General features: G+C 56.5%; 110 protein-coding genes, 2 tRNA genes, 1 other RNA gene and 1 pseudogene (2 of these 114 cut by a window edge). 32 read left to right on the top strand and 82 right to left on the bottom strand.

The annotated features are described in order from the left end of the window. Positions 1-691 carry the 3' portion of a hypothetical protein gene (locus PSR63_RS18940; protein ID WP_274327245.1) on the top strand. 110 nt of this gene lie to the left of the window's left edge, so 691 of the gene's 801 nt are visible here — the last part of the coding sequence; the start codon falls outside the window, past its left edge; its stop codon occupies positions 689-691. A gap of 185 nt (positions 692-876) precedes the next feature. Next, entirely contained in the window at positions 877-1,632 is a 756-nt protein-coding gene (locus PSR63_RS18935; protein ID WP_274327244.1) for a sensor histidine kinase, read from the top strand. Between the two features lie 165 nt (positions 1,633-1,797). Here PSR63_RS18935 and ptsP read toward each other — a convergent pair whose 3' ends face one another. The 5 genes from ptsP to PSR63_RS18910 all read right to left on the bottom strand — a co-directional run bounded on the left by ptsP (position 1,798) and on the right by PSR63_RS18910 (position 6,331). Beyond that, positions 1,798-3,513, bottom strand: a complete 1,716-nt coding sequence (ptsP, locus tag PSR63_RS18930; protein WP_274327243.1) for a phosphoenolpyruvate--protein phosphotransferase — start codon at positions 3,511-3,513, stop codon at positions 1,798-1,800. A 120-nt stretch (positions 3,514-3,633) separates the two neighbouring features. Further along, positions 3,634-3,990, bottom strand: a complete 357-nt coding sequence (locus PSR63_RS18925) for a hypothetical protein (protein WP_274327242.1) — start codon at positions 3,988-3,990, stop codon at positions 3,634-3,636. Positions 3,991-4,075: 85 nt separating this feature from the next. Next, positions 4,076-5,080, bottom strand: a complete 1,005-nt coding sequence (locus PSR63_RS18920) for a flotillin-like FloA family protein (protein WP_274327241.1) — start codon at positions 5,078-5,080, stop codon at positions 4,076-4,078. A gap of 373 nt (positions 5,081-5,453) precedes the next feature. Next, positions 5,454-5,789, bottom strand: coding sequence for a hypothetical protein (locus PSR63_RS18915; RefSeq protein WP_274327240.1), 336 nt, complete (start codon positions 5,787-5,789; stop codon positions 5,454-5,456). Next, a complete protein-coding gene (locus PSR63_RS18910; RefSeq protein WP_274327239.1) occupies positions 5,789-6,331 on the bottom strand; it encodes a hypothetical protein in 543 nt (180 codons plus the stop codon). The genes PSR63_RS18915 and PSR63_RS18910 overlap by 1 nt, the downstream gene beginning before the upstream one ends. Before the next feature lie 520 nt (positions 6,332-6,851). Here PSR63_RS18910 and PSR63_RS18905 point away from each other — a divergent pair. Both PSR63_RS18905 and PSR63_RS18900 read left to right on the top strand, forming a co-directional pair. After that, positions 6,852-7,172, top strand: coding sequence for an RNA recognition motif domain-containing protein (locus PSR63_RS18905; RefSeq protein WP_274327238.1), 321 nt, complete (start codon positions 6,852-6,854; stop codon positions 7,170-7,172). 317 nt (positions 7,173-7,489) lie between these two features. After that, entirely contained in the window at positions 7,490-7,705 is a 216-nt protein-coding gene (locus PSR63_RS18900) for a hypothetical protein (RefSeq protein WP_274327237.1), read from the top strand. Positions 7,706-8,027: 322 nt separating this feature from the next. On the opposite strand, the gene PSR63_RS18895 is transcribed toward PSR63_RS18900, so the two are convergent. From PSR63_RS18895 to PSR63_RS28245, 3 genes are read right to left on the bottom strand one after another with little or no spacing between them, the layout of a single operon-like run. Continuing rightward, entirely contained in the window at positions 8,028-9,506 is a 1,479-nt protein-coding gene (locus PSR63_RS18895; protein ID WP_274327236.1) for a terminase large subunit, read from the bottom strand. Continuing rightward, on the bottom strand, positions 9,506-9,970 hold the full coding sequence (locus PSR63_RS18890) for a phage terminase small subunit P27 family (protein ID WP_274327235.1): 465 nt from the start codon (positions 9,968-9,970) through the stop codon (positions 9,506-9,508). Before PSR63_RS18890 ends, PSR63_RS18895 begins: the two co-directional genes overlap by 1 nt. Further along, positions 9,957-10,460: an HNH endonuclease gene (locus tag PSR63_RS28245; RefSeq protein ID WP_443111050.1), complete on the bottom strand. Its 504-nt coding sequence runs from the start codon at positions 10,458-10,460 to the stop codon at positions 9,957-9,959. Before PSR63_RS28245 ends, PSR63_RS18890 begins: the two co-directional genes overlap by 14 nt. Positions 10,461-10,591: 131 nt before the next feature. Here PSR63_RS28245 and PSR63_RS18885 point away from each other — a divergent pair, with 131 nt between their 5' ends. Together PSR63_RS18885 and PSR63_RS18880 are read left to right on the top strand one after the other, a co-directional pair. After that, a complete protein-coding gene (locus PSR63_RS18885; RefSeq protein ID WP_274327234.1) occupies positions 10,592-10,951 on the top strand; it encodes an HTH domain-containing protein in 360 nt (119 codons plus the stop codon). 219 nt (positions 10,952-11,170) lie between these two features. Then, entirely contained in the window at positions 11,171-11,416 is a 246-nt protein-coding gene (locus tag PSR63_RS18880; RefSeq protein WP_274327233.1) for a hypothetical protein, read from the top strand. 5 nt (positions 11,417-11,421) lie between these two features. Here the strand turns inward: PSR63_RS18880 and PSR63_RS18875 are convergent, their stop codons facing one another. From PSR63_RS18875 to PSR63_RS18845, 8 genes and pseudogenes are all read right to left on the bottom strand, one after another. Continuing rightward, on the bottom strand, positions 11,422-12,483 hold the full coding sequence (locus PSR63_RS18875; protein WP_274327232.1) for a DNA-methyltransferase: 1,062 nt from the start codon (positions 12,481-12,483) through the stop codon (positions 11,422-11,424). A gap of 37 nt (positions 12,484-12,520) precedes the next feature. After that, positions 12,521-12,679 (bottom strand): annotated as a pseudogene (locus PSR63_RS28240) (hypothetical protein); the annotation flags it as partial. A gap of 16 nt (positions 12,680-12,695) precedes the next feature. Then, the gene (locus tag PSR63_RS18870; protein ID WP_274327231.1) at positions 12,696-12,830 is read right to left on the bottom strand and encodes a hypothetical protein; all 135 of its coding nucleotides are present in this window, start codon (positions 12,828-12,830) and stop codon (positions 12,696-12,698) included. Positions 12,831-13,218: 388 nt separating this feature from the next. Continuing rightward, positions 13,219-15,879, bottom strand: a complete 2,661-nt coding sequence (locus tag PSR63_RS18865; RefSeq protein WP_274327230.1) for a hypothetical protein — start codon at positions 15,877-15,879, stop codon at positions 13,219-13,221. Between the two features lie 48 nt (positions 15,880-15,927). After that, positions 15,928-16,221, bottom strand: a complete 294-nt coding sequence (locus tag PSR63_RS18860; protein WP_274327229.1) for a hypothetical protein — start codon at positions 16,219-16,221, stop codon at positions 15,928-15,930. A 60-nt stretch (positions 16,222-16,281) separates the two neighbouring features. Then, on the bottom strand, positions 16,282-16,914 hold the full coding sequence (locus tag PSR63_RS18855; RefSeq protein WP_274327228.1) for a hypothetical protein: 633 nt from the start codon (positions 16,912-16,914) through the stop codon (positions 16,282-16,284). A gap of 180 nt (positions 16,915-17,094) precedes the next feature. Then, positions 17,095-18,006: a hypothetical protein gene (locus PSR63_RS18850; RefSeq protein ID WP_274327227.1), complete on the bottom strand. Its 912-nt coding sequence runs from the start codon at positions 18,004-18,006 to the stop codon at positions 17,095-17,097. After that, a complete protein-coding gene (locus tag PSR63_RS18845; protein ID WP_274327226.1) occupies positions 17,960-19,213 on the bottom strand; it encodes a hypothetical protein in 1,254 nt (417 codons plus the stop codon). The genes PSR63_RS18850 and PSR63_RS18845 overlap by 47 nt, the downstream gene beginning before the upstream one ends. A 628-nt stretch (positions 19,214-19,841) precedes the next feature. On the opposite strand from PSR63_RS18845, the gene PSR63_RS18840 reads away from it, so the two are divergent. Genes PSR63_RS18840 through PSR63_RS18830 form a run of 3 tightly spaced genes read left to right on the top strand, consistent with a single transcriptional unit; the run spans position 19,842 to position 22,269 of the window. Continuing rightward, positions 19,842-20,339 (top strand): DUF2924 domain-containing protein, encoded by a 498-nt coding sequence (locus PSR63_RS18840; RefSeq protein ID WP_274327225.1) that lies wholly within the window; start codon positions 19,842-19,844, stop codon positions 20,337-20,339. Beyond that, positions 20,336-21,895, top strand: a complete 1,560-nt coding sequence (locus PSR63_RS18835; RefSeq protein ID WP_274327224.1) for a recombinase family protein — start codon at positions 20,336-20,338, stop codon at positions 21,893-21,895. Before PSR63_RS18840 ends, PSR63_RS18835 begins: the two co-directional genes overlap by 4 nt. Continuing rightward, positions 21,892-22,269 (top strand): hypothetical protein, encoded by a 378-nt coding sequence (locus tag PSR63_RS18830; RefSeq protein ID WP_274327223.1) that lies wholly within the window; start codon positions 21,892-21,894, stop codon positions 22,267-22,269. The genes PSR63_RS18835 and PSR63_RS18830 overlap by 4 nt, the downstream gene beginning before the upstream one ends. Before the next feature lie 161 nt (positions 22,270-22,430). On the opposite strand, the gene PSR63_RS18825 is transcribed toward PSR63_RS18830, so the two are convergent. Next, positions 22,431-23,213: a hypothetical protein gene (locus PSR63_RS18825; RefSeq protein WP_274327222.1), complete on the bottom strand. Its 783-nt coding sequence runs from the start codon at positions 23,211-23,213 to the stop codon at positions 22,431-22,433. Between the two features lie 575 nt (positions 23,214-23,788). Between PSR63_RS18825 and PSR63_RS18820 the strand changes: the two genes are divergently transcribed. Further along, positions 23,789-24,742 (top strand): hypothetical protein, encoded by a 954-nt coding sequence (locus PSR63_RS18820; RefSeq protein ID WP_274327221.1) that lies wholly within the window; start codon positions 23,789-23,791, stop codon positions 24,740-24,742. Positions 24,743-25,889: 1,147 nt separating this feature from the next. Then, on the top strand, positions 25,890-26,984 hold the full coding sequence (locus PSR63_RS18815; protein WP_274327220.1) for an integrase core domain-containing protein: 1,095 nt from the start codon (positions 25,890-25,892) through the stop codon (positions 26,982-26,984). Between the two features lie 1,154 nt (positions 26,985-28,138). On the opposite strand, the gene PSR63_RS18810 is transcribed toward PSR63_RS18815, so the two are convergent. The 3 genes from PSR63_RS18810 to PSR63_RS18800 all read right to left on the bottom strand — a co-directional run bounded on the left by PSR63_RS18810 (position 28,139) and on the right by PSR63_RS18800 (position 33,138). Beyond that, entirely contained in the window at positions 28,139-29,590 is a 1,452-nt protein-coding gene (locus PSR63_RS18810) for a DUF1501 domain-containing protein (RefSeq protein WP_274327219.1), read from the bottom strand. Between the two features lie 4 nt (positions 29,591-29,594). Beyond that, positions 29,595-32,615, bottom strand: a complete 3,021-nt coding sequence (locus tag PSR63_RS18805; RefSeq protein ID WP_274334210.1) for a DUF1553 domain-containing protein — start codon at positions 32,613-32,615, stop codon at positions 29,595-29,597. Positions 32,616-32,718: 103 nt separating this feature from the next. Then, complete coding sequence (locus PSR63_RS18800; protein ID WP_274327218.1) at positions 32,719-33,138, bottom strand: GlcG/HbpS family heme-binding protein; 420 nt, start codon at positions 33,136-33,138, stop codon at positions 32,719-32,721. 150 nt (positions 33,139-33,288) lie between these two features. Between PSR63_RS18800 and PSR63_RS18795 the strand changes: the two genes are divergently transcribed. Continuing rightward, on the top strand, positions 33,289-34,071 hold the full coding sequence (locus PSR63_RS18795; protein ID WP_274327217.1) for an AraC family transcriptional regulator: 783 nt from the start codon (positions 33,289-33,291) through the stop codon (positions 34,069-34,071). 705 nt (positions 34,072-34,776) lie between these two features. On the opposite strand, the gene PSR63_RS18790 is transcribed toward PSR63_RS18795, so the two are convergent. The 24 genes from PSR63_RS18790 to PSR63_RS18680 form a co-directional block, all read right to left on the bottom strand. Further along, complete coding sequence (locus PSR63_RS18790) at positions 34,777-35,388, bottom strand: recombinase family protein (protein ID WP_274327216.1); 612 nt, start codon at positions 35,386-35,388, stop codon at positions 34,777-34,779. Continuing rightward, positions 35,385-37,073: a glycosyltransferase gene (locus PSR63_RS18785; RefSeq protein ID WP_274327215.1), complete on the bottom strand. Its 1,689-nt coding sequence runs from the start codon at positions 37,071-37,073 to the stop codon at positions 35,385-35,387. Before PSR63_RS18785 ends, PSR63_RS18790 begins: the two co-directional genes overlap by 4 nt. Then, positions 37,070-37,582 carry a hypothetical protein gene (locus tag PSR63_RS18780; protein ID WP_274327214.1) on the bottom strand — a complete coding sequence of 171 codons (513 nt, stop codon included), beginning with the start codon at positions 37,580-37,582 and terminating at the stop codon, positions 37,070-37,072. Before PSR63_RS18780 ends, PSR63_RS18785 begins: the two co-directional genes overlap by 4 nt. Further along, entirely contained in the window at positions 37,579-38,340 is a 762-nt protein-coding gene (locus tag PSR63_RS18775; protein ID WP_274327213.1) for a radical SAM protein, read from the bottom strand. The genes PSR63_RS18780 and PSR63_RS18775 overlap by 4 nt, the downstream gene beginning before the upstream one ends. Continuing rightward, entirely contained in the window at positions 38,337-39,443 is a 1,107-nt protein-coding gene (locus PSR63_RS18770; protein ID WP_274327212.1) for a glycosyltransferase, read from the bottom strand. The genes PSR63_RS18775 and PSR63_RS18770 overlap by 4 nt, the downstream gene beginning before the upstream one ends. Positions 39,444-39,460: 17 nt before the next feature. Continuing rightward, complete coding sequence (locus tag PSR63_RS18765; RefSeq protein WP_274327211.1) at positions 39,461-41,488, bottom strand: hypothetical protein; 2,028 nt, start codon at positions 41,486-41,488, stop codon at positions 39,461-39,463. Between the two features lie 3 nt (positions 41,489-41,491). Continuing rightward, positions 41,492-42,286: a hypothetical protein gene (locus PSR63_RS18760; RefSeq protein ID WP_274327210.1), complete on the bottom strand. Its 795-nt coding sequence runs from the start codon at positions 42,284-42,286 to the stop codon at positions 41,492-41,494. Positions 42,287-42,298: 12 nt separating this feature from the next. Further along, positions 42,299-44,638, bottom strand: coding sequence for a phage tail tape measure protein (locus tag PSR63_RS18755; protein WP_274327209.1), 2,340 nt, complete (start codon positions 44,636-44,638; stop codon positions 42,299-42,301). Positions 44,639-44,641: 3 nt separating this feature from the next. Next, positions 44,642-44,851, bottom strand: coding sequence for a hypothetical protein (locus PSR63_RS18750; protein ID WP_274327208.1), 210 nt, complete (start codon positions 44,849-44,851; stop codon positions 44,642-44,644). A 20-nt stretch (positions 44,852-44,871) separates the two neighbouring features. Next, complete coding sequence (locus tag PSR63_RS18745) at positions 44,872-45,354, bottom strand: hypothetical protein (protein ID WP_274327207.1); 483 nt, start codon at positions 45,352-45,354, stop codon at positions 44,872-44,874. A gap of 18 nt (positions 45,355-45,372) precedes the next feature. Continuing rightward, positions 45,373-45,813, bottom strand: coding sequence for a phage tail tube protein (locus tag PSR63_RS18740; protein WP_274327206.1), 441 nt, complete (start codon positions 45,811-45,813; stop codon positions 45,373-45,375). A 15-nt stretch (positions 45,814-45,828) separates the two neighbouring features. Continuing rightward, complete coding sequence (locus PSR63_RS18735) at positions 45,829-46,302, bottom strand: hypothetical protein (RefSeq protein ID WP_274327205.1); 474 nt, start codon at positions 46,300-46,302, stop codon at positions 45,829-45,831. After that, positions 46,299-46,730 (bottom strand): hypothetical protein, encoded by a 432-nt coding sequence (locus PSR63_RS18730; protein WP_274327204.1) that lies wholly within the window; start codon positions 46,728-46,730, stop codon positions 46,299-46,301. Before PSR63_RS18730 ends, PSR63_RS18735 begins: the two co-directional genes overlap by 4 nt. Before the next feature lies 1 nt (position 46,731). Further along, complete coding sequence (locus tag PSR63_RS18725) at positions 46,732-47,118, bottom strand: hypothetical protein (RefSeq protein ID WP_274327203.1); 387 nt, start codon at positions 47,116-47,118, stop codon at positions 46,732-46,734. Between the two features lie 3 nt (positions 47,119-47,121). Continuing rightward, positions 47,122-48,051, bottom strand: coding sequence for a hypothetical protein (locus PSR63_RS18720; protein WP_274327202.1), 930 nt, complete (start codon positions 48,049-48,051; stop codon positions 47,122-47,124). A 26-nt stretch (positions 48,052-48,077) separates the two neighbouring features. Beyond that, the gene (locus PSR63_RS18715) at positions 48,078-48,674 is read right to left on the bottom strand and encodes a hypothetical protein (RefSeq protein ID WP_274327201.1); all 597 of its coding nucleotides are present in this window, start codon (positions 48,672-48,674) and stop codon (positions 48,078-48,080) included. A 9-nt stretch (positions 48,675-48,683) separates the two neighbouring features. Then, positions 48,684-48,965, bottom strand: a complete 282-nt coding sequence (locus PSR63_RS18710; protein WP_274327200.1) for a hypothetical protein — start codon at positions 48,963-48,965, stop codon at positions 48,684-48,686. Positions 48,966-49,000: 35 nt separating this feature from the next. Then, a complete protein-coding gene (locus PSR63_RS18705; protein WP_274327199.1) occupies positions 49,001-49,342 on the bottom strand; it encodes a DUF2190 family protein in 342 nt (113 codons plus the stop codon). Between the two features lie 43 nt (positions 49,343-49,385). Further along, positions 49,386-51,440 carry a phage major capsid protein gene (locus PSR63_RS18700; RefSeq protein WP_274327198.1) on the bottom strand — a complete coding sequence of 685 codons (2,055 nt, stop codon included), beginning with the start codon at positions 51,438-51,440 and terminating at the stop codon, positions 49,386-49,388. Next, the gene (locus tag PSR63_RS18695; protein ID WP_274327197.1) at positions 51,394-52,863 is read right to left on the bottom strand and encodes a phage portal protein; all 1,470 of its coding nucleotides are present in this window, start codon (positions 52,861-52,863) and stop codon (positions 51,394-51,396) included. Before PSR63_RS18695 ends, PSR63_RS18700 begins: the two co-directional genes overlap by 47 nt. 2 nt (positions 52,864-52,865) lie before the next feature. Beyond that, entirely contained in the window at positions 52,866-53,063 is a 198-nt protein-coding gene (locus PSR63_RS18690; RefSeq protein WP_274327196.1) for a hypothetical protein, read from the bottom strand. A gap of 112 nt (positions 53,064-53,175) precedes the next feature. Next, entirely contained in the window at positions 53,176-53,370 is a 195-nt protein-coding gene (locus tag PSR63_RS28235) for an NrdR family transcriptional regulator (RefSeq protein WP_443111049.1), read from the bottom strand. Continuing rightward, on the bottom strand, positions 53,367-55,634 hold the full coding sequence (locus PSR63_RS18685; RefSeq protein WP_274327195.1) for a terminase gpA endonuclease subunit: 2,268 nt from the start codon (positions 55,632-55,634) through the stop codon (positions 53,367-53,369). Before PSR63_RS18685 ends, PSR63_RS28235 begins: the two co-directional genes overlap by 4 nt. Continuing rightward, positions 55,624-56,019 carry a hypothetical protein gene (locus PSR63_RS18680; RefSeq protein WP_274327194.1) on the bottom strand — a complete coding sequence of 132 codons (396 nt, stop codon included), beginning with the start codon at positions 56,017-56,019 and terminating at the stop codon, positions 55,624-55,626. The genes PSR63_RS18685 and PSR63_RS18680 overlap by 11 nt, the downstream gene beginning before the upstream one ends. A 58-nt stretch (positions 56,020-56,077) precedes the next feature. Here PSR63_RS18680 and PSR63_RS18675 point away from each other — a divergent pair, with 58 nt between their 5' ends. The 7 genes from PSR63_RS18675 (at position 56,078) to PSR63_RS28230 (ending at position 58,132) form a co-directional block, all read left to right on the top strand. Beyond that, the gene (locus tag PSR63_RS18675; RefSeq protein WP_274327193.1) at positions 56,078-56,410 is read left to right on the top strand and encodes a DUF7678 domain-containing protein; all 333 of its coding nucleotides are present in this window, start codon (positions 56,078-56,080) and stop codon (positions 56,408-56,410) included. Positions 56,411-56,434: 24 nt separating this feature from the next. Next, positions 56,435-56,689, top strand: a complete 255-nt coding sequence (locus tag PSR63_RS18670; RefSeq protein ID WP_274327192.1) for a hypothetical protein — start codon at positions 56,435-56,437, stop codon at positions 56,687-56,689. After that, positions 56,690-56,762, top strand: an RNA gene (locus PSR63_RS18665) — hammerhead ribozyme type II. 29 nt (positions 56,763-56,791) lie between these two features. After that, the gene (locus PSR63_RS18660; RefSeq protein ID WP_274327191.1) at positions 56,792-57,205 is read left to right on the top strand and encodes a winged helix-turn-helix domain-containing protein; all 414 of its coding nucleotides are present in this window, start codon (positions 56,792-56,794) and stop codon (positions 57,203-57,205) included. A 14-nt stretch (positions 57,206-57,219) separates the two neighbouring features. Next, positions 57,220-57,420, top strand: coding sequence for a hypothetical protein (locus tag PSR63_RS18655; RefSeq protein WP_274327190.1), 201 nt, complete (start codon positions 57,220-57,222; stop codon positions 57,418-57,420). Between the two features lie 226 nt (positions 57,421-57,646). Further along, on the top strand, positions 57,647-57,901 hold the full coding sequence (locus PSR63_RS18650; protein WP_274327189.1) for a hypothetical protein: 255 nt from the start codon (positions 57,647-57,649) through the stop codon (positions 57,899-57,901). 9 nt (positions 57,902-57,910) lie between these two features. After that, positions 57,911-58,132 (top strand): DUF4314 domain-containing protein, encoded by a 222-nt coding sequence (locus tag PSR63_RS28230; protein WP_443111048.1) that lies wholly within the window; start codon positions 57,911-57,913, stop codon positions 58,130-58,132. On the opposite strand, the gene PSR63_RS18645 is transcribed toward PSR63_RS28230, so the two are convergent. From PSR63_RS18645 to PSR63_RS18485, 34 genes are all read right to left on the bottom strand, one after another. Beyond that, positions 58,045-58,473, bottom strand: a complete 429-nt coding sequence (locus PSR63_RS18645; RefSeq protein WP_274327188.1) for a DUF1937 family protein — start codon at positions 58,471-58,473, stop codon at positions 58,045-58,047. The two genes, PSR63_RS28230 and PSR63_RS18645, sit on opposite strands and share 88 nt — an antisense overlap. Continuing rightward, positions 58,470-59,813, bottom strand: a complete 1,344-nt coding sequence (locus tag PSR63_RS18640; protein ID WP_274327187.1) for a DNA modification methylase — start codon at positions 59,811-59,813, stop codon at positions 58,470-58,472. Before PSR63_RS18640 ends, PSR63_RS18645 begins: the two co-directional genes overlap by 4 nt. Continuing rightward, the gene (locus PSR63_RS18635; protein ID WP_274327186.1) at positions 59,810-60,073 is read right to left on the bottom strand and encodes a hypothetical protein; all 264 of its coding nucleotides are present in this window, start codon (positions 60,071-60,073) and stop codon (positions 59,810-59,812) included. Before PSR63_RS18635 ends, PSR63_RS18640 begins: the two co-directional genes overlap by 4 nt. Then, complete coding sequence (locus PSR63_RS18630) at positions 59,994-60,245, bottom strand: hypothetical protein (RefSeq protein ID WP_274327185.1); 252 nt, start codon at positions 60,243-60,245, stop codon at positions 59,994-59,996. The genes PSR63_RS18635 and PSR63_RS18630 overlap by 80 nt, the downstream gene beginning before the upstream one ends. Before the next feature lie 451 nt (positions 60,246-60,696). Beyond that, positions 60,697-63,258: a phage NrS-1 polymerase family protein gene (locus tag PSR63_RS18625; RefSeq protein WP_274327184.1), complete on the bottom strand. Its 2,562-nt coding sequence runs from the start codon at positions 63,256-63,258 to the stop codon at positions 60,697-60,699. Next, complete coding sequence (locus tag PSR63_RS18620; protein WP_274327183.1) at positions 63,255-63,521, bottom strand: DUF3310 domain-containing protein; 267 nt, start codon at positions 63,519-63,521, stop codon at positions 63,255-63,257. The genes PSR63_RS18625 and PSR63_RS18620 overlap by 4 nt, the downstream gene beginning before the upstream one ends. Beyond that, positions 63,518-65,704: an AAA family ATPase gene (locus PSR63_RS18615; RefSeq protein WP_274327182.1), complete on the bottom strand. Its 2,187-nt coding sequence runs from the start codon at positions 65,702-65,704 to the stop codon at positions 63,518-63,520. The genes PSR63_RS18620 and PSR63_RS18615 overlap by 4 nt, the downstream gene beginning before the upstream one ends. After that, positions 65,697-66,149, bottom strand: coding sequence for an ERCC4 domain-containing protein (locus PSR63_RS18610; RefSeq protein ID WP_274327181.1), 453 nt, complete (start codon positions 66,147-66,149; stop codon positions 65,697-65,699). The genes PSR63_RS18615 and PSR63_RS18610 overlap by 8 nt, the downstream gene beginning before the upstream one ends. A 185-nt stretch (positions 66,150-66,334) precedes the next feature. After that, entirely contained in the window at positions 66,335-66,799 is a 465-nt protein-coding gene (locus PSR63_RS18605) for a DUF669 domain-containing protein (RefSeq protein WP_274327180.1), read from the bottom strand. Continuing rightward, positions 66,796-67,581, bottom strand: coding sequence for an ATP-binding protein (locus PSR63_RS18600; protein ID WP_274327179.1), 786 nt, complete (start codon positions 67,579-67,581; stop codon positions 66,796-66,798). Before PSR63_RS18600 ends, PSR63_RS18605 begins: the two co-directional genes overlap by 4 nt. 14 nt (positions 67,582-67,595) lie before the next feature. Continuing rightward, a complete protein-coding gene (locus PSR63_RS18595; RefSeq protein WP_274327178.1) occupies positions 67,596-68,675 on the bottom strand; it encodes a RecB family exonuclease in 1,080 nt (359 codons plus the stop codon). Continuing rightward, positions 68,672-68,977: a hypothetical protein gene (locus PSR63_RS18590; RefSeq protein WP_274327177.1), complete on the bottom strand. Its 306-nt coding sequence runs from the start codon at positions 68,975-68,977 to the stop codon at positions 68,672-68,674. The genes PSR63_RS18595 and PSR63_RS18590 overlap by 4 nt, the downstream gene beginning before the upstream one ends. A gap of 76 nt (positions 68,978-69,053) precedes the next feature. After that, positions 69,054-69,638, bottom strand: coding sequence for a sigma factor (locus PSR63_RS18585; RefSeq protein ID WP_274327176.1), 585 nt, complete (start codon positions 69,636-69,638; stop codon positions 69,054-69,056). A 220-nt stretch (positions 69,639-69,858) separates the two neighbouring features. Beyond that, complete coding sequence (locus tag PSR63_RS18580) at positions 69,859-70,227, bottom strand: hypothetical protein (RefSeq protein WP_274327175.1); 369 nt, start codon at positions 70,225-70,227, stop codon at positions 69,859-69,861. Positions 70,228-70,346: 119 nt separating this feature from the next. Further along, on the bottom strand, positions 70,347-71,267 hold the full coding sequence (locus PSR63_RS18575) for a hypothetical protein (protein WP_274327174.1): 921 nt from the start codon (positions 71,265-71,267) through the stop codon (positions 70,347-70,349). Continuing rightward, positions 71,236-72,426, bottom strand: coding sequence for a hypothetical protein (locus tag PSR63_RS18570; RefSeq protein WP_274327173.1), 1,191 nt, complete (start codon positions 72,424-72,426; stop codon positions 71,236-71,238). The genes PSR63_RS18575 and PSR63_RS18570 overlap by 32 nt, the downstream gene beginning before the upstream one ends. Before the next feature lie 129 nt (positions 72,427-72,555). Further along, on the bottom strand, positions 72,556-73,308 hold the full coding sequence (locus tag PSR63_RS18565) for an ImmA/IrrE family metallo-endopeptidase (protein ID WP_274327172.1): 753 nt from the start codon (positions 73,306-73,308) through the stop codon (positions 72,556-72,558). A 5-nt stretch (positions 73,309-73,313) separates the two neighbouring features. Beyond that, the gene (locus PSR63_RS18560) at positions 73,314-73,673 is read right to left on the bottom strand and encodes a helix-turn-helix domain-containing protein (RefSeq protein ID WP_274327171.1); all 360 of its coding nucleotides are present in this window, start codon (positions 73,671-73,673) and stop codon (positions 73,314-73,316) included. Then, positions 73,670-77,131: a type I restriction endonuclease subunit R gene (locus PSR63_RS18555; protein ID WP_274327170.1), complete on the bottom strand. Its 3,462-nt coding sequence runs from the start codon at positions 77,129-77,131 to the stop codon at positions 73,670-73,672. The genes PSR63_RS18560 and PSR63_RS18555 overlap by 4 nt, the downstream gene beginning before the upstream one ends. Before the next feature lie 5 nt (positions 77,132-77,136). Continuing rightward, complete coding sequence (locus PSR63_RS18550) at positions 77,137-79,242, bottom strand: DUF262 and DUF1524 domain-containing protein (RefSeq protein WP_274327169.1); 2,106 nt, start codon at positions 79,240-79,242, stop codon at positions 77,137-77,139. Beyond that, positions 79,239-80,321: a restriction endonuclease subunit S gene (locus PSR63_RS18545; RefSeq protein ID WP_274334209.1), complete on the bottom strand. Its 1,083-nt coding sequence runs from the start codon at positions 80,319-80,321 to the stop codon at positions 79,239-79,241. The genes PSR63_RS18550 and PSR63_RS18545 overlap by 4 nt, the downstream gene beginning before the upstream one ends. Before the next feature lie 143 nt (positions 80,322-80,464). Further along, positions 80,465-82,603, bottom strand: coding sequence for a type I restriction-modification system subunit M (locus PSR63_RS18540; protein WP_274327168.1), 2,139 nt, complete (start codon positions 82,601-82,603; stop codon positions 80,465-80,467). A 43-nt stretch (positions 82,604-82,646) separates the two neighbouring features. Further along, positions 82,647-83,582: a DUF1848 domain-containing protein gene (locus tag PSR63_RS18535; protein WP_274327167.1), complete on the bottom strand. Its 936-nt coding sequence runs from the start codon at positions 83,580-83,582 to the stop codon at positions 82,647-82,649. Further along, on the bottom strand, positions 83,579-84,076 hold the full coding sequence (locus tag PSR63_RS18530; RefSeq protein ID WP_274327166.1) for a hypothetical protein: 498 nt from the start codon (positions 84,074-84,076) through the stop codon (positions 83,579-83,581). Before PSR63_RS18530 ends, PSR63_RS18535 begins: the two co-directional genes overlap by 4 nt. A gap of 385 nt (positions 84,077-84,461) precedes the next feature. Continuing rightward, complete coding sequence (locus tag PSR63_RS18525) at positions 84,462-84,917, bottom strand: hypothetical protein (protein WP_274327165.1); 456 nt, start codon at positions 84,915-84,917, stop codon at positions 84,462-84,464. Beyond that, the gene (locus tag PSR63_RS18520; RefSeq protein WP_274327164.1) at positions 84,914-86,497 is read right to left on the bottom strand and encodes a recombinase family protein; all 1,584 of its coding nucleotides are present in this window, start codon (positions 86,495-86,497) and stop codon (positions 84,914-84,916) included. The genes PSR63_RS18525 and PSR63_RS18520 overlap by 4 nt, the downstream gene beginning before the upstream one ends. Further along, positions 86,494-86,991 (bottom strand): DUF2924 domain-containing protein, encoded by a 498-nt coding sequence (locus PSR63_RS18515; protein ID WP_274327163.1) that lies wholly within the window; start codon positions 86,989-86,991, stop codon positions 86,494-86,496. The genes PSR63_RS18520 and PSR63_RS18515 overlap by 4 nt, the downstream gene beginning before the upstream one ends. Positions 86,992-87,024: 33 nt before the next feature. Continuing rightward, on the bottom strand, positions 87,025-87,237 hold the full coding sequence (locus PSR63_RS18510) for a hypothetical protein (RefSeq protein WP_274327162.1): 213 nt from the start codon (positions 87,235-87,237) through the stop codon (positions 87,025-87,027). 154 nt (positions 87,238-87,391) lie between these two features. After that, positions 87,392-87,481 carry a competence protein CoiA family protein gene (locus tag PSR63_RS28225; RefSeq protein ID WP_443111099.1) on the bottom strand — a complete coding sequence of 30 codons (90 nt, stop codon included), beginning with the start codon at positions 87,479-87,481 and terminating at the stop codon, positions 87,392-87,394. Between the two features lie 47 nt (positions 87,482-87,528). After that, the gene (locus tag PSR63_RS18505) at positions 87,529-88,593 is read right to left on the bottom strand and encodes a hypothetical protein (protein ID WP_274327161.1); all 1,065 of its coding nucleotides are present in this window, start codon (positions 88,591-88,593) and stop codon (positions 87,529-87,531) included. A gap of 449 nt (positions 88,594-89,042) precedes the next feature. Next, a tRNA-Asn gene (locus PSR63_RS18500) sits at positions 89,043-89,115 on the bottom strand. 160 nt (positions 89,116-89,275) lie between these two features. Next, a complete protein-coding gene (locus PSR63_RS18495; protein ID WP_274327160.1) occupies positions 89,276-89,701 on the bottom strand; it encodes an ATP-binding protein in 426 nt (141 codons plus the stop codon). A gap of 161 nt (positions 89,702-89,862) precedes the next feature. After that, a complete protein-coding gene (locus tag PSR63_RS18490) occupies positions 89,863-90,222 on the bottom strand; it encodes an STAS domain-containing protein (RefSeq protein WP_274327159.1) in 360 nt (119 codons plus the stop codon). A gap of 210 nt (positions 90,223-90,432) precedes the next feature. Beyond that, entirely contained in the window at positions 90,433-90,849 is a 417-nt protein-coding gene (locus PSR63_RS18485; RefSeq protein WP_274327158.1) for a hypothetical protein, read from the bottom strand. Positions 90,850-91,118: 269 nt separating this feature from the next. Between PSR63_RS18485 and PSR63_RS18480 the strand changes: the two genes are divergently transcribed. Further along, positions 91,119-92,036 (top strand): hypothetical protein, encoded by a 918-nt coding sequence (locus tag PSR63_RS18480; RefSeq protein ID WP_274327157.1) that lies wholly within the window; start codon positions 91,119-91,121, stop codon positions 92,034-92,036. Between the two features lie 1,324 nt (positions 92,037-93,360). On the opposite strand, the gene PSR63_RS18475 is transcribed toward PSR63_RS18480, so the two are convergent. After that, positions 93,361-93,663 carry a hypothetical protein gene (locus PSR63_RS18475; protein ID WP_274327156.1) on the bottom strand — a complete coding sequence of 101 codons (303 nt, stop codon included), beginning with the start codon at positions 93,661-93,663 and terminating at the stop codon, positions 93,361-93,363. A 316-nt stretch (positions 93,664-93,979) separates the two neighbouring features. Between PSR63_RS18475 and PSR63_RS18470 the strand changes: the two genes are divergently transcribed. Beyond that, the gene (locus PSR63_RS18470; RefSeq protein WP_274327155.1) at positions 93,980-94,375 is read left to right on the top strand and encodes a response regulator; all 396 of its coding nucleotides are present in this window, start codon (positions 93,980-93,982) and stop codon (positions 94,373-94,375) included. Positions 94,376-94,567: 192 nt separating this feature from the next. Then, positions 94,568-98,416 (top strand): MFS transporter, encoded by a 3,849-nt coding sequence (locus PSR63_RS18465; RefSeq protein ID WP_274327154.1) that lies wholly within the window; start codon positions 94,568-94,570, stop codon positions 98,414-98,416. Here the strand turns inward: PSR63_RS18465 and PSR63_RS18460 are convergent. Continuing rightward, positions 98,413-99,384, bottom strand: coding sequence for a hypothetical protein (locus PSR63_RS18460; protein WP_274327153.1), 972 nt, complete (start codon positions 99,382-99,384; stop codon positions 98,413-98,415). The genes PSR63_RS18465 and PSR63_RS18460 overlap by 4 nt on opposite strands. Before the next feature lie 268 nt (positions 99,385-99,652). On the opposite strand from PSR63_RS18460, the gene PSR63_RS18455 reads away from it, so the two are divergent. Further along, a complete protein-coding gene (locus PSR63_RS18455) occupies positions 99,653-100,858 on the top strand; it encodes a HEAT repeat domain-containing protein (RefSeq protein WP_274327152.1) in 1,206 nt (401 codons plus the stop codon). A gap of 29 nt (positions 100,859-100,887) precedes the next feature. Here PSR63_RS18455 and PSR63_RS18450 read toward each other — a convergent pair whose 3' ends face one another. Together PSR63_RS18450 and PSR63_RS18445 are read right to left on the bottom strand one after the other, a co-directional pair. After that, on the bottom strand, positions 100,888-101,190 hold the full coding sequence (locus PSR63_RS18450; RefSeq protein WP_274327151.1) for a hypothetical protein: 303 nt from the start codon (positions 101,188-101,190) through the stop codon (positions 100,888-100,890). 487 nt (positions 101,191-101,677) lie between these two features. Next, positions 101,678-101,759: transfer RNA gene (locus PSR63_RS18445), tRNA-Leu, on the bottom strand. A gap of 182 nt (positions 101,760-101,941) precedes the next feature. Here PSR63_RS18445 and PSR63_RS18440 point away from each other — a divergent pair. The 9 genes from PSR63_RS18440 to PSR63_RS18400 all read left to right on the top strand — a co-directional run. Beyond that, on the top strand, positions 101,942-102,607 hold the full coding sequence (locus PSR63_RS18440; RefSeq protein ID WP_274327150.1) for an HAD family hydrolase: 666 nt from the start codon (positions 101,942-101,944) through the stop codon (positions 102,605-102,607). Positions 102,608-102,758: 151 nt separating this feature from the next. Continuing rightward, positions 102,759-103,532, top strand: coding sequence for an NTP transferase domain-containing protein (locus tag PSR63_RS18435; RefSeq protein WP_274327149.1), 774 nt, complete (start codon positions 102,759-102,761; stop codon positions 103,530-103,532). 197 nt (positions 103,533-103,729) lie between these two features. Further along, positions 103,730-103,963, top strand: coding sequence for a hypothetical protein (locus tag PSR63_RS18430; RefSeq protein ID WP_274327148.1), 234 nt, complete (start codon positions 103,730-103,732; stop codon positions 103,961-103,963). 195 nt (positions 103,964-104,158) lie between these two features. After that, positions 104,159-105,922, top strand: coding sequence for an Nramp family divalent metal transporter (locus PSR63_RS18425; protein WP_274327147.1), 1,764 nt, complete (start codon positions 104,159-104,161; stop codon positions 105,920-105,922). 162 nt (positions 105,923-106,084) lie between these two features. Further along, positions 106,085-107,266 carry a glycosyltransferase gene (locus tag PSR63_RS18420; protein ID WP_274327146.1) on the top strand — a complete coding sequence of 394 codons (1,182 nt, stop codon included), beginning with the start codon at positions 106,085-106,087 and terminating at the stop codon, positions 107,264-107,266. 120 nt (positions 107,267-107,386) lie between these two features. Beyond that, complete coding sequence (locus PSR63_RS18415; protein WP_274327145.1) at positions 107,387-110,206, top strand: PD-(D/E)XK nuclease family protein; 2,820 nt, start codon at positions 107,387-107,389, stop codon at positions 110,204-110,206. Then, positions 110,206-113,370 (top strand): UvrD-helicase domain-containing protein, encoded by a 3,165-nt coding sequence (locus PSR63_RS18410; protein WP_274327144.1) that lies wholly within the window; start codon positions 110,206-110,208, stop codon positions 113,368-113,370. The genes PSR63_RS18415 and PSR63_RS18410 overlap by 1 nt, the downstream gene beginning before the upstream one ends. Then, a complete protein-coding gene (locus PSR63_RS18405; protein WP_274327143.1) occupies positions 113,367-114,626 on the top strand; it encodes a metallophosphoesterase family protein in 1,260 nt (419 codons plus the stop codon). The genes PSR63_RS18410 and PSR63_RS18405 overlap by 4 nt, the downstream gene beginning before the upstream one ends. Beyond that, positions 114,623-115,343: the beginning of an AAA family ATPase gene (locus tag PSR63_RS18400; RefSeq protein WP_274327142.1), read on the top strand. Its footprint extends 2,825 nt past the window's final position; 721 of the gene's 3,546 nt are visible here — the first part of the coding sequence; its start codon is at positions 114,623-114,625; its stop codon lies beyond the right edge, outside the window. The genes PSR63_RS18405 and PSR63_RS18400 overlap by 4 nt, the downstream gene beginning before the upstream one ends.

Raw genomic sequence — 115,343 nt, 5'->3', positions numbered from 1 at the left:
GCCCGTGGGTGTTAGTAGCAACCTGATTGGCCGTCTTCAAATGGAAGTGGATGGCGCCAATGCCCGCGTTGAGTCCATAAGAGCTTCCGCTCGAAAGGCGTTCGACGTTCAACAAGCCAAATGCGAAGACCTCCGCGATGTTGCTGGCAGATTGCAACATCTTCTTCGCCAACAACTGAATGCCTTCGTGAGCATTGAGGCATTCCAAGATTTCCAGATAAACGAAAAATGGGGCGGCCAGCAGGAAACGAGACCCTGTGAATTTAGAAGAACGGTCACCCTTACGGTTCCGAATTCGGAACGCTGCCATGCGAAGGTCGTGCTCGAATTTAACCTTGATGCAGACCAAGACTTCGACAATTTGATCTTGGATTTCAAACTGGAAGTCATTCCGGTCTATGTCAAATTCAAAGCTCATGATCGGCTGACCATTTCGGCTGATGGTTGTTCGCAACAATTGATTGCCGAGTGGATTGACAACAAGCTAGTCGAGTTTGCTCAAATCTACTTCGAGATTTACTTTTCAGAGTATTACCAAATCGATTCGCTGGTCCACGATCCTGTCATGAACAAAGAGTTTCCAAAGGCATTTGCCTACGGAACCAAGCAATTCAACGGAAAGACTTATTACTCGTTGACATCCGAGTCGTACCATGCGTTTGCGGCCCAGCCAGGGTTGTATGTCAGATGACTCGGCTAGATACGGGTTCGTTTTAGGGAAACAGAGAAATAGTTTCCGAGGCATACATTATTGTCGGATGAAGGGGAATTGTTGCATTGATGGACCTTATTCTGCGTCATCCAGCGGAAACAAACGAGAGCTGCAATGTCCAAATAAAATTCATGCCTATTTCCAATTCAAGGAATGGTGATCCCATGCTGACAACGAGTTTCAAAGATGGAGAGCCAGCTCCATTTTTGTTGAGCTATGTGGCGGAGCTAGAATTAGAAATCGATCGACTGCGTCGCCGCGACCAGTTTCTACAACACATTGCTCGCGAATACATTGAACAAACCCTTGGGCTCTGTAGCGATGTATCCGAGCCTCCAAATTTTTCAGGACGACTGACATCTATTGAGAAAGCGTGTTCCCACTTCCGTGAGATTCTTTACGATGTCACCGAGCCACCAGGTTATCACCCTGCATTTGACCAAGTGGTCGCAATCGCTATTCGTCCGCTGATTCAGCAAGTCTTTCGGTGGCAACAACGGATCAGTGGAGCCCCTAAAGCAGTCCTTCGTCTTGATCTGGATCACGAATACATCGAATGGTTCCCTGCAAGATTTCGAAATATCGTCGATAATCTTATCGTGCATGCCCTTCGGCTTCGAAATGACGAAAAAGGGGAAGTACGACTCGGCATAGAACTTACCACACTGGCCAACGCCTACGAGCTTCGGTTTACTGACAATGGCAGTGGTGCCCCGGCTTCCAAATGGTCAGGTGAAGATGAACTGTTCTACCGATCCGCTTCGACCAGGGCAGCAGGGCTCGGTGGCGGACTAGCGGTCGTCAGATATATGGTCGAACAATGCTGTGGCTCAGTTGCTGTGTCCAGCGGCGAGAGCCAAGGAACCAGCGTTGTCGTCACGCTACCACGCTATGGTTTGGATGACCACTTGGAGGCTTAATCTTGCAAGCATCTCAATTTCCACAAGGCCAATCTTGGGCAACTCTTCATGCATACTGTTCTAAAGACGAGTCACAGTAATGAAATAATCGTTGGCATTTGCTGAAGTATTCTACATTTCATAGGTCTCGGCTGGAGTTCTTCCTCAGCTAAGAACTCTTGGGACTTAGGCTTCGGTGTAGCGTTTGAATAAGTCATGCACTTCTTGCGGTGTGTGGCACTTTAGCGATAATTTCGCGGTCTCCTTTAGTTCGCCAAAACAAACTTGACGAATTGCGTGACGCACGGCGGCAGCACGGTGAGGAGTTACACTCAATTCGCGAACCCCTAGCCCAACAAGCAAGCGTGCAAAATCAACATCCCCAGCTTCCTCTCCGCATACACATAAGGGACACTTGTGCTGATCAGAGGCATCGACAATCAGTTTGATTGCTCGGATCACCGCCGGGTGCATCGCGGAACAATCATCGTTGCTATCAATGAGGCTCCGGTCCACTGCTAACATGTATTGCGTTAAGTCGTTTGTGCCGATCGCCACGAAATCAGCCAGTTCTAGAATTTCGTCTAAGGCAAATAACGCCGCCGGCGTCTCAATCATTGCGCCAATTTTTGGTCTTTGCTGGATCCCAACGTAGCCGGTCGCTCGTTCAACGGCTCGGATTGCATGTGAGAAATCTTCTGGGCCAATAACCATAGGAAATAGGATACGAACATTGGCAGTCCTAGCTACGTGTAAGATTGCCTTCAATTGAGTATCCAACAGTTCCACTTCCTGAAGTGAAAACCGTAAGCCTCGCAAGTCGAGACTGGCATTGGCGTGTGGTTTTTCTGAAAGTAGGAAAGGTGGCAATTTGTCGCCGCCGAGATCGAATGTTCTTATCGTCAGGGGAAGATTACCAAGACCACTCGACATCTTACTGTATATTTCGACTTGCTCCTCCAGACTGGGACGTTCGCGTGATTCAAGGAAGAGAAACTCCGTTCGAAAGAGTCCAACACCAGAAAGGTTATGCTCGACGGCATCCTTGGCTTCCATTGGCAAGCCCATATTGCCAAACAACCTGATCGATACGCCATCACTAGTCACGCAAGGGAGCTCCTCTTCTCGCGCGATCTTAGACTTGCGAGACTCACGCTCTTTTGCGTGGGCTAAGAAAAGCAACTCCGCTTCCTTAGTCGGCGTGATTTCGGCACGTCCGGTCTCGCCGTCAACGAGAATTCGAGTTCCTGGTTGAACTCTTGATACAAGTTCTGGAATTCCGGAAATCGCTGGAATCCCGAGAGATCGGGCAACGATTGCTGTATGGCTAAGAGTTCCTCCACGTTCGGTAAGGATGGCAACGACACCGGACTTGACCAGTTCCACGGCTTCCGATGGCATTAGCTCACGGGTGATGACAACAGAGCCTGCGGGCAATGGTTCGCGCGAGCAAGGAATGGGAGTGATGAGATGCTTTAGAATTCGACGTCCAACGTCACGAACATCCTGCTCACGTTCGCGGATATAGTTGTTCTCAAGTTTCTCGAAACGCTCTATAAACTCTTGAACGACCCCATCCAAGGCCTCTTCAGCATTAATTCGATCCGTCGTAATTCTCTTACGTACAAGAGCAGCGATCTCTTGAGCTATCGACGCATGAACTGACAGGAGTTGCGCTGTGCCTATGAGTCTTGGTTCGTTTAGGGCAAACGTTTCGGCGGACTTCAGTTCCTGTGTTGATTGAGCGAGGGCATCATCGAGTCTGGTTTCCTGGTTTTCAACGTCCGTATCAGAAACTGGCCGATTAGGTAGTTCGAGTCTTCGTTCGACTTCATAGTCGTAGACGATAGCAATTCCGTCCGCCATACCTGGTGACAAGGGAATTCCCTGTAACGTGATCATAGTAATTAGCCACCTTCCGTTGTAATGTTTTGTCGATCAAGATCTTGGGCATTGCGACAAACCCTCATTCCCACTCCACGAGAAATGCTTCGCAAAGAGAGTATGTCACGGCCAGAAGAACTAGCCTTCTCCACCAATCTCAAACTCGAATGAGTTGGAAGGATCGAGGTGGTCGGTCAAATCTTCTAAATCTTCTGCTGCCTCTCCATGATCTCGCTTCGCCTCATTGAACATTGCTTTGAGCCCGTCGAGATCAAGGATGCCGTGTGCCAGGAGCGCACATTGAACGAATCCAATCCAACGATGCAGTTTCGTTGCCGGTGTGTCGTCGGAATGCTGCTCGATTTGTTCGCACATCCATTCGAGATGCGTAGGCTGTAACGCTTTCGGCAGTCTCGATTCGGTGATCTTGCGTTCTTGAATTAGTTGCTTACATTGCCGCGCCATAGCAGCAATCAGGAGATATGAGTTGTCCATGAGACGACTCCTTCGATTAGTTCATTTACTTCAAAAAGTTAGTGACGTTTCCAACAGTCTTGGCTGAGATGTCACGTACCCAATCTCAATCGGGCACCATTGCTGTGTTCGAAGCGGCCAGATTCGCTATCAAGGGGAAGCGACGACTTGATCGCTGCTGTGAGACTGGCACGTTCTGTGTCTGAATATTTCCGTCGCGAAAAGCCTGACCCAAAGAAACGGGAATCTCGGCTTCGGCGTGTACGACGCTCGCACGACTCTTGGCATGCTTTGCTCGCATCTCTTGATGTTTTGCGATCGCCATAGCACGTCGTTTTTCGGCCAATGCCAGGGCAATGCGGAAATCTGCGTTGGCCTGGTCTATCTGCAACTTGGCTCCAATGTTTCGCCCTACATCGATGTCTGCAATGTCGATGGAGACAATTGCGTAGGCCGTATCCGCATCCAATCCCTTATCCAGAACCTTGCGTGTAATTAGCATCGGATCCCGAAGTGCTTCCTGGTAACAATCGCAAGAACCAATTGCCGAGATGACCCCCTGACCGACACGTGCCACGACGGTCGATTCCGTTGCACCTCCAATAAGCTGCAGCAGATTTGTCCGGACGGTTACTCTTACCATGACTTTAAGTTGGACACCATCCTTCGCGACACCGTATAACACGTCGCTTCGAGCATCGTCGGGATCGGGGATCAGGATGACCTTGGGAAGGATGCTCGTCTTGACCGCATCCAGAATATCTCGTCCGGCAAGATCAATCGCGGCTGCCGTATCCCAATCCAAGCGAATGCCTGCCCGATCGGCCGCGATCACAGCTAGTGTCACGCGACGGATATCACCTCCGGCCAGGTATAATGCTTCGATAACGCGAGTCTCCACTATGGCCAATCTTGACTGAACCGCCATGATCTTGCATTCAACCACGGCGTGTGGATTGACTCCTCGCAAGGACATGAAAATGAGATTGACAAAGCCAATACTTGCTCCGGTTGAATAGGCCTGCAACCATAGTCGGAAGTACCAGATCAAGAGGATGACTACGACGGCCAGGATGCCCCCGGCTAGAACTAAGCTCAAGTATGCGATCATGTTCGTTCGCTTTCGCACATCGTTGATGTGCATTCAATTGCATCGATGCACGCTTCGATGAGACAAGAAATCCGTGCAAGGAAGCAAAACTCGAATAGCTTGAGTCACGCGGGCCAGCATCACTGAGAGTGTTGCCCACGTGAGAAATGACCGGCCTCGTGCTTCAAGCTCGATAAATCAGCCTAGCGTACGACTCAGGATCGGTACTTCTAGAGATCTGCCTACCCGCCAATGAGGCTAAGTCAGACGCAAACGCGATAGCTCTCGGAAGTCGATATTTCCAAGTCACCACCTTTGTGATTTGTACGTGCGTATCCCAGTCAAATACGCAAATGCTTCCGATCTTATGAGCCGACTTCGGATGCCTGCGGAATTAAGCAATTCGCTTGCTCTTTCGAGCTTTAATCCGACTAAGCTTCCTCTCTGCGGCTGTTTTTACATTTGGCGCAACTTCGTCCATCGCCAATACCGCGTTCAAGTCATCGGCCCCCTCGGAGGCCATTCCTGCAGCGACATGGACAAGTCCACGATTATAAAGAATCATGGCCCTCATTTCGGACGGCGTGTCCGGTACACCAAGGGCCATTGTATAGTCCTCAATTGCCCCTTGATGATTGTGCTTCTTAGCCTTGCTCATACCTCTTCGGTACAAAGAATTTGCTTTGTTGCGGTCCGATAAGTAACTGATCATCCATTCCAATAGTGTCACTAGGCCGTCCTTTCTGTGACGCGTTTGCGTCCTTTTGATGAACGTTTGCGGGCGACTGCCGCCGGAAACTCCAAGCAGCGTTCCTGCACGGTAAGGAATCGTTTTCCATCGGTGCGCTCGTATCGCTCGGCTCGAACGAACCAAAATGCCAGACCTCCGCTATTATGCTTCGGAGTTTCGTCAGAGGTCGCAGCGCGAACACCTAACGAGCCTTTCTTTCCCGTTTTCTGCCAGCCTCGACGCTCCATAATCATTCGAACGATGACCCCAATAGCTTGTCGCAAACGCGTTGTACGTTTTACATGAACCCCGGCCAGAAACTGATTAATCTCTGGCTGAGCTTCGAGTTCACGCACGACACCAGCAAGTGGTGCTCGATCGTGATGAGTTTCTGACTCTTCCATTCGTCGCTGCCGATCCGCATCGCTAAAGAATTTGAGCACCGCATCGAAGGGTTGTTCTTGATCGTTCACGACATCGGCAAACTTATTACCTTGCCGGTCGGCCAAGAATGCATTGCGTGTGATTCGTATACGCGACATTGGGTTCTCCTGTGCCTCTTCTTCCGAGATCTTTTATTAGATCCCCTTTTTTGACGTACAAATATTGTATCTTTTATTTCGTGCTGAGGATATGGAAAAACTTTGAACAAGGTCAACGATTCATGCTATCGGTTCTGCTATCACATCCTGCACGCCGGTATTGGCATGACTGGATCTGATGGTCAGCACAGTGGTTACATCATTTGGAGCAGAGTTTCGAGGGCCACATTGTGCGTCCGAAATAGATGCCGGACGAGCGTCCGCACTGAGGCGAATGCCCAATACCGCTGCGTTGTTTGCCGATTACTTTGGGATTTGACCTATCCTGTTCCTTGAATGGGGCGTAGACTGCTTACGGTTGGTCAGTCGATCGTGACTACGCTTTCACCCCTTCTCAAAGGGCTGGTCCCCGACGCTCTTTCGCCCGTCCCAACTAGTAGATCGTACTTTCGATCACTTTCTTTTTTCTTTCGGGACGCGGCTATGTGCCATTTCCTGGTACTCAATTTGGAGATCTGTGTTGGGTAAAAAACTGTATTGCGGCAATCTTAGTTACGAAGTTTCCACATCGGACCTGGAACAAATGTTCGGTGCTTTCGGCCAAGTCGAAAACGCCCAGATCGTGATCGATCGCGACACGGGTCGCAGCAAGGGCTTTGGTTTCGTGGAAATGAATTCCGATTCCGAAGCGGAAGCGGCCATCAATGGACTGAACGAATCGATGCAAGGCGGCCGAAGCTTGACGGTCAATGAAGCCAAGCCGCGTGAAAGTCGTAGTGGCAGTGGCGGCGGATATGGCGGTGGACGTGGTCACGGCGGCGATCGTGGTCGACGTTATTAATCGCAACAAACGCGATTTCTAAATCTGGATCCAAGGGTTCAATTAGGTCGCGCGTGTGCGGATGTGGCAGCACGTCCGCATACGCTATCTTTTCTTCTACTGCCACGGGGAAGTCATGGCCAAGAATACAAACACTATTGAAAAGCATCGCCGCGAGGTAGAAAAGAAACGCAAAGCGGAAGAAAAACGCAAACGGAAACGCATCCGCAAGGAATCAACCTAGCAATTCTTCGTTATCAACGATGACGCCCCAACGCGCGTTGACTTGGGAATGGATTCGATCGCGCGCCGCTTCCCAATTTTATCGCGAGCGACGAATGATGCTCTCCTCTACCGAGATAACCGTCCTGCAATCATTTCGCAAGTTTTATATGGAACCTGGCGAAATGCTCTGCTTCAACGGTGTGGACTTGATTGCCAAGACGCCTGCCTTGGACAGCTTGGTCACCAAACGATTCCTTGTTCGTGAAAAATTCGCCGGTGCATTCTCGCTAACTCGTAGCGGCTATGCCGAAATGCGAAGTTCTACCTGAGGTAGTCTGCGGCTTTGTGTGTCGATCTCTTCACATGTCTTGCGTTGGTCGTTTTTACTTAGGCGGCAATTATCGCAAACCATTTAGGAAGTCTGAGTAGGAGTTGATTTTGGTCCGCTGGCCACGGAATAACACCGGCATTGAGGCTATCCAACAATTACCCGAACGATTTCAAAGAAGCGAAGGAAGGCGTATCACAATTCAGCTAGAGAAACAACATTCCCCGCTCCGAGTAGATGCTCTTGTCTTCCACATGTCGAGTCGCCAAGTCCACCGCCATCACGAGCGCCACGATCCCATCAATCCGCTCCTGACTCTTCTTCTAGGACGGTTTCCAGTTGTCGGCCGCATCTTGCTCGATTGCCACGTTGCCAGCCATCCAGCGGAGCACAGGGTGCCCGGCGTGACGTAGCTTCCTGGACAGGACTAATTCTTCCAGCTTCTTCGTCGGTGCCGACATACTCGCATATCCCTGGACAAACGATACGATCTCGAATCCATCGTCATCGAGTTGCGTGGCCAATTGTGTCGCATTCCATCGGTCGATCGCGATCTGTTCGATCTTGAATCGTTTGCCCGATTCGTTGATCCGGGCCCGGATGCGTTCGTAGTCGACAACTTCACCCGGTGACGCTTCGACGTACCTATGCTGAATCCACGGCACGTAGGGGGCGTGGTCTCGTTTCTCACGCCGCTTGGCACCTTCCTCCGGTACCCAGAAGAACGGCAGCACGTCGTATTGGTCATCTTCCTCAAATACAAGGACAAGGGCGGAGATATCGGTGGTTGAGGATAGGTCTAGTCCCGCGAAACAAGTGCGACCATCCAGTTCCGCCAGGGCATCATCGCATGCGTCCCACTTCTCCATGTTCAGCCACCTCGACTCCTGCTGCGTCCACTGGTTAAGCCTGTACCGACGGAAGGAGTTCTCCTTGGCGGGTGATTCCTGGGCTTCCCGACAGTCCTCGGCGAACTGTTCCGCGTCGATGGTAATGCCGAAACTAGGGTTCGCCTTCTGCCACACCTCAGGCGTGGTCCAGTCTTCCTCAACATCCGCGGCGGAGATGTAGGGGAAGAAGGCCGTATCCTCAACGATCCCCTCCAGGACCTGCCGCGCGTATTCGTGCTGTTCCCAACAGATGCTCAACCGATCGAACCCCGCAGTCGTAATGGCCAGCATGAGGGGCTGTCTACGTGAAGCACCCGCGTAACGTAGCGTGTCCCACAGTTCCCGAGACTTCTGAGCATGGAGTTCGTCCATCAGCACCGCATGGGCATTGAGGCCTTCTTTGGTCGGCACCTCTGCGGATAGGGCGCGATAGAAAGAACGACTGCGATGGTCCACGATCCGCTTGGTGGAACGGACCACTTTAAGACGCGACGCCAGGTGCGGTGAGTAGTCGACCATATTAGCTGCTTCATTGAACACGATGGAAGCCTGATCCCGATCCGAGGCTGCGCTGTAGATTTCGGCCCCCGGTTCGCCATCGCACGTCAGCAGGTACAAGCTCAAGCCAGCAAACAGTGTGCTCTTCCCATTCTTCTTAGGCACCTCGATATAGCCGCGGCGAAAGCGACGAGTCCCGTCAGCTCGCTTCCAACCGAACAGTGGGGCCACCACGTCGGTCCATTGCCAACCTAACAGCTCGAACGGTTTACCGGCCCACTGGCCCTTCGAGTGCTTCAGAAACCGGAGGAAGAACTCACGCACGCGTTGGGCCGCTTCTTCATCGAACCAACAGCCATCGTCTACGGCACGCTCGTCACTGGAGCTTCTCACCCACTGCTGAGTTACGTCCACTACCCTGCCCCCACAAATGCGTCAAACTCATCCTCGGCAGACTTCTTGGTTTCCACGCGGATACGACTGCGGCTGGATGGCGTCAGACCGAACTCGACCAGAAACTTCCGCATCGATTCCATCGCTTGGTCAGCGACCGTTAGATACGGCGATTTCATGGGGAAATTCTTTTCGGGGGACTTCACGATCGTGCCGAACTTCTTCACTTGTTCTTCTGCGTGAACCCAGCGGCTGTACACCGTGCAATAGGCAGCAAGTGCGGCGCGATCGGCTGTACTGAGCAGGCCCATTTCCGTGAGAATTCCCGAGATGCGGTCCCACTCCTCCTGAGCCACTTCGTCCAGGAACTCTGGGCACGTCGGTACATCGCTAGGAGCATTCGGCTCGGCCTTATTGAGCGAACGCTTACCAGGATTCCCCTCGCGGATTTTCAGTACCGTCGGCTTCGGTTTACGACCTCTCATTCTTCACCCCCTGGCTTCTAAATTCGCGGGCGCATATGTGTTTGGGGGCACGCGTTCCCATGCCGACCAGCGTCACTATTTGACCCGCCCCCGGGCCTCTGAGAGGCTCCTGGAGCCTTCTAGCGGCATCTCTGCGGGCTTGCTGAATGGCACTCACATTGACCTCCGTACTCGACCCGAAAAGTTCGTTATCTCGCTCTGTTTTAGCTCGATGATGCATGCGACAAAGCACCTGCGTGTTGTCTATCTCGAGTCGCCAGTCGAGTCGGACGTGCAACGGGATGATGTGGTCGACGTCCTTGGCTGAAGTGCTTAGACCACGCTTCAAACACTCCTGGCACAAGTAGTAATCGAGTTGGCGCCGACGCTTGGCGATCCGTTCCCAATCGGCGTCGTAGCCTTGCGAGGAAGACGAACCGCGCCGCACCTCGTAGATGTCTCGACCGACGCGTCTCTTCGTATCGCTCCGCCTTTTCAAACGCTTAGGCATGGCACTACCTCCGTGTAGAGAGAATCTTCTGAATTGCTGCTGGATGCGCTTGATGTGTTTTCAAATGCATGGCTCATGTGTGTCCACGCGACACGGATCGCGACCAACCATTTACTATTTGGAGAAGAACCATGACCACGAAGAAAACCACTCGCACGACCGCTGCTACGAAGAAGGGCAGCACCAAGGGCACCACGAAAGGACGATCCGCAAAAGGCACGAAGCCAGCCGAAGCCAAGCCCGCTAAACAACCCGCCACCAAACGCCTGTCGGCTCTCGACGCCGCGGCCAAGGTACTGACCGAATCGAAGGAGCCGCTGAACGCCAAGCAGATGATCGACGCGATGGCCGAGAAGAAATACTGGTCCAGCCCAGGCGGTAAGACGCCGCACGCCACGCTCTACTCGGCGATCCTCCGAGAGATCAACACGAAAGGTAAAGACGCCCGGTTCAAGAAGACCGAACGAGGCAAGTTCACGACCAACGGCTAGGCCACTCGGTAAATTGCCACACAACGCCCGACGTTCGCTACGTTTGGGCGTTTTTTCGTTGGTGGCTTCGTTACGCCAGTCTTCTACTCCGGCGCCACACGGCCCAACCTCGCGGCCCAAAAGAAAGCTGCTGAATCGCTGCGAACGAAGCTTGATGTTTTCAGCTTTCCATGGCTCATGTGTGTCATACGAAACGCAACCCAAACCGGAGACCGAACCATGCCCGCCAACGCCCACGAAACCAAACTTCGCGATGCCTTCCAGAAGATGGATCCACACCAGTACCAGGAGATCCGCGACGCGTACTACAAAGCGGTCGAAGGCCTGCAGAGCCTGGCCCAATCGCTGGAGTTCGCTGACATCGGGGTGGGCGACACCAACGACCATGTCCTGATTCAGGAGCACCTGGTTGCGGTCGAGGCGATCCACGTGATGAACCAGAGCTTGTTGGGGAAGATTCTGTAGAACGCTCACGCCACCACCTCCGCCGAAACACGTTCAGCCTTCTTCCCAGTAAAAGATTCCCACCTTTCAACAATTACGTCCGCGTAGGCCTGATCCAGTTCCATCAGATACGCTTTGCGACCAGTCTGCTCACAGCCAATCAACGTCGAGCCGCTCCCACCAAATAGGTCGAGCACGTTTTCACTCTCTCGCGACGAGTATTGAATCGCTCGTACAGCCAGCTCCACGGGCTTCTCCGTCAAATGGACCATTGCCTGCGGATTGACCTTCTTCACGTGCCACAGGTCGGTGGCGTTGTTGGGACCAAAGAACTGGTGGGCTGAGCCTTCTTTCCAACCGTAAAAGCACCATTCGTGCGCGCCCATGAAATCTTTTCGCGTCAACACCGGATGCTGTTTATCCCAGATAATCGCCTGACTGAAGTACAATCCATGCTTCTTGAGAAATGGCGGATAGTTCGCACAGTTGCTGAATCCGCCCCAAATATAGATGGCACGTCCAGGCGCCAACACTCGTGCCATGTTGCCGAACCAAGCGTCGAGTAACCGATCGAACTCCTCGTCCGTCACGAAGTCATTCGCCAGCGGTCGATCCTTGGCCCGCATCTTCTTGGGGGCACCATTCGACTTACGTTTACTCGAGTCTGCAAAGCTGCTATTCCCCGCGGCGATGGCGTTTCGGCTGCGTGGTTCCACCTTCACGTTGTACGGCGGATCGGTATTCACAAGATGAATCACGGCACCGTCGAGGAGGCGATCAACATCCTCCGCCTTAGAACTATCTCCACACAAAAGTCGATGGTCGCCGAGGATCCACAAGTCGCCTGGCTGGGTGACCGGATCATCTGGTGGCTCAGGCACATCGTCGGGATCGTTCAGCCCGTCCTTCACGTCGCCACTGAGCATCTTGGCCAGTTCGTCGTCCTTGAAACCAAGCAGCCCTAGTTCGTAGTCGGCGTCCTTGAGGGCACTCAGTTCGATCGGCAAGAGATCCAAGTCCCATTCGGCAATGGTCGCCGTTTGATTGTCCGCGATCCGACAGGCCTTCAGCAATGTGCACCGGCACATGGGTCATGCCCAGTTTCTGAGCCGCCTTGAGCCGCGTGTGTCCGACGATAATCACGCCCGCTTCGTCCACCACGATCGGCTGCCGAAACCCAAACTCGACCAGGGACTTCGCCACGGCATCAACTGCGCCGTTGCTCACGCGCGGGTTGCTAGGGTACGGTGTGACGTCCGCGATATTCCACTGTTCGATCTTCATAAGTACCTCCGTGAGTTCACAGGTTGATAAAGAACTGAATCCAAATCGCGGCGGACAAGATCACCATGAAAACAAAGAACGCGTCCAGCGCTAGGACCATCCCGCCACGGCGCGTCACTAGTCGTTCGATTCGCTTCTTCCATTGCCACATGATTTGCCTCCATTTCGTTCAGATAGATCGCTGCCGAACGTTTGCCGAACCTTCAACGTGCACGTAGGTCGTTGCAGATACACGACTTAAGATGGGTGACACCTGCATGGTGCCGAACCCTTGCCGAACGTTGTGCCGAACCTTTGCGTCGACATAAGTGGTTGGCAAACAGTTACTTAGATGGTCTTGCCGAACCTTGCCGAACCTTTTTCCAGTACACCCTATACACGTATACGTGTAATGCATGATGTTATTTACTCGCGCATTGCTCTCGGTTGCTTTTAAGGTTCGGCAGGTTCGGCAGTCTGTTTGCATCTCGTTACTATCCTTGTACTTAAGTGTGCCGAACCTTCGTCAATTCAACGTTCGGCAAAGGTTCGGCAAAGCCCTAAAGGTTCGGCACTTTCTCGGTGATTCCGACGCGATAGACGTTTCCTTTGCGTTCTTCTGATCGAATGAACGTAGCTGTGCGGCCGTCGGTCAGCTCAAAACATTCGGCAACAAATCGTCCGGCCAGCATTCCGAGCTTCGTCGTCTTCGAGCGAAGGGAACCGTCTCCAAGTTCTTCACTCAGGAATCCGTTCATGTCGCAGTGCTCGACCAGCTCTTTGGGCGCCCACATGCCTTGGGGATGTTCGGCCATCGAGGCGACGAGGTCACTGAACTCACGACGTGTGTCATCGAGTTGCACCGCGGCTTCCTCACTGTTTAGCAGGAAGTCGGGTTCACCGTTGGCTTCGAGGATGCCGCCGATAACATTGCCCCAGCCCCGCTTGTTGAATCGTGAGTGAGTTGTGGCAAGGGTCTTACCCGACGCTTTCCAATGCTCCACCATGCCAATGAGCTCACCGAGTATCTCGAGGCGATGTTCCATGGCATATCCTTCTGGATCATCGATCGAGAACGAACGACGCTCAGGGTTTCCTTCATGGAAGAGATTAACCACGATGCTTCGTGTGACCAGGTCCCGGCTTACGTCAGGCGAGTTAGCTGTCAAACAGAAGATGTGTGCGTTTTCCGCACGGATATCCTGAGAATGACCGAGCAGTCGAAATGATAGAATCGGGTCCGTAATCGAACGCTCCAGGCAAGCCGAATCGATGCGTGGACTGCGACCTTTACCCTTCGCGTTGTCCACAATGATCATGGTGGCACCGCGCCGTACGATGGATCCTAGACGCTTCTCGAACTCCTCGTCGTTGGCGTTGTACGAGGCCGTCTCAACCGCTTTACCGTCCCGCAGGATGGAGATGATCTGTCCGAGGACCGTCTTACCTAGCCCCGGCTGGTTCCCGTTAAAAAGAACCGCAGGCTTCGAGCCGATAAAGTGCGGGATCAACACGGTCGTTAAGAGCATGCCGATGTAGTTGGTGCGGTCGCCTGGCGTCTTAAAGCAGAAGTCGCGGAGCAATCGATCGAGGTGATGTGTCCCGCGACGTGAAGTTACCTCGGGTCCGGCATAGAAAATCTTCGACTTCGGATCATATCCAGGAGTCACCAATCGCCAGTCGTGGGAATAAACCGGATTGCGGGTGAACAGGTCGATCGCCGGTAAGCGAGAACGTTCCCCAGGATGGTTCAGCCAAGTGCTGCCGTAATTCGGTGGCAAAGGCTTGTAGCTGTACCGCTTGTGCTCAACAAAGAGAAACTCGACGTATTGATTCAAAAGGCCAGATAATTCGGCTGATGAAAGAATCGGAATGATCTCCTCGCCGCTGACGAACACAACTTGATCGGCTCGGACGTAACTGCCACCTATCTCCAGCAGCATATCGGTGATTCGCGACATCGTCTTGGCAACAGGCGTGAAGGATGTCTTCACACAGATCGTCGGATATGTCTCTTCTGGCGGCTTGCCTGGGAGATGTGCGTCCTCTTCATTGAGTCCATCACCATCTGTAGGTCGATGGAACCCAGCCTGGAATTCCAGTTTCTCGAGCGTCTTGGCGCGAACGAGCTCTTCCGCCTTATCCCAAGTGCGATCGAAGTACCGTTCACCCTCTTCGGCGAATTTGCCAACGCCTTCTACGCGCCGCCAGACTTCGTCTTTATAAATGCCGTTCTGAATAGCGAAGCAACACACCGAGAAGTCCGCTTCAGAACGCCTGCCTGGCTCCGTCAGTTCGCTGATCGCAATCAGTTCTGATAGTTTGTCTGCCTTTCCAGCCGACATGCGACGGGGCTGTGGCAGAGGCATGCTGGCAATCTTCTTGGCTCGCTCCTCTTCCGCTGATGCTCTTTTGAACGACTCGAAGTCTGTGAGCGAATACTTTCGCGTCGGATGGCACTCAACGAGTGCTGTGGGCACAGGCTCTTGGCCAGATCGCTCATCTTTTCGGTTGAGAGAACCCGGTATCCGCAGAAGACGCGACAAATCAGTCGTGTGGTCACCACCGACGGTATCCGCGATACCTGCCAAGATGTCCTGGACGTGTTGGGCCTTGGGACTTAGCGTAGGCAGCTTCTGTCGTTGCTCGAGATAGATCTTTTCCTGGTCCTGGACGATGTACTTTCGGGGCTTCTTGCTTCCCTCTTGCCATTCGAGCTGTACCGCGGGCGGATCGCCAATATCATCAATCATGAAAGGCTGGTCGAGCAGCCAATAAAGATGAACTCCATTCCCGGAGTGAACCACGATAGACGGCTCAGGCAGCGATGACTCTTTCAAACGTGCGCGAACCTCGTCGAGGGTGGCATGATCGATATCACACCACAGCGACCGAACGGTCCTGATTTGCCAAGCCAGATCGTACTGACCGTCACCGCCTAATCGTGGACATACTCCAAAGAACAAGTTCAAACGGTATGCCGCAGACTTACGAATTAGCTGCAGCAAGGTTTCATTCAACTGAGAGGGATCAGCTTCTCGATAGCACGTGTTGCGATAATCAACGCTGCTGCGTTTCTTTCCCTCTTCAGTCCAGGTCTCAATGGGCCGGAACAGAATCGTGTCGTGCTCGCCAAAAAGTGTGGTCAGAAATCGATTGGCGATTTCGACGTCTTCGAGCATGTCGCCTGGAGGATGATCTCCCTGCGTGTTTGACTCCATTCAATCGGCCCTCCTAAACCTGGCATCCGAGCGTTTGATGTGCGACGACTAAGCAGCAACGGCCTCCACGGGCTTCTTCACCCGTTCGATACGAAACGCATCTGGCCCCATCTCCCGGGTCAGAAACCCGACGAACAGCCGATTGAAATCCATGCCGATATCCGTCCCTGCATCAATGACGCAGCTCATCTCTTCGGTGTCGAAGAAATGCGTGGCATCCATTCGGGTTTGCGACTCGCCGCGGAGAGACTCACACGCCCAGATCGATAGCAGAATCGCGGCCTCGACATCATCACTAGAAACGTCTTTAGCAAAACGGTATCGATACACTTCAGTCTTCATAGGTCGTTCCTTACTTACGTATTGGTCCCTATCTATTAACAACCCAACTCCGTCGCGAAATCACGAAGGAATTTGCAAATATTCTGAAAGTCCCATCTCCTCAAATCGATGACGGATCTTTGGGAGCCATGCGTCAATGGTTGATCGTGGAACATCCATGTTTCGCGCGGCCTCGGCGACGGTACCATTCATCAGATGTTTACAAAGTACGCGAAACCGAGGATCACGTAGTCGCTGGATACAGGCCGCCACATCTTCCCGAAGCTCGGCAAGTTCCTGTTCACAGCGAAGCTCCTGGCTACGGCGCGAGGGCTTCTCGTGGTCCTGCAGCACGTTGGCTAGTTCCATCGGCCCTTCTTCCTCGGTCGTCACTTGAACATGGATCGAGATCGTTCGGCGGTGATCCCGCTTGGGAGCCTTTCGGTCCCGGATCACGCTTGCGATGTGACGACTGACCGTCTTAGCGACAAAGGCCTTCCAATGCGGATCGTCGGGGTTGGCCTGGTCGAACTTCCCAGCCAGTTTCAGAAAGAGTGTCTGCTCAAGTTCGGCGCGGTCAGAGTCGGTGAAGCCGTGGCGACCAATCAGCTGGCGAGCACATTTCTGCACATAGCCCTGCGTGAACGAATCGAGCGGCTTGGGCTCCGAGGTGATGGGCTCCGGAGAGTCCGCGGACGTGTGTCGGTCCTTCATTTCTGCAATCTCCATGTCGAGGGTGATTGCCACCGCGAAACTTGCGATGACAACCCCCGGCGGAATTGCAGCAAATCGAACAAAAAAGCCTGCGGCTCGACCTAAGTCGCTACCCCGCAGGCATTTGCAGTTTCCAATTGTTCGAATTGCAGTTGCACAAAATCAAGCAAACTGCAATTTCTAGGTTTTGCGTCCTCGAGTAATAGGCCCAGCGAACGACATTACTTGGTCCACATCCAAGGCAAGTTCCCAGTAGATTCTGAGCTCGACCGCATCATCATCCTTTAGGGCTCGATTGACGTCTGACGTCGTCATGTCGAGCTGCTTGGCGAGTTCCTTCTGTTGAGGACGCGGAAGTAACCTTGGCGTCCCGGTAATTTCCTTCGTGGAATATGCGTGCTCCCGAGCGTTAAAAACATGCTCAATCAAGGCCTTTCGCAACTTGGCGATACTATTGAGACGGGATCCTCGTCTTTTGGGTGTTGCGTTCTTCGACCCTTTCGACGTTGGCCAAGCATCTTTGACCCATCCTTCAATCTCCTCGACATTGAGCACCAGCTTGGCAGCCTTGGTCGAAGCTACCCTATCGAGCGGGACAACCAAACTGCCCGCAACTTCATGCCACTGGGTTGAACCGCTCTGAGTCGGCGCGAACACGATCGCCTTCTTGTTCCTCTTCAAGATCTCCACGGCATCACGATGGTGACCAGGAAACGATCGAACGAACCACACTCGACGCGAAGATCCCGCCCAATTGGCTCGCCCGACCTTCCACAGGTAGTCCGGTACCTGCTCTTCCAGCGACAACTTTAGACCACCGAATAAGGCGCGCAGCATGGCATTCGTATCAATCTCCCATTGCTTGAGTCGATCTGGATCGACGCGTTCTAGGCCACAGTCTCCGCAGTTGATGTAGCCATTGCGATTTCCGGCTCGATCGGAGATGTACTCCACCTCGTAGCGGCGACTACAATCACTGCAGTTGGCTGAACCAGCAGGCTCGATTTCACGAAGGAGTTTGTGCTGTTCAACGAAGGCCCAATCGTCACTCTTCCAGCGGATCGTCTCGGAAGCCTGAAAAACTGGCGTCACACTCTCCCACCGAGACAGCAGCGTATTTAGGAGGATCTGCAAGGTCGACATCCCACTTCTTGAGGTACTTCTGAATCAACTCGACGCGTTCTGGACGAGCGTTTCGCAATGAACATGAACGTGGATATCCAATGTCAAAACTTTGTCGGCCATGTTTGCGACCATCCATTGGGTGGAAGATGAAGCAGAACGATGCGCGTGTCACCTGCCATTGAGAGAGCGGCCTCTCCTCAATCTGGATAACCTCTTGGATCGCTTTACCAATGGTGTCCTTTGGATCGGCGTCATCGATCTTGATTTCAACTTCCCTTCCGTCGACGAGGCTAGAGAGACGCAGCTTGCGGATCCGTACACTAACCTTATCCGCGGGCTCAACGTTCAGGCCATCAAATACATACTTCAGCCGATCGAGATCGTATGCAGCGTCCGGGTCATAGTCATTGAGTTTCCAGTGCAAGATCGACTTGGCGAAGATCTTCTCCAGGCGTTCCTTAACCGGTTTGTGCAGCCCTTTCGCAAATAGCTCGAGCGACTCGTGTTTCGGATCGTACGCGAACACGATCGATAAGGTTGTCCGGATCGACTTGGGTGCGAGGTGCCCCTCCTTGTCGTGCACCAAGACGCTCGATACGAAGTCGTCGGGATAGGCAAAGAAGTAAAACACGTCGCCACGTCTGAGCCAGTCAATCGTGCAGTCTTTGCCACGGCCCTGTTCGCGAAGTAGGTCCGTGATCTCTTCCTTCAGATTCTCGAGCGCCGGATCGGAAGTGTCTGGTGAACCATTGTTGGGCAAGTCTGTTCGCTTCCGCCAAAACGACATCTGATCGATTTGGAAAAGGATCTGGCCTTTGTCGAAGATGCCGGGATAGTGCAACCAGATCCACATCGTCCGGCCCCAGATCCCGAGTTCCTCAGGTGCTTCATTCACCAATTCAGACAGACTGTAGTCTCTAGCCGCTTGGAAAAGAGCGGTCAGTCCTGCATCCGATGCAAGATCGGACACGCTGTGCAAACCGCTCTCGATTTCATCTCGCTCTCGGTCGTCGAGCAACTGAACGTACTTGAAGACCGGACCAACATCTCGTTCTTTCTCCCCATCCCACTCCGTCACAAACTCGACATGCCCAAGTCTGACCAGATATTCCCGCAATAGACGGTTCGGAACCATCCGCAAAGTGGTTAACAGCGAAAAGGGTCGTGTTGCCATAATGCCAAATACCCTCATTCCATCGACACAGGCGTTCCCTTGCCTCAGCGCGTATTGTCCCAGCGCGCAACGAAGATGCCTCAAGAACATCATGTACGCAGTGCGACTAAATCGAATTGATCAGGCAAAGAAAGCAGCGCGGACGCGCGTGCCATGGATGCGTGCGGCATTGAAACGGGGAGAGCCGCAGATATCCCCGGAGCCCGTTCGTCCCGGCACCGGACAACCTCTAGAGTGGACAGATGTCCATGTAGCGAGTCCTATCATATCAACACCGCTAGCAGGCACAACCCTTTTTATCTGAAAAGTTCCGCATCGATTTTTTCGGGCCTTCTTTCGTCATTTCGAGTCGCGACTGGGTTGTTAACGGGGTAGGGAAATCTACTTGTTAACCGTTGAACAAAGAAATGGAGGTCGTCGTGCGGTCGTACCTATCGCCCGAAGAATCGACACCAGACCAACGTCGGGCAGAGATCGTTTGCCTCTTGGCTCGAGGTGTCTTGCGCCATCGGCAAACTCTCCCATCGAACTCGGAAACTTATCCCGACGACCGCTTGAGTTCCGTCGCACGATCCCGCTCTCTGGACACTCCTGTTGACTACCAAACTCTCAACCCAGGAGAAGATGCATGTCTTTGAACATCGACAAAGAGGTCGCTGCCATGGAGCGGATGACCGTCAACCAGCTGCGGGAGAAGTACGACGACGTCTTCGGCGAGCCGACCAACGGCAGGCACAAGCAATGGCTGATCAAACGGATCGCCTGGCGGATGCAAGCCAATGCGGAAGGTGGCCTCTCCGAACGTGCCCGGCGCCGTGCGATGGAACTGGCCAATGACGCCGATCTCCGCGTCACCATGCCTCGGGCGAAGAAACCGAAACCTATGTCTGAGGTACAGACCATATCCTCCCCAACAAAGACCCCACTAAGTACACACCTCCTTCCAGGCATGCTCCTACAGCGTGTGTACAAAGGTAACACGATCCGAGTAGCAGTCCTGGCCGACGGTTTCGAATGGGAAGGCGAACGCTACAAATCGCTCACCGCGGTTGCCAAGGCGGTCACCGGCAAACACTGGAACGGTTTTCACTTCTTTGGCCTTCGTAAGAACAGAGGTGGTAAATGAACAAACGCGTTAAACCACCGTCGAAACCCAAGGTGATCCGGTGTGCGATTTACACAAGAAAATCGACGGAGGAGGGTCTCGATCAGGACTTCAACACCCTCGATGCCCAACGGGAAGCGGGTGAGGCCTACATCAAGAGCCAAATGCACGAGGGGTGGGTATGTCTTCCGGACCAATACGACGACGGTGGCTTCACTGGGGCCAATATGGAACGCCCTGCCCTCCGGCGGCTCTTGGCGGATATCGAATCGGGGAAGGTAAACTGCGTGGTGGTTTATAAAGTCGATCGCCTCAGCCGTAGCCTGCTCGACTTCTCACGGATCATGGAGGTCTTCGACAAGCACGAGGTTTCCTTCGTCAGCGTGACCCAGGCCTTCAACACGGCTTCCTCAATGGGGCGGCTGGTCCTCAACGTACTTCTAAGTTTCGCCCAATTTGAACGTGAGATGATTTCGGAACGTACCCGAGACAAAATGGCCGCGGCACGCCGGAAGGGCAAATGGTCCGGTGGGACGCCGATCCTGGGGTACAACGTTGAGAACACGAAGTTAGTCATAAACGAGGCCGAAGCACGACGGGTTCAAGATATCTTCGGGATGTACCTGGAACGGCAATCCCTGCTCGATGTGGCTCAGGAACTCCACAATCGCGGTTGGCGGAACAAGCTATGGAAAACGAAACGCGGAACCGAACGAGGTGGTCGACGCTTCGATAAGGGGTCGCTGTACGCCCTGCTGACCAGCGTGATCTACATCGGCAAGGTTCGCTACAAGAAGGAGGTCCACGAAGGCGAGCAGGACGCGATTATTGATCCGGAGACGTTCGATAAAGTTCAAAAGCTGCTGCAGAAGAATGGCCGGAGTGGAGGCAGGGCGGTTCGGAACAAGCACAAGGCCCTGCTACGGGGGATCCTGAGATGTGCGGCCTGTAATTGTGGGATGAGCCATTCCTACTCGCAGAAGAAAGGAAGCCGCCTCTATCGGTACTACGTCTGCCAAAGGGCTCAGAAACGAGGTTGGAAACACTGCCCTGCCCCATCGATCCCCGCAGGTGAAATTGAGCGGTTCATTGTCGAAGAGATCAAGGCGATCGGGCGCGATCCCCAGGTGATCGAAGCGACGTTGAAAGAAGCACGCATTCAGATGGAAAACCAATCCCAGCGGCTAACAGTCGAACGCAACGACCTTCGGGGCGAACTACGCGACTACCACGCAGAACTAGCGCAGGTGGCCGCGACGGTTGGTCCTGGCGACTCACGGCTGGTAATCGCTCACGACCGGATCGGTGATGCAGAGCGACGGCTGACTGAAGTTGAGAACGAGTTGGCCACGCTCGCTAGCGATCTAATTGACGAGACCGAGGTCACTGCAGCTTTGGCCGACTTCGACGTCGTATGGCAATGCCTGGAGCCGCACGAACAGATTCGGATTGTCGAGCTCTTGATTGAGCGGATTGAGTACGACGGTGATGCGGGGAACGTATCGATAACTTTTCGGCCCAGCGGGATTCGGGCATTGGCTGGTGAGTTACCAAATCGAGAGGAGGTGGCGGTATGACCACGATTAAGCGGAAGGTGGATTTCAATGCGCGTGGACGCGAAAGAAAGCGCAATGCAAGACCTTCAACTAAGGGCGGTCGTGTGCCACGTGTGGCCCGGCTCATGGCGTTGGCGATTCGACTCGACCATTTGATTCAGAGCGGTGAGGTTACCGACCAGGCCGAACTGGCGCGGGTTGGTCACGTCACCCGAGCTAGGTTGACGCAGATCATGAATCTGTTGCAGTTGGCGCCCGATATTCAGGAAGAGATTCTGTTCTTGCCGATGACTGAGCGCGGGCGGGATCCGGTAACGGAGCGGGATCTGAGGTCGATTGCGGCGTTTGTAGATTGGAAGATACAGCGGTGGAAATGGAAAGAGATATTGCAGTAGCCAGTTAAACTAGGACACTCCCACCTCACGCGTTTTGAAAGGCGGGCATCGCAATGATCAGCCAATTAATTGGCAAGACACTGTCTGAGATGCCCCAGTGGCTGCCAATCCGCGTACCAGCCGAAATCCTGCTGGATCGGCCACTGCGGTCCAGCGATCTATTAGCACCAAATAAGTCGTTCGATAGCGGCGAGATCACTATCATTTAGTGTCGCAAGGTTTCCAGAGAACTCAATCTGCTGCCAAATCAGATTAGGTACGCTTCCGGCCACTTTTTGCATTCTCGGAGTAGCGTCGCGGTGACGCGCGAGAAAAACTGTCTTGTGTCCGAAAAACATTGGTATGCCGTCCATCGCACCGCTCATCACCCCAACGTTGGCGAGAGCACTGCCGCCCCTGAAAACTTGATCGATCGACCACAATTGCTTGGCGATGGAATGTTCATTGAAGAATTCATGCGTCCAAAATTCACCGAGTTCGTAGCATGTGGTATCGAAAGAGTCCGGGCCAATTAGAATTGGCTTTGTACCACGCATTCGACAAAGGTCTGCCAATTGACGAATTAGCTCGGCCGTTGAATTTCGATGAGCTTTATACGTCTTGTTTCGGTGCCACAGTAATACCTTTGGTTCTTTTGTCATCAGCGTGTTGAATTGTGGTGGAAGCACCCAATTCTCATCTTGGGCACGCTGCAAGATTTCAGTCGACACCTCGTCCAAGCATCCTTCGTAGTAGGCGTCGCGTATCACATTCGCGGTTTCGCCTGGATGGGCCACTTCTTCGCCTGCCAGATGGTCTCGGGGGTCGCCGACGACAAAAGCATTGAAGAACTCTTGTCCCGCGGCAAAGTCCTCGAATTCCACAGTGACGGTTTCATCCAATATGTAAGCACACGCCGCGTGATAAACTTCGCCAAATTCGCCATTGCCTATTCGTATGCGCATCGGACTGTTTGTGCTAGTTTGTTTATAGAAAAATCCTGCCCACCACCTTTGGGCCGCGAATGTGCAACCTAACACGCAGGTGGTTCACTTTGTAAGTCGAATTGTAGCTGTAGATTGCTCTATTGTCATATCTATTGGTGCGTGATAAGGAATCCCTGCCTAATACACATCGGGCCGACGCGTCGGCCACTTCGATTCAAAATATGGACGTGAACAATCGTGATGCGATGATTCTTGTAGGCCATTTGGATCAAACCACGCCGTCCCTGCAATGGTCTTAGCCCCGTCGAATCGGCAAGCTTCATTCACGCCCTAGAACGAGCCGACAGTCGACAATTGACTCGATAGCCACCGTCAGGCGCAATTGGCGCCGAATATTCAGGAGGAGAATCTCTTTTCGCAGGCAATTTACGAGAAAGGTCCTTTTTCAATAAAGTGATGCCCTTGCTAGAGACAAGTAAGGCGTAGATTCATTTTAGTGCTGGCATCTGCATATCATCGTAGTGTATATATCAGCTATATGCTCGCCACTCCATGACCAGTCTTCTCGACTTACCTTATTTGCACCCAACCCAATGCCACTTCAAATCAGCTATCTCTCCGAAGATTTTCCGAATTTAGGCCCGGTCACAAACGGCACGCAAATTCTTTCGGTCGAATGGGATGAGATACTTTGGGCAGCTATCACAATTGGTCGCCCTGATTGGTTCCATGTAATCGCGCACGGCCGTTCATCGTTCTATGAAGTTATCTTCCGCTGGTCAATGTTACGAATGGCACTGGAACAGACCAGCCAGAACTCAACGCAACTTCGCAGGACTCCAGCCGCAAAGCATCTCGACCCGACTGAGAAAGGAGCGGTAAACTATTTCATTGGGATGGTGATCGCAAAGCTTTTTGCCTGGAGACTACTCGGCGCTCCGTGGCTACTTCATCTCGACATATTTCGTGCTCAACTCAATGTCATGCTGTCCGGTCGCTCAAGACCAGATCTTATTGGTCAAATCAATGGAACCAATCAATGGATCGTCCTTGAATGTAAGGGGCGAGTTAGTGCTCCAGATGACGACGCAAAAGAAAAGGCAAAGAATCAGTCTTTACGAGTTACCAGCATTTCAGGTGTTGCTCCGTCTTATCACATTGGGGCAGTGACTTATCTTCGACGTGACGCCATTACGTTTTTTTGGAGGGATCCCATGAACGAGAACAGCTTAGAAGATAGCAGCGGTTACAAGGTTGAAGTCGATCCTGAAGCATGGCGATACTACTACCAGCTTGCGATGGCATTTGTTCGTGAAGACGAGCGAGCGGTTCCCAACACTGTGGAATCACGCGAAGCCATCACTGATGTGAGCGTAAAGATTCACCCTATTATCCTTGAAGCGTTGGAGAAAGAGAATTGGGAGGTGGCCCGTAGCCTTTGCTCCGAAATAGCCAATGAGCTCAAAGAAGGGGGATACAACATTGACGGAATCGCTGTAAAAGCTGGACCTTCTTGGTCGAAGCGTTTTGTTGAGCCAGGGCCTTGAGAATGTCCATAGAATAGTTCAATGCGAGTAACTGTATCCGAACGCAACGATCTTTGTTCTAAATCGTACGCAGAGAGATAGACTGATGGCTCAAATAAATATTGAAGATATCGTTGATCACCTCAGCTCTGAAATGCGGAGAGCTCTTGAAGATGCCGTGAAAAGCACAATCCCTGGAGCACAATTCGATCAATACCAACTTTTCCGCGAGTTCCGTCGTGCTGTTGGTCGAAAGTGCGGATCGTGGGAAACTGTTCCCGATCATCTTGTAAGAAAGGATTGAGGCAGCGGTACTTCTCCAGATTTCTAGTACTCACCGTCAATCCGACTTGCGTTTTCGCTACCTTAAGTCATCCACTGAGCCATGGAATCCACGCTCCGTCCCTTTTCTATCCGCATCTTCGTCCCCAACGGCGATCCAGACGGTTTGCGCCTCGTAGAGAAGTCCAACTGGACAGGTATTGGCGTCGTCTTTAATCGATCAAACATCAAGGAAGCCCTTGGTAGACCGGAGATCGATCGGACGGGTGTCTACGTTCTCATTGGCCGCCCAGAAGATGGTGCCTTACCGATCGTATATGTAGGCGAAGGCGATCCTGTCCGAGAGCGACTCAAGGCGCATAATAGCAACAAGGACTTCTGGGATTGGTGTGTTTTCTTTGTCACCAAGGATAGCAGCCTCAACAAAGCTCACGTCCAACGGATGGAATGTCGCCTGCTCGAATTGGCCAGGGAGGCCAAACAGTGTCGCCTTGATAATCGCAATTGCCCGAATCCGCCGACCTCCCCGTGCGGAACCCTCTTCGTAACAATACTCTCGTTGTCTCAAACGCCTAAGTCGTTGAAGATGCGAGACTTCGGGAGTTCGAGTCTCTCTCGGTCCCCCCTCAGAACAAAAGGGACCCGTCACGAACCGAGCAGCTTTCGGTTAACAGAAACGTCGCGCTTTGCGTTAACCCCGCTGTCATCTTTCAGGGGGTATCGAACTTTCGACAGCCGAGTTAACAGTTTGCGCGAACGGTACGACCGGCCACCGTCTTTGGCGAATCGAATCCGGGCGCTCTGAAGCGTCTTGCCGAGCCGTGTCACAGGGGTGCAAAAAAGAAGTCATCCCCAGTTTTACCAATGACTTCGGCATTGTATCGCGATGAAGAATCTGTACCACAGCTTGCTGCTTTTGATCGCCGGATCGACCCAGAAAGAGCTGGCCGCCCAGATCCGCTACCTCAAGGTCGAGAACGAGGTGCTGCGGTCCAAATTGCCCAAGCGCGTCTCGGTCACCGCCCAAGAGAAGAACCGGCTGGTGAAGTTCGGATCCAAGCTCGGCAAGGCGATCAACGAGATTGTGAGCATCGTCGCCCCCGACACCCTACGCCGCTGGATCCGGGAATCGAAGAAGCCCGGAGGCATCAAGCAGACTCGAAAGGGGCGTCCTCGGACCAAGGAGGAAATCCGCGAGCTGATCATTCGCTTCGCGCGGGAGAATGACTGGGGCTACACGCGGATCATGGGCGAACTCAAGAAGCTTGGGATCAAACCTCCGTCGCGAAACACGGTGAAGAACATCCTCAAAGAGAACGGCCTCGAGCCAGGTCCCAAGCGCGGCGAGGGCACCTGGGACGAGTTCCTCAAGATGCACGCTGCCTCGCTGTGGCAATGTGATTTCTACGCAAAGAAGGTGCTCACACTGAAGGGCTATCGCGACCTCTACCTGCTGATCTTCCTCCACGTCGATTCCCGCCGCGTCTACATCTCGCCATCGACGTTCCATCCGAACGAAGAATGGGTTTCTCAGCAGGCGGAGCACTTCCTTAAGCACGCCGAGTCGGAAGGCCTGGAAGTAAAGATTCTGATGCATGACCGCGACACGAAGTTCACCGAGTCATTCGACGCAGTGTTCGAGTCCACGAGTGTGGATGTCAAGCATGCTGCATTCCGGTCGCCCAACACCAACGCGTTCGTCGAGCGGTTCATCCAGACGCTGCAGCAGGAATGCCTGGATTACTTCGTGGTATTCGGCCAGGAGCACATGGACCACATCGTGAGCGAGTTCGTCACACACTATCACGAAGAGCGCCCACATCAGTCGAAGGACAACGACATACTGAAACTGCCGGTGGCGAGCTCGGACGGCGACGAGAAATCCAGCAGCGGTGGTTCATCGGCCCCGGATCCCACCGGCATCGAATGCCGACAGCGGCTAGGTGGGCTCCTGAAGCACTACCGCCGAATGGCCGCGTGACGAAGGCCGGCCATAACCCCGCAGTCACAGGTCCGAATTGGCTTCCCGCAACTTGTTTTTCCAGTAGCGAAACTGGAAGACCGCAGGGTTATAACAAAGGCCGGTGTCCCATGACGTCGGCCTTTTTTCGTTTCTACGCCGAGTTTTGCCAGCTGTTTCTATTCGACCGACTCTCGGACTCTCGCTCTCGTAAAGTCGCGCGATGATTTTGTGCCACGAACGTTGGCCGATCTCGGTCTCAAATTTGGCCAAACTCTCACCACTCTCTGACTCTCACGCCGTTCGGGTTATCAGGGGTTGGGACCTCTCGACCGGTCGTTTTAGACAGGGTTGCTTTCGGTAAGCGCTTTGCACGAACCGGCAAGTCTCCAAATCAGGTTATGACCAGCGGGCGAGTTTCCGGGCAATTCCTGAAAACTCCGGCTTTCACGGCGAAACGGCATTTTGATTTCCAAGATGGCAAAATGGACGTGCGGACCGGGAAATGGACTGGTTTGGCGGGGTCCCCAGTGAATCCGGGAAATCGAACGTATTTTGAACTCCCACAGGAGGAGGGTTCGATCCACCTCGCCTCCATACAGAGTCGACGTAAAACTCGGCTCGAATGAAAACAGGCCCGGAAGTTCATTCTTCCGGGCCTCGTTTTTTGCGCAACGTGTCGCGGGTTTTTATCGCTTTCCGAAAATCGGCCGGCGAGTTCACAGGACGCACCTCTCCGAAAATCGGCACCAAAAAGGCTAAAATCGGCCCAAAGGCTCAAAGTCACGGGACGAGGCCAAATTCGTCCTGCGATAGATGACGTTGAAAAAACAGGGGTGAAACGCGTTGGCACAAAATGGGGTTTTGCATCACCCCGCCGGTAGCAACATGGCGAAAGACCCCGTCCTGCAACTTATTGGGTGGCGTCACAATCCGGTGGTCTAAGGTTCGAATTCGGTTCGGTCCACTTGAAACCCACGGTAGCGAAACATCGCGGCCGTGGGGTTTTGCATTGCGCTGGGGGAGACACCATCAAAAGTGAAATTCGAGTTCTCTGATGACGCTACAAATCACTGAAACTCGACTTTCGACTAGAAGGCAGGACGCTCCTCGAACGGTGAGTTACGCGCCGATTGACGCTCGCGGTCGGGAAGCGTTCCGTCTTAAAACGTGCTTCACGCAAAGATCTCTGTTACCGGATGCCTGTCCTCCACTCCAGAAAGCTTGAGAGCCAGACCCTGAAACGGAATCGTGAGTCGACGGTGATCGATTCCAAGTAAATGAAGGATCGTTGCGTGCAAGTCATTCACGTGGACCGGATTCTCCGTGATGTTGTAGCCGAACTCATCCGTCGCGCCGTAGGTCAAGCCAGGCTTCACGCCTCCTCCGGCCATGAAGATCGAAAAGCTCCTGGGGTGATGGTCGCGACCATAATTGGTCTCCGTCAACGTGCCCTGGCAATAAACGGTCCGCCCAAATTCACCTCCCCATACGACGAGCGTATCCTCCAGCAAACCACGTTCTTCCAGGTCCTGAAGCAAAGCGGCCGTTGGCTGGTCCGTGTCGTAACACTGCTTTGTCATATGGTCGGGCAGATTGTCGTGCTGGTCCCAGCCCATGTGAAACAACTGAATGAAACGCACGTCACGTTCCGCCAAACGCCGTGCAAGAAGGCAGTTTCTGGCGTACGTGCCGGGCTTGGTCACCTCAGGTCCATAGCGTTTCAAAACGTGTTCCGGTTCCTGCGAAAGATCCACGAGATCTGGAACCGCAGTCTGCATTCGAAAGGCTAATTCGTACTGCTCGATCCGCGTGGTAACTTCGGGGTCAAGCGTGCGCTGCGCAGTTGCCTGATTGAGTTTGCCAATATCATCTAACATTCTTCGGCGAACCTGCGGTGGACAGCCGGCCGGATCCGTCAAATACAGAATCGGATCGTTACCGCCACGCAGTTTGACGCCTTGGTGTTTGCCGGGTAGCACACCGCTTCCCCACAATCGATCGTACAAAGGTTGCCCGGCGGCTCGCCCGGTTCCGCGAGAAACCAAGACTATGTAGCTGGGCAGATTCTCATTCGCTGTTCCCAAACCGTATGCCACCCAAGATCCCATGCTTGGTCGTCCGGGAAGCTGCGACCCCGTTTGAAAAAACGTAATTGCAGGATCATGGTTGATGGCTTCGGTGTGCATCGACCGAATCACACAGAGCTTGTCAGCCTGGTCGGCAATATATGGCAGTCGATCGCTGACCCATGTGCCGGCCTCGCCATGCTGGGAAAATTTGAATAGGGATGGAGCAATCGGAAACGACTGTTGGCCGGCCGTCATTCCAGTTAAGCGTTGTCCCATACGCACCGATTCCGGAAGCTCAGTCTTGGCAAGCTTGTTCAGCCCCGGTTTGTAATCAAATGATTCAAACTGAGATGGCGCTCCTGATTGAAACAGGTAAATGACACGTTTTGCCTTGGGTTCGTGATGTGGCAAGCCTGGCAACTTGCCTGATACATCGGAGCTTGAGGCGGACAAAAATTCGGGGGCTAACGTACACGCAGCGATTGAGCCCAAGCCAACGCCGGTGTTCCGCAAGAAAGCACGGCGATTGGCACGCATTCCAAATTCAGCAGTCATGGCACTATTCCTTGGTGATAGTTGTATCGAGGTTTAAGATAATCGAGGCGACCGAGGTCATCGCAGCAAGTTCGGCAGGATCCGAGGTCTTGGTGGTTGACTCTCCAATGGCGAGAAGCTTTTTCGCTTCGCCCGGCTGCGCGTTGTAGATTTGCAAGTAGTACCGGAAGCCATCCTTGAGCGTTGTCTTTTCAACAAGGGTCGCTGGACGAGACATTGCAGCAAACACCGCAAAGTCAATGCGATCGTCCAGAGTTTCGCCGCCTTCACTCAAAATTCGCTCCGCAAACTTCTTTGCTGCTTCGACGTAAGTTGTGTCATTGAGAAGGGCAAGCGCCTGCAGCGGAGTGTTCGTGTTCGCTCGTTTGATTTGACACTTCTCCCAACTTGGAGCATCAAAGGTGGAAGTCGTTGGATGAGGAACCGTTCGCTTTCGGTAGGTGTACAGGCTTCTTCGGTAAAGATCGTCTCCACTGGATTGTTTGTAGGGACCGTTGTTGGCACCTCCCGCCAATTCGTCCCAAAGACCATCGGGCTGATACGGAAAGACGGACGGACCGCCGATTTCTTTGCTGAGCAATCCACTCATCAGCAGCGCGCCGTCTCGAATCTGCTCGGCGGACAAGCGATAGCGGGGGCCTCGCGAAAGCCACCTGTTTTCACGGTCAAGTTCGAGCTTTTCCTGAGTCAATTCAGAAGCCTGCTGGTAGGTTGCACTAATTACGATTTGGCGATGCAACCGTTTTAGGTCCCAGCCGTGCGAACGAAAGTCGTCCGCCAGCCAGTCAAGAAGCTCCGGGTGCGAAGGCGGCGACCCCTGAATTCCAAAGTTGTCGGGTGGATTCACAAGGCCTCGCCCAAAGAACTTCATCCACGCGCGATTGACGATCACACGAGCAACGAGAGGATTTCTTTCGTCGACCAACCAGCGTGCCAAACCAAGTCGGTTCCGGGGCTGATCCTCCGTCAACGGCGGAAGTGCTTCTGGAACACCGGGCAAAAGATCGACACTTTTGTCGGGCTGATCATACTGCCCCCGATTGAGCCGCCAGGTCGGACGATACTGACCGGCTCGCTCCCGCATGACCATCGTCGTTTGCTGCGACGCGATCAACTGCTTTCGTTGTTCCAGAAGTTTTGCTTTTTCTGACTGAAGACTGTTTGAAAACTCGAGGAAGTCCAACGCAGCATCGTCCGCAGTTGAATCGAGACCGGATTTCGCCACACGATCGACGTGCTGGATGACATCCAGCTTCATTTTCAATGCAACTTGTTCGTCTGTAAGAACAGAGTCGTACAGGCTGAATTGGGAGATCTTCCCCCGCAGGTGCGACGACTGACTCCGTTGTCCGATCTTGAACGCTGCTTCGGTCACCGTTGATTCGGTGAGGCTGTCCCGTTCGGTTGTCGTCGCAACGGGCTTGCCATCAACGTAGATTTTGAACCCTGCAGCTTTCGAATTGCCTGTATACGTCACAGCGACGTGGTTCCATTTGCTCGGCAATGCATCCTTCGACAAGACCGCAATGGCATTCGAATCCCAGGCCGAAATCAAATGGACTTTGAGTCTTCCGTCGCCGAGTATCAGAGTATCAACACCTCGGTAGCCTTGAGCTTCATTCATTTTTCCGAAGATTGCGCCGCGTGCCTCGCCGTGTACCCAGCAAGTCCACGAAAAAGGTTGGTCTCGTTCGAAAGTCGTGTCGGGATTGTTATCCGACGAAAACGCGTTCTCTTTACCTTCGAACGAAATGGCCTTGCCCGCGGGCGACCACTGCAGTTCTTTGACGCCCGTATCGTCACAGGACCAGGAAGATTGCGGAATGGAGGGGCCGGATTCCTTCGAAGTTCGCCATTCTTGCAGGACAGCTATCGCGCCGGAGTCGTCACTTGCCGCGGCCTTTCGGTCGAGTGCCTCGATTTGTCCATCAAGCGAGGCTAATGCGGCCACCTGCGCAGGCGTTGGTGTCTTGATTAACGGCTGGGTATTGCCGCGTCTTTCTGTGTAAACACCCGGCTCATCAACGTTGTTAAAGAACGCGAAGAATTCGAAGAACTCTTTCTGGCTGACCGGGTCGTACTTGTGGTCGTGGCAACGGGCACAGCCCATCGTCAGCCCGAGAAAGGCTGCGGCTGTCGTCTCGGTCCGATCGACGCAATTCTCGATTCGCCACTCTTCATCGATTGCTCCACCCTCCGTCACTGTCGGGTTATTTCGATTGAATCCCGACGCGATCAATTGAGATGTCGTCGGCTCAGGCAACATATCACCAGCTATTTGCTGAATGATGAACTGGTCATAGGGCATGTTGCTGTTGTATGCATCGATTACCCAATCACGCCATACCCACATGCTGCGGACGAAATCGTTTTGGTAGCCGTTGGTGTCCGCATATCGAGCGATGTCGAGCCAAGACACGGCCATCTGTTCGCCGTAATGCTTTGATCGAAGAAGCTGATCAACGACCTTCTCGAACCGATCAGACGACGTATCATCCATAAATTGCTGTACCTGTTCGGGGGTCGGGGGCAATCCGATCAGGTCGAGGTACACGCGGCGAATAAGTGTCCGATCGTCCGCTCTTCCGGATGCCTCCAGACCTGCTTCTTTGATGCGTTGCAGCACAAACCCGTCGATCGCCCCTTTGGACCAGCCACTGTTGTCGGCGGGAACGCTCGGTCGTTTGATTGGCTCAAATGCCCAGTGACCCTGCCATGGAGCCCCTTGGTCAATCCAGTCCCGAAGAAGTTTTTGTTCCGAGGAACTTAATGGTTTTCCATGCCCAGGCGGCGGCATGACGACGTCGGGATCGTCCGATTCGATCCGTGATATCAATTCACTGTCATCTGCATTTCCCGGCTCGATCGCGAAGTCTTTTGCCCCGGCCTCCGTATCCAGTCGCAAGTCAGCTTTTCGACCGTTCTCGTCGGGGCCATGGCATGCGAGGCACCTATTGGCGAGCAAGGGCTGGACTCGCTCGCGAAAACTGATCTCTTGCCCAGAGCACTTGGCGGACAGTAACATTGCGAAGACCGTGCCCAACGCACACAGGAATCGCGAGGAGTTCAATCGGAACGTCGAGTTAGACATACGGCATCAATCCAAATAAGAATTCGTTTCGTCGTGTTTAGGCGCAGACCGTGCTGACGGACTCCACAGCAGCCATCGCAACAGCGTGATCGTCTTCAACTGTGGACCCGGAAACTCCAACGGCACCGATCACGTCACCGCTTTCGTTGGTAACTGGAAGGCCGCCAGGGAAGGAAATCAGGCCTCCGTTGGAATGTTCGATGTTGAATAACGCTCCGCCGGGCTGAGACAGTAAACCAATCTCGCCGGTGGCCATATCAAATTGTCGAGCCGTTCGGGCCTTTTTGCAGGCGATGTCAATACTTCCAAGCCACGCCCCATCCATACGATGGAATGACTTCAGGTTGGCTCCTGCATCGACGATTGCGATGTTCATTTTTGCACCGATGTCCTCGGACTTTTGAATCGCAGCCGCCAACATCTTCTCCGCCGTTTTTTCGTCCATCTCTTTCATCATCGTTCTGTTCTCTGTTTTCAATCTTGTAAAATCGTTGCGTTGCAGTCTTCTCGGAGGCCTGCCCAGTGATGCCTCTCAACGGATCCAATTATGCCAGGAGGCGTTTCGATGGTCTTGTAGAGACGTCGCAAAACATTGTACATTTGCCGCATGGCAAATCCGAAAAAACAAGTGAACGCTGCAACGAAGCCCGCTTCGCAATGGCAGGGCCAGTTCTTCAAACGTCTTGCTCGCCCCCGCACATTGCTGGATCTGTTCGACGTGATTCCGGGCGTGAGCATGTACATCAAGGACACCGAGAGTAGATGGGTGCAATGCAGTCGCTCCGTGTGCGAGCTTGTGGGAGTCGAGCATGCGGACGATTTGATTGGCCGTACCGATTTCGATTTTTTCCCGCCTGCATTGGCGGCCCAGTACGTGTCGGAAGATCAGCGAGTCATCCTTTCCGGGGAAGCGGTGTTGGATCAGGTATGGATGGTTCCCGGATTGAACGGCCTACCGCGACTCTATCTGTGCAGCAAGATTCCGTTGCACGACCGCAAAGACAATGTGATCGGCCTCGCCGGATTGAATCGCCCTTACGAATTCTCTGCTGACGATTCTGCGGGCTACAGTCGACTCATGAGCGTCATCACGTTCGTGACGAAGAACTACGCTCATGACATTGAAGTCACCGATATGGCCGAACATGTGCACCTGTCGGTCAGTCAGTTGCAGAGAGAATTCTCAAGGAGCTTCGGCATTACACCCAACCGTTATTTGCGCGAGGTGCGTGTCGGGGTCGTGCGTCACCTGCTCGCAAACAGCGACCAGCCGTTGAGCACGATTGCAACCGACTGCGGATTTTATGATCAAAGTCACCTGACCAGACACTTCAAGTCAAGTACGGGCCTGACACCGCTTAAGTATCGCCAGCGGTTTCGAGTACCGTAGGTCCAACCGAACCCATCTACAGGTTCCATGGGTCCGAGTTCCAGGGTTGATGCCGATTTGGACTCCAATCCCCTATTGTCGCCGCTTAAGTCAACGCCGGAAACACCTGCACACCCAGTCGCTGGCCCCGGAACCGGACCAGTTGGATCCTTGACCGACCCTGGCTCCCGTCAGTCCAGAGCCAGTACATCGCGACAACATGCTTCTCGACTTGACTGGAGGCAATCCCAGTAAGGTCTAAGATGACGTTCACCGTTGAGTTGTAGTGTCAACCAATCTGGATGTGTCGAGGAAAGACTTCGGCCAGCCTGCATCAATATAGGGCCGTGAATCAAACGAATTTTCCGGCGTTGTTACGTCGATCAGCCGACGACGAGGAATCTCTTGCTTTGCTCCCGCCAATTCAACGGGATCCCACAATGAAGCTTGGTCAGACTGAGGCCAACCGGAGCCCGATCATCCAGAATCACCTCGACGATATCGGGAGCCAGAGAATTGAGGCGGAGCATTCGGCGAACGTAACTCACATCAATCTTTTTCGCGGATGCTAAATCCTCCACTGTCGAAAACTCACCCGACTCCAGCTCTTCCTGCCACTGCCAGGCACGGGCAAGTGCGATAACCGGCTCCGCTTTCAACAACCCGTACCTTTTCTGGGTCGCGCATCAAACCACCGGATTCTGACATTGCCCGCCGGAGCCAATTTTACAGATTCGCGTACCGATACAGCGTGGACCGCGAGATTTTCAGCGTTTCGCAAATATCGTCCACCTCCAGGGATTTGTCCGCCAACAGAGTTTTCGCCAGCCTGACCTTGGCGTCGTTGGGACTCGTTTTCGGACGGCCTCCCATTCGGCCTCGTGCGCGGGCGGCAGCCAAACCGGCTTTGGTTCGTTCCTGAATCAAACGCCGTTCAAACTGGGCCAACGCCGAGAATATGTTGAAGATCAACTCACCCGAGGCACAGGTGGTGTCAATTGCACCTTCGCTAACCGACCGAAAGCCAATCCCTTTGTTACGCAAGTCTTCGACCAACGTTATCAAATGACGCATCGATCGCCCCAAACGATCCAAACGCCAGACAACAAGAATGTCACCCGGTTGTAGGGTCTCCAGGCATTCGTTCAAACCTGGCCGGTCAGTTTTTGCTCCCGACACCTTATCCATGAAGATTGCCTTCGTGGGGATGCCTTGCTTGGTCAAAGCATCGATCTGCAAACTCAAATCCTGATCGTCGGTTGATACGCGAGCGTAACCGAAAAGTCGTGGCTTTGGCTGAGAATGTTCCACTACCGGTACGATGAGTTGGCTGTTCATGGAATTCCATTCCCCTTTTGTAAATGGTCGGCGGTAACTGCGTCGGAAGCGATTGATTTTCGGATGTTCGCCAATACGTCGATGACGTTTTCGACAACATGCTTGGTGTCGAATATTTCCATGGCGCACAGGCGAACCGTTTTTCGGCTCTGTGATTGTGCTTGATCAATCGCCTGTAAGAATTTGGCGAGTGCGGCGGCGTCTTCGTCTCCAGACACGCACTGACGACCCGGCGGTAAACGATCAACCACGAATCCGGTTTTGCCATGTTCGACAAACGGTGCACCAGTACGAACACCCACAGTAGGACAACCAGCCAGCAGGATTTCCTGCAAAGCCAACGGCCCGTGATCGTCGTCCGCAAGGTAAGCACACGCGCGGGATTGTCGGGCGGCCGCGTAGAGTTCTTCGCGCTTGTATTTTCCGTAGTGGATTTGGATGTGGCGCGGGTAGAGTTCGGCCAAATGTTCCAGGAGTTGGGGACGGTGACCGTTCTTGGCATAAATCAGCAAGTCGTATTTGTCGGACAATGGTCCGCCGGGCCTGGGATCGATTGGGTAGGGCCACATGACGATTTCGGACTGATTGTCCGGCCCGCGGTGCTTGGTGATTAGGTCGCGATACCATTCCGAGTGGCAGAACATGGCGCGGCAGTTCTTGGCGTCCAGTAATGCGCATTCTTCCGCATCGATTCGTGGGCATGAAGAGTCGGTAAAGAGCATGTTTGGGCCTTGAACGAAAGGGAGGCCCTCGGAATCCCACCAGGCCGCGTAACGGCGGTCGGCCCAGTTCCAGAACCAAGGTAATGCTCCTTTACTGACAGGTAGCGATTTGATTGAAAGCCAGTCGAGACCTTCGGCGATTCGTTTCTTGAGTTCTTTTTGCAATGCAAACATCCCGTTCGATGGCCCGTTGCCACCTGGCGAATCTACCGGGCCGATCAATTCGACTCGCATCTTGCCATCGTCATGTGAAACGTGGGGCGCGAACGTGAATCGACGAATAACGGGCAATGTCGAGAAGTCACGAGGCCAACCGGCTGCGACCGTTGATTTGGTTTGATCTCGGTCATTTCCCAGCTCTCGGTATCCGTTGTCGTCCATGTAACTCAGGTGGTAACTGCAGTTGTCATATCGGTAGATGTAGAAAGGATCGTTCAACTCGCACGGATCGAATGCGGTGACGCCTGCTTCGTTCAAGCGACCGGCCAGTTCCTGGTCCTCGCCGTTGTTGTGAGGTCCATAACCGCGAACGCGATCGAAGGCGGTCTTTCGAAATGCCCATCCGCCGTGATAAAGACCGGCTGTATCATGTTCTTTCAGCCCATCGCCATGTTCAAGCAACACGAGACCGGGCCGCGACCATTCTGCTTGGCTGAGCGCTTCTGCGGTTGCTCGAAACCAATGGGGTAAATAGATGTCGTCGTCATCAGCGATCAAGACTCCCTCAACGTCGGGCGATGCCAACGCGGCGCACGCGTTTCGCTTCTCGCCCAGCGATCTGAATCGCCGCGGGATCGACACCAGCCGCCAGCCATCGCCGGCCTGGTTCTCGTACTGGCCCGCGTCGTCGAGGATCACGAGTTCGCGCAGTTCGGCGGGATAATCCTGCCGGAGGAATGATTCGACGAGTTGTCCCAGCGTGTGGGGACGTCGGAACGTACAGCAGAGTGCAGCCAGCTTCATGCGAGGCCTCCTGGAAACCGAAGTGCGTCCGCCAGCCAGTCAAGCGGCTCGTCGCTGACGACTGTGGTCCAGGGGAGTCGCCGGGAATCGGTGAATCGGTAATGAAACTGGTCGAAAGCTTCGCCGTAGCGATAGTCGGGATGCTCGGAGTCGTGGCCGATCATGAGCCGGCAGCGATCGCGAAGCACGAGCGCGTCATGTCCACGGCGTGGTGGCGGTTCGTGGTCGAGGATTACCACGTCCCAGTCCTGGTCAAGAATCATCGCGTCGTTGTAATCGGGCACGAACAGAAACTGGTGCCGGTGCCGCGTGATTGGCTGGTAGATTCCAAGAGCCGACACGCGGCTGTACCACTCGGGATTCGTTTCAATCGTCCGCACAAGCCGATCCGTGGCGAACGCGGAAACGATCGGCGTGCTGAACCAGCCGCTGCCAAGTTCCAGCACCGGTCCCGAGGTGTGTTCGAGACAGGCAAGCAGCGCTGGGATGTGTGTTGCAAACGGGTTCATGCCGACTCCTCCCTTCGCTTGCCACGCTGTTCGATCCGTTTCACAGCCGTCTGCCACGTCGGCGACATGAGCGTGCCGTGCATCACCTGGCTCTTGGCGATGTGATGACTCGTGATGCCCAGCTCACGTCCGCAGACATCGCACAGCGCACACGTCTGCTGGTGGGCGAACTCGGGATCGAACAGATCCTTGAGTTGCTTGGTGCGGACTTTCAGATCCAATACGCTGTCGATTGCGCCACCGATGGAGCAGATCGCGTAGCCGCCGGCATCGACGGAGATTCCGCAGCCAATCGCCGCGTGGTTATGGCACGGCCGATGGTTGATGACGCCGAAGTCCGTGGGAGCCAGAAAGAAATCCGCCTGCGGCAACACCATGCACCCGTCGGCTTTGATCGTCTCCTCACAGACTTTAGCCTTGCCCTCCGCGCGAATTCGCTCGAGCATTTCCTTCGCCGCTGGTCGGTAGCCGTTCGACCAGATTTCCACACGGCCGGGCGACAGTTCGTTGGCAATGTCGATAAATGCGAACAAGTCGCGGTGGAGTGTCGGCTCGCCGCCGAGAATCACGATCCGTGGAAACCAGCCAAGCTCTCGCGCCTGCCGATTGAACTCGCGGGCGTCGTCCAGCGTCATGTCGGGTGTCGTCGGCGGCAGGAAGCAGAGACGATTGCAGTTCGGACAGTTGAGATCGCACTTGTAAGTGATATGCCACTCGGCTTCGTTGCTCTTGGGTGTGTAGTCGGGCTTGTCGTTCATGCCACCTCCTCCGGCTCGAGCGTCCCTGCGTATGTGTGAGCGTGCGGAATCCCATCGACGTCGCTGACGTACTGGCCCACCGAGCGGAAGAGCTGCTTCCAGGATTCCCACAGGCGTTTGGGATTGGCCAGGTCCTCGACGAGCCGCTCGCGCGCCGTGTGGACAATGCGCTGCCGCAGATCTTCGTCGTAGGCAAGGCACGCGGCGTAGTGGGCCAATTCACAGTCGTTGCTGCCAAGGAATCCCGTCACGCCATGTTCGATCAACTCACGCCAGCCCCAGTCGTTCTGGGCGACGATCGGGACGCCGGCCGCCATCGCTTCCAGCCCTGCGCGCGGCCAGTTTTCGCGGGCGCCGCCATTGATGGGCAAGAGACAATGCAGTGTGGACAAAAACTGTTTGACCGAGATCGCCATCGGCTTCAGACAATCAGCAAACACCGGCGGCGCTCCGAGTTTCTCGTGTGTCCGCTGGTCCATGCCAAGCATCAACGCCCGTTTGTTGGCGTACTGAATCCCTGAGTAGATGGGCCAGGTGTTGCTCGACCATTTGTCCGTGTCGGGACGTGCCATGCGACCGACGACGAAGACCTCGCCGGGAGCGTGTGGACGTGGGGTGAACTCGAATTCATCGAGATCGAAGGCACCGCGAATTAGATGGCCACGCTCGGGTGTGTAGCCCAGCTCAGCGAGCTGCGGTTCCAGTTCCGAACGCTGAAACTCCGACTGAAACACGTAAGCGTCGGCTGGACCGATCTTCCCGAAGCACTCCCGCTCATGATCGAACATGAACGTCATGCAGTTGGCCCACACCAGCGGGCATCCCAACTTGCGAAACTGCTCGGCGTGGGCGATGAATTGACTGTTACAGAAGCTCACGACCGGAGAGCCAGGCAAATTGGGCACCTGGTCAAGCTTGTCGGGACTCACTACGTGCGTCGTGCAGCCAAGGGCGTCGACGCGCGCACGCCATGCTTCGTCACATCCCCACGTCGGAATCAGATGGACGTCGACGCCGTACTCAACCCACAGCTTCACCGTGTGCCAGGCTTCGGTGTTAGCGCCGCCCATCTCTCCAGGGTATCCAATCAGAAAAACGCGCATTCGTGAACTGCTCCGTGTTAAGGCGGGGGTGGGATGACTTCGCTACTGCTGAGTTCGGGCTCCGGTCCACTGGACGAACTCGAGCTGCTTTCGCTTGATGAGCTTTCGTAAGTTGATGACTCCGTCACAACGCTGCTCTCTGGTCCACTGCCGGAATCCCCTGAGGACGAACCGCTGCCAGACGAATAGCTACTGCTGCCGGACGCGCCAGAGCTTGACCCGCTGGACGAACCAGAAACGTCGCTACTGCTCGGCTCGACCACGCTCGAACTTGGCTCCACCACGCTGCTACTTGGCTCAACGGTGCTGCTGCTCGGTTCCACCACACTCGATGACGGAAGCGATGATGACGGCAGCGAGGACGACGGTGCCGAGCTTGAGGGAGCACTGGACGAACCGCTGGAAGATCCGCTCGACGATCCACTGGAAGACCAAGACGAGCTGGAAGACCACGAGCTGCTCGAACTCCACGACGACGAACCGCTGCTGGATCCGCTCGACGAACTTGAACAGTTGGCACAGCAGCAACAGCCAGCTTGATGGCTGAATGTCCACGGACCTTCGTATCGCGACAGGGATCCGTTTGAGAAACAGATGGAGACTGCCCGCGTGTAGACGTTGAGTTTGTCGTTCTCGCAGCGCACGTCGGTTTCGTAGATCGTCACACAGCTTTCGGGTCCGCTTCCAGAGGAGCCTGACGATCCACTGCTTGAAGGTCCCGACGAACTGCTGCCAGATGAGGAACCGGAGGACGAGCCCGACGACGATGATCCGGACGAGGAACCAGATGAAGATCCTGAAGAGGAGCCGCTGCTGCTACCCGAAGACGAACCCGATGAACTGGACGAATATCCCGACGACGAACTGGACGTGCCGCTGCTCGAACCTTCGCAGCAACCTTCACCCAGCGAGATGACTTCCCACTTGCAGCTGTCGGCAAAGTGCTTCGCGAATCCGTAGGTTCCCGCGGGCACACTCGACGCCGTACCACCGCCACCTCCGCTTCCCTGGCATTTTTCAAGACAGACGACGCCGAGCGCATCGTGGACCGTGAATGTCAGCGCGACCGGGCACCACTTGCCGTCCTTGTAAAGCACCAGCTGGGCCTGGGCCGAGCCGCAGCGGGCTAGCGTTGTCGTCAGCTTGAATCGCCAGTGGTCTTCGTAGCCGCCAAGCACCTGCCAGCGGCATTCCTGGTCGTTCCAGATGCACCACACCCAGTCGCCGCAACCGAACTTCGCCGGCACTTGGCCAGTCGCTTTGTGCAGAGCAATGACGCTGGACCGTTCCGCCGGCGGATACCCCACGGCGTGCCAGACCGTTTGCGCCGGCTCACTGACATCGGCCGAATACGTGCTGCCGCTGTTGAAGTAGAAGACGGGCCGGCAACCGGTCATCTTCATCCAACCGTCCGGTTCCGGCGGATCGGCCAGCGTGCTGCCCGGAGCCCAGGTTCCAGCCAGTTCAAAGATCGCGAACCGTGGACGATCGCTCAGACGCACGACCGCCCACTTCACGCCGGTGCCCGCTTCTTTCCACAGGATGCGGGCAGAGCCGTACGGCACCGAGCGCAGCGAAGTCGCGTTGCCCGCTTCGATATCCGCAAAACCGTCCGACTCACGGATCACGTTGACGCGCGCCACCGTGACACCGGCTGCCGTCGCGCGGCCAATGCCATCCACAGGGAGCGGCTCGAGCAAGACAACGAACTTCTGACAGTGCACCGGCGTCTTTGGATCACTTGGCTGCGCTTGCTCGCTCGGCTCGTAGCCCTCGAAGGCGACCTGGTTCTTGAACTGCTGCTCGTTATCCGTGGGGCTAATGATCGGGTCGTCGATCATCAGTACGTCGTAGCGGTCCCGATCAGCTCCGCTCTTGTTGCGGACCTTGATGATCCCGCTTTGACGCAGCGGCTCGGTCGACTCCTGCGCGACATCATGCCGGCGCTCGCGGACGAACCGCACCGCATCCAGAAACGCGTTGTACGCCTCGGCGGGAATCTCCAGCTTCTGACCAGCCTGAGCCTTCTTGAGAGCGTCTCCCATCGGCTACGTCCCTATGCCCAGGCCAGCGAAGTTGCCCTCGTCGTAAACCTTCTCGACGTAGACGGCGATCGGTTGCTTCACCAGGACCTTCTCATCCTCGGCGTCGGCGTACCGGACCCAGATGTATTCCCACCCCTTTTTGTTGATGCCCGTGATGTCGCCGATGGTGAGCCCCGATACGTTCGGGCTTGCGGCAAAGCGATACGTGATCTCCCAGTCTTCTTCGCCCCGCTGCGATCCCGACGCTCCTAGGAACAGCACTTCACCCGCAGCGAACCCTTTGAATCCGGCGTTGTTCACACGGCCGGTGAGTCCAAAGAGAGTCGCCTTGTACGCTCCGGTCACCAGCGCAATGTCGATGTAGTGTGTCTCGGTGAAGCTGTAGACGGGGATCGTGACGTCGGTCCCTTCGACGCTGTCGTGCGTGACGCCGATCGCTCCTTTGAAATCGGGTGCGACCTTACCCGCTGGCGCGTGCTTGGAAATCGTCTGCAGGCTCTGCGTGATGTGCGTCGTGCCGCCGCCGGTGTCAAACGAGAACGATGAGTCGCCAGTGTCCTTTGGTTCCTTCTTGCCGTAGCGAACCGAGACATCCCACGTGCCATCGCCCTGGTGTGCGATGTGGTAGTCCTGGAACACGAGGCCGGCATAGATCGCGGGAATCGTCGATTCGACCGTAGCGCGGACCGTGGCGTCGTTGTCCGTTCCCTGAACCACGTAGAGAAGATCGACCGACGGGCTTTCGATACCCACCGTCGACTCGCGACTGTCGAATTTCTCATCAATGGTTACAGGCATGTGGGAACCGTCCTACGCAAACACCAATCCGCCATGCTGGGCTTCGCGCACCAACACGCCGAGCTTCTTGTCCATGGCTTCCACCGACCTGGCCGTCCGATCCGCGGGCCCGCCCGCACCGAGTCCGCGCAGTGCAGCCGCATTGAATGCGCCCTGGACACCAACCGACTTGTTCTCGACCTGGTCCAACGAGCCACCGACGTTGCCGATCTCGGAGAGCTGCTGTTTGAATTGCTCAAGGCGATCCGGGCCGTCGTCCTCGCCCGTGACTTCTGCGGCGGCTCGCTTCTCGGCGGCTTCCTTGAGCGCTGCTTCCCACTCGCGACGAGCCTCGGCGAGTTTGTCTTCGGAGGTTTCCAGAGCGGCCCGGTGGCGTTGTTCACGCTCGGCTTGTTCCTGGGCCTGCATCTGGTCGAGTTGCTCTTGAGCGCCAGTCCGGTCCCGTTCGATTTCCCGACGTCTCCGCTGTCGCTGCTGATCGCGCTCTAGGATCTGTTCGTTCTGCCGCTGGTCGATCTCCTGATCCTGCTGCGCGATCTCGTCATTGATCCGTTGGATCTCCGCTTCCGCGTCGGTGTCCGTGAATACCGATTTCACGCGGGCCCAGACCTTCTTGAAGAAGCCGGCGAAGCGATACCAGCCCTTCTGCAGCGCGCTGATGAAGATCGTCCAGGCGTCAGTGAGAAACGCGATCGTCTCCACCCATGCGACCTGGATCCCGGCCCAGGCATCGGTGAGGAACCGCGCCAGGTTGTAGACCGCGTTCTGAAAGACGCTGACGAAGAAGCCTTTGAAGTCGAGCCACTTGGCTTCGAGCCAGTTGATGCCTTTCTGCCACTCCATCTTGAGCGTCAGCCATAGGATCTTGGCCGCCAGCGACAGATCGCCGGCTGCTAGGGCATCACCGATCCCCTGGAACGCTGCGAGTGCCGTGGTTTTAAGTGCCTGGAACCTCTCGCCGAGCCAGCTGAGCGCCTCGGCTCCCGCGCCAGTCGTCGTGATCAGGTAGGCTCCCAGTCCCACGAGCGCCGCGATGACCAGGCCCACCGGGGAAACAATCGCAGCCAGCAGGGAACCAATGGCGCTTAGCGCCGTGGCGAGTCCACCAGCCGCGAATGCGAGAACGCTAATCGTTCCACCGAGCCCCACCAGCGCGACCCCCGCAGCAAGGATTCCGCTGACGATGGCCACCGTGGTCAGGACGACTTGGCGGTTCTCACCGATCCATTTTCCCAAGGCAGATAGGAACGAAGTGACACCGCGCACCGCCGATCGGAGTTCGGTCCCGAATGCTTCGCCGATGGCGATCGCCACGCCTTCGAGCGCCGAGAGCAAAATGGTCACATCGCCTTTGAGCGTGTCGAGTTGCGTGCCGGCAATGCGGGATGCGGTACCCGACGAATCACCGAGTGCCTCGGTGGCTTCACGCAGCCGGTCAGCGCCCTGCGATACCAGCTCGGCGGCACCCGCAGCTTGGCGTGCGGGGAAGATGGTCCCCAGCGATCGGAGCTTTTCGCCCGAACCAGCATCTGCCAGAGCATTTTCCAGGTCGGCGATGATCTCGGTCAGCGAACGGACGTTGCCGGCGCCATCGAGTACGCGAACTCCCAGTCGCTTCAGTTCCTTCTCGGCTTCGGCCGAAGGGGACGTGAGCGAAAGCAGCATTCCCCGGAGCGTGGTGCCCGCCATCTCGCCTTGAATGCCGGCGTTGGAAAGCAACTGAATCGCGGCTGTGACTTCCTCAAGAGACACACCGGCCGTCTTCGCCATCGGTCCCACGAACTTGAAGGCATCGCCCAACATCGTCAGATCGGTGTTCGCTGTGGTCATCGCCTTGGCCATCACATCCACGGCGTTGCCCAGTTCGTCGGCAGAGAGTCCCATTCCGGCCATGATCTTGGCGGCGATGTCAGCCGCTTCGGCGATCTCAATCTGACCAGCGGCTGCGAGGTTCAGCGCCGGACCGATCGCTCCCAGGATCTTGTCGACGTCGAATCCGGCCAAGGCGAAGTAGCTCATCGCCTCCGCTGCCTGGCTGGCCGAGAACACGGTGGTCGCGCCCAGTTGCTTGGCGGCGTTCTCCAGCCGCGCGAAATCATCTTCCGTGGCCCCGGTCAGCGCTTTGACGCGGGCCATCTGCGACTCGAAGTTGGCGAACGTCCGCGCCGAGAGTGCGAACGGCGTCGCGGCGAGCGTCCCGGCGGTGAGCAACTGCCTGCCCATCTGGGATACGGAGCGACCAAACGCTTTCAGCTTGGCCTGCGCTCGCCTGAGTCCGCGCACGAGGCGTGAGTCGTCGACGAACAGTTCGACGAACGCCCGACCAGCGCGAATTCCCGATGCCGTCGCCATGATCTATTTCGCGTTTCCTTTCCGGTTGTCCACGAACACATGTTTCAAAATGCCGACGCCCGCCTTCATGGTGACGGGCTTGCGTGCGGTGAATGGATTGAAGTCGTCGGCTGTGTAGCGACCAGCTCGCTTGGGATCGCGGTGGATGTTCGCCAGCACCGACAACACCAGCGACGTGTGAGACCAATGATCCCGTTGTCGCTCCTCGGCCATCAGCCACAGTTCACGCAGCGTCAGGAGACCGGGGTGGATTCCGAGGATGCCGGCGAATCGCCAGACGAGTCGCCAAGCCTTCGCAGCTCCGCCAGCAGTTGTGCGTCGAGTTCCGGACTGTCCAGCCGCTCGCTCACCACCGCCAGCATCGTCTCCTGGAGCGTCTCCAACTTGGCAAGCGCCTTCCTCAGTAGCTGACGCTTGCCCTGCGGGAAAAAATCGACCAGCTCCTCGAGCAGTGCCGTGGTTGCCAGTTCGATCGCATCGCCCGCCATGGCTCGGCCGAACTCTTCGTCCGTGATGCCCTTGGCGTCGGCGTCCTCCTTGCACACGCAATAGATGACGTCGCACAGCAGAATCGGATCGCCAATTAACCGTTCGATCAGCTTCCCCTCGACTGCTTCCATCAGGTCGATGTTCAGCAACGAACGCACGCGTTTGATTGCGTCGACGTTGACGGTCACCGTCCAGGTGCGATCCGCATTGTCTTTGAAGGTCTTCACGCTTCACTCACTCCATCATTAGGGGATCGTCATCCATTCTGGTGGGTTGGCCGAGTAGGTTGGCTTCATCGTGACGCTCACCGTGATCGCCTCTTCCAGCGGCTCGTTGCGGCTGAAGCTGGTGACCATGAAGCTGGCACGCAGCCCTTGGGAACCGGAGGCGACCACGTCCCCATCGAGGACCGCCAGTTCCACGGCTGTCTTGTTGAGGAAGGCATCGCGGATCGCGATGAAGTCGGTATCTTCCGAGTCCCAGACCATCTCGAACTCGATCGACCCGTCCTTGAGCGTCGCGACCGTGGCTCGCCAGCCGGCGTTGCCGCGCGTCGTAACGTCGGCTTCGCCCGCTTCCAGATTGAGCGTTAGGTCGCGGACGTTGGTGATCTCGTCCCACGTCGGCGTGGCGTAAGATCCGGTGTTGTGAAAGAGCTTGGCATCAAGCCCGAGTTTGACCGCCATTGGTTTCCTCCTTGGTTACTTCACGCTGTTGGCCCACAGGCCCTCGAACTTGGGAAGCTCGCGTTTCATTGCCGGTCCCATGTAGGGACGCGGCGCGTAGCGGGCTCGGCGTCTTCGTTTGGTTTTGCGACTCTCGAGCACGGCGCTGCCGCCAAGCTCATGGAGTTCGGGAACGGTGGATCGGTTGCTGCCTTGCAAGGTCGATCCGTTGAGCCGCAACGGCCCCACGACGACCGATGCTCGCCGGCGTTCGAACACGAACCAGATGTTCTTGAGCGTTGCCACGCGGTCCTGCGTATGAACGCTCGGGGGTTGGCCCGGCTCCGACGCGCGTTTGCGTTTCCGTAGCGATGACCTCGCCGCACGGCGTATGAAGCTGCCGGCACGCGACAGGTTCTTCGCGTTGGCGCGACCCACCGCATCGATCACTGCCTGGCGGTCGAAGAACATCTGTTTCTGGTTGAATCCCACCATCGCCATCGCGGTCACCTCCAGACTCGGTAAGTGGCACGCACGACGCTGGTGAACTGCCGCAACTCGTCCAGGTGTTCGGGGGCGAACACGGGATCGTTGCTGAGTTCAATCAGCCTGGCTTCAGGGAATCCCCACAGCGGATTGGCTCGTAGCAGTTCCGCAATCTCCGCGACCAGATCCGTGAGCCCGTCGAGCGTCGGCTGGTCCATGCTGCTTCGCTGCTGCACGCCGATGTCCACAGCACAGTCGAAGGCAGTGAGCGCTCGCGACAATCGTTTCTCGGTGATCGACCGTGGCACAACGCTCACGTGCAGTTGGTCCATCTCCTTGAGATCGAACTTGGGCTGGTAATGACGCACCGCCGTGACCGGCTGGCTGAACGATGCCAGGTTGATCCCTTCGACGATGCCATCGGCGACGGTCAGGAGTAGCGAATCAGTCATTTCAGACGCTCTCCTGTTCGATGCATTTGGTGTGGATCCTCAGCACGATTCCGAACGGATCGCTGGGGCGAAACGGCGGCTCGCCTCCGTAGGCGGCTACCTCGTACGTGGAAACGATCGAACCGACTGTGTCCTGGATGCGGTCGCCGCGCTGCGGTGTGACCGGCCCGGCACCGAAGTCGATTTCGACGGCCTGAATCAAGTAGTCGCGATCGGTCCACTCCATGCGGATGCCGCCATAGCCGTCATCGAGCTTGAGCAATGTGCGGCCGATCGTGGCAGAGACGGCGACTTGGCTCGCGCCGCGCAGGTAAAGGACTTCACGCGAGGCGTGAGCCTTCAACTTGCCAGCGAGCCAGTCTTGTCCGCTCTCGAGCAGATCAGCCATGTGCTATTGCCCGCTCGAGGATGGTTGGATCTGGGTTTGTGACAACTGACGCAAGAGCGCAACCAGTTCGTCAAACGCCTCTTGGTCGAGCAGCAGCGGTTTGCCGGCCGCTTGGCGTCGCGCCCGAATGAAACTGATGCCCCAAACTACGAGGGCGATGGCTGCAGGAATCGAGAAGCCCGCCATCACCAGCGTCAGCACGGCCGACCACGGAAACGTGGAAACAGGCACAGGCGCTGGAGCAGGCTCGGGCGGTTGGGGCGGAATGGTCGGGTCGAACAGGGGGAACGGCGTGTTGGGCTGGGGCCGAACCGGATCGACTCGCGGCGTCGGTTGCCACGGTGGACCGGACTGGCCGATGAGCCCGGGAGGTTCCGCTTCGTGAATGGTTTGCAGCCGAGCGATATACCGACGGATTGCGCTGCTGATGCCGCGAGCCAATCGTTCGGGATCGCCTTGGTAGACGCCCTGGAACACAACCGTGGCCGCATCGCCGTAGATGCCACTTCGCGGAGGCTGGACGATGATGGTCGGGTAGGCAGTGACCTTGATCTTCTCCCAACGGAACTTCTGGCTCTCGTCGTCTTTGTCGTAGACCTTGTAGTGCGCCCACGACTTCTTCGGGTCGTTGGGATTGGCCAGCGCGAGTAGCCATTCGTTCGTCGCCCAGTCCCGCTTGAGCTTCTCGCACGCGGCGCAGCCCCTCATCGAGAGCACGCTGATGAACCACTTGTCCGCGTCGCTTTCCGGGGGACTCATGGCCGCGATGAAGGCGTCGGCGTTCTCCTCGCCAGCCGCATGGTCGCCCACGTGCTGGACCGTATCGCCCAGCCGCATCACTTCCGCCTGATCCACTTCGGGCGGATCGCTTTGGGCGAGGGCGTTGGTCGTCAGGCAGCCGATCGCCATCAGCGCCAGAAACAAAAATCGCATGGTTACTTCCTTTCGCCTGTGGGTGGTCACCACCACTGGTAGTACTGAGGCCGCTCCGGATGCGGCGGGTAATCGAGAACCACGACCCATTGGCCGCTGGCCAGATGGAGCCGCCTGAACGACGCTTCGTCGTACGTGTCGATCCGCGTCGGAGAGTTGTTGTTGCAGACGTACCAAGTGCCCGTTTCCGGCTCGTACCCCATGAGCGTCTGGAAGTGCGCCGTCCCAGCGCCGATCGCCGCACCGCGCCCCGTTTCAGCCGCCCACTTCATCCAGTCCCAGGTGTTGGATCCGGTGATGTTGAACGCTCGGATGCCGCGACGATGGCAATAGGCGGAAACGCGCGACGGTCCCGAGCCGCCACGCTCCCGCGGGCCGTACTCGGTATCCCACAGCAGCGTTGCCGCTTCGGGCACGTTCTGATCGACGCCGCACATGCCGATCGAGCACTGCACGCACGATCCGTCCGGGTTGCGAAACCAGGTCCGAATGTCGCGGGGCAGGTCGACCGCCAAGCGGTTATCGGGGCACTCGACGGATTGACCGCTGGAGAGTTGGGCTCCAGCGGTCATGACGAGCACCAAAGCAATCAAGGTGGACTTCACGCTTCTCTTCCTTGTCACACGTGGGAATCACTGCGCCGGACAGGCTCCGGTCGCACAATCCGTTGCCCCGACCAGCGTCGCGGCGGGAGCGCAGTAGCAAACGGGGCTGCAGTAGCACGACGGACCGCAGCCGCACCGGCGCTGGCGAATGGTTCGGACCAAACGAACGGGGGCGCGAGCGACTCGCAGGGGAGCGCGAACCACCGCACGCAGACGATGCCCGAACCGGCCACACGCATGGGCCTCGCAAGGCACCATCCAACAAGCAGCCGCAACGGCCAGAACAGCAATCAACAGGGAACGCTTCACGGTTCTTCCTCCTTGGAGAACATCAGAGACGGGGACTACTGACTGAGACGCACGCGAACGGTGGCGTCCGCGTCGGCTGCCGCCTTCACAACCTTGCCGATCTGCTTGTTCGCGCCGGCACCGTCGGTCGCTACGGCCACGTTGTTGGTGTCGTCCCAATACGCGATCGCACCGACCGCGAAGGTCACGCCACCGCCGGCCTCCTTGGCGAAGTCGAAGACGCCATCGACAACGAGGGCTCCGACTTCACCCGCCGCGAGCGGACGAACCACCACGCCGACCAGATCGCCTTGGACGACGACGTCGCCGGATGCCAACGCACCGACCGGCGTGTGGTCGACGTATTTGCCGTCTTGAATGAAAGTTGCTTGTGCCATGAATCAGGCTCCTTGAGTTTCAGCTTGTGTACGTCGAGCTTGCTTACGCTTCGCCCTTGCTCTTCAGACCGCCGCGAGGATCCTGCAGAGCCACACCGAAGTCGTGATAGCCACGCATCTGCACGCCGAGCACGTTGAAGTCGGCGTCAGCCGTTTCGATCGTGGGCGCCTCCTGGCCATTGAGGAACGCGACCTCGATCACGGGCAGATCGGTAGGCTCGGCCAACAGGAACCAAGCCTTCGCCGAGTTGCCGGTGTACTGAGAGTTGGACAGGTACCGGCTGACCTCGACCCGGAACTTCCCTTGGTGCGGGTTGCTCACGGGGTACTTGGTGCTGGAGGTGGTGTCTCGCAGCTCCATCGACTTGAAGAGCTGTGATCCCAGCGCGGAGAGCGCAGTGGGCACCAGCAAGATGGCGGGCATGACGCCGATCGGCTTACCATCGGCGTCGGTCTGATCCATGAAGGTGACCTCGCCCTGGGTCAGCCCATCAATCGACAGTCCCGTCGTGGCGCCACTGATGTAGTTGTTGTTGCCAGCGGTGAAGAAGCTGGCGTTATCCATAAAGGTGGACCAGAAGATGTCGTTGATCTTCAGGCCCGACCCACGTCCCAGCTTGCGAGGCACCGTAGTGATCGCACCGAGGTCATCGTTGACGATGTCGCGGCGGTCGATCGACAGCATCAATCCATAGGTGTCGGCCTTGTTGCTGTACTGCTCCTCGCCGAGCGTTCCGTGTTTGAGTTCTCCACCAGGAGCTACCTGCTCGTACTGCTCTTTGCCGATCATCCGGTAACTGGTGACCGTCTTGAAATCGCTCACATTGCGGATCGCGCAGATGTTTCGCCACGTCCGCTCCACACTGAAGAAGCCTTCCAGCAGAAACTTGTTGGCAACGTTCGACAGGATGCCCCCCAGGTCAATCGTCGAGAACGAAGCCTGCACGCTGCGACTGAAGGCATGATCGAACACGGCCCGCGGATCACGGAAAGTGCGTCCCGTGTAGCCGTTGGCCCACGCCGCTTCAAGCATCAACTCTTGCAGGCCGATACCGCCCTTGAATCGTCGTGACGCGGCATCGAGAGCGCGAGGTTCGGCGAAGTCTTCCAGTCGGCTCAGTCCGGCGGTCATCATGCAGGCCGCCTCCAGGACCGAACTGGTCATCTGGTTGTCAGGCACGTGAACCGAAGGAGCGACGGGGCGGGTGATTCGGAGGATCTCCAGTTCCGTTCGCTGTTCGCTCCAGCCATCACGAATGGCTCGAGCTTCGATGTCCGGGTAACGTCCGCCGCACTGGCGACGGATGGCTCCGATTCGCTCGACTTCCGCTGCGGCCGCCGCGCGAATCTCCTCGACCGTGGTCGCGGTCTGTGCCGCGGCGCTGGCGGCAGGCGGAGGCGAAGCCGGCGGATCATTTGCCGGAGGCGTCGCAGGGGCCGTTGGTGTTTGGCTGGTAGATTGGGTGTCGTCGTGGTCGACGGTAGAGGACTCATCCATGGACTCTTCTCCTGAAGGGGATTGCGCGGCGACGCTGGCGCTGGTGGCACCGTCGGCACCGAGATCGACGAAGCTGATTTCGCCCAGCGAAGCTTTGCGGACGACATTGAGAGGGCCGTCGTACTGGCGGCCATTGACGGTCACGGTCTGGCGATCCTTGACGAACTCGAATTCCTCGACGCTCGCACCGATCGACGCTTGCCAGGGAAAACCGTTCTTGGAACTGATGACGACTTCGCGGGCCGCTGGCGTATCACGCGAGACCACGCCGCTGGCCATCAACTGGCCTTGCTCGATTCGGATCGCATCGGTGTGCCCCACGCCCGAAAGCGGATCGTGCCCGAATCGGATGGGACGCGACTGGGATGGGATCGAAAGTCCGGCCAGGTCGATGATCACCGGATAACGCCAACCACCGACTCGCATCGGTGCGCCGGTGTAGGCGAGCATCTTGAACCGGGGCAGCGCCGATCCGCTTTCACCGGCAGCCGACGCGTCGATATCGATCACGGCATTCGCTGTGAAGTTGAGGCTGGTTGGCGTCGCTGGCTGATCAGGATCGGTTGGCTGGGACTTCTTCGTCGGCTTCGTCGCCTTCATCGGTGTCCTCCGTGGAAGTTGAGGGTTGGCTCTCTGCAGCGGTGAGCCCGAGTTCATTCATCAGTGCGAGCTCTTTGGCCCGCTGCCTTAGTTGCGTTTCCCAGTCGAGACCGCGCCGCGCGTATTCGTCAGCGAGCGTGGTTGTGTGACTGGCCAGACGCGTGGCTTGTGCCGACGCCTCCTTGGCAGGATCCACATGCTCGTGTCCGTCCCAAAACCACTGATGGGACCATTGAGCGATTGGGCCGAGACCGGCTGGCAGAAGGCCTGGAATCAACGCGGCTTCGTCGAACCAGGCGGCGAGAATGCGATCGAGCACGACGCTTTCCAGATGTGATTGCTCGACGCGAATGGCTTTGAAGTAGGTCTGATGATCGAGGCGACCCGAGGCGTAGTTGTATCCACTGCTGTTCGCCGCAGCGATGTTGTACGGCATGTTCAGGCAGCGGCTGATTTCGTTCAGTAGTTCGTGCTTGAACTCTGCGTAAGTCGTCGATGGCTGCTGGGCCTCCATCTGACTCATCTTCCATCCGCCAGGCATCGTCAGCAGCGCACGCTTTTCAAGTTCGATTGGCTCGAAGGGTTCGGCCGCGTCGGCTTCACCGTTGGCGGGAGCGTCGGTGTAGAGGATGCCCGCGAAGTCGGCTGCCGTCTCCGCAGCGGAGAGAACCGCGAGCGTGAAGCGGCGTAGCTGAGCGAATAGCGGCAACGCCGGCATGATGTCCGGAATCCCGCGAGCCTGACCGGGGCGATCGCAGCGAAACCAGTGCACAACACTGGAAGCCGGAATCCGGTCGTAGCCCCGAAGGATCCCGGCGGTTCCTTCACCCGGATGCCCCTGGAGGATGTGGTATTCGACGGGGTTTCCGTACGCGTCGAATACGATGCCATCGACGGAGTCACCCGTGAGTTGATTGAGATCCGGGGTCGCCACCTGATCCGCCTCGACCAATCGCAGGTCGAGTTGGATATCGGTAGTCAGACGCGGGTTGCTGGTCAGAACGGCGAAAGATTCGCCATCCGTGGCGCGCGATACCCGCATCGTGCGGAGCTTTTGCGGAAGATCGATGGCGCGAGCCCACTGCATGAACGCCTGTTCGATGCGTCGGTTGGCTTCGCCATCGCTGGTGAGCAATTGGAGACGGGGACCGGTGCCGATCACGTCGTGGGCCAGCGTGAGCACGATGCCGCGTGCATAGCTGTTATTGGCGACTTCGTAGCGCGATCGATTCCGCAGAACGCGGCGTACTTCTGGGCTATTGGCCGCATTGGCGGATAGGCCATCGGCGTTGGCCCAGTGGCGACGGTTGTCCTCCGTGGTCACGGCTGCGTCGTAGCGCAGTCGCAGTCCACGGTGACGCAGCACGCCGCGCACTTGGGACTTCTGGTTCGAGAACAGTCGCTTGGACAGCCAGTTCAGCACGGTCAATCGGCTCCCGGTGGAACGAGCTTGTTGAACACCAGGCCGCGCCGCTTCGTCTTGGCCGCCTCTTTGGAGGCCAGGTACTTGTCGGCTGCGATCTGGTCCGGGAGTTTGTGCTGCTCGACGCTGCCAGCGTCCCCAGCGGCCTTGGCAGGTCCCTGGGCATTCTGGCGAATGTCATTGGAGAGGTCGTCAGGCATCGGCAGGTACTCCAGCGGAGAGCATGGAACGATGCTCCCCTATCTGTTGACCTACCCGGTCGACCTGCGATTTGACGAAAGAAGTTGGTGCGTCGATCGAATGGTGCTACATCTAGCGATCCGCTGCTTTGGAAATGCCTTGTGGTGACTCGTAAGTCACGATTCGTCTTCCACAATGCCGGCAGGACTTCCGGCGGCGGATCCGTCCGTCCCGAAGAGGCTCAGTGTGCGTCGTGTAGAAATGGCGGCAGCCACACTGGGGACATTCGATTCCGCGTGGTTGCTCCGGCGGATCTTTGTGATTCATGCACGCCGCCTCCGCTGGAGTGCTGCGAAGCTCACGCGTTTCTTCTCGGGCTGTAGCTTCGCTTCGGTACCGCCGAGCACGACGCCCTGCATGGAAGCAGCCACGGCACAGCCTACGAGACAATCGAACCAGTGGTTGTCGGCTCGCTCCGGCCGCATCTTCCACTCATCCACCGTGCGTCCACGGCCTTCCGTCTTCACGCGGTATTCGGCGGACAGATGGTCGGCAAAAAGCCGGTGCGTTTCGGGGCTGGTACCGAAGAGCGACAAACACCCGCGATCTCCCATCGCAACCGCGAGCCGCGCGTGAATGAACGACTTCCAGTAGTTGGTGTCGTAGACCACGTGCCGCACCGCGCGTTTGCCACGGACATTGGGTACACGCCAGTTGTGGCCGACGCGATCGCCGGGGCGACGCTTGTACTCGGAGAAAGGCTGACTGGACGCTCCCACGAAACGGCCGTGGCTGGGCATCACGATGCTGGCGTGCGCGGACTGCCGGCAGAACTGATACACCACGTCGGTTGAGGATCCCCAGTTCGCGTCGATCAGGCAGCGTTCGCTTCGCAGCATGGCGCCGTCATCACGTTTCCATTCGCGGCCAAGGAGTGTGGCGGTCAACGATTCCAAGCCTGCGAAGATCGATCCTTCTAGTCCGGTGTTCATGGTTGCCGTGGTTAACGTCTGGCGAGCGTCACGGAGCGTGAAGTACGGACGCTGCTGGTCGGGGAACGTGCCGTAGTCGACCACGTACCCCGTGAAATCCTCCTCCCAGGCGGCCACGACATAGAACAGCAGGTTGGCCTGCACATCGATGAACGTGGTGACGTGGTTGCAACCGATGGGTATCGCGAGACGCTCCATGCGGTTGAACTTGCGAGCAATCTGATCGGGCGTCAGTTCGTCGTCGGTGCCGGTGTCCTCGGGGAGCGGCTCGTTCTGATACTCCGCAAAGAAGGCAGCCTCATCTTGAAGCTTCAGATTCATCGCGTGCTGGATCGCCGACACCTCGTCGTGGTTGTATCGCTCGGGCCAGGCGACTTTGGCTCCCTCGTCCATCGCCTCGCGATTTGCCACGTAGAAGTCGGTCGCCAATCGGATGTCTCCATGTTGGCGAAGACTCTCTGCCCGAAGCTCGCCGTATCGTAGCCACAGCGATTCGTTGCTCGGAAACGCGTCGACCATCTTGGTCCGTTCGCCATTCCATTCCGGATGCTTGTCGCGGCAGAGGATGTTGTCTGCCATGTCACCGGGACGAATGACCGTGCACGGCATGATGCCGGAGATCTTTTTGCCCGGTCCCGCCAAGCCCAGAATCGCCCCAGCCAGAATGCTCTCACGGGTTGCACACTGCGATAGCGACCGGGCGGACTCGTCCGTTTGCGGGTCGTCGATGACCACAAGCGATGGTCGCATCGTCTGGCCATCGGATCGCTTGTATTTCATCCCGCGAATGCGACCGGTGATCCCAGCGACCTTGATGATCGCGCCGCTGCCAACGCTTCCAGGAATGGTCGGCAACACGACTTCGCGAGCCGTCCAGCCGATGTGCGTCCGGTGTCCCTGGTAGAGCTGTCCATTGCAGCGGTTGGCGATCCCGTCGAGTGCCTGAATCGGATAGACGACTTCCGGATAGTCCTCGAGTAGCAGATCGTTGCCATCGAGTTCCATCTTGATCGAGTCGAGCATGTCCATCGCGTGGCCTTCGTCGCTGCCGATCAGACAGACGAATTCCCGGTGGCCGTTGAGTACCGCCCAAATGCATGCGCACTCACAGATGGTCGTCTTACCCGATCCGCGAGGCATAGCCATGGCGAAGAGTCCACCACGCAGTACTGCCTGCTCGATGCGCGTGATGACCTTGAGGTGATCGGTCGACCAAGCCAGATGAAACGTGAGCGGGAAATAGGCTTCGCAGAAGTAGCGAAAGTCGCTCGCGGCCTTCGCCTTCCGCTGCGGGTCAACCACTTCTGGCAAGTCGCCGATGTCTCGACCGGCGATCGCCAGTGCCACGTTTCGCGCGCGGGCCCGTTCTTTCAGCTTCTCGTACGAATCGCCATCGGGTTCGGATTTGGGTGCATGCCTCAGTTCGACCAGCCACGCGACGTAGCGCAGCAAGTCGATGTGCCTGGCGTCGCCGATCCGTAGCCCAGCGCGCGTGCGATGGCGATGCAGCTGTCGTTCGCTGATCACCTCGCCTAGCGGTGTTGAATTGAGCAGCCGGCACAACTCACTGGGCCGGAGCTTCCGCGGGTCAGCTGCCACGTCCCATCCCCTTCACGAGCCAAGCCGCGTAATGCATTAGGTTCAGCGTTCCATCCGGATTGGTTGGAGCGCCGCTTTGAATGTCTTCTTCAATCTGCCCGACTGGGATCTGCACCTTCGCGGCTGCCGAGAGCAACTTCGAAGCTTGCGCGGGAGTCAGCCGATTCGGGTCCAAGGGGCCTTTCTCATTCGACATGGCTGGCTCCATTTCGCGGACTTTGCGTGTGGGCCAACACGGGGCCACACGTGGCGATGTTTCTGACTTCTCGCCTCCTCGTTGGCATGTCTTGAGGACGCGGACACGGGCCAATTTCGCGGCCCTTTCGCGGTCCAAGAGAATCTCCGGAATTGCTGCCAGGATCGCTTGATGTGTTTCCGAACGCATGGCTCATGTGTGTCATCGCGATGCGGATCGCGGACCACCAAACCACGGAGAAACGACCATGACCGACACGCACGAACCTTTCGAGTACGACCTGGGCGACGACCTGCGAATCCTGCGAACGACCCGCCGCGCTTCCGGGGGCGGGACTTGGGTGGCGGGAACGATCGACGAGTTCCGCTTCGACGCATTGGTCTTTCCGGAACACGCCGACAACCCGGATTGGGAGATCGGAGAAAGCCGCATCTCGAAGCTTTGGATCGCCCGGCTCGACACGAAGCAGACGGTTTTCAACTGGGACCGCGGGCTCGACGTACCCGCCGCCACCGACAAGACGCAGGCGGTGATCGACTTCCTCGCCGCCGGCCTCGCCGAACACATCTACGCACGCTAACGCCAACCCAACAGGAGAACGACCATGACCATCGACGAATTGATCCAGCGCCTCGAAGACTACCGCGACGAGATTGGCGGCGACGCCGAGGTGCGATTGATGACGCAGCAGAACTGGCCCTTCGAGAACACGATCTTCGGCTTGGCTTCCGGCGAGGAGATCAACGCCGACCCCGACGACGAAGATGACGACGACGTCGAAGCGGACCAGGTGCTCTACATCTGCGAAGGCCAGCAGCTCGGCTACGGGAGCAAGCGAGCCTGGGAGGTGGCGTACTGAAGCCGAAACGCGACCGGACGACGCCGGCGCGTCGCGGCGGGTGGTTCCCGCCGCCTGATGATGGCAGCCAAACCATCGCCACCCACAGATCGGAGACCACCGATGACCACGAAGAAGACCACCACGACCCGAAAGCCCGCCGCCGCCAAGAAGGTCTCGCCCAAGAAGGTTGCATCGACCAAGCCGGCATCGAAGCCCCGCGCCGCGAAGGCGGCCAAGCCGGAAACGCCTCCCGCCGAACCGAAGGCGGCAGCGAAGCCGAAGGCGACGAAGGGCGACAAGCCCAAACGCACGTCGGCGCTCGACGCGGCCGCCAAGGTGCTGGCGGAAGCCGGAGAGCCCCTCAACACCAAGGAGATGATCGAGGCGATGGCCGAGAAGGGGTACTGGACCAGCCCCGGCGGCAAGACGCCTCATGCCACGCTCTACAGCGCGATCCTTCGAGAGATCAAGGCGAAGGGATCCGAAGCGCGGTTCATCAAGAGCGAACGGGGCAAGTTCGCCCGCGCGAGCTGAGGAGGCCCGAAGCCATGACCGACAAGCAACCTGAACACGCCGTGGCCGATGCGCTTCGCAAGGTGGCGCGGCGCATCGATGAAGAACTGGGGGACGGCCTCCGCAGTTGGAAGATCGACGCCGAAGACCTGCTGGAGACGCTGCTCTCGGTTGCCGACGAGCTGGACCCGCCTCTACCGGGCCCCAAGCCCGCGTCCCGCAAGGAATACCGATAGGCGGCCACGTTCCGCCAACACACGCCCGACGCTTGCCGCGTGCGGGCGTTTTCTCGTGGCTGGCGTCGTCGGGCGTCGCTTCGGAAAGGTTGCGACACTGGCCAACGTGTCGCGTCGAAAGATTACTGCCGGAATGTTCGCGACGGCGCTTGATGTGTTCCGCTTTCCATGGCTCATGTGTCATGTCCAAAGACGAACGCCAAAAACCAACCAAGGAGAAACAGACATGACGGCCAAGAAGACCAACGACCTCGAAACCCGGCTCCGCGAAGCCTTCCGCACGATGGACCCGCACCAGGCACAGGAGATTCGCGAGGCCTACTACAAGGCGGTCGAGGGGCTGCACACGTTGGCCGAAACGCTCGAGGTCGCGGACATCGGCATCGGGGAAACGAACGACCACGCGTTGATCGAAGAGCACCTCAACGCCTGCATGGCAATCGACGCCATGAAGAACAGCCTGCTGGGCCGCATTCTCTGAGGTAAGACCATGACCACACTTCCGCGCACTGGCGACCGCATCCGCCTGCTCTCCATGAGTGACGATCCCCATCCGATTGCGCCCTGCCAGACCGGGACCGTCGTCGGTGTTTCGAGTTTCGGGGAAGGCAAGGACCGCTGGCATCAGATCGACGTCTCCTGGGATGACGGTCGGACGCTCATGTTGGTGTCGCCTCCGGACCAATTCGAAATCATCTCCGCCGGCAAGTAGCGAACCGGCAGGTCCATGTCGATCGCCAGATCGATCTCGGCTTGCACGCCTCGACTCTCACGCCAGCCATCGAGCTGCAGCACCACGATCTCCCGGCAGCAGCTCATCAATGCACGGTCACACCGTTGCCAGAACTCCCAATCGGTCGGCAAGCCGAAACGCACCAGCGGGTGGCTATGCACGATCGGAGAGAACGCTGGCTCGCCCCGATGGATTAGCTGAGCCGTTGCTTGGCATGCCATCTCGAACCGTCGCTCGCGCACTTCGCGCTGGGCGTGTGAGTAGGGACTGGCCAGATAAATCATGCCGCGATTACCGTCGCCCCCTCGCGCGGTCGTCATCGCATCGCCTCCTCTCGCGCCTTCATTGGAATCGGCGATTCACCGGTTCGCTCCAGCACAGCCTGCTTGCCGCTGAACCGCTGAAACCTGTCGACGATGACGTCGCAATACGGCATGTCGATCTCCATCAGGAATGCGCTGCGTCCTGTCTGCTCCGCGCCGATCAACGTTGAGCCACTGCCACCGAATAGGTCCAGGACGTTTTCACCAGCGACGGTCGAGTACTGCATGGCGCGAACAGCCAGTTCCGCGGGCTTGGCCGTCAAATGCTCCATTTGCTGCGGCGGGATCTTCTTCACATGCCACAGATCGGGGACGTTGTTGGGACCGTAGAACCGATGTGCGGCACCCTCCTTCCAGCCATAGAAGGCAAGCTCGAAGCACCCAAGGAAATCCTTGCGAGTCAACACGGGATGCAGCTTGTCCCAGACGATCGCTTGCGAGAAATAAAGACCGTTCTTGCGGAGGAACGGTGGATAATTCCCGAGGTTCGCGTAGCCTCCCCAGCAATAAAAGCCGCGACCGGGTTCCAACACGCGAGACATGTTTCCGAACCAGGCATCGAGCAGTCGGTTGAATTCCTCGTCCGAAACGAAGTCGTTCTCAAGCGGCCGATCCTTGGCTCGCAGTTTCTTCCCGGTCGGCTTCGCCTTTTCAGGGTGACGCTCCACGTCAAGCTTCTGGTGGTGTGAGGTGCCCTGGAACGACGACAAGCCCGCCGCGATCGCGTTGTTGGATCGCGGTTCCACCTTGACGTTGTACGGCGGGTCCGTGTTCACAAGGTGGATCTTCGCGCCGTCCAGCAGGCGATCCAAGTCTTCCGGTTTACTGCTGTCGCCGCAAAGCAGTCGGTGGTCCCCCAGGATCCACAGGTCGCCGGGCTGCGTTACCGGCGCGTCCGGTGGCTCCGGCACCTCGTCGGGATCCGTGAGGCCTTCGTTCACGCCCGGGTCGAGCAGCTTGGCAAGATCATCCGCGTCGAACCCCAACAGGCCGAGGTCGTAATTGCATGATTGCAGCTCGCCCAACTCAATCGGCAGCAAGTCGTAGTTCCACTCGGCCAGCTCACCGGTCTTGTTGTCGGCGATGCGATACGCCTTGATCTGCTCGGGCGTCAGATCCTTGGCGGTGTGGACCGGCAGCTTCTCAAGGCCCAGTTGCACGGCAGCCTTGTAGCGCGTGTGTCCACAGATGATGACGGAGTCGGTATCAACCACGATCGGTTGCCGGAAACCAAACTCACGTATGGATGCCGCAACGGCTGCGACCGCGTTGTCGTTCAGGCGGGGGTTCTTGTCGTACGGCCGAATGTCGGCCAGCTTGCGAAGTTCGATTTTCATGAGAGTGCGTCCTCCAAGTGACGAATGGCGTTTTCCTGTCCGGGGCTGGCGTCGAAGTCGGTGGATGGTTCGAAGCCAGAGCGATGTCGATCGTTGGGTCTGCCCACCAGTTCAATCATGGGCGGGCTGCCTTGAGCGCCGGTGCCGTGCAATCGCCAGGCACAAGCGTCGCATAGGTCGTCAGTTCCCCACTTCGGACGCGTGTTGCAGATCAGGCAGATGCTCTGATCCGGTAGCGTCAGCACCGTGCTGTTGATCACGGGAGCCTCCTTGCTGGCTAGGTCGGGGAATGCACGTGCCGCCAAGCAGCAACACGCAAAGCAACGTGAACCAGGCGAGGTTCCAGAAGAACTTCTCCAGGCCCTTGGCCGTCGGCACCACGATCTCGTTGAAGCGATCTCGGCCCCGGGCTTCCTGCGGTGAATCGGTCATGTGTTTTTCCTCTTTCGTTGTCTGCGGACCTGGAAATAAAACTCTCTAGCGCTTTGCGGCTGTTCCCGCTGGCGTCTTCCGTCCATTTCTGGGCCGGGAAGTACCTATGGGTTAACAGCCAGGCGGCGGGCGGGCCTTGGCCACGTGACGCGACACGTCGCGTCGTGTCGCAATGGACCAGAAGATCGGAGCGTTGCGCCAAGCCAAGAGAGATCGCGCGACGTCGGCCAACGTCGTGCGAACGGGGTGGTCGAGCGGCCAGCTGAGAACCGGCGGGCAGATGGTCGAAATCGACGCTGTCGGGGTTAGCGGGGTTGCTCGGGTTATTTTCCCGCTACTTGTATTGCGCTCATGTACGTGTACGCCTCTTACAGCGCGCGTACATCTCGCGTACGTGTAAGCATAGACGGCAAATAACCCCGATAACCCCGACGCAGTTCGTAACATGTTCTCACCAAAGCCTTTGCTGGTCGGGGTTAGTGTCGGGGTTATTGGTTTTCGTCGGGGTTATTAACCCCGACAGCTTCCACCGTCGAACCTTCCGTTTCGTGTCGCTGCCGGCGCATAACAGCTTGCGCCCGTTGAAGATGCGGCCCGTGAGTCGTGAGAGATGGCGTCCGAGCGACCTGCGCAGCGCGCCCTCGCCTTTATCGCGCTGTACAACGAGCGGATCGGGCAGCGCGCGGTCTTGTACGCCACCGTGCGCAAGGATCTGTTGGCACAGTTCATCCACCACCACTGGGGTGGATTCGAACGCTTCCCACCACGCCTCGAAGAAGGCAGCCCACTGCTGCGTATCCTCGTCCTGGACCAGTTGTGTCTGCTCCAGGTTGCCTAGAAAGCCGTCGATCCCAGCGAACGCCAGCACGCTACCGATGGTCTCGGCCCACTCATCGAAGCTGCCCAGCGTGGGCACATCCGCAGTGGGCTTGCCGTTCGTGTACCAGGCCCGAACGATCGTCAGCGCTGCCGAGAGAAGATCACCACGCCGCTCTTGGATATGTCGCTCGAGGCCTTTGATCTTGAATCCGGTGCGCTCCCACGGCCGCTCAGCATTGGCGTCGAGCCGAATGCCATAGCTACGGCGTGGCATGTCGCCGGCGACCCGCAGGTTATTGCCAGTGGCAGCCCAGACGACGCGTGAAGGCAGCCGGATCGCGTTGTTGCGACCGAGTAGTCGGTCGGACCATTCATCGCTCGTGAGTGCGGCGGCAAGGGACGGCGAATCGATCGTGGTGTTGTCCGGGATGTTATCCAGCAGCACGAACGGCGAAGCGGCCAGCAAGATCGACGTGATCTTCTTACGCCACTCGTCGTCGTTGTCCCGCGAGGGGATCGACTCGGACGAGATGTTGCCCACCGCAATCGTGGCAAGCGATGTGACCAGCAGCGTCTTGCCGGTTCCCTGCATCGGCGCATCAATAATCGCCAGCGGCACATGCCCTGTGATCACCGGCCGCATCAGCAGCGTGAACAGAATTGCCAGCGCGTTGGCTCGGCTCGGTTCGTCGGCGAACGGGAAGTCGCTGATCACGTCCAGCAGGATATCGACGCAAGCTCGGACCTCTTCGCCGCAGGGATACTCGGGGATCGGCACGAGCTTCAAATCCGGATCCGGGCAATACATCAACCGGCTCTGGGCGTCGTAGCCGGGCGTCGTGCAGATCGTCCCGTCTTGCCGCAGGATTGGAGCGCGGGCGATACCGGCCAGCGGCGGCAGATCCCAGGCGGTCTGGGCCAAGACATTCTCCGCAAGCGACAGCGGTGGATTCGTACCTACCTGCTCGTAGGCTCCACCTTCGCCCTTGCGAAGCGTGAAGAAGTTGGCGACCTCTGAGAGCCGGCAACGCATCCGCACTCGATCGAAGGATTCAATCTTCGGAACGCCGTTCTCGTCTCTCATCACTCGGGCCACGGATCCCGCACGGACGAATACGCTGGGTGGCTTGTTGGCTCCGATGAGTGCGGCGAGTGCCTGGTCGGTCAGATCGCTGAGCTGGATGTCATCGATCAGAATCGACGGCAGGCCGGGCTTGGTTGGCGGTGGTGGCTGGGGTCGTGATCGCTTCCGCTTGCCCTTTGGTTTGTACTGCTTGGTGACCTTGGCGAGCGCCTTGTCGATTGTTATCTCGCCGTAGGTCTGCTCGCCGTGCAACTGATCCCACTTCTCTCGCATCAATCCCGACTGACGAAACAGCCGATCGATCTGCCCAGCATCTTTGGTGTAGAACGCCAGCGTGAATACGACCGACGAGTCCGCTTCGCTTGCGGAGTTGAAGTGCGAGTTCCAGTCGCCCGACCAGAGCGCCGAGAACTTCGCTCCGGTGCGTCGCTGGTTGGAAGCGAGCTGAATGATCTCGTCGTCATCCAGCGAGACGTGACCGTTGTCGCTCGGCTTGGGACGAGGCGTCGTGGATGGACAGCCCGCCGTGTGACCATCGTCTTCACCAAAGACGGCTCGATAGACCTGCTCGAGTTGGCCTTGGCGATCTTCTATCGCAAAGGATGCGGTATCCAGGCGCTGCCCGGTGAGCGTGAAGAACCGACCGTTGTCGTAGATCTCGACTTCACCGTCGTGGTAGGCCTTGCGGCAGCGGGAGCCCGGTTTGTTGGCCTTGAGAAAGACCTTTAGGCCCGTGCCCGAGGGACTGATCTCGGTGTAGCTATCGAGTCGCTCGACAATGTCGGCCGCCCAGCCCTTGAGCTGACGGGAGTCGGGATTGATCGAGTCATCGAGGTCCACGCCGCAGTATTGGTCATCGGCCGAGAACACAAAGCCGACGCCGGCAAGCCCGCTATCGCTCTGGCAAGCGGCGATTGCTCTGTCGAAAGTGCCCCACGTGTCGGGCTCGGTGGATTTCGCGAGCGACCCCGTGTGGGGATTCACCGGTGCCTTCGTTGGCTTTCCGTCGCGCTCGACGTATTTCCACGCAACCCACTGTGATAATTGGCGAATGCACGCGGGAGCGTTCTCGGTGATGGTGCTTGGGTCAATGGCCGGCGCTGAACTCAAGAGTGTGCCTCCTGTGACTGCTCCTCTTCTGCTGGTGCATTCGATTCATGCCGCTGAAGTTCTCGCTCCAGGTACCAGCGGGCCTTGCGAAGGTCCTCGAGGTAACGACCCTTGTGCGCGGCGCGGGCTGTGTACTTCACGACGTTGCCCAGGTGAAACCCAAGCCCCCACGCTTCGATGGCGTCGATCACTTCGATCGAGCCGAAGGTGTAGTGGCGAGGTCGCGCGACGGGATCGTGGCCGTTGTGGCTATCGCTGGTCATGCCGGCACCTCCAGCGGTGATTCCGCGATCACATCCTTGCGGCTGGCCCATAGACTCAGAAACGTTCGCCGATCGATCGTGCTGTTTTTCTTCACGGCGTTGTGCAGCCCCCAGCGGTCGCCCATGAGGATGCAGTAGCGGCTGGCCCGCGTGACGGCCGTGTAGAGCCAGTTGCGATCGGCAAAGAAGTGCGACTTGTGGCAGAGCACTACGGCGCAGGGGAACTCGCTCCCTTGGGCCTTATGCGCTGTCAGCGCGTAGGCAAGCTGGACGTTGAGCACCTGTTCGTTCTGAATCAGCCGCTGGCCGGAGCCATCGAATTCGATCCAGTAACCGCCGCCCGAGCCCGGTTCGATACCGATCACACGGCCAATCGTCCCGTTCATGACACCCAGCCCGTAGTCGTTGACGGTCTGGATAACCTTGTCGCCTTCGGTGAACTTTCGCTCGACTTTGCCGTGCAGCACCCGCTGCATCATCTGATTGATTGCCTTGGTCCCCAGCGTCCCGATGTGCGTTGGGGTGATGATCTGAACGTCGGAGATTGGGTCGAGCCCAAGGCGACTGGGGATCTTCTCGAGCACCAGTTCCCGTAAGTAAACCTGGATCTGCTGCGGGTCCTTGAATGCGTCCACCACGGTCCACGCGGGATCGCCCGTTGCCGTCGGCGCGATCCGCTCCGAGAGAATCGCCGTGCTGTTGGTCTTCAGAATACCGGCTTGCCGGACGACCTCGTCGAGGATCACCGTGGGGACCAGGTTGTGATCGATGATGTCCCGCAGGACGTTCCCTGGGCCGACGGGTGGCAGTTGGTTGTGATCGCCCACCAGGACAAGACGAGTCCTCGTGAAATCGATCCGCTTCAGCAATTCCGCCATCAGAGGCGCATCAACCATCGACACCTCATCGACGACCACCACGTCGTAGGGCGGGTCGGCATCCTCATCGATGTCGCCGTCTTCGGTGAGCGCTTGGTCGGAGAGGCTGACGCGATTGAACTTGTGCCCGTCGTAGCCTAGAAGCCGATGCAGCGTCTTGGCCTCCAGGTTAATTCCCTGTGCCCGCAACGACTCTTCGATCCGTTTTGCCGCCTTGCCCGTGGGCGAGCAGAGGGCCACGCGGAGATTTGCCTTTTCATAGGCGTCGGCCAATCGCGCGACGACGTACGTTTTCCCCGTGCCTGCGCCACCCGAGATGACGACTATCGGATAGGCCATTGCGGTCTGGTAGGCTTCCGCCTGTCGAGGCTTGAGGCCGACCAGGTTCTGCTTCACGCGCCGCACAGGACGCTCGGTCCAGCCATAGGTGTCGAAGATCGACTGGATGTACTCTTCCGCCTCGACACACCTAGGAATCGCGACGGCGTTACCATCGGCAAGCAGCTGGTTATCGGCCAGCAGTTCGTGGACGGCGGCACCGATCACATCGAGACTGTCCATCGCGTCGAGTAGCAACAGGTCGTTGGCCTTCTCGATCAACTTGGCTCGACTGATCCAGGTGTGACCCGATGTCAGTTCATCGCTGACGACGAACAGCAGTCCCGCCGCAATCCGGCCTGGGTGATCCTTGGGCGTCCCCATGGCTCGCGCGATCTTGTCGACCTTCTTGAAGCCATAGCCTTTGACGTAGCGAATCAGCTGATACGGATCGGCACGAAGCACGCCCACCACCGAGTTGCCGAAAGTTTCGAGCAACGTCTCCATCTGGTGGTTGGTCAATCCGAACCCCGCCAGGTAGGAGCGGATCTCGTTGTCGGCGCTGTTGGCGATCCAGGCTTCCTGCAGCGAAACGAGCGTGGACTTCGGGATGCGGAGTTGTTGCCGCAGTTCGTCCAGGTCCTGGCGAATCAGTCGGTCCAAGTTGGCGGCGCTGGTGGCATACTGCACGATCTTCCGGGCCGTCGCTTCGCCGATGCCAACGAACGCTGGATGCTTGGCCAGATACTGAATCAGCCCCTCGGGACTCTCGGGCAATTCGTAACTGAGGCTCTCGGCTGCGAACTGTGGTCCGTACTTGGGATCCTTCTGCCACTTGCCAACGAGCGTGATGCAGTCGCCTTCGCTCGCGCAAAATGGCCCGCGGAAACGAACGGTTGCGTCTTTGTCCGTCTTGAGCACTCCCGCTGTGAACTTGGGACTACTGAAGTAAACGCGATTAACGGTGCCGGTGATCTTTCTAGCCATGCTGGGCACCTCCACGTTCCGCTTGGGTTCGCACAAAGGTTCGGAGGTAGGCGTCGGTGAACGCACATGCCGCTTGCCGCGAACCACACCAGAAGACCGGGACCATCCATCGCAGCGAGATGTAGAGGGCCATGCCCAGCAGCGAGGTTGGAGCGACGCCCCGCAGCGTTTCGCGATGCTGGTCGCGGAGCAGTGCATCGAGGTCCGCTTCCACGACGACGCAGGCAGCGTCCATCGCTCGCAGCTTGTCGAGTTCGGCCGCGAACCGCTGGAAGTCGTGAATCACCGTGTGAACAAAGTCCGCCAGGCTCTTGCGCTCCACGGCCACGCTCAGTTCGTGACCGGCGATCGAGTAATCACCCGCGTCGAGCTTTCGCCGCACGGTGGAGCAGGAGAACGCGTACGGTTCCTGCTCACGCGAATCAATGACAATTTGAAAATCCATGCCGGGGTTCCCGTCCGTGTTGTTGTGTCGAAAGAAAAAGCCGGGGCGGGCGCGGGGAGTCTGGCCCCACAGGCTTGGTGCGGACCCGGCGAACACGCACCAGAAAAGCGCCCAAGGAGCACGCCATCCCGCCCCGGCCGCACCCTTGGTCAAAAGGAAGTGCTCGGTGCCGGGCAAGCGATCGACTAGAAGGGAACCTCGTCGTCGCTCAGCGATTGCGAGTTGCCACCGGCAATCTCGATCCGCTTGTTGAAGTACACGTTGGTGTAGTCACCGCGCGTCCGCTTGGTGATCTCCAGGGTCACGTCCAGCAAATCGTCCAGTCGCTCGGACAGGTCGCTGAACTTGGCCAGGGCGAGTCCCAACGTCTTGAGGTCGCCTTTGACGTAAGGCAGCGCCGCGGGTGTGATCACCGAGTTCTTGAAGATGTGCCGGCCTTGATGCTGGCCGGCGATCACCAGCAGATCCCACTTGATCATCGGGTCGCCGCGTTGACTGCGGTCGAGCCGTACCGAATCGATCCGCACTTGGTATTTGCCGTCGGGAACCTCATCGAAACTGGGTGCTTCCGCCGACGAGAAGTCGTCATCGAAGTCACTCAAATCGACGTTGTTGCCGCCGGGCGCAAAGCTGTCGTCGTAATCGCTCATCGCTTAACCTTTCCGTTTTGGGTGCTTCCCGGCTTGGTCGCTTCCGCTGCGGTGCCGGTGCCGGGAATCGAGCCGGGGGCAGCGGATTGAAACGCCTTGACGAAGGCGTCGTAGTCGAGCGGAAGAGGATCAGGCAGCCGGCCTGTCCGATCGCCCGCTTCGTAGGTGGGATGCGGTTTGGTGCGCATCATGCGGTCGATCATCACGGTGCCGTTGGCTTCCTTGCGCGGCACCGCGTCGCAGTAGAGGATCATGTCCACCAGGCCGAGCACGACGTTGCGGGCCCGATCCGGAAGACTGGGCTGCGTCTTGGTGTACTCGCCGGTGCGAGTCTCGATGGTCTTATCCTGCGCGTGCGAGATGAGGATCAGACCGTAGGGAAGGCTGGCCAATCGTGTGAGCACGCGGTGCCATTCGTTCTTGACCAGGGCCCAGCCTTTGCCGTGGCCCATGTCGCCCTCGTACTCGATGCCATGCTTGCCACAGACGTGTTCGCTGCAGAACTTGAAAGCGTTGTCGGCGGTGTCGATGACGATCGTTTTGAACGGGTGATCGCCCTGGGCCACGAGTTTGCACGCGGCCAGGAAGTCCTCCCACGTGTAGGTCGGGACCTTGTAGACCTCGAGGTGACTGAGGCCGGGCTCGCACTCGAAGAAGATCGCTTCGGGGAATCGACTGGCGAAGGTCGACTTCCCGAGTTTGGGCGCTGAGTAAAGCAGGATCGTCTGCTTGCCCAACTCCGTGATCGGTTTGGTGCGTTGTGTCGGCAACGATAGTGCCATGCGGGGTGCTCCTTTCAAAACAGGGGTGCGTCGGATTCAGCCGGGGAGAGTTCCTCGTGCGGAGGAACGATTTCGTAGAGGTTGTCCGAGACGTTGGGATTGAATCCGGACTGGCAGTAAGGCAGGTACTCACACGGTCGCTGGTACGAGAAACAGCTCGACGTGTTGAGCAGCCACTTGCCCCGACGTCGCGCGTCGAGGTACTGCTGCGTGATTTCCCAGACCTCTTCCTGGAGCATTGCCAGGCGATCTTCGGACAAGTAAATGTGCTCGCGATGGAACACTTCGGGACGCGCGTACCATTCAGCCAGTCGGGCCTGATACTCCTCGTCCGACTCGGGCATCTGTCGCTTGGCGGTGGAGCGGCCACTCTTGTTCTTGGCAGCCAGTTCCGCGCGACGGGCCTCGTACTCTTCCTGCGTTTCACCGGCTTTCTGCTTGAGCCGACACTTGAGCAGGACGTTGTAGATCACGCCGACGATCGGATAGCCAAGCTGCCGGAGGTAATGGCTGTAGAGCGCGATCTGCGTGTCGGTCCACAGCTTGTCGAGGTAGTTGGCATCGATGGTGGATGCGGTCTTGTGTTCCAGCAGATACATCCCATCGGGCTGCTGGACGATGGCGTCCGCCTTACCCGCGATCACGAACGTCTGGCTGGGACGACCGGTGTCGGGATTGCGAATCTCGCCGGTGAAAGTCTTCTCGACCTCTACCACGTCGAAGTCTTCGCTGGGGTAGCGACTCGCATAACCTGTGATCATGGCGCGAGCCAGATGCCAGGCGGCTATCTGCTGCTCGTCGCCCACGCGCTCGGGGAATTGCTGGTCGATGTAATCCAGCACTGACCACAGGCGACCGTCATCCGCGGGCAACTGATACCAAAGCTCAATCGCACCGTGGATGACGCTGCCGAACGACAGCGCCTCGGGACGCTCGCGAGGACGGAGATGGTCGACGTAGCGATGCTTGTATTTTCGCGGGCAATTGCGAAACGTGTTGAGGGCGGAATACGTCAGGACGCTTTTCGAGGAAGCTGGATCCAAGACGTCCGTCGCTGCGTCACTGTTGAAACAAGGGTGCGATTGCGTGCTCATGCGGCGGCGGGCTCACAGGGTTCTTGGGAACAGGAATCCACGCGCTCGACGCGGAACGAGTCTTCGCCGAATTCGCGTCGCACGAATCCGATGAAGAGGCGATTGAAATCCCGACCGGCCGGCGTGCTGGCGTCGACGACGCAGCCACGCCGTACCGGATCGAGATAGTGGGCGACGTCGAGCCGCGTTTGGCTTTCGCCGTGCAGCGACTCGGTCGCCATGATGGCCAGCACCAACGACGATTCGATCTCTTCGATCGGGACCCCGTCAGCGAAGGCGTAACGATAGATCTGCTTGCTCATGTTTCAGTCCTCACGGGAACAACTGGGCCTCTATCTATTGACCTACCCGGTTGCCACGTGAGTTGACGAAACGAGCTCAGAGGTACTCGTGAAGACCAGCCTGTTCGAAGCGGTCCGCGATCCGATGCATCCAGCCGTTGAGCGTGGTGCGCGGACGTCCCATTAAGACCGCGATGTCGGTCATGGAATGGGTCTTGCGTAGCTCGAGGAGCGTTTGCCACTCATCAGGCAAGTCGGAAATCAACTCAGCCAGGTCCATTGCCAGTGCGGCGAGTTCCGCATCAGGACGGCTGTCGGTTCCCAGTCGCCCGTCGTGCTGATGGGCATCGATGGTCTGCGCGAACTCAGTGAGCCCCTCGTCAGCGATCTCGATGTCGACATTGAGGGAGCAGACACGGGTGTGGTCACGCTTCTCAGCCGACGCATCACGGAGGATATTGCGGACGTAGCGCTCGACCACTGCCGTGATGAACCGATTCCGATGGGCCTGGTCCGGGTCGAACTTCACCATGCTCTGCAGCACGCGAAGTTTGAGTTCCTGTTCCAGGTCCTCTCGGTCCTGGCCGGTGAATCCGACGCGGCCGATCAACTGCTTGACCTTGCGTCGGATGAGTCCACGGGTGAAACGATCGTCATTCGGATTGAAATTGGCATCAGCCATTTGTTGATTACTCCTTCGCCGGAGAAGGAGCGGTGACTGAGTGGGCGCAGTGCCGGACAGAGACGTGGGTGCATGGGCCAACGAAAAAAGCGGAGGCGATGCGAGTCGCGCCAAAATCGGCGTCGCCCACAGTCGCCTCCGCTTTGCGTCCGGCAGACAGTCAGGTAACAGATTCAGAATTCCAAGAGTGCAAATCAGTCGAGGGTGCCTACCCCGATCGCTAGGCGGGTACCTCCGTGACGACCATGCGGAACGGGAGACCATGCTTGATCTCCAGCACGTCAATCACGCCGTTCTGGATCTGGTCGAAGAATGCGAACAACTCGATGACTTGCTGCTTAAGCAGGAAGTCGGCCGCGCTGATTTCAGCTCGCGGTCCGTTGTCGCCGCCAAACTTGATATCGAACTGTTTGCGCGGAGCGGGGTCGAAGACCGGGTCGCCGTCGACGACGGTCAGGCCTTCCAGGCGACCGAAGTTGACGTGCTGCATCAGCTCGAGCAGCTGCCTTCGACAGGGAGAGAGTCCCTGCTTGGAAAGACGCGAGTTGGGATGACGCCCCTCGCCGGGCGCGGGTGCAGAAACAACCATTTCACTTCTCCTCGTGAACGTTTTTGGGTCACCGCAGTGGTGATCCTCACGTGGAGAAGTCTCGCTGAATTGGCCGTTTTAATCGGTGCGCGATCGGAGTCCGAACGGTGCCCAATCGGTTACATCGACTCGCCAAGTCGACGCGCCCGCATCGCGCCACTGTCGGTCAACCAGTATCCGCCATCACTTCCTTCTTTTGATTCGACGTACTTCGCTTTTCGCAGCTTGCCCCAAACGCGTTTCTGGGCGTTCGGATCTGCTAGTGGGCCGAAAGCGCGTCCTGTCACTTCGGCGTTCGATTTACGGCTATCGGAATCCAATGCGTTCATCTCGTGGAGTGCGATCAATAGTGCCTGGGCCCGTTCGCTCAATGGGATGTCCGCTGCGGTCGAAGTCGGGTGACCATCGATGGGAGGACCAGACGCACCAGCCCGCTCCCAGCTATCTGATTTGCGGGCAACGAGCGTCTCCTCAAGCACAATCAGTCTCGCCCTGTTCAAGTTCAGCAGTGTCTCGATGGCGGGCGTCACGCTGGTTCGTGTTGGCACCAGAATTGATCCTGGTTCCAAGCCGGCTGCTCGGATGGATTCCACGGCCCGTCGAAGGTCGCCGGAACCAGCAGGAACAACAAGATGCACTGGCAACGCCGGAGCGCCGGACTTGGCCATCGTCCCGACGCGCCAGCACCGGGGTACACCGTGAATCGGGTCGAACGCTGGAGCGAACTCGAACGCGGCCGCGAGCTCTTTGGCCAGCCGACGAAAGTCCAGCGAGAAGACAACGACGTCGCGTCTGCGCAGAGGAATCGTGTCACCGCTCTGGTCACAGACGGCCACAAAATCATCCTGGCAATGCTCAACGACACGCCATGGCAGATCCCTCGAATTCGGCGCGGGATAATAGCCAGCGATCTTGTCCGCCGAACCAAGCAGGGAACGCGTGGAATCAAAGTCGCTGCCGAGCAACGACTCCCATTCGGTCAGCACAGCTTGGCCCAACGGCACTTGATCAAGTGCCCGCCACAGTCTGTGCGACTTCACCGTGCTGCTCAGCCTCCTGGTTGATGATGAAGCCCCGCAGTGCGAGCCAACGTTCGACCGCGTTCGCGTCGGCATCGCGGGTGTAGTCGGCGATGTTCGCCGGCCGGATCTTCACGGACCTAGGCGTCTTAGAGTCGGCGAACTTGACTTTGAATCCAGCCTTGATGATCCGGTCTCGCTCTGGAAAGTCACGTCCGGCATCAGCCAAGGCGGAGAAGACGTCGGAAGCCTTGAGGATCTCGACCAAACCGTGCGGGCCACCAGAAAGGAACTGAACCTCAGTCAGTCGGATCGATTCGATCTCATCGACCTCAAAGCAGTTCAACGACGCCGCGCCGTATTCTCGCAGGGGTTCGAGCGTGTACTTCGCGTTCCCTGGAAAATGATCAGCGTCCCCGAAGATGTGTTTCCCAAACTGCTGCCGATAGAATCGCTTCTCGCCAACCAGGCTGGCGTTGATACGCAATTCGCCGACTCGCCGATCGTAGACCACAACGTCGTACTTGAGGGGCCGGTAACAGACGCTGCCGACATCCGCCCCGCTCATTGTCTCTTCACGCTTGAACGGCTCACCGTGTCGAACCAGGAACCGGACCTCGTTTTCGTCTGGATAGGCAAACACCCGGACCCCGCGCCCTCGCTTCTTCGACTCGAACCAGTCGTTCATTTCCTGTTCCATGCGGCGTCGCGTCGCGGCAGGGAAGCCAGGAAACTCTGGTGGAGGGTCATTCGCCGACTGGAAGTACTCGAACGACTTCCGTTTGAACAGAAACTGCTCAGCGTGCTTACGCTCGAGAATATCGGGATCAAGCAACCAGATCTGAATCGCGATATCGGCCGGCGTGTGGTCGTCACCATCCTCGAGCTCGTAGCCCGCCTCCTCAGCGATATCAATGAGTGTCGCCATGCTGAACGGCGTCGACATTTCGTCGACCAGGAAGAGCGCATCGAGCAGTTCTCCGGGCGAGTCCTCGGTCGGCGTCATGAAGATGCTAACGAGCCCCTCGTAGTCGATCTCCTCGGTGGCATCCGTTGGTAGTTCGTAGTCGCGAGACTGAAAGAACTCGCGATATGGCCCGAGAAACGACAGCAGTCGTTCGGGCGAGATTCCCCGCAGAACGTGCGGGCTCGAGAAATGGCGGAGTCGGAACGTTGCCATGGTTTTTCACTCCCTTGCCTGTGGCGCTGGGGTTAAACGAAACCGGTCGTCCGTCTGTCCCGGCGGGCGTCCGTGTACCATAAACAGTAAACAGCTAGCATACAGAAATTGCCTGACGTGAACAGTCGGCTAGAACAGCAAATTCTCTTTTTTCCGTTTCAGAAGCCCCAGCTCCTCCAGACGGATCCGCATGGCTTCTGCCGAAACCTGGAATTTCTCGGCCAACGGAAGGGCGGCATGCTCCAGCAAGATGTTGGGAATTCGGTCTTCGGGCACCGAGTAACCACCACGCCGCTGGCTCTCCTCGTTCAAGATCGCGTCTCGATTCTTGTCCAAGTCTTCCAAGTAGATCGGATCCAGTTCGCCATGAAGCTCGCGCCACACTGATCGCACCATTTCCGGCGGCATCAGTAGGGCGGCAGCGAAGTAATTCGCCTGCCACTCCAGCGGGCTCTTGTCGCTCGACCGGCAAACGTACTCGGCGCGATCTTCCGCCTCGGGAAGAAGCGACAGTTGATTGGCGCGACTCTGGTATAGGTGGCGATGCAGCTGCCAGTGGCCCACCTCGTGAGCAAGCGTGAAGTGGTAGCGACCGAGCATCGCTGGGTTCTCGTGCGGATCGAGACTGAGGTCAACTCCGACGATCCGGTCATTAACCCACAACGCACCGTGGACATCCGCGACGCCGAACAGCGCCTGCATGTCCTTGAACTCGAAGGTCAGCCCGAGGTGAAGTTCGACGATGTCGTCGATCGGCACGGGCGGCTCAACGACGCGATCATGTTCCTCGCCATACTTGTGCAGCAGGCAGTTAGCTTCATCCTCGAGTTGCTGCTTGGTGAAATACGGCTCCTTCCGCGTCGTACTCGCGCGTCGCGGCATCGGCTCTACCCCTTCTTTTCCTTCATCTTGCGTGCACCTTCGATCAACTTCTTCAACTGCTCGGCAGTCAGACCATTTGCCTCGCGGAGCAGCTCCGGCATCGCGGTCGGGTTCCTCTGGATAATCTCCGGCAAATCTTCAGGGACACGTCCGGCCAGCGAGATCCACTCGTCAACGTTCGCTTCCAAAAGCTCGGCCATCCGAGAAACCCGCTCCGCCGTAGGCGGATCCACATTGCCTTGTTCCACCTGGGAGAGATACGTGGGGCTTACGCCCGACATCTTGGCGAATGTGCGCAGACTAAACTTCATTTCGAGCCTGCGAGCGCGAAGTATCTTGCCAAATTTGTTAACGGTACGTGTCATGATTGGGTGGGGCCCGAAGTCAAAATACCCGCCTCACTCTGTTGCCACACATGTTCATATAGCCGCTCCGCCAGATCGCTCGTGTCTTTTTCAGTGAAGGGCGGTTGCGGCAAGGTTTCGTACAACCAATCAAGAATCGAAGTCTGGACTTCGGCCTGTGTCTGTGCATTTCGAGTCCAAAGGTCCATCGGTGCCAAGAGGTCGCGAATACTCAGAAGCAACGCTTTACTGGCCTGCTTTACTCTCTCCCGGTCTCCTTTCGTCAGAGTGTCTCGTTTGAGAAGGTCGAAGATCGCCATTTCCTCGGGAGACAACCCCTCCTCGACGGCCCGCTGCTGCTCCTCATCAAGACTCGCGGCGAGAGCGACAAGCGCCGCGAACGTCTGCTCGACTGTTGTTCTGTCCTTTTCGCGGTTGTAGTCCGCAATTATCTCCTGGTACCTGCGGTAGTAATCCATCATCAATGGATTCGTATTCACCATCGCCTGGAGCTTTCTTTCAACGACGTCTCGAATGTCTTGTAACGCCGTGTTTTTCCGGCGCACTTGCTTGAACTCCTCCTTCAGCTTTTCAAAGTCGATCTGACTCAGGTCGATTGTCAGTCCCTCGGCATGGTCCTCGCCAGGGCCTGCAGCCCGGATTGCCTCATTCACGACACGATGCAGTTCCTTCAGGACGGCAGTGACATCAGCAGTGTCCCGCTTCTCTTCCAGCTTCTTGTAGATCGCTTCGAGATTGTCGTGCCGCAACGCGTATTGAAATGCGCTCGGTTCGGTTAGAAGTGCCTTAAACCGATTGAAGACTTCCCTCGCCATTATCTCGAACCGGCGCTTTGCCTCGTCCGTCACGCAGACCGCGTCGGCACCATCCCGAATTGCAGAGATTCGATCGAAGCCACTCGCTCCATCGAAACGCGCTGGATCGAATCCGAGTCCGCGCAAGTGGTCTTCTGCCGCATCAAGGGCATCAACCAATGACGCGACAAGATTCTCAATCGGCTCGACCACCTCATCCGGCGGCGTGGCCTCATCGTCTCCTACGGCATACTGCGCGAGTGCTTTCCGCAGACTCTTCAACATTCCGTTGTAGTCGACGATGACGCCACAGTCCTTGCCCGGATACACACGGTTGGCTCGGGCAATTGCCTGCATCAGAGTGTGGGCCTTCATGGGCTTGTCGATGTACAGAGTTGACAGACATTCGACGTCGAACCCTGTAAGCCACATCGCACAGACGACCGCAACCCGGAAAGGATGTTTCGGTGACTTGAATGCATCCTCTACACTCAGATTCTGTCCACTCGCGTCAGTGAATCCTCGTTTGATCCGTTCGCGGTGGGGCACGATGTCAAAGTTCCATTTCTGGAAGTCTTTCACCTCGTTCTGCGCTTCGCTGATGATGATCTCGATGATTGTGGATTCCATCCACGCGATCCGCTGATGCAGTTCTGCAAGTTCGTCTGCGCGTTTCTCGCGAAGATCGTCACTCGTGGTTGCCTGAAGCTGAGCTTCGGCAATGGGGATCTGTGCACGCAGTTGTAGGATGCGATCGTTCCATCGAGGAATGATCCGTTCGTACATACGAGCGCAGGTGATCTTGTCGACGCAAACGAACATTGACTTTCCAGACTGCCATCGCGTCGAGCAATGTTCGACAAAATCCTCGGCCAACTTGTCCAGCCGATCGTCGGCAGTGATGACCTCGTAATCCTTGCCGAGAAGCTTCTCGAGCAGGGCAGTCTGATCCTGATCCAGATCGGCCTCAGCGACCTTCTCGGCAATCCGGTCGTTCAAGTCCAATCGCGCGAGCCCCAGCTTCTCGCCCCGGTTTTCATAGACCAGCCGGACAGTGGAGTGATCTTCCTCAGACCGCTTGAAGTCGTACTTCGAGACGTACGTTCCAAAGATTCGCTTCGTAATGTGGTCATGTTTGAAGAGCGGTGTACCAGTGAAGCCGATGAAGGAAGCATTCGGAAGCGCCAGCCTCATGTTACGGGCCAGTTTACCAGCCTGTGTTCGATGCGCTTCGTCCGAGATCACGATAATGTCATCGCGTGTGCTGTACGGCTCGTCCGGGCTGACGTTTTGATTGAACTTGTGGACCAGGCTGAAAATGAAGCGGTGGTTCTCCTGCAAGAGCGCCTTCAGTTCTTTGCCGGAACCGGCCCGGGGAGTCTTTTCGTCGGCAACGCCACATCCCACGAATGTTCGGAAGATCTGGTCATCGAGGTCTTCGCGATCCGTCATGATCACAAACGTAAAATTGCCGCGGACCATGCGTCGGACCTTCTGGGCGAAGAAGGCCATGGAGTACGACTTGCCGCTGCCCTGTGTGTGCCAGAACACCCCGAGCCGTCCAAGGTCCGGATGCGCTCGTTCGACAAGCGGCAATTCGAGCACTCGCGGTCGCTTCTTCGGTCGCTTGGCGATTTCAGTCTTTGGTTCCTCACCAGCCTCCAAAAGCATCTGATCTGCTTCGGAGAGTTCGGACTCCGGTAACTCGACTGTCGCGATCCGGTACTCCAGTCGTTTCTCCGGCGGAAACTGTTCCTTCAGCTCTTCCTGCTTCATCACAGAGCCGACAGCGTTGTTGACGCCCAGCACCTGATGATTGCGAGCAACGATCTTCCGAGTGCCGCCTGGCCGGCTGTCATCGAACAGGATGAAGTTCTCGATGATGTCCAGAAGCCGATCCTTCGCCAACATGCCGTCCAGCAGAACCTTCGCGTCCAGTTCTCCCTTTTGCTTCTCGTCGTTACGTTTCCACTCAGCGAAGTGCTCCCAGTCGCTGGTGACGGAGCCGTACCGTGCACGGTCACCGTTGCTGACGACCAGAAACACGTTGTGGTGGAAGGCATGCGGGATGACCTGCTCGGTCAGGTAGTCGGTCAGATTGTTGTCGAAACCCTGACGGATGTTTCGGTAAACGGCTTTCAGCTCGATGAACACAAGCGGCAGGCCATTCACGAAACAGACCAGGTCCGCACGGCGGTTGTAGTGCGGCACCCGGAGCCCTTGAATCTTCAACTCTCGGACGGCGACAAAACGATTGTTCGGCACGCCATTCGTCTGACCGTTCCGGAAATCAATCACACGGGCATGGTCATGCTGCATCTCATCATTTGAGTCACGCCACGTGACCGGAACGCCGTCCCGGATGTACTTGAAGAACTGCTGGTTGTGCTGAGCAAGCGACCGGGCGTAGTCGACCTGAGTCAGCTTGTGGAGAGCTTCGTCGCGGGCCGATTCCGGCAGTTGCGGGTTGAGTCTTGTGATCGCATCCCGCAAATCTCGAAGCAGAATCGCATCGCGTTCGGTGGTTCGTCCCAGCGTCCCGGTTGGGCCAAATGTCTCGTCATTCCAGGCATAAACGCTCTCCCAGCCCAGCTGTTGATGCAGGTAGTCCGCGAAGGTCTTCTGGACCAGCCGATCTTCACTGTTGATGCCGGTGATCGCCATCGCTGCTACTCCGAAACCTTTTCGTACGCCTGCCGGATCACGTGCAATGCGGCTGAAACCTGGTCTTCAGTCACAATGCTGAACAACACTCCTCCATTCTCCGAGGCATTGGGAATGAATGCATACTCGGTCGCATCGACTGCTCGCTGCGTTGGATCCTCGCACTCGGCAAAATCGAGGTTGAGAATCAGCGCCAGCCTCTGTTTCCGGGGGACCACTTCCATGAAGAAGTCATAGACTCGGTACGTGATACTCTTCGGACCGCACAACTCGACTACATCCTCACCCATCGAGAGCACATGTGGGCGCAACGCATCGAAAAGCTCCTTGCTGACCGGGTCCATGTCCAGCTTGTCGACGCTGTACTTGGCTGCCGTTGCTTTCCTTTCCTCCAGCTCTGCTGCCCGTACAGCCTCCAGATCCACCACCAGGGCTGGCCACACCTTGATCGCACGCGCCGTCAGGTCTTTGCCCCTGGCCTCCATCTCGAGAGGTGTCCACTTTGTCTGTTCGCGAATGTACTTGTTCAGCCGCAGCGGACTGTCGAGGAACCCGTTGTCGATGGTCTTTTTCTCGTCGAACGGACGGTCGCTGTACTCTGGGTTGTACGCCGTCAGCGTGATGTTCCCGAGCCGATGCAACCACACCTCGCGAATCGACTGCCAGTTGGCACCGAGCATCGCCTGCCATTCCGGACGCAGATCTTCATTTTGAGGCATTACGTGCTCGATCGTGAATTCCGACGTGTCGATCTTCTCCTTACTGTCGTTTTCGATCCGATCCAGCAGGTAGTGGCAATGACGCATGTCGTAGACATCTCGCGTCTCCAGCGCTTCGCGGAACTCTGCATCGGTCGGGAATCGTCGCTTCTTCCCTTGCCGGTACAGCGACACCTCCAGACTTAGCAGAGGAGCGTCGTCGCGAATGCGAGCCGCGAGGGATGCGAAGATCTGGCCGAGACTCCGGGTCTGCATGGCACAGACCGAGCGGCGAAAGACATAGCTTTCCAGAATCTCAACCGCCGCCACAAATTCATCGAGCGACAGTGTCTTGGCGTGGGCGTGGCAGTCATACAGCCGCAGAATTACCGGTGATGCCACTTCGACTAGGCCACGCAGGCGGCGAAAGGCCTCTTTCAGTTTCGGCTGAGTTTCCTGCCCAAGAATGAAGGCCACATAGTATTCGCCGAATCGTTTCAGCCGCGCCAGGATCTCCTCGATTGATGTACCGTTGGCGACGCTGTGAAAGTAGTTCCGGAAGTTCTGGTAGATTTCGTCGGCTTTGATGGGCTTGCTGGGACGGAGCAGCAGCGTCAGATAGTCCCGGACGAACTTGTCGAAGTCGGTACGGTATCTGGCACCGAACGCCAACTCAATCGGCTGCCAGTGGTCGTGGTATAATTGCGTCTGCACCTCTTCCTCCTGACGCATCAGCACGAAGTTGCGGATCAGATCCGCCTGTGTCAGGTCGAGCCCCGTGGAGTTCAGGCTCTCGAAGATCATCTGCGGATCGTCCTGGCCGCGCGTCAGGCAGACGTCGACCGCCACCAGTTTCTTGACTCCGCGATAGACTACATCCAGATCGGCGTTGGCGAGCTGCTCGTTGAAGAACTCGAAGTTCTCCCGAATCCGTTCTGAGCATTCCTTCGGGAAATCCTTCCGGTCCATCATTGCCGTCAGCGATTCATGGTCGGCGCGGCGGAGGTGCAGTTTGTAACGACGGTCGCCTTTCCCGTGGATGTTGCACAGGTAGTAGTCCTCCAGCTCGACTCTTGAGGGGAGTCCCTCTTCGTCGTGAGGTTCCTCATCCTCTTCATCTTCCGGGATATGGTCCCGAAGCGCGGCCAGCAGAATCGCCAGTGTGGTGAGTCGCTGCTGGCCATCTATGAGCAGCCAGCGTGTGATCTTTGCGGACGTGTCTTCGGCGGCGATGTAGACAACGGAACCGACGAAGTGCGCCTTCGCGTTGTCGTCTGAGCCGACCCGGACGATGTCTTTCCACAGCTGCAGACAGTTCTTCGTTCCCCAGCTGTAATCTCGCTGGAACACCGGGACGATGAACTGTTTCGGGCCTTCCAGCAGTTGTGTGAGCCTGACGTCTTCGGCCTTCATGCTGCCACCTCCCCGCTCATTAGGCGCGGCAACAGAAGGTCGCGTGCCTCGCGCAGCTTCTGATTCTGTCGCCAGCAGTTGTCCCAGAGTTTGTTCATTGGAACGACCCAGTCACAGAACGCTCGCTGAAGTCGCTCCGGCGCGACCAGGATCGGCACTGCGGACAACACCGGAGTGTCTAGTTTCTTCGTACCATGTGAGGCTTCTGTGGCACGATCGCGGATCTGATCACGCTGTGACACGAGCGAAGCGAAGAGATACTCAGGCCGAATGTCTGAAACGGCTACAAGCGCCTTGAGGTCTTGGTTGAATGTCACCGGTTGGCTACAGACGGCAACACGGAATTCTTTTGCCAGAGACATCCCTCGAACGACGGCCAGTATAGTGTTTGTCGGGACAAGTCGGGTTCCCTGTTCTGCTCCCTCCTGAGTGACTCGAAGTGACGAATCCTGAAGGCGAAGTTGTGTCATCTCTTTGGAACTGATCCAGGGAATGTGTCCCTCCCAAAACTCTGGTCGCGACTTCCTGGGTGTCCCACCCGAAAGGAACTTCGCGCAGTCGCCCAGTGGCCGACGTTCCCAACCCTCGGGGATTCCCTTGACGATCCGGGTGTGCTCGTGCCCGGGAAAGCGGAGACGGACAAACCACTCTTCAAAGAGAAGCCGCGCCGACTCTTCCAACAAGCTCATGCGCTGCTGGTTGTTGTCGATCAGGTCGTCATAGGCAGTGAGGACGTCGGCAATCCTCACCTGCGTGTCGAGGGGAGGCCGCGGCACCTTGAGATCTGCCAACTTGCTTCCCGCAAGCCCTGCGGCGCCAACTTGTTTTGCTATTGAGAGAACTGTGGCTCGTCCAACATACGATTGAAAGAAGTAGAAGTAGAATCGCGAATCTGCTCTGGTCCTCTCTAGTCGTGCGCGAATGAGATGCGATTCGAATGTCGTAGTTTCAGGAAGTGAAACGACGAGTGAGCACTTTCCCGTCCCCTCAACCTTCAGTGAAGATCGGGCAAATAGGAGATCGCCTTGTTCTAGTGTTGCGACAGTCAATTCACGCTCATTTAGTTGCACTCTCTCCATCGGTTGGCCGCCGATGCGGTCATAGGCGAATAACTCGCCCATATTGACCATTCGATAACCTGAGCCCCGCACGGCAGTCGGTCGGGTCAATCCATTCCTGACTGGTTCCGAGTAGAGCGAGCCAAAGCTAACTTGAGGAAATGTCACAGCCCCATCTCCTCGAAGTTAACGTGAATCACTTTCGCGAGCTCGACAGCCTCACCATTCAGATCTACAAGTTCTGTGTGAATGTCGCGAATCGTCTCATCAAAGTCGAAATCGTCATCAACCTCAGCAGGCGCGACTCCAACGTATCTAGCGGGACTAAGACTCCAATCTGCAGCTTCGATGTCATCCCGGTCCGTGACTTTTACCAATCCTGGCACGTCCGTCAGTTTGCCTTCTGGAAAACGCTCCAATAGCCACGTCACCTGCCGGTGGAAATACACAGCTCGCCGCAACTGCTCTACGGCGTCTCTCCGTTGAACCTCAAGCTGCTTCAGATCCCGACCAATCTGACGCCGATCGTAAGTGAGCGATTCTTTTGCATCGTCATTCGCGTCAGCGAGCATTTTCCCGATGTAACCATGTGTTCGTTCCGCAATCTTGTAGAGCAGATCAATCTGCTTAATTAGGCCACGAATGCGTTCTGCAAGTGGATCAAACTTCGAGCGGGCTGTTTGCTGTGGCCGAGTGGTTGCCGGAGGTTTGCCGTTTGTCACTTTCACGAACGCCGAAAGGTCGGCATCCAACGACTTGCGATCCTTCCGGTAAGGCTGGATGGCTTCACGATGCTCCAGTGCTGATTCCTCGACCGATGCCTTCGACTCGGCTGGCAGCGATTCACAACTCTGCATTGCCGTTTCAAATGCTTTGTACTTCCCTTCGAGATCTGCCAGCGTTGCCTCGAATTGCTCCAAGGCCGGCGGGATTGCTGCACACTCTGCCGTGATCGCTACCAGGTAACTTTGAACCAGAGCGATGAAGCGGTCCTTTTGACCGCGGTACAACCAGACGATGGAACTTAGGTTTGCCATCTGTTCCGGCGAGAAGTCGCAGATCGTGCGATTCACCTTCCGGAAGACGTTCCGCGCATCGATCATCAGGACTTTGTCGCGACGCTCGTTCGGCTTACCGCGATCGAAGAACCACAACTCGCAGGGGACCGTCCGCGTATAGAAGAAGTTCGACCGGATCGACATCATCACATCGACGTCGCCGGTCTTCACAATCCGCTCGCGGACGTCCTTCTCGCCGTGGCCGCCACTGGAGGCCTGCGACGACATGACAAAGCCGGCCCGGCCCGTCTCATTGAGGTAGCTCCAGAAATACGAAATCCACAGGTAGTTGCCGTTTGAGACCTTTTTCTGCTTGTTGACGCCCGGCAGCCCGAACGGCAGCCGTTGCGTATCCGTCTTGATCCGTTCCGCATCGACGAGGTCGACGTTGAACGGAGGATTGGCCATCACGAAGTCGGCTCCACCAACCAGATTATGTTCGTCCTGGTAGTAGGTGATGGCCTCGGCGATCTCGCCAGTCAGACCATGCACGGCGAGGTTCATCTGCGCGATGCGGATTGTGTCCGGATTCTTCTCCTGCCCATAAAACACAACCTTTTTCGCGGTGTCACCACCTTCGTGTTCGATGAAATGACTGGACTGCACGAACATCCCGCCGGAACCGCAGGCTGGATCAAAGACCTTGCCGTGATCCGGCTCGATGACGTTGACGATCATCTGCACGAGCGAAGACGGCGTGAAGAACTCGCCGTTGTCGTGGGCTTTCTGAATGGAGAACCGCGCCAGGAAGTACTCGTAGATGCGGCCGAACACATCGCCCGTGGCACTGCGAATCTGCTCACTGTTAAACAGTCGCATCAAGTCTTCGAGAACCTGCGGCTCAAAGATTCCGTAGTCTTTCGGCAGGACACCCTTCAGCGGATCGAACTTTTCCTCGATCGCTTTCATCGCGTCCGTGACCAGCGTCGGAAGAGCCTTCTCGCCACTGGACGCCATCGTCATGATCCAGTCGTAACGAGCCTCTTCTGGAAGCGGCAGGGCACGGCGACGAATGTAGTCCTGGTCGATAACCTTTCGCTTGGGCATTTTGCCCGCAGCTTTGTCCTCTTCGATCTGCTTCGTGGCCGTGTCAAAACGATTGGCAGCATGACGGAGAAAAATGATCCCCAAGACCGGCATGAAGTAATCACTCGACGTGAGCTTCGAATTCGCGCGCAGGTTGTCCGCTGCCGACCAGAGGTCGGCTTCCAGCTTTTCGATATCCTTAAACGAACTGCCATTCATTGGGTGTGGGATCCTTCATCGCTGCTTCGCATCGCATTCCGACTCAGTCAAAGAGTTTTCGTTGTGGGTCCGGACGCGGCTCATCCGCCGGCGCTCCCGGCACTGGGTACAAGAACTCGGAATCCGGGTCATGTTCGTGGTAACGCCGCTGAGCCAGATTACGGTTTTGCACCGCGTAACAGTAGACGCACCCATGTGGGCAGGTGTCATAGTCGCCGATGTCCTTGGACGCGAAGCAGCCGCACTCCTTGCGGGCTCCACGTTTTTCAACACGGATAGTCCGCCCGGAAACTTCTTCCAGCCGTGCCGCGTCGATGCACCGGGCTTCATTGGTCCCGGGCACGACCAGATCCGGCTGTGAGCAGACCGTCACCTGCATTCCATGAACATTGGCGATCGGCACCAGTTCCAACAACAGGGCCCGTTTCTCGTCGGCGTCCGGATCATGCCAGGTGAACCCAAACTCTTCGCCCGCCCAGTTCATGTTCCGGAGAGTCTTCTGATACAGATGGGCAAACGACACGACCACTTCGTCAGTGACGCCTTCCAGTTTGCCGCACAGCTGCGAGAAGTTCTCACGGTGAAAGTCGGCCGGTGTCAGGGAAGACATGACGATCGTGTCGTATCGCCAGACACAGGTGCGTGGTCCATACGTTTCCGAAACCTTGCGCAAGTGCTGGACGCTGCGGTCGGCATCGACCACAGAGAACTCCAGTGCCCGTGGATAATTGTTGATCGTGTGCTGAACGACGAAACGGTACCCGAGCTCGTGAACTTCCTTCAGGTTTGGCAGAAACGGGGCGATGTTCTTCGTCCAGAAAATGATTCCGTCCACATCCTCGAGTTCGAGCGACACGCGGCTGATCTGTTTTCGGTTCCACGGATTGACCATCCTGCAATACCCGGCGCGCAAGCGATTCATGAACCACTCACCGTAGAACGTCGGGATATCATTCTTGTAACTGGCGGAGATGATCATTGCTTTCGCGCAATCCTGTAGGCGACGTCAGCGCGAATTTTGGGCGGATCAAACTTGTCAATGTATGGTCTCAGGTCGGTCTTTTCTTCCTCAAATGGGAGATTCTGCATGCCTTGATCTGCCGCTACAATCGCCCAGTCATGACGCGTTGCCAATTCGTCGAACCAAGATGCGAATCCCGGTGAGTTGTTATCGACATAGAGCATCAACGCACCAGACTTTGCTGATCCCATCAAAGTTTCAAAATAGGCATTAGCTTGTTCACGCAGCGCATAGACCTCGGACATAAAGTAAATCAAAGTGAAGAGATCAGCTTGAAGGTACTTTGAGAACTTCATCCAAGTCGCAGCGTCGGTCACATCAAGAGGATGAAATACCGTTGAGATTCGAAAGGATGGGCCGAGCTTGTCGTCAACGTCACTCCAGGACTCTCCCCATGACGCATCTCGGTCGAGAATCTGGCATTTAAGTTCGGGTGTCTTTCCAGCTTTCAAGCAGTACTTGAGAATCCCTAGAAAGTCACTCCCTGGACCTCCGCCAACACACGAGGTGGTGACCTTGTTCTCATCAAATAGTGTGCGAAGCTGGCCAGTGCCTTCGATCAGTCGGTAAACCAAATTGGCGTGGGACGTGGTATAGCGATAAATATAAGCGAACCGACGGCAAGGATCGCTGTAATCCAAGCAGCCTTTTTTGGTGAGACTTCGGTATTCGTTCGACAAGGATGCGAGAGCCTCTCGTATCGACGCGTCCTTTGTGCCTGGATCACCAGGAATCGCTGCGTATGCCTCGTCGAGAACAGTCTTTATCAGCTGAAAACAGTTCATCCGAACGCCTGCGCCAAGGTCATCGATCACTAAACAGTAAACAAACAGGATGTTAACTGGTTTGTGCGCCGTTCACAAGCACCTGAGGTAAACTCAGGCTGGAGGACGAGAGTTGTCGCCAAAGCTGACGCTGTTTCCTCCAGTCAACAGTCAAAGCGATTGGTTGAATCTGAGCCAATCCAATCCTGTCACGTCCCCGTTCAAAACGCGGCAGAAACAGAATCGCCTCCTGAATGTCCGGAGCAAGCAACCGCAGGTTCATGATCTGGGTGATGCGGGCTCGCGTGACGTGCGCGAGCCGCGCCAACTCCGCGTAGTCCCTCACCTCGCCTCGCCGGATCAGGTCTTCGAACCGAATGGCTAGAGCCATCAGCCTGGCCACACGCGGTACTCGGCCTTTGGGCAACTCGGATTCATCTTGGTCATTCGCCACGCGGGCCGACAAGCGTGCCCCGCGCCCTCGGCGTTCGAACTTCAGCTTGCATTGGTAGTTGATCGACGTGTTCATGCCGCGTCCTCCGTTTCGATTTGGTCAGCCAGTTGCCGAATACCGGCAGCGTGGAAAGCGATCGAAACGTCGCCTGTCCCGCCGTCGTAATCGATTCGTTCAATTAGTAGATCAATGAGGCGGACTTGTTCACGCGGGGCGAGTGCCTCCCACACCGGATCGAACTTGGCGAGGGCCGCAGCAACATCGGCTTCGTCAATCATCGTGCGATCCAGAGCGAGCAGCTGCTCCTGAATGTCCGTCGCCCGTTGCTCGCCACTTCGGATGCGTTCTTGCAGATCGGCCAGTCGCTTCCTGGCCGGCGTCTCCCGGTCGCCGGGTTCAACCTGCGGGAGCAGTTCGCGAACCTCGGCGTCCCAGTGCGCCACGTCGCGCCGGACGCCGCGAAGTTCGGACTCCAGGCCCAATCGTTCGGACTGGCCCAGTGAACGCGCCTGCGCGACCGTGTCGCGGACCATCGTAGGGTCATGGCCAATGGCCCGGATCTGCTCCACGACGAACCGTTCGATCTCGCCCGCGGGAATCGACTTCGACGGACAGTTGTGCCAGCCGCGTTTCTGCGCGTTCGTGCAGACGTAGTAGCGATACCGCTTGTTGCCGTTCTTCGTCGAATGCGAGGGAGACATAGCGGTCCCGCACGCAGAACAATGGAGGATGCCTTTAAGCAAGGCACCGAACTTGTTCCGCACCGCCGCTCCGCCCGTTCGACCATTCCGGCTCAGGAGCGACTGGACCCGTTGCCACACGTCGGTACTGACGATCGCCTCGTGCTCACCGTCGTGGACTTCGTCCTTGTAGCGAAGCTTTCCGATGTAGGTGACGTTGGTCAGCAGCTTGTGGAGGCTCGTCTTGGTGAACCGTTTCCCGCCGCGCTCAATTCCCTTCTTGGTCGTCCACCGCTTGTTGACCCATCCCCGTTCGTCCAATTCGGCGACCACCGCGAGCAGCGACTGGTGTTCGGAGTAGAGATTGAAGATCGCTCGCACGCGGTCGGCCTCGGTCTCGTTGACCACAAGCTTTGAACCCTGCGGATCTACGTTGTATCCCAGCAGCGGCATGCCACCGGACCATTTGCCCTTGCGACGTGCGGCGGCGATCTTGTCGCGCGTCCGCTCGGAGATGATCTCCCGTTCAAATTGGGCGAAGGACAAGAGTACGTTCAACACCAACCGCCCCATCGATGTGGACGTATTGAACTGCTGGGTCACGGAGACGAACGACACATTGTGGCGATCAAACGTCTCCATGATCCGGGCGAAGTCGAGCAGGCTACGGGATAGCCGGTCAACCTTGTAAACGATCACGCAGTCGACTTTGCCAGCCTCGATGTCCGCCATCAGTCGCCGCAGAGCGGGGCGGTCCATGTTGCCGCCCGTAAACCCGCCGTCGTCGTAGCGATCTGGAAGGCACTCCCAGCCTTCGTGACGCTGGCTGACGATGTACGCCTCGCCCGATTCTCGCTGGGCGTCGAGCGTGTTGAACTCCTGGTCGAGTCCTTCTTCAGTGGACTTCCGGGTGTAGATCGCGCAGCGGACGACGTCGCGATGGGATTCGTTGCGTTTGCTTCTGGTCCTGGTCATCGTACGCTCTCCTTGCCGAGCCGAAAGAAATGGAAGCCGTTGCAGTGCTGGCCGGTAATCGCCCTGGCCACGCCGCTGAGCGACTTGTAGACCTCGCCTTCGAACTCGAAGCCTTTGGGCAGTACCTTCACCTGGACCATGTGGCCTTTGTATTCACGGGTGAGGATGCTTCCCGGCGGCGGGAGTCGATCGTCGCTGGTGTCGCCAAGCGTCCCCGTCGTCGTGCGATCCGGTGTGGTCACAGGTTTGAGCTTGGCCCTGGGTGGCGACAACCGCACGTCGGCGTCGTTGGCAAGTTCGGCCGCCCGCTGCCGGGCTCGCTCGGAAATGTCGCCTTCTTCCAGCGATTGCAACCGCCAAGCGATTCGCTTGATCAACCAGGCCTTGTTGCCGGCCTTCGTCTCTTCGTTGAAAACTTCCGCGTACCGCAGACGCAGCTCGCGAACGGTCATCCGCTCCAGCGCGGCGACCTCTTTAGCGATATTCACAGGCATTGGACTCTCCTTTCTCTTGGGTCTCAGAAACCGTTAACCGTTGTGGACACTGAGCACGGTTTCGCCGGGAACTTCAAGGCGTGGAGAGCCAGGATTCTCGGTGTTTTTGACGTCGGAAGATGACGCAGACGCTGACGGGAGAGCAGCCCGCGTGTGAAGACGGAGAATGCCAGCCGCTAAAATCTTGGCAATGGCGGCGCGACGCTCGTCAGGCGTCATGGAAATAGAATCGTCGAATGGTCGCATGCGGAGCCTCCGTGTGGAGATGCCCACAGCGACCTTCGCTTTGCGACCGGCGCGATGTCTGGCGAAACAAGATGGTTAACAGCCTCTATCTGTTAACCTACCCGGCACGGGATGAATATGACGCAGGCCAGTTGAGAAAGCGCGGGACCGCTCCTCATGTTACGCTTGGCGACTCATGTGCCCAATGATGGAGCTTAACTCGACCGCATTTCGCGATGACGTTTCCATTGCAGGTCGGGTAAATCCCACGACCACCTGGAAATGGAGCGCATCGAACGCCGCCAACTAATCTTATTCAAGGAATTCCTCCATTATCTCGAACGAAACGAAACTTGTAGGCCTCTCGGGCTGAAGCAACGGCACGAAGTCCTTTTCGAACAATTTCTTTTTGTCTTTAAGGTTCTTGTCTGTATAGATGACGGAATAGATGCCTTTGTCTTGAAAGAAAGTGCGATGCTTCTCCATCTCTTTTTCAAAATTGTCTTTGGCCATCTCATTGATTTTTGCCTGCGTCAGCCCTTTGATTTTGCGCAGGTAACCATGCGTGGACCACGGCGACAATTCAAATCCAACCTTGTCTAGGGTGAATGGATTGATGATGAGGAAGTCGAGTCGGTAGCGGTGTTGCTTGTGCAATCCGCCATATCGATACTCCGGTATCAGGAGTGGAACAGAATTGGGGTCTTCCTGCTGCTTTACGAAGTCCGCATAGAGTTCAGCAAGCTCATACTCATGAGTCGAACCAGAATTGCGAACAAGCGTGTCGGTAAAGAAGAGCAAATACTGGTCAACGTCGCTGAATTCAAAGATCTTTTTTTTGCCGGGAATAACCAGCCCTGTCTCCATCACATGACCAATGGTCCAGTAGCCATTCCGAAATGCGCGTATTTCGCTCTTGTCGTTTTCCCACTGGCCATCCTTAAATCGAGGTGTTACCGCCAGGCCGTAATTTGCGTTGGTTTGTCCGATCCATAAGATCGCTTCAGAGACGTGCGGCCTGTGTTTTGCAAGCTCCTCGTAATGCTTCAGGTACGATCGTTTCAGGAATAGCAGCAGGTATTCTTTGAATGCCTTTGACTTCTTCAGATGACGCATCATCTCGCGGCAACTGTGCTGAGTTTTGGCGGCCTTCACGAATCCTTCCATCCAATGCATGACGAATTGCTCGTGGCTGGGAACCACGTCGTGTTTCAGATCAAAAAAGTCATCATGCTTACTGCCAATAGTCGCGTTGAGTGACGCCTCGCTAGAGTAGCCCGTGTCCTTTAGGACTCTAGGCAGGAGCGAACGAAGTTTTTCTTTGATAGCCGCAATGATTCGGTTTCGTGCCGTTTTGTTTGGGTCACGTTTTGCCATTGGAATGCCCCTATCGTTCGCTGAATCCCATCACCAATCCCGTAATCAATTTAGCTGCCATTATGGGCTGAGGGCAGCATGGTAAATGGCGCGGCGCACAACCACTAACTCCCGACTTGCCGACTGTATTCGACGCCGGGCATTGTTCTGGAGAAGCCTGCAAGAAGGGTCCCTTCCGCTCAGCGCAAGGGACCAGCCTGTTAACTTTTGGGGGTCTGTTAATCAGAGACTTCGAGAGTTTTGGCCCGAGATTCCGGGCTGCGGAAGGAACCTTGAAGGTCCCTTTCGGACCCCGGAGATTCTCTCTCGAAACAGAGAGCGCCGTGCAGATGGCCAGAACGCCGCAAACCCTTGCGGGAACTGGCCGTAAACGCAAAACGCCCGGCAGCCGATCTCTCGACGCCGGGCGTTAACTGGTTTGGCGTTTCTTTCCGTAGAAAGTAAACGAGCTCCCCCGGCAGGACTCGAACCTGCGACAAGGCGGTTAACAGCCGCCTGCTCTACCAACTGAGCTACAGGGGATCAGAGGAACAGCTAAGTTTACGTTTTTCCTTTGCCCTTTCAAGGCCACCTAACGCGAAAGTTATGAGGGGGACGGCAAGAAAGGATTCCGGTGCTATCGAAGAAGACAATTTTCCCGAAGGAAGGTTCTCTAGCCAGTCAAAATCCTACTGCTGGCAGGCTATGCCGAGCGGGTTTTCACCATTTTGACTGAGTTCCCTTTTTCGTTGTACGAGACTTCCGACATATACGCCTTGATCAGCATGACGCCGCGGCCGGAGGGGACGTCCAGATTTTCGTCCAGCGTGGGATCGGGAACATCTTCGGGCTTAAATCCAGGGCCTTCATCGGTAATGTGGATCATGACACGTTCTTTTCCGACGCGCATATCGACTTCGACCGACTTGTTCGGATCTTGTTTGTTTCCGTGCTTAATTGCGTTGACGATAGCCTCTTCGGCGGCCAGGTGGATACCGAAGCTATCGTGCATGGCCCACTCGGCAAGCTCGAGTTGGTTCAGCAGTTCTTTGATGAGACGCTGTCCTTCGGCCGTATCACTAGGAATCGTTTCCTTGTTCGACCAAAGCCAGTTATTGTCATTGCCCATAACTAAGCGCAATCACGAATGGGAGGAGTGTTACGGGAAAAGCCAGTCAGGAACGCCTTCTTCCTGACTGATGTCTGCTGGCCGCTAGACACCCTGTCAAAAGACGGGTGATAGCATCAGTTTAGCGACAAAACCCCCTAACGGAAAACAGGGACTCCCAATTAGCCACGAAACGCAGCTAATGCGTCGGGAACGTCGTCCTTAATATCAAACAACTTATTCAGCCGGGTTATGGCAAACACTTCCATAATCTCCGGGCGAATATTGCTCATCTTCAAATGCCCGTCCTGCTGTTTAACCTGCTTGTCGAGGCTAATTAGCTTCCCCAAAGCCGAACTCGATAGGAATTCGACATGGGAGAAGTTCAGCAAAATGCTGCGTCTCTTATCGACCTCGACCAGGTCGTTAAACTCTTGCCCAATTTCTTGTATTTGGACGTCATCCAGGATCTTGCGATCCTTGAATTCGACTACGGCGACGTCCTCCACCTCGGTTACTTTGAGGCGCTTTTGGTCCGACATTGCTTTCAATTCCTTTACCTGAAGACTTCGCAGAATTCTAACGTAACGAGAATCGCGAATACAAAGGAAAAATGAGCATTCTGAGAATCTTACAGGCCACTTCAGCGCCAGAATCGTCTCAAACGCTAAAGCCTATGATAATTTCCACTTACGCGCTGTCAACGACAAATAGAATTGCCCGATCGCCCAAGCCGCAACGTTTCCAGGGTTCTATTCCCCACGTTTACCGGTAAGCACAGCGTGCTTCAGAAGTAGAAAATTGCCTCCGCGGTACTCGGTAACGATCCCAGAGACGACCCAGTTCAGCTCTCCGGTCGAACTTTCCTGGGCCTGAACCACGCGTTCCATCATGCGGTTTTCTAATATCTTGAGGACCATTTTCTCGCCGTCTTGCACAAAGCTCAGGCGATCTCCGATCCATTCGAATGTGCCTGATGCATCGACGATTTCAGCCCCTTCGCGAAGCCGCTTCATCTTTTCCTGAAGCTGCTGAGCCGACTTCATTCGGTCAGTTACCGGAGCCGCATTTTGCTCGGCCGCTGCAGATTGCTCTGGTGGCGACATGGCCACCACGCAGCTCAACACGACACAGAAGATACTCAACAAGCTCGGTAGCAGTTTCTTCACGGTAGATCTCTCGTTATCCACGATACCCAACAAAAAACCGCGCAAGTGTAGCTTGAGAATTGCGATGTTGCGTTAAGAAATCATCGTGCGGTGAAAAAACATCTTCGTTGCTTCTAAGCAACAACTCGGCAATCAACACAAGTCGCCGCAAAGCATTTCTATTACAACACTTAAGAACACGACCAGGTATATCGATTCTACTTGGCACTGCGACTGCATTTGGGAAGGAGCACCTTATCGATTGAAACTTGTCCCAACGGCAGATGCCCATGTACGACTCCATGACCTCTCTCTCACTCGCGCCGATTGTTGTGGCCTTTCTGTTCGTCCTTGGCAGCTTCCTGACCCTGGCCACTGGACATGTGTTTGCCCAGGATCTTGCCCCCTCGGCCATCGTCGAGCTTACAACGGCCAGCGGTCGAACGTTCCGGGGTAGAATTTCCCCCAAAAGCGACTTCAATACGGTCCACCTCACGACCAGTCGCGGGTCGATTGAGCTAAGTCGTCCGATCTCATGGACGGCGATTCGTCATCTAACGATCAACGAACTTCCCGCTTCGTTCGAAAAACTGGCAACCCTGATCACGAAAGTCCAAACGGAAGAGCGTCAGACTAAGGGCGCCGCCAATGTGATTACGCTCGGCCCGCCCGTGACTCCGAGAGAGAACCAAGTGGCGGTAGAACAACTCGAAGCTGGCCCCACGACCGCTCCCATCTCGACCGTCTCGTCTTGGGCAACCTTCAAAAGTTGGGATAGCGACCCAAGCGTTGATGGCCTGGAGGTCACCTTTACGCCGGAGGATGCCCAGGGACTTCCAACCGCAGCTCGCGGGCACTTAGAAGCGGAACTTTATGCCTTCCAGAATGCGTCGTTCTCGAGCGTTCCGCACGGCAGGGGCGCTCGTTTCGTGAAGATCGGTAGCTGGCGAATTCCGCTGGATCAAACGTTTCCGCGGTATGACTCCCGCGTGGCACGGCTGCCGTACCAAGCAATTTCTCCGGCTACCGATGGCCGTGTGTCGCCGCTGGGAACACTCGTGATCAAGCTGGTCGTTCCCGGCCAAGGCACATTTTCCGCCAGCCTGGAAGATGTTCGCTTGCGACCTTACAGCTCCATCCGCGATGCCAATGTTCTACGTGGTAATCCTCGTTTTCCTGAGGACGAAAACCCGCGTTACAGGCCATAAATCACACGCTGGACGTTTATCCAAATGTAATCTGCATCACACTTTGCAGAGCAACTCTTAACCCGGGTGACTACTGACTGCCCACCGAATTTGATCATTCTGACGGCGTTGTCGGTCAGGCCGACTTAAATCTGCTGTTTGACACATTGCTAACTTGTCGATTCAAGAAGCGCATATCGTTCTTGCGATTTCAGACACTATAGCGGATCTTGCGACCCTCTTAGGTATGACAAGAAGTAAAGAAGGCCGGCCGCTTAAAGCGGCCGGCCCGGCTTCCCCGAGACGAACGTGGGACAGAAACGATCATCGTCGAGGTTGCTTTACTCCTGGATTGGATACCAACTTTGATCCAGGTTCATTCTTGGAAGACTAACCGGACTGCAAGTCATGCTTAACTGGGGACCTTCCCAGCTCTGCGACACTTTGTTGGGAAGGTCTCTCTTTAAGTCACTCCAATTGAAGAAGCAGGCAAGTCGTTTCCCCGCCCTTCGAATGTCAGACATCACACTTGCTCCACAAGCAGATCGGCTAAGTCGGGTGTATTGGTTCGCTCAAGATCCCAATCCTCAAAGGGAACCATCAAACGACGCGCCAGGAACTGGAGCGCCGACATTGCCGAAACCATCTCTATTGGCGTTAGCGGTCGCGCGTGATCAATGTACGAACGCAGACGTTCAAGAACGAGCTCGGCAAATTCGAACTCATCTTGGCATCTCCGCAGCGACTTCTCATTGCACGACGATTGAAGTTCTGCCGTGCTTTTCAGAGTCTTGATTCTTGCGCGAACATGTAGAAATGCCTCAAGAGCTTGGGCATCTTGGCATTCGGGGAAATTGTGTAGACGCAGTTGATGGGAAAGTGTCTTAAAGGCCCCAAGCAGGGTAAGGGAAGGCATTAGCCATCACAACTTTCTCTGTCCCAATGCTTCATTGGAGAAAATCAGTGATCTAACGTTAGTATACTCGGATACGCTTATGAATAAGGTGTGAGTTTTTGACGAGTTTAGCACAATTTACGTCAAATATGGTAACGCTTATGCCGATTCCGAAGGGCTCATTGTTCCCGCACGTTTCTTGGAATCGCGTATCTCTCCTCAGTCAATTAAATTGAGGATCGATCAACGCCGCAATCGGCCTGTCAATGGCCAATTCGTCAGCGACTTTTATAAGAGACTGCCGCCTTTCGGCACAAGATCACGATTCGCAGTTTGTGCCCAGCTTGCCCTTTTGCCGCAAAGATAACTCGCGACATCATATCTACCGATGCCACGAGGCGATGCCATTAGATCAAGACGCTTGCGTAATTCTTGGGTTTGAGAGATTTGCTAACCAGGCTTCGGCATCGCCAAGCTATGAAGCACTAGCACGGCACCCATCGAAATAAGGGCCCAACCCAACCACTGCGGAGGTTTAATTGTCTTCTTGGCCGAGACGATATTAGAATCTTCGGCTGCCGCAACGAAGGCCGTCGGCACGTCGCTTGGCTCGGCCTTCTTCGAGTTGAATTGCTTCGCAAGAAACTGACTCGCTTCCTGAGTCAGGGTCACCGAGTCGACCAGGCGAAATTGAATGCCCAAGGCAAGCAAGACAACGCCGATCATGAAGTATTGATTGCGATTGATTTCCACGGTCAGCTCCGCTGAATCGCTGAAACTAGTTGCATGAAGGAATACGGACTGAACGGTCCGTTAATCCAATCTTCGAATCAACAGGGGCACGCGCCTGAGCGATTCCTCTAAGTCAAGGATCTTCTCTCTTATAAGGATTGCTCAGGGGGTATCGACGGTAGGGGATATTCCGAGAAGTCGGCTACGCTTGGACGAAGAGTTGCAATTCCACCGCTTCCCCCCTCACTTGGCGCTCATCCTTAACCTATCCATGTAAGGAACGTCAGGGGCGACCCCCGGCGTGTTGATCACATGTTCGCAATCTGGGCAGAGAAATATGAGTACATCCAATCCTTCACGTGGCCGAGTGCTTGTTTGTGATGATTCGATGTTAATGCGCAAACTTGTCATCGACTCTTTGACCGAAGACGGCTGGACACTGGCCGGTGAAGCGCAGAATGGCCAAGAGGCCTGCGAGAAGTACATCGAGCTACAGCCAGATGCCGTGACGATGGACATTGTCATGCCGGAACACGACGGCATTCACGGACTGGAAAAGATTATCGAACACGACCCGAATGCCAAGGTCGTCATGGTAAGTGCGTTGAATCAAACCTCGCTCGTCGCTGATTCGGTACGAAAAGGGGCTCAAGACTTCATGGTCAAGCCGTTTCTGCCGGAGCAATTGCAAGAAACAATGCGGCGACTGGTCGATGCCAATCTGCAGGCCTAGTTCCTGTCGATCCCATTTCCCGTGGGTAAAAATCGGAAAATCTTATCCACGCTTGTCTTGCGAGCGAGGAAAATACGCGAAGAAAGCGTCGGCAAATGAGGCCGACAGCCGCCTTGTGGCGTTGGTGAAACGCCCCAAATCGGCTAGTCTTACGGAATTGCAAGCATCGCAATCATCGCGTGGAATAGATGTATGGCCCCCGGCGTCCATGAACCCACCATCCGAGAGCACGACGACGAACTGAATAACCTGTCGTCGACGAGCTTTATTGGCTTGGTGTTGACGCAATTCTTCGGTGCCGCGAACGACAACATTTTCCGTTGGTTCGCCATTGGCATCGGGAAAGAACAGCAACCTGAACATGTAGGTACCATCTTGATGGCTGGTACCGCGTGTATGGTCGCTCCATACCTGATTTTTGCTCCGCATGCGGCCTATTTCGCCGATCGCTACAGCAAACGAAGCGTGATCGTTGCCTGTAAGATCGCAGAAATCGTGATCATGGCGCTCGGGATCATGCTTGCCTGGAGCGGTCAGCTCTTCTGGCTGTTCAGCGTGGTCTTCTTTCTCGGTGCACAAAGTGCCATGTACGGCCCTGCGAAATTGGGTGCGATTCCCGAGATTCTCAAGACCAAGCATATCTCCTCAGCCAATGGGATCATTGGCCTGGCCACGGTGGTTGCCACGGCCCTGGGGACCGTTGTCGGAAATCTGCTGAGTGACTGGACGCACCAGGGAGAAACCAATCTCTGGCTGGCCGGGCTGATTATGGTGGGTTTCGCTGCCGTCGGCATTCTAACCAGCTTGTGGATACAAAACCTGCCGATCAATCAGCCGGACATGAAATTCCCCTGGAATCCATTCCGCAGCGTGATCAAGGATCTCAGAGCACTCCGAATCAACAAGGCGATCTTTTATGTCGCGATGGGTAGCGCGTTCTTTTGGACATTAGCCGCGCTGGCCCAACTGAATATCGACCAATTTGCCGCTGAAAGCGGCACCACAACTCAGGCCGATGTCGGACCACTGCTGGCCGTATTGGTCGTGGGGACAGCGGTGGGCTGCATTCTGGCGGGGTACTGGTCGCAAGGTCACGTCGAAATGGGGATTCTCCCGCTCGGTGCAACCGGATTGGCGATCTGCTCATTCCTGCTGTTCCTCTGCCCTTCTCCGATTGTCGGTGCGGATGGAAACTGGAACTTTGTCTTCTTCGTGGCTAGTTTCTTGCTTTTCCTGATGGGATTGTCAGCTGGCCTGTTTGAAGTGCCGTTGGCTTCCTTCCTGCAACACCGAGCCCCGGCAGAAAAACGTGGCACGATCCTCGCCGCTACGAATTTCCTCACCTTCGGTGGTATCCTGCTGGTCTCGGTGGTGTTCTCCGTTCTGCGAACTCCGGTCTACGAAGGCGATATCAGCAACGTCGACCAAGTCGCCGAGTTAGAGGTCTCGCCCGAGTTCTCGAAAGAGGTCAAGCAGAAGTCGGATGAGCTTCGGGCTGATATCATCGCCGGTAAGGAGTACGACTCGCCGCTCGATATCGCCGCGTCGATGGCATCCAACGACGACGAAAAGACCTATGCGTTCGCTTCCTTGCTGATGACGCAGTTGCATCAGGCGTTCACCGATCAAAATCCGATTGATCGTAGCGAAGTAATTGATAAGTATCCCGACTACAAGCAGTTGGTCGCCGAGATTTATTTTCAAGCGACCAATTTGCCGCTGCTGAGTTCGCGGCAAATCTTCCTGTTGTGTGGCGTTGTTACCATCCCGATTTTGTTCTACATCCTTTACCTGCTTCCGCAGAACTCACTTCGCTTCCTTGTTTGGCTGGCGAGTGAAACGTTCTACCGCATTCGGGTTCATGATCGCGAAAACCTGCCAGCCGAAGGTGGTGCGCTGCTGGTCTCGAATCATGTTTCATGGCTCGATGGCGTTCTGCTGATGCTCACCAGTAGCCGGCCTGTTCGCATGCTAGTCTGGGGTGGAAACTTCAAGAGTGAATGGTTCCGCCGCTTTGTCGAGTACCACGGAGCGATCCTGATCGACAAAGGCCCGAAAGGAATTCAGAAGGCCCTTCAAAAGGGTCGCGAAGCGATCGAAAACGGGGAACTGGTTTGTGTGTTCGCCGAGGGAGGCATCACCCGTAGCGGACAAATCCAAGGCTTCAAGCCAGGCCTCTTGAAGATGGTCGAAGGCACTTCCGCCCCAGTCGTGCCTGTATTTATCGACGAACTCTGGGGAAGCGTTTTTACCTTCAGCGAAGGCCGGTTCTTCTGGAAAATACCTCGCAGTTGGCAAACCCCCATCTCGATTCATTTCGGCGAGCCAATCGAACCACCTTACGGTATTCATGTGATTCGCCAAGCAGTCCAAAAGTTAGGAGCGATCGCTTTCGAGCGACGAGTTGAGCGAGTGATTCCCCCAGCGAAAACGCTCCTTCGCGTTTGCAAACGACGTCTATTCACTTCCAAGGTAGCGGACTCAACTGGCGTTGACCTGACCGGTGGTGTCTTCCTGACACGCATCCTGGTACTGCGTCGCTTGCTCAAGCGGCACGTTCTCAAGTCACGCAAGGACGAACAATACGTCGGGGTTCTGTTGCCTCCATCGGTTGCCGGCGCCGCGGTTAATGGTGCCCTGGCCCTCGATCGCCGTATTGCGGTGAACTTGAACTACACGACCAGTAACGAAGTGATGAACCACTGCATCAACAAGTGTGGCATCAAGTCGGTACTAACCAGTCGTCGCTTTATGGAGAAGTTTGAGTGGGACCTCGATTGCGAGGTGGTCTACCTGGAAGATCTGAAAGACAAGCCGACCCTCTGGGACAAGATTAGCTGTGCGTTCACATCCTTTGTGCTTCCCAGTTGGATGCTGGATCGCACGTACGGCCTAAACAAGATTCGCCCAGACGATACGCTCACCGTGATCTTCACCTCTGGCTCGACTGGTGTCCCGAAAGGGGTGCAGCTGACCCATGCGAACATTTCGTCAAATGTTCAGGCCATTCAGCAGATGGTCCATCTGAATCGCCAGGACGTGATCATCGGGATCCTTCCGTTCTTCCATTCGTTTGGATACACGGTCACGCTCTGGACGCTGTTTGGCATCGATGTGAAGTCGGCCTACCACTTCAGTCCTCTGGAACCGAAGATCATTGGCAACCTGACCAAGAAGCACGGCGGAACGGTCATTTTGGCAACGCCTACATTCCTCCGCAGCTATCAACGTCGTGTCGACAAGGACGATTTTGCGACACTGGAAATCGTTGTCGCCGGTGCCGAAAAGCTGCCTGTCGATCTGTGTGAATCGTTCGAGCAAAAGTTTGGCGTTCGCCCCGTTGAAGGGTATGGAGCCACCGAACTTTCGCCGCTGGTATCGGTGAACATCCCTCCTGCCCGCTCGATCGACAACTTCCAGATCGATCGCAAGGAAGGCACCGTGGGACGACCGATCCCCAACGTCGCGGCCAAGATCATCGATCTCGATACGGGCGAAGCCAAAGGGGTCAACGAGCCTGGAATGCTCTATATCACGGGTCCAAACGTGATGAAGGGCTACCTGGATCAGCCTGAGGAAACCGCGAAGGTCCTACAAGATGGCTGGTACAAAACGGGCGACGTGGCCCTGATCGACGAAGACGGCTTTTTGAAGATCACCGGCCGGGTGAGTCGCTTCTCAAAGATCGGGGGCGAGATGATCCCACACGTGCGGATCGAAGAAGCTATCGAGCAGATCCTCGGCCCGCACGAGAGCGAAGAATTGGCAGTTGCCGTAACGGCCGTCGAGCATCCCACCAAGGGAGAACGCATCGTCGTCGTTCATGCTCCGCTTCAGCTCACGCCAGAGGACATCTGCCGACAGCTGAAGCAGGCCGGCCTACCGAACCTGTTCATTCCGTCGACCGACAGCTTCATGGAAGTCGAGAAGATTCCGATTCTCGGATCCGGCAAGCTCGACTTGAGGGAACTCAAGGCAATCGCCGACGCACGGTTCGCAACCAAGGATTCGACCGCGTCTTCTTCAAGTGAATCGAACTAGCGTCGTAGTTCCGCGAAGCGCTTTCTGGGGATCGATCCCAGAGAAGTTGAAGCCGTTTCTTCGACGGCTTCTTCCGTGACGGCCGGCTCCAAAGGACGCAACGCAACTTGCTCTGGTTGTTCCGGCAAGAGAGCAGGCTCCTGCACAGGGGCAGCCGCCAATGGAAGTGGTTCTTCTTCCTCCTCTTCGGCTTTGGCAAATTGCTGCTGAATGCCGCGTTCCGCAACGACCTTACGTTGATACACACGCGTCACCACATCGCCAAACTGCTTGCGAACCGTCGGATCGACTTTCTGCAAGCGGGAGACCAGGTTGTGCATTCCGTTCACGTTGTCTTCGGCGTTCTTTGAGATCTTACCGATGAAGGACGACGTTTCGGCAAAGTTGTAATCGGCCGTCTTACCAATCAGCGGGTGAAGCGTGCGGGCCAGGAAGTCAGCGCCGCGGCTCTCAAATTTGACGAAGACGTCCAGTCGATTCGAGACAAACGACTCCCCTTGAGCCGCTTTGGTGTAGCCTGACTGAAGGACGAGCACGCAGTTGGCCAGGATCTTCTTAGGAGCAAGTGGTCCTTCGTAGTACCCTTCGGCGAAGAAGATGTTCGTTTGGCCATCGGCATAAACAATGTCCACGTTGCTGACTGTGCCGGCGCCATCATTAGCGTGAAACGACGTGGGACTTAGCCGCCGCACCTGAACATTGGTAATCCCCATCAGCTCCCAGATGTTGACGACCACTTCGGGATAGCTAACCAGGAACGCATAGATTTCGGGATCACAGTCGATGACTTGTACTGGCAGTCGCCGAAAGATACTCGGGTCTTTCACGACCTGAGAAACGCGATTCTGATCGAGCGGTTTCATTTGCCCGAAGGGAATCAGGCGGAGCGCATCCTGTTTGTCTTCACGACTGAAACTGACGAGTTCGGCCTCAGCTTCCTGGGCATTTCCCGTGGATGCTTGCAACAAACCGAATACCAGAATGACACCCGCAAAACACGTCCACGAGCGCAAAATCGATCCGAGAAGACAGGTTGGAGTGGTTGAATTTCGGAAAATCGGCATGCAAGCATTCCCCCTAGGCTTCGCGATGGCTGAGATGGCCTTACCCTTAAATCGGTTGAACCGCTATGATCGCCACAATCATTCTCAGATTCCTAAACCGAACTATGTGCTAGCACTTGCGGGTTTTCGGCAATGAAAGCTCAACCGAGTCGCCCTGTCCTGAATTCAATCCATGCAGCATTCGAACGAAAGCCACTTTCGACCAGTTAAGACCACAGTGATACTGCTGGGCATGCTGCTATTGCTGGCAGTGGGGTTTAGCATCATGGCTTTGTGGTATTTGCTACCAGCGCGCATGGATACCATTTTGTTGAATGCTCCCGAGTCGGAGATTCCCAAAAGAATGGAGTACGCGTTACGTCATTCGTCGACTCCTTATCACGACCTCGCTCGCTGGATGGGTTCGGATCGCCCGATCATTGCGTTGGAAGCAACCCAACAGATGCAAGCCAGAATTGATAGGCTGCAAGCCGAACCAGGACTAGCCATTGCCAATCAGGCATACCAATTGGCAGAAGCTCTCAACGACGAGCTACCCAACTATCCTCAGCAAACGCGCGGCCGTGTTCATCTGATGGCTAGCCAGATGTCCAACTGGGATCTTGGAATGTCATCTCCTAAGCAAGGTCCATTTCTCATATTGCTAGAGGATATGATTCGCGACAGTAGACCAACCACATCCTCGACCGACCTGGCAGCGAGCGACCAGATGGTGATGAGCTACCTGAAACAGCAGCAGCCAGGCGACACCGCTTTGGAAAGCCCATCCCAGCTTCAGCAGATGGACGAGCTAGACCTACGAGGTGGACTGCCATGGAAACAGCAATCGATCCCCGGTGAGCCCCAAGACGCGTTAGCCACCCAGCCGGCGATTAAGGTTCACGTGCATAGCGATTCAGAGGTCCTGCCTGCCAACCGCCGGGTAGCAATCGATCGGCCCCTGAAGCTTCCTACGCTGGTTCAAAGCCCCAAACAGCTTCCACCTGGGCTCCACCCTACCGAGCCCCTGCCTGACTTCAGTCATCTGACCACACTGGAAATCATGTGGAAGTTACACCTACAGAACACGCGCATGGTAAAGCATGCCCGCGAAACTCTCATAGCGCGGAACTTCAATGCAGAAGATCTAGAACTCGCAACGAGACTCACGCACCCCGATGTCACACAGCGTCTACAACTCGTTCGAGAACTGCCCGTCATGCCTAGGGAGGATCGAACCCACTGGCTCTACTATATGACGAAAGATCCAGACGAGGGGGTCAGATATAGTGCGGCGGCTGCGCTTCTTACATCCACCGACCCGCGACTGCTAAGACGCTTGAAAGCGGACATGGCAACCGATCCAAGTCCGCGAGTTCAAGCATTAATTCGTAGATAGAGTGTCCCACGGAAGGGACACTTAGCATCTTAGTGCGTCAGCTTGCTGAGCATTTCCATCGCTTGCTTAGCGCGGCCAACACCGCCGATCGAGTCGACAAACTCTTTCGCCGTCATCAGATCTTCGGCAGTGATCTTGCCAGTCTTAGTTGGGCCATTCGCTTTTCGCTTATCCATCGACTTGATGGTGCTCACATACTGGGGCGTAACATCCTTGTAACCCGCCTTCTTCAAAGCGTCCGCGACAACGGTAGGCGAAGCTTCGGGGTTATCCTTCTGGTAATTACGGATTGCATCTGCTTTAGATGGCTTGTTAGTAGCGCGTTTTGCCATGCTTCGAACTTTATCTTTCAATGAAACAATCTAAGACGTTTCCAATATGCCTTGCCTAGGGCCTATACCTAGTCTAGACCCATGTGTCCAAATCGTCGACTTGCGAAAATTGAGAATGCTGGCAAACCGCAATACGCTTCCAACCGAGCGATTTTCTGGACTTTACTTCACCCTGTCGGTTTTGGCGGGCAAAGTGTAATCCCCGAATATATCGTGATCACCTACATCGACCACCCGCCTCTTATAGACTCACAACCATTTCTAAGGGAGAAAGTACAAGTAAGTGTCGTATTTGCCTGAAACGCTCATACCAACACACTCTTTTGGGTGACACCACCCAATCACTTAAAGGGGCACCCGACCGACCATATAACCGCGCATACTACATCTGTATCAACTATGAGTGAGAGAGTATCGCGACAAGAATCCACTCGCATGAGCGGGTGAGCAGCAATCGATAAACTGCGTCTGATACGAAAGAAAAAAGTGGGGATGACAGGAATCGAACCTGCACTCCTTGCGGAACTAGATCCTAAATCTAGCGCGTCTGCCAGTTTCGCCACATCCCCTGGCAATCCAACATCACACGTTTTAACGGTGACTCTGGATGAAGTTCACAAGTATATCATCACAGATACGGACTTGGCAACGTGGCCCCCTCTTGGGTGTTCGCGCCTAAGATGCGAAAACGGAAGGGTAGATCTTCCAGACGCCAGTCCTTTGCAAGGTTCCTTAAAAGCCACAGATAAACATGCCTGAATTAAAAGCAGTCGTTTTCGATATGGACGGGACCATCTTGAACACCGAGATGCTCTACCCGCAGGTCTCGACAGAAATTCTCCGTCGCCGCGGTCTCGTCCTGACCAAAGACCTGACCGATGCCATGATGGGACGGCCCGCTCCGAAAGCTTTTCAAGTGATGATCGACTGGCACGATCTGGCCGACTCGATCGAGACACTCCATCAAGAGTCTGAAGAAATATTCTCAGACATTCTGGAAACATCCCTGGGGCTCATGCCGGGTTTTACGGAACTGTTCAAATCGATCTTGGAAGCCAGTTACCCAATCGCCGTGTGTACCAGCGCCCAGCGAGCTTCAGCTATCGACCTACTAGGCCGCTTTAACATTACGCCAGAACTTCAATTTGTGATTGGCGGCGATGACGTAGAGCATGGTAAGCCGGATCCGGAAATCTACTTAACCGCAGCCGAACGCTTAGGCCTTTCACCAGGTGAGATTGTCGTCTTTGAGGACAGTGAAACCGGATGCAAGGCCGCCATCGACGCCGGTACCTATGCCATTGCCGTGCCGGGCGATCATAGTCGTGGACACGGTTTTGACGGAGCGCAGTTCGTGGCCGACTCGCTACACGATCGACGCATTTACGAGCAACTGGAATTACAACTCCCGATGTAGTTGATACCAAGGCGATACGTCGAGACATCAAACTGCCCCAAAGTCGATTGACGAAAATGCGAGCCCCCCTTTAAACTGGATGGGTGCGACCCCAGAAATGCACAGTGTCGGACACTGTTCCCTGCCCCCCCCGCAATAAAGGATTGACGCGATGAGAAATCTCGCCATCGTCCAGATCGACGACGACATCATGTTGGCGCCGGGATCTGGCCAAGATTCCAGCCTCTTACCCAGCAAACTCGCAGCTCGAAAACTCAATTCGACTCCCCTTATCGAATGGCTGGTACGTCGTATTTCCGAAGCCGAATTGATCGAAGGCATCGTCGTCGTCATGCCAGACCAGCCGCAGTACCGCGATCTGGTTTCTCTCATTCCACTAGACATTCCTTGCCACTTGAGCAAGAAGGAAACACCCCTGGCACGGCTGGCCGATGCGGCGCGTCAGTATCCTACTGATTCGATCGTCCGCGTCCCGCTGGAAACACCTTTCTGCGATCCCGTACTGATCGACCGGCTCTTGGTCACCGCGCAAATGCATGGGGACAAAGACTACATCGGATACTGCCTGGAAGATGGATGCCCCGCTTCCCAATCCTCGATCGGCTTGTTCTCGGAGTGGATCCGCAGTGCGGCGTTGGCCAAAGCCAATCGGGAAGTGAAATCGAACGCAGATGCCTATCGCGTCGACAGTTCGTTCCTCAACTACCCGGAACTGTTTGCCGTGGAAATGATTCCGGTCCCCGATTGCTTGAATCGCGGTGACCTGCGTTTCTCGGTCGCCAACGATGAGGACTGGGAAGAACTGCTAGCGATTGTCGATGCCCTCGGTGCAGAAACGCTGCAGTGGCAAGATGTCGTACGGATCATCGACACGCAGCCTCCTATTCGTCAGCGAATGGCGCGGCGCAATAAGCTGATTGCCTAGGCGATTCGGCCGACAGACAACCGAAAAGATGCCCCAGAGGAACGCTCAGACGTTCCTCTGGTCTTGCTAGCGGAACTGGTCCGCAAAATCGGAACAATCGTCAAATTCAACTCAATTTACCAAGCCGGTTTGGTCGAAGATGATTCTGAACCGACTTACTGTGACGATTAGCTCCCACATACCAAGGCTGCAATGCCATGAAGAAGTTGCTTACCCTCCTCGCTTCCGTAGTTCTGATGGCGAACGTCGGATGCACGATGTGCAGTCACCCGTTTGACTACTCGTACGCAGCCTACGACGAAGCGCAAGCAAGTGGGCACCGAGCTGGTTCCGCATTCTCGCCGTATTCATCGGAATCGGTTGTGACCGAAACGGTTCCGTCCGAAGAGATCGTCGAAGAAGAAGTCGTCTACTACGATGAGTCTCGCTAGAACGACGTGCACCTCATCCAATTCAGCTTGCTGAATTCGTAGTCGCACCGATCCCAGGCGACCGTCGCATCTCTTGGCACGGACGCCGCCGCCTGACGCGGCAACTTCTTTTCAAGCCAGTAAAAATGGGGTAGTTTGTACCCCGATCTCTTCCTTCATCCCCTGGCCCCCATCCCCTCACCTCGTTTGCCCCCCATGAGCGATGCAACTCAGCCGTCTGGCGCCGCGCCCGACGAAGAACCAATCGACGATATCACCACCACTGTCGAGCCCCCAACTACTTTCTTATCCACGCTGTCCTGGCTAGGTCCTGGGTTGATCGTGGCAGGCTCGATCGTTGGCTCAGGCGAACTGATCGCGACCACCAAAACAGGTGCCGAAGCCGGCTTTGCCCTGCTGTGGCTCATCATTCTCGGCTGTGTGATCAAGGTCTTCGTCCAAGTCGAATTCGGCCGTTATACCATCACTTCCGGCAAGACGGCCCTGGATGGCTTGAATGAAATCCCCGGCCCGGCGATCTCCTTCAAGGCCTGGGGCAAGCCCTATCGTGTGAACTGGCTGATGGTTTATTGGCTGCTGATGACGTTGGCCAGCCTGGCCCAGCTCGGCGGGATCGTCGGAAGCGTTGGGCAAGCCCTGCAGATCAGTATTCCCCTTACCGAGAAGGGGCGAACGTTCAACGAGTTCGCCAAAGCACAAGCCGACATCCAAGTTCAAGAGACCCTCGTCCGGCTCGCTGGTCAACGTGGTGATGATGACGCAAAGCTTGCAGCCCAGGCCCGTATTGCCGAACTGGAAGCAGCCCAAGGCGCGCAATCGGCCCGTTACTTAAGTCTCCGCCGCCTCGTGCAAGCCGAACAAATCACTCTCGCCGAAGCTGCTAATGAGTCGTCCTCCAAGCAGATCGAAAGCCGTATTCAGGATGCTCGAAATGAAATGGAGAGCATCAAGGCCTCGATCGTGAGCATCGACGATAAGCTTTGGGCAGGCCTCATCGCGGTGATCACGTCAGTGCTGCTTTACTTAGGCAGGTATCACTTCATTCAGAACTTCTCGACCGTCCTGGTTGCCGGATTCACCCTGATCACGATCGGTAATTTGTGCGCGCTTCAGTTCACGCCTGAATGGGCGATCTCCGGGAGCGAGGTCCTCAAAGGGCTGAGCTTTAGCCTGCCAGATCCCTCGATCGCCGGCACAACCCCCGTCATCACGGCCCTGGCAACCTTCGGTATCATTGGTGTAGGTGCGGCCGAGTTAATTACGTATCCCTACTGGTGCGTCGAGAAGGGATACGCTCGTTTCACTGGCAAGCGTGACGAAAGCGAAGGCTGGGCTCGTCGAGCAACCGGTTGGCTGAAGGTCATGCAGTGGGACTCGTGGGGCTCGATGCTCGTCTACACGTTTGCGACCATTGCGTTCTACTTGTTGGGTGCGGCGATTCTCGGCCGAACCGGCATGAACCCGGAAAGCACCGAGTTGATCCGCACGCTGAGCGTGATGTACGAACCGGTCTTCGGGTCGGTGGCACCGACACTGTTTCTGTTTGGTGCGTTTGCCGTTCTGTACTCTACGTTCTTCGTCGCCAACGCAGGCCATGCACGGGTCGATGCCGACGGCGTTCGCTTGTTCGGAATCATCCCGCCGTCGGATCGCGCGTTACACAACACCGTTTCGGTATTCAACATCGCGTTTCCGCTGTTCTGCTTTACGGTCTACACCTTCATTCCGAAGCCGGCTCAATTGGTGCTGTTGAGCGGTGTGATGCAGGCCATCATGCTGCCGATGCTTTCCGTCGCGGCCCTGTACTACCGCTATCGACGCATTGATCCACGGCTTCGTCCCGGGATCTGGTGGGATATTGGCTTGTGGACGTCATCGCTGGGTATGCTCATCGCTGGTGGGTATCTGTTCTATGCCAAACTTCCCGAAATCGGAAAGCTGTTTTGGCTTGGTGGATAGTCGCAACCGGGGAAACCACGGCCTCAGTGCAGGTTGAACGCATAATCGGCACAATCGGTACGGCTGGTGCAGCAAACCCTAGCTGTCACCTAATTGAATGCGACGCAATACGCGGCCAAAACCTACGTTTGAGAAACAGCACTCAAACGCAAAGGCCCCGCGATGTCCGATACGGCGATCCCCACGATCCCCACCGAAGCTCCTCAAGTTGAATCGCCTGCCCAAGCGAGCGTTCCGACGAAGCTCGCTAAGGTAGTGCATGTCATCAACGGCGAGCACTATTCCGGTGCCGAACGGGTTCAAGACTTGCTCGGCAAGTGTCTCCCTCAGTTCGGTTACAACGCCAGCTTCGTCTGCGTGAAGCCTGGCAAGTTCGCCGAAGCACGGGCTGCCGACCAGTGCCCTATCTTCGACCTTCCCATGCGACATCGGTTCGATTTGTGGCAGGCCAAGAATCTGGCCGACCTGGTCAAAGCGGAAAAGTTTCAGGTCATCCATGCCCACACGCCCCGCACCGCGATGCTGGCCATGGGGGCGTCTTACCTGACGGGTGTGCCGTTTGTTTACCACGTCCACAGTCCGACATCGCGAGACTCAACTCGCAAGTGGCAGAACTGGGTCAATCAAAAGATCGAACAGACCGCGATCGCCAATGCTTCTCAACTAGTGTGTGTTTCCAATAGCCTGGCCGGCCATATGCGTGGCCTGGGCGTAGGGGACAATCGCCTGACGATCGTGCACAATGGCGTGCCACAAGTGGCAGACGTTCCCCAGCGTGAGCTTCCTTGCGGCGATTGGACCCTGGGAACGGTCGCCTTGTTCCGACCTCGCAAGGGCCTGGAAGTCTTGCTCGATGCGATGGCCAAGCTGCGCGAACAAGGGCACATGGTTCGTCTGCGTGCGGTGGGTCCTTTCGAGACCCCGGAATACGAAGCGACGATTCACGAACGTGTTCAACAGCTAAAGCTGGAAGATGCAATCGACTGGGTTGGTTTCACGCGTGACGTGAATGCCCAGTTCTCTCAGATGGACCTGTTCGTTCTGCCAAGTCTGTTCGGCGAAGGCCTACCGATGGTGGTGCTCGAATCGATGGCGGCCGGCACGCCGGTCGTGGCCACCGATGTCGAAGGAGTTACCGAGGCCATCACCGACGGCGAGAGTGGAATCATCGCCAAGCCGAACGATGCGGAGCATCTGGCCCAACGGATCGAGGCCGTTCTGACGGGGCGAGAAGATTGGCGAAAGATTCGTACGTCAGCCCTCGCTCGCCATGCCGAGTCCTTCTCAGACGTCGCCATGGCCCGAGGTGTCGCAGGCGTTTACGATCAAATTCTCGGGAAATAGATCACTCGATTGAGCCGCGTGACCAACCGTGTCACGCCCAAATGCGAAGATAGGGAAGTGTTGCCTTTCATGGTGGGGTGACTTCACCTCCAAGCCGAGGAGAGGTATCCTACCTGTGGCATGATCCCTACCTTCCCCATGGACGGCTCGATGGTGATTTCTCGTGAATTTGTAACCTGGGACCGCCCCATCCTTCATTCGGCAGCCGATTGGCTGATCCAGGCGGCTACCGTCTCGCCTGAGAACCTCCCGCTGGTCGATCTTTCCCACTGTCTGGTCGTCGTACCGGGTGGTTTGGCAGGGCGTCGACTGACCGAACTACTCATCCAGAAAGTAGAAAGGGACGGACGTTCCCTCATTCCGCCTGGGATCATCACCGTTGGCCAACTTCCCGAACATCTCTACGAAGCCAAGCTTCCCTTTGCGTCGGAGTTAACCCAACAATTTGCCTGGGGTGAAACGCTGCGCGCGTTTGGCAACGAGCCCCTCAAGCCGCTGATTCCCTTCCCGCCCGATGCCAACGATCTCGGCACCTGGCGTGACTACGGCGATTCGGTGCGACGCGTCTATCGAGAACTCGTTTCTGACGCCCTCGACTTCACGGAAGTCGCTCAGAAAGCCCACTCACTGGAAGACTTCACTGAACAGCCTCGATGGGATGTTCTGGCGAAACTGCAAAACGCCTATCTGGCCCGGCTCGATGCACTGCAGATGTGGGATAAGCAGTCGGCTCGACTTTACGCCATCAAACATAACGAATGCCACAGTGACGCGCACATTGTCTTGCTTGCGACCGTCGACTTGAATCGTGCGACGCGCCAGATGCTCGATCAGGTTGCCGGCAAAGGAGGAAAGGTCACCGCGATTGTCGGTGCCCCAGATAGTTGGTCCGACCACTTTGATGAGCACGGCTGCTTGGTTGCCGATGCCTGGGCGGACGAAGCGATTGAGTTGGACTGGGAATCGGTCGCCATTGTTGACGGTCCAACCCAACAAGCCGACGAAGCCGCTGGAGCGATCGCCGCGGTCGCAGACAAGTACACGGCCAAAGATGTGATCGTGGGCCTCCCGGACGAGAACCTTTTGGGCGAGGTCCGCCGTATCTTTGGTCAACACGGACTCACGTGCCGCTATGGTCCCGGTCGTTCGGTGGTGAGCACCCTTCCCTTCCGCTTGATCGAGACAATCATCGAGCTCTCGCAAACGCGGCAGTACCACGCCCTGGCTTCTGCTCTGCGACACCCCGACCTGTTTCATGCATTGAAGTTCGCCCCGGCCGGCATCGAGAAGCTCGACAACTGGTTCAACCATCGCCTGCCGGATGTCATCGATAATTCGATTCAAAACGAAGAAGTATCGCAAGCCGTCGCCAAGCTCAACGAACTTGCCGCGCCGTTTGTCGGCGAGAAACGCTCGCTACCGCAGTGGGCTGATCAAGTTCGAGAGCTTCTTCTTTCGGTTTATGGAACTCAGGTGATCGACCTCGATACCGAGGCGAACTTCCAACTTGCTCGACCGCTTCAATCGATTAATGAAGCCATGGCCCAGTGGAATGACATTCCCGAGTCGCTTTCGCAAGCGTTTGGGGCATCGGAAATACTGCGGGTTCTTAAGAGCCAGTTGACTTCGTCGATGATCCCCGCCGAACATGACCCCGAGGCGATAGAAGCGTTAGGCTGGCTGGAACTTCCGTTGATGGATGCCCCGGTCTGCGTCGTCACCAGCTTCAATGACGGATTGATTCCCAGTGCGAACACGGCAGACTTGTTCCTGCCCAACTCCTTGCGAAACCTGTTGGGACTAGAAGACGACTCGCTACGCTATGCCCGTGATGCCTACCAGGTTCAGGTCATTCAGCACTCGCGCGAAGCGGTCAAGTGGATCGTTCCAAAACGCAGTGCCGACGGCGATCCGCTGGCACCCAGCCGGCTGCTGTTCACTGGTGGCACGACCGATTTAGCCGCGCGCGTGCACAAGTTCTTCGGCACGCCAGAAGATCCGCAGAACGAGGCCAAACGCCCCAGCGAAAAGTCGCAGGACCATCGACAACGCATCGCAATTCCTCTCCCCGATCGCCTGGAAGTGGTTGAAATGCCTGCCTGGGATCGGTTCTCGGCAACGCGTATCAATCAGTATTTGAAATGCCCTTATCGATTCTTCCTCAAGTACGTCGTGGGGCTTCGCGGCGAAGATGACTGGAGCACGGAACTCGATGGAGGTGCGTTTGGCAACCTGGCTCACGACACGTTGCAAGCTTTCGGCACGAGTGAGGTGAAGGACTCGCCCGACGAAAAGATCATCTTCGATTTCCTTTCGGCCGAATTAAGCACCTTGGCCGCCAAACGGTACGGCAAAAGCCCCTTGGCGACGATCAAGCTGCAGATCGAACAGTTGCGTCTGCGGCTGCGAGCCTTTGCCTCTGGTCAGGCACAGCACCGTCAGAATGGCTGGACCATTTTTCGCTGCGAAGCGGAAGTATCTGGCCCCTATCCGACTATCAAAGTGGACGGTACCGAGATCGAGTTGGAAGGTCGCATCGACCGAATCGACCATCATCCCGAGTCGGGGCAATGGGCCGTGTGGGACTACAAGACCGGCGACAGTACCGGCGATCCCGAGAAAGACCATCAGATCGGTCCTCGCGATGACAAGCAATGGGTCAGCGTTCAGCTTCCCTTCTACCGTCACCTGGTGAAAAGCGTCGGCGTACGAGGCGAAGTTACGCTTGGCTACATCACCCTGCCCAAGCTTGGCGAAGAAGTCCGTTTCCGCCAGGCCAAGTGGAAAGAGGAAGACCTTGACCAGGCCGACCTCACCATCGTCAACGCCATTCGCGAAATCCGTGCTGGAAAGTTCTTCCCTCCTGGTCAGGCCCGCTACGAAGACGAATTCTCACGGATTTGCCAAGATACCGTTCTCGGAAAATGGGAGCCTGCCTAATGAGCGCTAATCCAACTCCCTTTCCCAACACGCTGATTCGCGCCTCGGCCGGAAGTGGTAAGACCTTCCGCCTCTCGAGTCGATACCTCGGGATCGTCGCCCATAGCGGTCGGCCCGATGAAATCCTGGCGACCACGTTCACGCGGAAAGCTGCCGGTGAGATTCTCGACCGCATCATGATGCGTTTAGCTGTGGCCGCGATCGATCCTGACAAGCTGGACGAACTCAATGGTTCGCTCGAAGGCGATCCACTCACCAAAGAAGACTGCCTGCGAACGCTGCAGAAGATTCCGCAACAGATGCATCGCCTGCAGGTCAAAACGCTCGACAGCCATTTCATCCGGCTCGCGCAATGCTTCAGTTTTGAACTAGGTCTGCCGCCAGACTGGACGATCATCGATGATGTCGACGACCAGCGTCTGCGGATGGATGCCGTGAACCGAGTTCTCGCCCACCCGGAAACGAACGAAGTCATCCAACTTTTGCACCTGCTGAGCAAAGGAAGTTCCGAGCGTAGCGTTTCACGACTGGTCATGAGCGTGGTCAACGACCTGTACGGCGTCTACCTCGAGTCAGACGAGAACTCGTGGCAAGTTCTTTCGATGGCTGCCGCTCCAAAGGAAAAGGAAGTAGAGGATGCCATCGAGTTTCTCGACAGCTACCCGGCGGATCAAAAGGCGCTGAAGAAGGCCATGGTGGCCGATGTCCAGCGGTTTCGCGATCAGTTGTGGCCCAAGTTCCTCGACACTGGCCTACCGCCCAAGATCATCGCAGGCGAAGACACCTACAGCCGCAAGCCAATTCCTGACGACGTCGTCCGCGTGTATCAAACGCTAGTGCGTTATGTGCAGAGCATTCTGATCGGACGTACGATCGATCAGAATCGCGGTGCCTACCAACTACTGGATCGTTTTCATACTCACTACGAACGTCTCAAGTGGCAACACCGTGGATACCGCTTTGAAGACGTGACGCGCCGGTTGAGTGACGCGTTGGAGAACAGCTCCGACATTCAAAACCAGTTTCGGCTCGACCGAAAGATCGAGCATCTCTTGCTCGACGAGTTCCAGGACACCTCGCCGGTGCAATGGGACGTGATTCGGCCGGTCGCCCAGAAGATCGCCACCCAGCCGAAGGACCGCTCGATCCTGTGCGTGGGGGACATGAAGCAGGCCATCTACGCCTGGCGTGGAGGTGTCGCTGAAATCTTCGATGCCGTTCAAAAGACGCTGCCTGGGATCAATCCCGAGGACATGGACAAGAGCTACCGCTCGTCCCCTTTGATCATGGAGACGGTGAATCGTATCTTCGGCAAGCTTCGTAATTTCCCGGCTGCTGGGAAGATGCGCAGTGGTATTGATCACTGGCTCAACTTCTTCCACCCCCACGAGACGGCCCGCGAAGAATTACCAGGGCATGTGACGCTCGAGTCAGCCCCGATGGACATCGAAGGGAAGCCATCGGACGATCAGGTCATCGCTTTAACCGCCAATCGGGTAGCAGAACTTCATCGCCAAGCGCCGCACATCTCGATCGGCGTTCTCGTTCGACGCAATGCGACAATCGCGTCGATGATCTACCTGCTTCGCGAGCTGGATGTGATGGCCAGTGAAGAAGGGGGTAACCCGCTTACTGATTCGGCCGCCGTGCAGCTCATGCTGTCGCTTCTGGAGTGGATCGATCACCCCGGCAACACGGCAGCTCGCTTCCATGTGGTTCAGTCGCCGTTGGTCGAATTACTGGGATCGGCAGTCCAAAGCAATTCGCAGTGGGAAGAGGTCGCCAATGGTCTGCGACGCGAACTGCTGGTCGATGGATACGGCGCAGCCATCAGCCGCTGGGCCAAGCACCTTCATCCTGAGTGCACCCCGCGGGAACAGCGGCGTCTGGAACAGCTGGAACGTCTGGCGTTCGCTTACCAATCGAAAGCTACGCTCCGCAGCCAGGACTTTGTCCGCTTCATTCAATCGCAGCGTGTGGGTGATTCGTCGAGTGCGGCAGTCCGCGTGATGAACATCCATCAGTCCAAAGGCTTGGAATTCGATGCGGTCTTCCTGCCTGAGCTGGACAACCGAATCCCACCGCAAACCGACAGTTTCGTGCTGCGGCGTGACGATCAGATCGGACCGATCAGTGGCGTAACCCATTACGTATCCGAGTCGCTTCAACCGATGCTGCCTGACGCGGTTCAAACGATCTTCGAGGAAACGCAGCAAAAGAACGTCGTCGAATCGCTATGTGTGCTGTACGTCGCATTGACCCGCGCCGTGCATGCTCTGCACATGGTCATCAAGCCGCGTCCGAAACCCAAGTCCGGCGGCGATGGCCCATCCAAGTCATTCTCAGGCATCATCCTCAACGGCCTCACTGAGATTCCCTTCCCCGAAGAAAATCAGCTGCTTTATGAAAAAGGCGATTCTACCTGGTACGAGTCGCTCGAAATGAAGGCGGATGAAACCGAATCGACTCAGGCAGCGGCCGAGGAGCGACTTCCCATTCAGCTCAAACCAACGCCACAAGGTGCGCTGGGCGAGTTCGTTGCCCCATCGTCTCTCGAAGGCGGGCGTATGCGACGCGTCAAGGACTTGCTCAAGCAACAGGTGGTGACTGCCGGAATGCAGTACGGTTCGGCCATGCATCACTGGATGGAGTCAGTCGGCTGGATTGAAACGTTTACCGCTGATCGAGAGCAGATGATCGCTTCGGCACGGGCCCAGTACGGCGAGTTTGCCTACGACGGAGCCTTCAGTCACTTTGAATCGATCCTGAAATCTGGCCCAGCGGGCGAGCTTCTCAGTAACCAACAGTACCTCGCCAAGGCCTGGTGGTCCGGGGCAAACGCCAAGGACGTATTAAGTGTGCATCGCGAGTTCCCCTTCGCGATCACGCACCAAGGTTCGGTCTTGCGTGGGTCCATCGACCGGCTCGTCTTGGTACAACGTGGCGGCCAGGTGGTTGCCGCCGACGTGATCGATTTCAAAACCGATTCCTTCGAGGACGAGTCTGCCTTGAAGGAAAAAGTCGACCACTATCGCCCTCAGGTCAACGCCTATCGCCAGGCAGTCGCCCAGATCTTCAAGCTCCCCAGCTCAGCCATCCGAGGCACGCTGTTCTTCGTGCACGGACCGAAGATCATCACATGGCAGGAAAAAAGTACTTCATGACGAAATTCATTCACACTGCCGATCTTCATATCGACAGCCCACTGCGAGGCCTCGCCGTGCGCGACGAAGCGATGATGCGCCGCGTCCAGCGTGCGACCCGTACGGCGCTTGAGCGTATCGTCGACTTAGCAATCGAACAGCAGGTGGCGTTCATCTTGATCGCAGGTGACCTGTTCGACGGCGATTGGAAGGACATGCATTCCGGCCAGTGGGTTGCCGGTCAATTCCGCCGCTTGGCCGATGCAGATATTGGGGTCTATTACATTCGCGGCAACCATGATGCCGTCAGCCAGATTCAACGCAAGATTCGCTGGCCCGAGAACGTGATCGAACTTCCTCATGACAACCCAACGACGATTGCCCTGGAAGACATCGGTATCGCGATTCACGGCCAAGGCTTTGCCGACCGCGAAGTGATGATCGACCTCGCCGCAAAGTATCCGCAGCGCGTCAACGGGATGTTCAATGTCGCCATGCTTCACACCAGCCTGACCGGTAACGAACATCACGATACGTACGCTCCCACGACCATCGAAACACTCCGCAGCCGTGGTTACGACTACTGGGCCTTGGGGCACATTCATCTGCGAAATACAGAACCTCTTTCCACCGAGCCGTACGTCGCTTACAGCGGCAATCCTCAAGGGCGTCACATTCGCGAACCGGGTGCCAAAGGATGCCTGATTGCCGAAGTGGAAGGGGAGTCGCTCAAGGAGGTTACCTTTCATCCGACCGATTCCCTGCGTTGGCAGGAACTGGTTCTTGACGTCTCGCAGGAAACCTCGCTGGAAGGTGTTTTGGCCAAAGCAGGCTCCGCGATTCAAGCAGGCCACGACCAGCACCAGGGACTCGGGTCGGCCTTTCGTCTGACCTTCTGCGGGGCAACGAGAGTTCATGAGCAGCTGTCCGATCTGATCAAGCGGGGCGAAGTGCTGGGCGAAATTCACAACGCCGCCGAAGCCATTGACGACGAGATCTGGATCGAAAAGATCCGCTTCGAAACGCAGCCGGAGTCCCAGGCTTCGCTTCAAGATACGCACGATCTTTGGGGATCGATCGCCCAGCAGTTCGACCAGGTTCAAGAGGACAAGGAAGCGACGAAGCAGCTGGAAGAACTCGTCAAACCGGTGCTCGACAAAGTGAGTGCTCAGCACATCGCCTTGAGCGACGAAGGAACCTTGGACGAGCGTCTGCCTCAGTGGATCACCGCAGCCGAGCAGCTTCTCCGCAGTCGATTAGGGGCCGCAAGCGAATGAAATTACGTCACCTGGAACTGGAAAACTACGGCATTCACGTCGAGCAAGGCTTCGCGTTTCAGACCCATAGCCTGCAAGTTGTCTATGGCCGAAACGAGGCAGGCAAGTCGACGCTACTGCAAGCAGTACGCGAACTGCTGTTCGGGTTCTTGCACGCCAAGAGCAACCCGTTTGCGCCCGATTCGACGAAAAAGAAGATGAAGGCCACCGCCCAGCTAACCATGGCCGACGGCGAAGATCTCCAAATCGTTCGCCGCCAAGGCAACAAGAACACGCTATCGGGCACGTATCAAGACGAAGAGATCGACGAAGATCGTTGGAAGCAACTCATCAGCGGAGCCGACCAGCGTCTGTACGAACATGTGTTTGGGTTCTCTCTCAAGGAACTTGCGACCGGCGAAGAGAGCCTGAAAGAAGCCAACCTGGATGAAGCCCTGTTCGGCGGCGGTCTGGGCCGACTGCACGACTACAAGGAACTGCTCAAGAGCATCGACGAAGAGACCGAGAGTCTTTTCAAAAGTCGTGGTCAGAAGCAAAAGATCAATTCGATTCTGTCGGACATCAAAGCTCTGAAAACCGAGCTTAAGCAGTCATCCCTTCGCCCTGCCGAGTATGAAGAGTGGCTGACCGAGGCCCGCCGCTGCGAGGAAGAACTGACTCGCCTTAGCTCGACGCTGGACAAGGTCTACCGCAAGCAGCAGCACCTGGAACGTCTCC

Origin of the sequence: Bremerella sp. P1 (genome assembly GCF_028748185.1) — a bacterium.
Taxonomy (GTDB): Bacteria; Planctomycetota; Planctomycetia; order Pirellulales; family Pirellulaceae; genus Bremerella.
This window is presented reverse-complemented; position numbering and strand designations above follow the sequence as displayed.

Bases quoted from the DNA above. Each gene is read 5' to 3' on its own strand.
- PSR63_RS18935 (WP_274327244.1), top strand. From the start codon at position 877: ATGCTGACAACGAGTTTCAAAGATGGAGAGCCAGCTCCATTTTTGTTG.
- ptsP (WP_274327243.1), bottom strand. From the start codon at position 3,513: ATGATCACGTTACAGGGAATTCCCTTGTCACCAGGTATGGCGGACGGA.
- PSR63_RS18925 (WP_274327242.1), bottom strand. From the start codon at position 3,990: ATGGACAACTCATATCTCCTGATTGCTGCTATGGCGCGGCAATGTAAG.
- PSR63_RS18920 (WP_274327241.1), bottom strand. From the start codon at position 5,080: ATGATCGCATACTTGAGCTTAGTTCTAGCCGGGGGCATCCTGGCCGTC.
- PSR63_RS18910 (WP_274327239.1), bottom strand. From the start codon at position 6,331: ATGTCGCGTATACGAATCACACGCAATGCATTCTTGGCCGACCGGCAA.
- PSR63_RS18900 (WP_274327237.1), top strand. From the start codon at position 7,490: ATGATGCTCTCCTCTACCGAGATAACCGTCCTGCAATCATTTCGCAAG.
- PSR63_RS18890 (WP_274327235.1), bottom strand. From the start codon at position 9,970: ATGAGAGGTCGTAAACCGAAGCCGACGGTACTGAAAATCCGCGAGGGG.
- PSR63_RS28245 (WP_443111050.1), bottom strand. From the start codon at position 10,460: ATGCCTAAGCGTTTGAAAAGGCGGAGCGATACGAAGAGACGCGTCGGT.
- PSR63_RS18885 (WP_274327234.1), top strand. From the start codon at position 10,592: ATGACCACGAAGAAAACCACTCGCACGACCGCTGCTACGAAGAAGGGC.
- PSR63_RS18880 (WP_274327233.1), top strand. From the start codon at position 11,171: ATGCCCGCCAACGCCCACGAAACCAAACTTCGCGATGCCTTCCAGAAG.
- PSR63_RS18875 (WP_274327232.1), bottom strand. From the start codon at position 12,483: ATGTGCCGGTGCACATTGCTGAAGGCCTGTCGGATCGCGGACAATCAA.
- PSR63_RS18870 (WP_274327231.1), bottom strand. From the start codon at position 12,830: ATGTGGCAATGGAAGAAGCGAATCGAACGACTAGTGACGCGCCGTGGC.
- PSR63_RS18865 (WP_274327230.1), bottom strand. From the start codon at position 15,879: ATGGAGTCAAACACGCAGGGAGATCATCCTCCAGGCGACATGCTCGAA.
- PSR63_RS18860 (WP_274327229.1), bottom strand. From the start codon at position 16,221: ATGAAGACTGAAGTGTATCGATACCGTTTTGCTAAAGACGTTTCTAGT.
- PSR63_RS18855 (WP_274327228.1), bottom strand. From the start codon at position 16,914: ATGAAGGACCGACACACGTCCGCGGACTCTCCGGAGCCCATCACCTCG.
- PSR63_RS18845 (WP_274327226.1), bottom strand. From the start codon at position 19,213: ATGGCAACACGACCCTTTTCGCTGTTAACCACTTTGCGGATGGTTCCG.
- PSR63_RS18840 (WP_274327225.1), top strand. From the start codon at position 19,842: ATGTCTTTGAACATCGACAAAGAGGTCGCTGCCATGGAGCGGATGACC.
- PSR63_RS18835 (WP_274327224.1), top strand. From the start codon at position 20,336: ATGAACAAACGCGTTAAACCACCGTCGAAACCCAAGGTGATCCGGTGT.
- PSR63_RS18830 (WP_274327223.1), top strand. From the start codon at position 21,892: ATGACCACGATTAAGCGGAAGGTGGATTTCAATGCGCGTGGACGCGAA.
- PSR63_RS18825 (WP_274327222.1), bottom strand. From the start codon at position 23,213: ATGCGCATACGAATAGGCAATGGCGAATTTGGCGAAGTTTATCACGCG.
- PSR63_RS18820 (WP_274327221.1), top strand. From the start codon at position 23,789: ATGCCACTTCAAATCAGCTATCTCTCCGAAGATTTTCCGAATTTAGGC.
- PSR63_RS18815 (WP_274327220.1), top strand. From the start codon at position 25,890: ATGAAGAATCTGTACCACAGCTTGCTGCTTTTGATCGCCGGATCGACC.
- PSR63_RS18810 (WP_274327219.1), bottom strand. From the start codon at position 29,590: ATGACTGCTGAATTTGGAATGCGTGCCAATCGCCGTGCTTTCTTGCGG.
- PSR63_RS18805 (WP_274334210.1), bottom strand. From the start codon at position 32,615: ATGTTACTGTCCGCCAAGTGCTCTGGGCAAGAGATCAGTTTTCGCGAG.
- PSR63_RS18800 (WP_274327218.1), bottom strand. From the start codon at position 33,138: ATGATGAAAGAGATGGACGAAAAAACGGCGGAGAAGATGTTGGCGGCT.
- PSR63_RS18795 (WP_274327217.1), top strand. From the start codon at position 33,289: ATGGCAAATCCGAAAAAACAAGTGAACGCTGCAACGAAGCCCGCTTCG.
- PSR63_RS18790 (WP_274327216.1), bottom strand. From the start codon at position 35,388: ATGAACAGCCAACTCATCGTACCGGTAGTGGAACATTCTCAGCCAAAG.
- PSR63_RS18785 (WP_274327215.1), bottom strand. From the start codon at position 37,073: ATGAAGCTGGCTGCACTCTGCTGTACGTTCCGACGTCCCCACACGCTG.
- PSR63_RS18780 (WP_274327214.1), bottom strand. From the start codon at position 37,582: ATGAACCCGTTTGCAACACACATCCCAGCGCTGCTTGCCTGTCTCGAA.
- PSR63_RS18775 (WP_274327213.1), bottom strand. From the start codon at position 38,340: ATGAACGACAAGCCCGACTACACACCCAAGAGCAACGAAGCCGAGTGG.
- PSR63_RS18770 (WP_274327212.1), bottom strand. From the start codon at position 39,443: ATGCGCGTTTTTCTGATTGGATACCCTGGAGAGATGGGCGGCGCTAAC.
- PSR63_RS18765 (WP_274327211.1), bottom strand. From the start codon at position 41,488: ATGGGAGACGCTCTCAAGAAGGCTCAGGCTGGTCAGAAGCTGGAGATT.
- PSR63_RS18760 (WP_274327210.1), bottom strand. From the start codon at position 42,286: ATGCCTGTAACCATTGATGAGAAATTCGACAGTCGCGAGTCGACGGTG.
- PSR63_RS18755 (WP_274327209.1), bottom strand. From the start codon at position 44,638: ATGGCGACGGCATCGGGAATTCGCGCTGGTCGGGCGTTCGTCGAACTG.
- PSR63_RS18750 (WP_274327208.1), bottom strand. From the start codon at position 44,851: ATGGCCGAGGAGCGACAACGGGATCATTGGTCTCACACGTCGCTGGTG.
- PSR63_RS18740 (WP_274327206.1), bottom strand. From the start codon at position 45,813: ATGGCGGTCAAACTCGGGCTTGATGCCAAGCTCTTTCACAACACCGGA.
- PSR63_RS18730 (WP_274327204.1), bottom strand. From the start codon at position 46,730: ATGACTGATTCGCTACTCCTGACCGTCGCCGATGGCATCGTCGAAGGG.
- PSR63_RS18725 (WP_274327203.1), bottom strand. From the start codon at position 47,118: ATGGCTGATCTGCTCGAGAGCGGACAAGACTGGCTCGCTGGCAAGTTG.
- PSR63_RS18720 (WP_274327202.1), bottom strand. From the start codon at position 48,051: ATGCGATTTTTGTTTCTGGCGCTGATGGCGATCGGCTGCCTGACGACC.
- PSR63_RS18705 (WP_274327199.1), bottom strand. From the start codon at position 49,342: ATGGCACAAGCAACTTTCATTCAAGACGGCAAATACGTCGACCACACG.
- PSR63_RS18700 (WP_274327198.1), bottom strand. From the start codon at position 51,440: ATGAAGGCGACGAAGCCGACGAAGAAGTCCCAGCCAACCGATCCTGAT.
- PSR63_RS18690 (WP_274327196.1), bottom strand. From the start codon at position 53,063: ATGCCTGACGACCTCTCCAATGACATTCGCCAGAATGCCCAGGGACCT.
- PSR63_RS28235 (WP_443111049.1), bottom strand. From the start codon at position 53,370: ATGAATCACAAAGATCCGCCGGAGCAACCACGCGGAATCGAATGTCCC.
- PSR63_RS18680 (WP_274327194.1), bottom strand. From the start codon at position 56,019: ATGCGTTCGGAAACACATCAAGCGATCCTGGCAGCAATTCCGGAGATT.
- PSR63_RS18675 (WP_274327193.1), top strand. From the start codon at position 56,078: ATGACCGACACGCACGAACCTTTCGAGTACGACCTGGGCGACGACCTG.
- PSR63_RS18670 (WP_274327192.1), top strand. From the start codon at position 56,435: ATGACCATCGACGAATTGATCCAGCGCCTCGAAGACTACCGCGACGAG.
- PSR63_RS18660 (WP_274327191.1), top strand. From the start codon at position 56,792: ATGACCACGAAGAAGACCACCACGACCCGAAAGCCCGCCGCCGCCAAG.
- PSR63_RS18655 (WP_274327190.1), top strand. From the start codon at position 57,220: ATGACCGACAAGCAACCTGAACACGCCGTGGCCGATGCGCTTCGCAAG.
- PSR63_RS18650 (WP_274327189.1), top strand. From the start codon at position 57,647: ATGACGGCCAAGAAGACCAACGACCTCGAAACCCGGCTCCGCGAAGCC.
- PSR63_RS28230 (WP_443111048.1), top strand. From the start codon at position 57,911: ATGACCACACTTCCGCGCACTGGCGACCGCATCCGCCTGCTCTCCATG.
- PSR63_RS18645 (WP_274327188.1), bottom strand. From the start codon at position 58,473: ATGACGACCGCGCGAGGGGGCGACGGTAATCGCGGCATGATTTATCTG.
- PSR63_RS18640 (WP_274327187.1), bottom strand. From the start codon at position 59,813: ATGAAAATCGAACTTCGCAAGCTGGCCGACATTCGGCCGTACGACAAG.
- PSR63_RS18630 (WP_274327185.1), bottom strand. From the start codon at position 60,245: ATGACCGATTCACCGCAGGAAGCCCGGGGCCGAGATCGCTTCAACGAG.
- PSR63_RS18620 (WP_274327183.1), bottom strand. From the start codon at position 63,521: ATGACCAGCGATAGCCACAACGGCCACGATCCCGTCGCGCGACCTCGC.
- PSR63_RS18615 (WP_274327182.1), bottom strand. From the start codon at position 65,704: ATGGCTAGAAAGATCACCGGCACCGTTAATCGCGTTTACTTCAGTAGT.
- PSR63_RS18610 (WP_274327181.1), bottom strand. From the start codon at position 66,149: ATGGATTTTCAAATTGTCATTGATTCGCGTGAGCAGGAACCGTACGCG.
- PSR63_RS18605 (WP_274327180.1), bottom strand. From the start codon at position 66,799: ATGAGCGATTACGACGACAGCTTTGCGCCCGGCGGCAACAACGTCGAT.
- PSR63_RS18600 (WP_274327179.1), bottom strand. From the start codon at position 67,581: ATGGCACTATCGTTGCCGACACAACGCACCAAACCGATCACGGAGTTG.
- PSR63_RS18595 (WP_274327178.1), bottom strand. From the start codon at position 68,675: ATGAGCACGCAATCGCACCCTTGTTTCAACAGTGACGCAGCGACGGAC.
- PSR63_RS18590 (WP_274327177.1), bottom strand. From the start codon at position 68,977: ATGAGCAAGCAGATCTATCGTTACGCCTTCGCTGACGGGGTCCCGATC.
- PSR63_RS18585 (WP_274327176.1), bottom strand. From the start codon at position 69,638: ATGGCTGATGCCAATTTCAATCCGAATGACGATCGTTTCACCCGTGGA.
- PSR63_RS18580 (WP_274327175.1), bottom strand. From the start codon at position 70,227: ATGGTTGTTTCTGCACCCGCGCCCGGCGAGGGGCGTCATCCCAACTCG.
- PSR63_RS18570 (WP_274327173.1), bottom strand. From the start codon at position 72,426: ATGGCAACGTTCCGACTCCGCCATTTCTCGAGCCCGCACGTTCTGCGG.
- PSR63_RS18565 (WP_274327172.1), bottom strand. From the start codon at position 73,308: ATGCCGCGACGCGCGAGTACGACGCGGAAGGAGCCGTATTTCACCAAG.
- PSR63_RS18560 (WP_274327171.1), bottom strand. From the start codon at position 73,673: ATGACACGTACCGTTAACAAATTTGGCAAGATACTTCGCGCTCGCAGG.
- PSR63_RS18555 (WP_274327170.1), bottom strand. From the start codon at position 77,131: ATGGCGATCACCGGCATCAACAGTGAAGATCGGCTGGTCCAGAAGACC.
- PSR63_RS18550 (WP_274327169.1), bottom strand. From the start codon at position 79,242: ATGAAGGCCGAAGACGTCAGGCTCACACAACTGCTGGAAGGCCCGAAA.
- PSR63_RS18545 (WP_274334209.1), bottom strand. From the start codon at position 80,321: ATGGAGAGAGTGCAACTAAATGAGCGTGAATTGACTGTCGCAACACTA.
- PSR63_RS18540 (WP_274327168.1), bottom strand. From the start codon at position 82,603: ATGAATGGCAGTTCGTTTAAGGATATCGAAAAGCTGGAAGCCGACCTC.
- PSR63_RS18535 (WP_274327167.1), bottom strand. From the start codon at position 83,582: ATGATCATCTCCGCCAGTTACAAGAATGATATCCCGACGTTCTACGGT.
- PSR63_RS18525 (WP_274327165.1), bottom strand. From the start codon at position 84,917: ATGAACACGTCGATCAACTACCAATGCAAGCTGAAGTTCGAACGCCGA.
- PSR63_RS18520 (WP_274327164.1), bottom strand. From the start codon at position 86,497: ATGACCAGGACCAGAAGCAAACGCAACGAATCCCATCGCGACGTCGTC.
- PSR63_RS18515 (WP_274327163.1), bottom strand. From the start codon at position 86,991: ATGCCTGTGAATATCGCTAAAGAGGTCGCCGCGCTGGAGCGGATGACC.
- PSR63_RS18510 (WP_274327162.1), bottom strand. From the start codon at position 87,237: ATGCGACCATTCGACGATTCTATTTCCATGACGCCTGACGAGCGTCGC.
- PSR63_RS18505 (WP_274327161.1), bottom strand. From the start codon at position 88,593: ATGGCAAAACGTGACCCAAACAAAACGGCACGAAACCGAATCATTGCG.
- PSR63_RS18495 (WP_274327160.1), bottom strand. From the start codon at position 89,701: ATGGGCAATGACAATAACTGGCTTTGGTCGAACAAGGAAACGATTCCT.
- PSR63_RS18490 (WP_274327159.1), bottom strand. From the start codon at position 90,222: ATGTCGGACCAAAAGCGCCTCAAAGTAACCGAGGTGGAGGACGTCGCC.
- PSR63_RS18480 (WP_274327157.1), top strand. From the start codon at position 91,119: ATGTACGACTCCATGACCTCTCTCTCACTCGCGCCGATTGTTGTGGCC.
- PSR63_RS18470 (WP_274327155.1), top strand. From the start codon at position 93,980: ATGAGTACATCCAATCCTTCACGTGGCCGAGTGCTTGTTTGTGATGAT.
- PSR63_RS18465 (WP_274327154.1), top strand. From the start codon at position 94,568: ATGGCCCCCGGCGTCCATGAACCCACCATCCGAGAGCACGACGACGAA.
- PSR63_RS18455 (WP_274327152.1), top strand. From the start codon at position 99,653: ATGCAGCATTCGAACGAAAGCCACTTTCGACCAGTTAAGACCACAGTG.
- PSR63_RS18450 (WP_274327151.1), bottom strand. From the start codon at position 101,190: ATGGCAAAACGCGCTACTAACAAGCCATCTAAAGCAGATGCAATCCGT.
- PSR63_RS18440 (WP_274327150.1), top strand. From the start codon at position 101,942: ATGCCTGAATTAAAAGCAGTCGTTTTCGATATGGACGGGACCATCTTG.
- PSR63_RS18435 (WP_274327149.1), top strand. From the start codon at position 102,759: ATGAGAAATCTCGCCATCGTCCAGATCGACGACGACATCATGTTGGCG.
- PSR63_RS18430 (WP_274327148.1), top strand. From the start codon at position 103,730: ATGAAGAAGTTGCTTACCCTCCTCGCTTCCGTAGTTCTGATGGCGAAC.
- PSR63_RS18425 (WP_274327147.1), top strand. From the start codon at position 104,159: ATGAGCGATGCAACTCAGCCGTCTGGCGCCGCGCCCGACGAAGAACCA.
- PSR63_RS18420 (WP_274327146.1), top strand. From the start codon at position 106,085: ATGTCCGATACGGCGATCCCCACGATCCCCACCGAAGCTCCTCAAGTT.
- PSR63_RS18415 (WP_274327145.1), top strand. From the start codon at position 107,387: ATGATCCCTACCTTCCCCATGGACGGCTCGATGGTGATTTCTCGTGAA.
- PSR63_RS18410 (WP_274327144.1), top strand. From the start codon at position 110,206: ATGAGCGCTAATCCAACTCCCTTTCCCAACACGCTGATTCGCGCCTCG.
- PSR63_RS18405 (WP_274327143.1), top strand. From the start codon at position 113,367: ATGACGAAATTCATTCACACTGCCGATCTTCATATCGACAGCCCACTG.